Genomic DNA, 113435 nt, shown 5'->3' with positions numbered 1-113435 from the left:
CATGGACATGACCTTGATGCCGTAATTCTCCATGGGCTTGATGATGCGGCCCTCGATCTGCTGCGGGCGGCCCGAGATTTTCAGGAGCCGCGGCATGGAGGGGCCGTAGATGTCGGCATCGAGGATGCCGACGCGAAGGCCGTTGGCCTTCAGCGCCAGCGCGAGGTTGACCGAAGTGGTCGACTTGCCGACGCCGCCCTTGCCGGACGCGACGGCGATGATGGCCCCGACGCCGGGAATGCCGGCCTTCGCGCGCTGCGGCGGCTGGCCGGGCGCGGCATGGCTATGGCCGGCATGGCCGTGGGCCGCGCCGCCGCCGGGCGGCGGGGGGGCCGGCGCGCGGGCGGCGGCCGGGCCGGAGGCGGCGCGCTTGTCCGCCGTCAGCGCCACCATGGCGGCCTTGATGCCGGGGATTTCCTTGACGACGCGCTCGGCGGCGGCGCGCATCGGATCGAGCTCGCGGGCGCGGTCGGCCGGGACGGTGATGGAGAAATAGGCCTTCCCATCGGAGATGAACACGTCCGAGACGAGGCCGAGATCGACGATATTGCCGTCCATGTCCGGGCCGCGCACCGTGCGCAGCCGTTCCAGCACCTGTTCCTTGCTTACATCCGTCATGAAACCCTCGATGAATACCCTCGCGGCACGGCCGCTGCCTTCATTCCGTAGATAGTGCACGCGAAGGCCGCCGCCAAACGAATTTGCCGGCGACGGGCATTTGCGGCTTTGCGGCAGGTTGCCTCAGGCGATCAGCCCGCGACGGATGGCCTTGACCACGGCCTGGGTACGGTTGACCGCCTCCAGCTTGCGCGTGACCTGGTTGAGGTAGTGGTTCACCGTGTGCTCGGAGAGGCCGAGAATCTCGGCGATCTCCAGGCTCGTCTTGCCCGCCGCCGTCCAGCTCAGGCACTGGATCTCGCGATCGGTCAGCATGACCTGACCCGACTTCCAGGCCGAGCCGATCTCGGCCAGCCGGTTGAAGAGATGCACGGAGATCATCTGCAGCATCAGCCGGTCGTCGCGGCCGAGCGTCGCGCTCTCGCCGCCCCAGACCACCGCGCCGCGATTGCCGAGCGCGTCATGCACCGGGAAGAAATGGCCGACCAGCATGCCGTGGCCGGTCATCATATCGAGCAATTCGCTGAAATCGGCCTGTTCGGAGGATTCGCCGATCCATTCGCGCATGTCGTAGGAAAAGGGAACGGTGGTCAGCCGCAGCTTACGGATGCCGGCGCTCTGGCGGACCATGCGCATGGCGTCGTACTTGGCAAGGACCTCCTGCGGCCAGTTGCTGACGATGGAATAGGCCGAGAGCTTTTCCGCCTCGAAACCCGGCAGCGTGAAGACGATGAAATACCTGAGGCCGTATTCCTCGCACTTGCGGCGCATGTAGCGCACGATGTCGAACTGCGTCTCGAGAGCTGCGATCTCGGCGCCTTCGTCCTGCACCTGCTTCTCACCGTTTCTGGTCTCGTCATCCGTCATGGTGCCCCGCAAAGAATAGTCCTCCCCTTGGGCAGTTGGAACGGGACCGAACGCTTTCCAGAAAGTCACAAGGTTTTTTATGCATCAGTTCAAAAGCCCGGCGCGGATCGCCTTGGCGACCGCCTGAACCCGGTTGACCGCGTCGAGCTTGCGCGTCGCGCGGTTCAGGTAATGATTGACAGTATACTCCGACAGACCAAGGATTTCCGACATTTCCACGCTGGTCTTGCCGGCGGATGCCCAGGACAGGCATTCGATCTCCCGGCGCGACAACGACACGCTCGGGCCGTGGCCGGAGCGACGCTCGACGACTTCCGTGAAGATCTGGTTCGCCAGCGCGTTGAGTTCGGCCATCTCGCGCGGCTGCAGCGCCTCGCGCGTGCCGCCGAAGGCGAGCGCCCCGCGCAGGCCCGCCGAATTGTGCGCCGGGAAATAGGCCCCGCGCGACAGACCGTGCCGCTCGAAGAGGTCTGCGGCGATCGCGGCCTTGCCGTCGATCCGCCGGCGGTTGGTGCCGTCCGCGTCATAGACGAAGGGATTGGTGCTCTGGCGCAGGCGCTCGACGACCGGGCTGCCGAAAATCAGGCCCGCATGGTCATAGGTTTTCAGCATCTCGTCCGGCCAGGAGGTCAGGAGAACGCTGGAGGAGAAATCCGTGGAGGTTTCAGAGGGGACGGTGATCAGGAGATAGCCGCGGAACCCGAAGTGCCGGGCAATGCCCTCCAGCCTTTCGGCGACGTCCTCCTCCGCGGCCAGGGCCGACAGGCTCGTACCCCATCGGTTCTGGAACTGTGCAGATGTCGTGTGGAAGCGATCCGCCATATCCCTTTTTCCTTCAGCAACGCATGCGCCCGCACGGCAGAGCAGCTCTATCCGCACAATGCACCTGCTTGCCTCAGGAACCCCCGTATCCCAATGCAAGTATGTTCGAGAACCGCGCCTCAAGTCCGCGGCAGGCGACGCGGCTCAACAAGCCGGTCACCTGGAAAGCTAATGGCGACCCCAATCCACGTCCAGCGCGATTTTCTAATTTACCGTAAAATCGGGAAGTAAAACAACTTTGCCACAGGGCGCATGCCCTATAATCCACTTATCGTTGCGGACCGAGCCTTGCGGCGAGTTCTTCCATGATCGCCCGTGCCGCTTTTCGCACCGACGGCGCCCACGCTTCAAGCTGCTCCGGCCCGACCCTGTAGGCAGGCCCGGTGACGGAAACGCCGGCCACCAGCCCGCGCCCGCTGTCGACGACCGGAGCGGCGACGCAGCGGATTCCCGGCTCGTGCTCCTCCCGGTCGAAGGCGATGCCGCCCTCGCGGATCCGCGAAAGCTCGGCCAGCAGCGCGGCGCGGCCCGTGATGGTCTGCGGCGTGAAGCTGTGGAAATCCATGCCGTCCAGGATCGCATCGAGCGCGGCGGCGTCGAGCATCGAAAGCGCGGCCTTACCGACGCCGGTGCAATAGGCAGGCGACGCATTGCCGATCTGGGAATTCATGCGGACGGCCTGCCGGCTTTCGACCTTGTCGAGATAGATGATCTCGCGCCCGCGCAGCACGCCAAGATGCACCGTCTCGCCCGTCTCCCCGTGCAGCGCCTCGAGGAAGGGCGCGGCGACGGCGCGGAACTCGTTGCGCGCCCAGGAGGCCGAGGCGAGCTTCAGCAGCCGAAGGCCCGGCACATAGGCATGGTCGGGCCGCAGTTCCAGCAGCCCTTCCTGCACCAGATGGGAAAGCTGGCGATGCAGCGTACCGCGCGGCTGGCCGCTGACGGCGAGCACGTCGGTAAAGCGCATGGGCCTTTCGGAAAGCGCCACCGTCTCCAGCACGGTGACCGCCTTGCCAAGCGTGCCGGTTCCGCTTTCCTCGTCTCGCTCGGTCGTCATCGTCGCAGCCCTTTTCCATCTCTTGACAGGCCGGCATGGTAGCGGAATAATTCCGAATAATCAAACTCAGTTCCAAATAATGGAACATTTCGGGAGAAAGCGATGGCTGGCCGCTATCCGGACCTCGCAGGACAGGGCGTGCTCGTCACCGGTGGCGGCTCGGGCATCGGTGCGGCGCTGGTCGCCGGCTTTGCCGCCGAGGGTGCCCGTGTCGCCTTCCTCGACATCGCCGAAGCGGAAAGCCGATCGCTCGTCTCCACTCTCGAAGGCAAGGCGGAGCATCTGCCGCATTATATAAGGACGGACCTGCGCGACATCGACGCCCTGCGCGCGGCGGTCGCCGAGGCCGCGTCGGTGCTCGGCGACATCCGCGTGCTCGTCAACAATGCGGCGCGCGACGACCGGCACGCGCTGGAAACCGTCGAGCCCGACTACTGGGACGAGAACCAGGCGGTGAACCTGCGCCACCACTTCTTCGCCGCGCAGGCCGTCGCGCCGCACATGCGCGCGGTTGGCGGCGGGTCGATCGTCAACTTCTCCTCCATCGCTTTCCTGCTCAACATGGGCGAGCTGCCGGCCTATGCGACCGCCAAGGCGGGCATTATCGGCCTTACCAAGTCGCTCGCCGGGCGGCTCGGCCCGGACAATATCCGCGTCAACGCCATCCTGCCCGGCATGGTGCTGACCGAGCGGCAGAAGCGCCTGTGGATCGACGAGGCGGCGATTGCCGGCGGCATCGACCGCCAGTGCCTGAAGCGCTCGCTCATCGCCGCCGACATGGTCGGCCCCTGCCTCTTCCTGGCGTCGGACGCCTCCGCCGCCATCACCGCCCAAACGCTCATCGTCGACGGAGGCATGCTCTGATGACCGAACCCACCCCGCAACGCACCGCCGAGCCTGCCTATGCGGCGGTGGACTGGGGAACCTCCAGCTTCCGCCTCTGGCTGATCGGCCGGGACGGCGGCGTTCTTGCCGAACGCCGCAGCGGCGAAGGCATGACGACAGCCGCCCGCACCGGTTTTGCCGAGGTGTTGGCAAGCCACCTTGCCGCGATCTCCGCGCCGGCGGGCCTGCCGGTCCTCATCTGCGGCATGGCCGGCGCCAAACAGGGCTGGATCGAGGCCGGTTATCTCGACACGCCCGCCGCGCTCGCCGACATTCCGGCCGCCGCCGTGCGCATTCCCGGCATCGACGCGGATATCCGCATCCTGCCCGGCCTTGCGCAGCGCGATGCCATGGCGCCCGACGTGATGCGCGGCGAGGAAACGCAGCTTCTCGGCGCCGCCGGCGAACTCGGCGATGGCGACCATCTCGTCTGCATGCCCGGCACGCACAGCAAATGGGTCCGCCTTTCCGGCGGCAGGGTCGAGGGCTTTTCCACCTTCATGACGGGCGAACTCTTCGACGCCATCGCGAAGAACACCATCCTCAGCCATGCCATTGCCGAGGCGGGCGCGATCTCCGGCGACAATGCCGCCTTCCGCACCGCCGTCGCCCGCATGGTGGAAAAGCCCGCGCTCGCCACGAGCCAGCTCTTCTCCGTGCGCGCCGGCTCGCTGATCGCCGGGCTTTCGCCCGAGGATGCCAAGGCGCGGCTTTCCGGCACCTTGATCGGGCTGGAGATCGCGGGCGCGCTTTCGCTCGTCGCCGAGGGAACGCCCGTCGCGCTCGTCGTTTCCGGCGGGCTCGGCGCGCTCTACAGGGAGGCGCTCGCCGCCGCCGGTCTTTCCCCTTCCCTCATCGATGCCGATGCCGCCGTGCGCAACGGCCTTGCCGCGGGCGCCAGGGCGCTCTGGTCCCTTTAAAGAAAGCTGGAAACAATGAGCCGTATTCCCTTCCCCCCCATGAAGCACCCGCTGATCGCCATCCTGCGCGGCCTCAAGCCGAGCGAGACCGAGGATGTCGTCGGCGCGCTGATCGAGACCGGCTTCACCGCCATCGAGATCCCGCTGAACTCGCCGGAACCGTTCAGGTCGATCGAGATCGCCGTGAAGATGGCGCCGGAAGGCTGCCTGATCGGCGCCGGCACCGTGCTGACCGTCGCCGACGTCAACCGCCTCGCCGATGTCGGCGGGCGCCTGATGGTCAGCCCGAATGTCGAGCCGGAGGTGATCTCCACCGCCGCCGCCAAGGGCATGGTGACGATGCCCGGCGTCTTCACCCCCACCGAGGCGCTCGCCGCCGCCCGGGCCGGCGCGACGGGCCTGAAATTCTTCCCCGCCAGCGTGCTCGGCCCGGCCGGCATCAACGCGATCCGCGCCATCCTGCCGACGGACCTCGAAATCGCCGCGGTCGGCGGCGTCTCAGAGAAGAACTTCGCCGACTATGCCGCCATCGGCATCCGCAGCTTCGGCCTCGGTTCCAGCCTCTACAAGCCCGGCATGACGGGCGCCGAGGCGCGCGCCCGCGCCGTGGCCACCATCGAAGCCTATGATGCCGTCTACGGGGCGAACCGATGACCGGAACCCACGCCTTTACCGGCCGCACGCTCTGCGAAACCGCCTGCCAACTCGGCGAGGGGCCGACCTACGATCCGGGAACGGACAAGGCCTACTGGTTCGACATCCGCGGCCGGAAGCTGCACGAACTCCACCTTGCGACCATGACGAAGGCCGTGCACGACCTGCCCTTCCTCGGCAGCGTGCTCGCCGTCATCGACGCGGAGCGCCAGCTCATCCTTTCCGACCAGGGGCTTTTCGTGCGCACCGTCGCGGACGGCAGGCTCGCCCCCTTTGCGAAACTGGAAGACAAGGCGGCCAACCGCTCCAACGACGGGCGGGTGCATCCCTCCGGCGCGCTCTGGGCGAGCACGATGGGCCGCAGCGCCGAAAAGCATTCCGGTGCGATCTACCATGTGGCGGGCGAGCGGGTGACGAAGCTCTTCTCCGACATCACCATCCCCAACAGCATCTGCTTTTCGCCGGACGGCGGCACCGCCTATTTCACCGACACGGACGTCAACCGGCTGATGAAGGTGGCGGTCGATCCGAAGACCGGCCTGCCGACCGGCGCGCCGGAAGTCCTCTCCAACGAGAGCGGCACACCGGGGGGCATCGACGGATCCGTCTGCGATGCAGACGGGCTGATCTGGAACGCCCGCTGGGGCGCGAATGCCGTCGATGTCTACAGGCCGGACGGCGCGAAGGTCGCGCGCTACGACGTGCCCGCCGCGCAGGCGAGCTGCACCGCCTTCATCGGCGGCAAGGCCGACCGGCTTCTCGTCACCTCCGCCTGGCAGGATCTCGACGATGCGGCCCGCGCGGCCGATCCCGAGGCCGGCAAGACCTTCGAACTCGGCATTGAGGTCAAGGGACGCTTCGAGCCGACATTCGCGCTGTAGAAGCGTTGCCGCATTTCCCATGCAAAATCGGCAGGCGGTCCGCCCCGTTCGACGGGTTCGGGCCGCTTCTTTTGCATGGCTGCAATCAAGAAGAAGGCAATTTTCATCGGAACCAAAGCCGGGGGTCGTCGTTCCTTGTCCATCAGCCGGTGCGGACGGGCATTTCGAAACCGCCGCCGCGCCTTGATGCCAACGAGACGAAAGGCAGGTTCAAAATGACCAAGAAACTTCTTACCTCCGTTGCCGCTGGTGCACTCTTCCTGGGCGCGGCTCTGGCTCCGGCGGCTTATGCACAGGACACGAATCAGCCCGCAGCAGGCCAGCCCCAGACGATGGAGCAGCAGCCGGCCGCAGGCGCTGAGGGCACGACCCCGGGCGACACCGCAGCCACGCCGGGCACGACGCCGAGCGAAGACACGGCCCAGACCCCGGCAACCGGCACGGACAGCACGGATACGGCCCAGACGCCCGCAACCCCGAGCAAGGATACCGCCCAGGCTCCGGCAGCAGGTGGCGACTATCTGACGGCCCAGTCGGACGAACAGATCAGCGCCAACACCTATATCGGTCAGGCGGTCTATAACAGCGCCGATGAAAACATCGGCAAGATCTCCGACCTTATCATGGAAAAGAGCGGCGGTATCGACGCTGCCATCATCGGTGTCGGCGGCTTCCTGGGCATTGGCGAAAAGTGGGTTGCAGTGCCGTTCGAGAAGATCTCGATCACGCAGGTTCCTGACTCCGATGACGTCAAGCTGACGACCACGGAAACGGCTGAAAGCCTGCAGGCTGCGCCGGAATTCAAGACCAAGGCGCAGCAGGTGGCGGAACGTCAGGCCAATACCCCGGTCGACAGCTCGACGACCTCGTCGACGACCACGGGCACCGCGCCCGCCACGACCCAGCCGGCCGAATAAACCGGCGGGCTTCCCTGACCTCCAGCCCGGTGGCACGCCCTGCGCCACCGGGTTTTTCTTATGAAGCGCTCCCCACCGCAGTTCCGGACGCAAAACCGCTGCGCACTTTGGCCGGAATTGCTCTAAAACAGCACGCAGTAGCGCATGGCATCGTAGATGCCGGCATGGATGTTGCGACTGTGGACGGCATCGCCGATCCGGAAGAGATCGAAGGTGCCCTCGGGATTGCGGGAGCGGATCGGATTCTCCTGTCGGATGAGCGCCTTGTAGTCGACCGCGCCGAGATTGCGCGACAAGGGCTTCAGCTCGAAATAGAGATCGGCCATCGGCATGGTACCGTGCTCGACCACGACCTGCGCGACACGGCGCTCGGCCGAGGCGTCGGTCGAGAAATCCGAGCCGAGCGTCGCCACCAGGGCGTTGCCGTCGCGGCGCACGGCCTTGAGGCGCGTGTTGATCGTCACGCGGACGTTGCGTTCCGCGAAGGCCTTGGCATAGGGCACGTGGTTCATGCCGCCGATCTCGGGCGCGAAGAAGCGCTCCGGCGAAACGACCTCCAGTTCCACGCCGGCCTTCGCGATCAGCTCCGCCGCCGTCATGCCGGTATGCGCGCCGTTGTCGTCATAGAGCAGGACCGGGCCTTCCGGCTTTACTGCGCCGGCGATGATGTCCCAGCTCGACACGACGAGGTCGTCGCCCGCTTCCAGTTCCGGGTTCTGTGCGATGCCGCCCGTCGCGATCACCACGAGGTCGGGATCGAGGGCGAGCACGTCATCGCCGCCGGCAAAGACGTTGTAGTGGATCGGCACGCCGAGGCGTTCGAGCTCGGCAAGGCGCCAGTCGACGATGCCGATGAGCTCCCTGCGGCGCGGATTGCGGGCGGCGAGCAGGATCTGGCCGCCGGCCTCGCCGGTCGCCTCCAGCACCTCGACGGCATGGCCGCGCTCCGCCAGCACGCGCGCCGCCTCCAGCCCCGAAGGGCCGGCGCCGACCACCACCGCCTTGCGCAGGGGCCCCGGCGATTTCGAGATGACATGCGGGATGGTCGCCTCGCGGCCGGTCGCCGCATTGTGGATGCAGAGCGCGCCGCCGCCCTCGTAGATGCGGTCCAGACAGTAGGTGGCGCCGACGCAGGGGCGGATCTGCGCCTCCCTGCCCTCCTCGATCTTCCTGACGATATGCGGATCGGCGATATGGGCGCGGGTCATGCCCACCATATCGAGCTTGCCTTCGGCGATCGCGTGGCGGGCCGTCGCGACATCGGCGATGCGGGCGGCATGGAAGACCGGGAACTTCGTCGCCGCGCGCACGTCGCCGGCAAAGTCGAGATGCGGGGACGCGGCCATGCCCTGGATCGGGATGACCTTCGTCAGATGCGCGTCATGGTCGATATGGCCGCGGATGATATTGAGGAAATCCACCTTGCCTGAATCGGCGAGGCGCCGGGCGATCTCGACGCCCTCCTCGCGCGAAAGACCGATGTCCCAGTCCTCGTCCGCCGCCATGCGGATGCCGACGATGAAATCCGGCCCCACGGCCTTGCGCACGGCATCGAGCACCATGTCGGAAAAGCGCAGGCGATTGTCGAGCGAGCCGCCGAACTCGTCCTCGCGGCGATTGGTGGCGGGGGACCAGAAGCCGTCCATCAGGTGGCCGTAGGCCTCGAACTCGATGCCGTCGAGGCCGGCGGCCTGCATGCGCTGGGCCGCGGCGGCATAGTCGCCGACGATGCGCTCGATGTCCCAGTCCTCGATCTCCTTGGGGAAGGCGCGGTGGGCGGCCTCGCGGACCGGCGAGGCCGAGAGCACCGGCAGCCAGTCGCCCTTGTTCCAGCCCGTGCGCCGGCCGAGATGGGTGAGCTGGATCATCACGGCGCAGCCGTGCTCGTGACAGTCGTCGGCGATCTTCTTGAGCCACGGCACGATCTCGTCGGAATAGGCGTAGAGATTGCCGAAGGCGGGCGGGGAATCCTCCGAGACGATCGCCGAGCCCGCCGTCATGGTCAGCGCCATGCCGCCCTTGGCCTTTTCCAGGTGGTAGAGCCGGTAGCGGTCCTTGGGCATGCCGTCTTCCGAATAGGCCGGCTCGTGCGAGGTCGACATGATCCGGTTCTTCAGCGTCAGGTGCTTCAGGCGGTAGGGCTGGAGCAGCGGGTCTTTCGATAGCGTCATCTCAAAGGTCCTAGCAGGTCGGCCGTGATCGTGCGGGAGATAGTCGCAAATGGCGACATCCGGGGCGACGGCCGCGGCGGCAAATCATGGCCAGCGCGCGCCCTCCTCCTCGTTGCCTTGCAGCACCTACCGCAGCGAGGCTACACAGGGCGGATCGCCGCTGTAACGCGGAAAAAAACTTACCGACGCCATAACCTGCTTTTATGGAGACGATCCGTCAACGGCGCAGGACGGGCTGCATCTCCTCATGGAAGAAGCGGAAATAGGAGGTGATCTGCGCCAGCGCATTGGTCGACAGCTTGTACTGGATGCCGAGGCGGCCATTGGCGTACCAGCGCACCGTGCCGCTCAGCCGGCCCAGTTCCTCGCTTTCCACCGTCACGAGCTGGCCGGGCATAGCCTGGATCGGCGTTTCGATGTCGAATGCCATGCCGCTCGGCGAAAGATCGACGACGCGCGCCCGCGTCGACTGATGCATGACCTTCACCGTCGCGAAAATACGCACCTTGGAACGATCGGTCGCCCGGACGGGCATATCCTTGATGGTCGCCATCGCTGTCACCCCAGACTTGATTCTGGAGAAAACCTAGCGGAAGGCATTTGCCATCCCGATAAGAAAATGCATGCAAGTTTAAGGAACTGACTTATTCGGGGACACCTGGCCCCGAGGCCTGCCCGGATCAGGAAGCGGCGCGGCCTTCCAGGCTGACGTAGCGGTCGGCGAGGAAGCGCATGGTGGCGACGGCATCCGCCGGCTTGCCGTAGAAATAGCCCTGCCCCATGCCGCAGCCGAGCGCCTTCAGCTTCAGCGCCTCGGAAAAATCCTCGATGCCCTCGGCGACGACGGCAAGGTCCAGCCCCTCGCACATGGCGACGATGGCCTTGATGATATGCTCGGAGGCCTTGTCGTTGGAAATGCGCGAGACGAAGGCGCGGTCGATTTTCACCTTGTCGAAGGTGAAGTCGCGCAGGCGACCGAGGCTCGACTGGCCCGTGCCAAAATCGTCGAGCGAGATGCGCACGCCCGCCGCGCGCAGCTCCCCGATGATCTTCTGCGCGGTGTCAGCATCGGTCATCACCGCCGTCTCGGTGATCTCCAGCTCCAGCCGGCGCGGATCGAGCCCGACGCGGTTGAGGATGGCCAGCGTGTTGAACGCGGTCTTCGGATCCATGAGCTGGGCGGAGGAAAGGTTGAAGGAGAGGAACAGCTCCTTCGGCCAGGAAAGCGCCGCCTCCGCCGCCTTGCGCAGCAGCGTATCGGACAGCGCGTCGATGAAGCCGCGCTCCTCGGCGAGCGGCACGAAGACGGCCGGCGAGACATAGCCGAGATCGGCATCGCACCAGCGCGCCAACGCCTCGAAGCCGACGACGGTATCATCGCGCAGGCTGACGATCGGCTGGAAATGGACGTCCACCTCGTTGGCGATGATCGCATTGCGCAGCGCCTGCTCGAGCTGCGTCGCGCGCTTCATCTCCTGGGCGATTTCCTGCGAATAGACCGTGATCTGGCCGCGCCCGCGGCGCTTCGAGCGGTAAAGCGCGGTATCGGCGCTTTTCAGGAGCTCGGTGAAATCCTCACCGGCGAAGGGATAGATGGCGAAGCCGAAGGAGGCCGAAAGGCGCACGTTGCGGTCGCCGAGATCGAAGGGGGCCGACAGGACCTCGCGCAGCATCTGGCCGAGCTTTTCCGCGCCCTTGCGCTCGAAGACCAGCGGCAGTACGAAGGCGAACTCGTCGCCGCCATGGCGGGTGACGGTCGCGCCGTCGGGAATGCAGGCCTTCAGCCTGTGCGCCACCTGGCAGAGGATCTCGTCGCCGGCGCGCGGGCCGAAGAGATCGTTGATGGGCTTGAAACCGTCGAGATTGGCGATGCCGATGGCGAAAGGCGCCGGGTCCGCCTCGCGCTCACGCGCGATCTGCCGCACCTTGTCACGCAGGCGATAGAGATTGCCGAGACCCGTGAGGGGATCGGTATAGGCCATGGCATGAAGATCAGTCTGGGAAACATCCAGCGCCGCATGATCAGCAGACTTCATCAATGATTTCCCATACTTGCGCCTGACCTCCGAGGACTGCCCTACGATGGGGCATGTCCGTTAACAAATGCATAGCAAGCGATCGTCAGTCCTTCCCACAGACCTCCCCATTTCTGGGGAGTTGACCGTCCGTTTTCAACTTGAAGCATGCCTTGCTGCGGGGCGCGGGATGGCCAGTTCTCTCCGCATGCGTCAGGCGACGGATTTCTCCTGTTTGCGTGCGGCATAGCGCCGGTAGACGGCCTCGATCATTTCCGGGCTGACCGGCTTGACGATGTAATCGTCCATACCGGCATCCATGCAGTTCTGCATGTCGACGTTCAGCGCCTGCGCCGTGACCGCGACGATGGGCGTGTGGGTGCCCGTCAGCTTCTCCGCATCGCGGATCTCCTTCGCCGCGTCGATGCCGTTCATCACGGGCATGGCGATGTCCATCAGCACGAGGCGCGGCTGGTGCTTGCGCCAGAGCATGACCGCTTCCTCGCCGTTCTCGGCGATGCGGTGCGAAATGCCGAGGCCTTCGAGGATCTGCGAGAAGACGAACTGGTTGATCTGGTTGTCCTCGGCGACCAGCACCTCCACGTCGCCGACGGCGGCCGGCAGCATGGTCGTGATGTCGGTGGCGATGTACCAGTCGTCGGAAATCGGCACGGGCGTGAGGATGTCACCGAGCGGCGAGGTATCCTCGGAAAGCAGTTCGTGCTCTTCCACGAGGACGCGCATGAAATCGGAGCCGATGCCTTCGGCCGAGATCACCGTCACGGGCACGCCATAGGCATTGTTGCGGATCGCGGCATGGTCCGGCACGTCGCCGTCGACGATGACGAGATCGAGGACGATCCCCTGCTCGGCCGCGTGCAGGAGGAAGGCCTGGCATTCCCGCACCGAATGCACTGCGCAGGAATCGGCGTCCTTGGCCTTGAACTCGTCGACGAGGATTTCCTCGATGCGGGGATTACCGGTGACGACGAGCACGCGCTTTCCGGCCACTGCCGCCACGTCCTCGCGGTTCAACTGGTCGAGAAGCAGGCGGCGCTCGGCATCGCGCACCGGATCGAAGCAGTTCTGCGCGGGCACGAAGCCGCCCGGCACGCGCAGCAGCGCATCGCCCTCGTCCGTCATGGCCCGCTCGCCGGCGACGAAGGCCGAGACGTCCTCCATCACCGTGACGATGGCATGATGGCCGGGCGCGCCGATGCGGTACTTGCGCGTGATGACATAGAGATCCGAGCCGTCGGCGCGGATGATATGCTCCGCCAGCATGTAGGGCTCGCCCGTCTCCAGCACGGAACGGTCGCTCGCTTCGATGCGGTCCGCGCTCTCGGCATCGGCCAGCGCCCAGACGGTGCGGCCGAGAATACTGTCGGGATCGGTGCCGTAGACCGCGCAGAACGCCCGGTTCACCGCGATATAGGCAAGGTTGCGGTCCTTGACGACCATCGGCGAAGGCAGGGTCTCGAGGATTTCCTCGGTGAGCGCGATGCGCTCCAGATCGAGGCGCCACTGCTCTTCCTGCTTCTTCTGCTCGGAAATGTCGACGAAGGTGGTGACGTTGTAGCCGCTCGGCAGGCGGCGCTTGCGGAAATGGATCCAGCGATCGCGACCGAGCCGCTCGACGGCATCGTACTGCTCGCGCCAATGGGCGGAGATGCGGGCGGAGATCCATTCCTCGCGGTTGACCGGCTTGTGACGCTGGTCGGGCGAGATGCCGTAGCGCACGCCGCTGTCGAAGATCGCGCCGAGCACGTCGCGCAGGCGTGTTCCGGGCACCAGTGTTTCGGCGGGAATGGGGAAATAGCGCAGGACCTGCCGGCTGGCGAAGACGAGGCGGTCGTTCTTGTCATAGACGATCACCGCGGCGGCGAGGATATCGCACGCGGCTTCGAACATTCCCGACCGGATGTGCGCGTCTGACGGCGCTACATCATTCATTCTGGCAGTCCTCGCCTGTTGGCATTCCCGAAAACATGCTGATCGGTGCTCACGCACCTTGGGACATTGGGGAATGCCAGCGGCCAGCGACGCTGCAATCGTCCACCGGAGAACCCGGCCGGCTTGTGCTCATACAAGCGCAACGGCACGTTCGCAGCATTTTATTAAAGCCTGATTAAACCGGCCGGCGCCCAAGAGGCGGGATAAGCCGCCACACCCACTGGCGGGCGGCCTGCGAATCCGCGAAAATGGCGCCATGACCATCAGGCAGCTTTCCGAAACCCTCATCAACCAGATCGCGGCCGGCGAAGTGATCGAACGGCCGGCGAGCGCCGCCAAGGAGCTGATCGAGAACGCGCTGGACGCCGGCGCCACCCGCATCGAGATCGCCACGGCCGGCGGCGGCAAGACGCTGCTGCGCGTCACCGACAACGGCGGCGGCATGGCGCCCGCCGACCTGGAGATGGCGATCCGCCGGCACTGCACCTCCAAGCTCGACACCGACCTTCTCGACATCCGCACGCTCGGCTTTCGCGGCGAGGCGCTGCCCTCCATCGGCTCGGTCGCGAAACTGTCGCTGCTCAGCCGCACGGCGGAGGCCGGCGAAGGGGCCGAGATCAGCGTGACGGGCGGCAAGGTGGTGCCGGTACGCCCGGCGGCGGCCAATCGCGGCACCGTCGTCGAGGTGCGCGACCTCTTCTTCGCCACGCCCGCCCGCCTCAAGTTCCTGAAGAGCGAGAAGGCGGAGGCCTCGGCCATCTCCGACGTCGTGCGCCGCATGGCGATCGCCTTTCCGCATGTGCGCTTCGTGCTCTCCGGCTCCGACCGCACGACGCTGGAATTCCCCGCGACCGGCACGGACCGGCTTGCCCGCATCGCGCAGGTGCTCGGCCGCGATTTCCGCGACAATGCCATCGAGATCGATGCGGAGCGCGAGGGTGTGCGGCTCACCGGCTTTGCCGGCGTGCCGACCTTCAACCGCGGCAACAGCCTCAACCAGTTCGCCTTCGTCAACGGAAGGCCGGTGCAGGACAAGCTGATCTGGTCGGCGTTGCGCGCGGCCTATGCCGAGACCATCCCGCACGGGCGCTATCCCGTCGCGGTGCTTGCCATCGACATCGATCCGGCGCTGGTCGACGTCAACGTGCATCCGGCAAAGTCGGACGTGCGCTTCCGCGATCCCGGCCTCGTGCGCGGCCTCATCATCGGCGCGATCCGCGAGGCGCTCGCGCGCGAGGGCGACCGCGCCTCGACGACCGGCGCAAGCGGCCTGATGCGCGCCTTCCGGCCGGAAGCAGCGCGGCCCGCTGCCGCATGGACGCCTTCCGCGTCGCCCTACCGGCCTTTCGAGGGCGCCATGGCCTCGCCGACGGCTTTCCGCGGGCAGCAGGCGGGCTTTGCGGAATTCGCGGCGCCCTCGGCGCGCGGCGAGCCCGCCTTCACGCCCTCCCCCTCCATCCGCGAGGAGGAACCGCCGCAGCGCCATCCGCTCGGCGCGGCACGAGCGCAGCTGCACGAGAACTACATCGTCGCGCAGACCGAGGACGGCCTCGTCATCGTCGACCAGCATGCCGCGCATGAACGGCTCGTCTTCGAGGCGATGCGCGAGGCGCTGCATGCCCGGCCAGTGCCGGCGCAGGCCCTCCTCATTCCCGAAATCGTCGACCTGCCGGAAGACGACTGCGACCGGCTCGTCTCCCATGCCGAGGAATTCGCAAGGCTTGGCCTTGGCATCGAGCGCTTCGGCCCCGGCGCGGTCGCGGTACGCGAAACGCCGGCCATGCTCGGCGAGATGGATGCGGCCGGCCTCATCCGCCAGCTTGCCGACGAGCTTGCCGAATGGGACACGGCGAGCGGCCTCAAGGCCAGGCTCGAATATCTCGCCGCGACCATGGCCTGCCACGGCTCCGTCCGCTCGGGCCGGCGCATGCGGCCGGAGGAAATGAACGCGCTCTTGCGCCAGATGGAGGCGACGCCCGGCTCCGGCCAGTGCAACCACGGACGGCCGACCTATATCGAGCTGAAGCTTTCCGACATCGAGCGGCTGTTCGGCCGGAGCTGAAAAAGCTGGAAATTTGACGGCCGGCGCGATATTGCATCGGCATCGGATGATACGGATATTGAAATCGATGATGAACCGTTTGGAAGGCCGCGGCGGCAGCCGTGAAGCGAAGATCCGTTATCTCGACGGCGATTTCCAGATCCTGATGCCGGGCTCGCACGTCACCTGCGCGATGACCGGCGAGGCCGTGCCGGTCGACGAGCTCCGCTACTGGAGCGTCGCCCGGCAGGAAGCCTATGTGAGCTGCGCGGCCTCGCTCGACGCGGAGAAGCGCGCCGGCGTGCTGCCCAACCAGAAGAGGCAGTAGGCAGTAGGCAGTAGGCAGTAGGCAGTAGGCAGTAGGCAGTAGGCAGTAGGCAGTAGGCAGTAGGCAGTAGGCAGTAGGCAGTAGGCAGTAGGCAGTAGATGCTGTCGAAAGACGTGAGGGCGTCAATCCCCTATTGGCTACTGCCTATTGCCTAATCCCTCACTTCTTCGCCAGCCGCTGCAGCTTGCGCCGCCGTGCATTGGCGATCGCCGCGTCGATGATCGCATCCGGCCCCTTCGGGTCGTCGAAGCGGATTTCCACCTCGATCACGCGGCTCTTTTTCCTCAGTTCCTCCGAACGGCCGTGACCACCGGCGAGCCGCACGCTGTCCTTGGCCGTCGTCACCAGCTGGTAGCCGAGCCCTTCGGCATGGTCGAGGATTTCCGCCACCTCGTCGTCGGTGAGATAGTGGTGATCCGGGAAGCTGCGGGAAACATAGAGATGCGCGCCCGTCTCGTTCACCGTGCGGTGGAACTTCTCGTTGTCGGCAATGCCGGACCAGGCCATGACGACCTCGTCCTTCAGGTTCTCCGCGCCCACGGTGACGAGCGTCGCGGGATGGACCGCCTTACCGGCCCGCGCCGCCTGGCGGATCAGCCGGTCGGCCGCATCGCCGTCGCCGATGGCCAGAAGCGCGCTCGCCTGGCGCATCTGCTCGGCCAACGGCGCGCGCACCGGCCCGCCCGGCACGAGATGGCCGTTGCCGATGCCGCGGCGCGTGTCGATGACGAGGAGCGCATAGTCGAAGGCGAGGCGCGCGCTCTGGAAGCCGTCGTCCATGATGATGATGTCGGCCCCCTCCTCCACCAGCTTGCGCGCACCCTTCACCCGCTTGCGCGAGATGACGGTCAGCGCCTCGCGGGCGAGCAGCAGCGGCTCGTCGCCGACAGCGCGGGCGCGGTGGTGGTTGAGATCGACAACGGTCGTGACGTCCAGCGAGCCGCCATAGCCGCGGGAGAGGAAGCCGGGCCGAAGGCCCCGCGCCTTGGCGGCGCGGGCGAGCGCGATGGCCGTCGGCGTCTTGCCGGCGCCGCCCACCGTGAAGTTGCCGACGCAGATGACGGGCACCGGCACCTCGGCCCGGCGGCCCTTGCGCATGCGCCAGCCGGCGATCAGCCCATAGAGGCGCGAGACCGGCCAGAGCGCATAGGCGCGCCAGTCCGGCTTCGTCCACCAGAAAGGCGGCGCTTCGGTTACCATGTCGTCTCCCGTGGATAGCCCTGCCCTGTCGTTGCGCAAGGAAACGCGAAGACCTGAGGAAAATCAACTGCAGGAAACAGCGCCGGATGGCGAGGGACGGAGGCGCTGCCCCTCATCCCGCTGCCGCGACCTTCTCCCCGCAAGCGGGGAGAAGGGGAGCGAGGCGCTGGTTTCTCCGACGAAAGAAGCATGAAGGAAGCCCCCGCCGCTTGTCCCTTCTCCCCGCAAGCGGGGAGAAGGTGCCGGCAGGCGGATGAGGGGCGAGGCGGCGCGTTCACGCCGCCGGGCGCGCCACCGCGGCCTCGGGGAGCAGCGGCAGGAGTTCGGTGATGTCGTTGAGGCAATAGTCGGACGCCGCCGACAGCGATTCCCGTGAGCCCGTTCCCGTCAGCACCGCGACGGTGAGGCCGGCGCCGGCATTGCGGCCCATATGGAGGTCGTGGTTGTTGTCGCCGACGACGGCGATCTGGTGCGGCTCGAGGCCGGTCGCCTCGCAGAAGCCGAGCACCATGCCGGGCTCCGGCTTCGTGCCGAAACCGCTGTCGTAGCCGGCGACATAGTGCAGGTAGCCGTCGAAACCGAAGCGTTTCGCCGTCGCGCGGATGGAGGCCTCGTTGTCGCTGGAGGCGACGCCGAGCCAGTAGCCGCGGGCATGCATGGTGGCAAAGAAGGCGGCAAGGTCGGTGACGGCGACCGCAAGCGCGGCGGAATTGGCGAAGAGGCCGTCGAAATGCGTGGCAAGGCCTTCCACCGTGAAGGGCGCGCCGGCGGCGACCAGCCCCTCGGCGATCTCCACCGTGTTGCCGGCGGCAAGCAGGCTGTCCGGCGTGACATGGCCCGTGTCGGGGTCCATGCCGCCTGCCACGAGCAGCTTGCGGGCGAGCGCCTCGTCCCCGGCGGCGGCGATGCGGGCCAGCTCGTAATTCACCGGGACCCAACTCCTGGCATAATCGAGCAGCGTGCCGTCCTTGTCGAAGAGGATGCCGGAAATGGTCGCCGCCTTGGTCATGCCCTGTCCTTTCAGGAGGTCTGGCGCGGATGGAGCCGCGCCTTCACGGTGAGCGGATTGATATAGGGCTCCAGCCCCTTGATCGTGGCGCGCAGCGCCCCGCGCATCTCCTGCACGGTCTCCTGCCCGGCATTGATCATCTGCCGGCGCGTCTCGTCGTTGGCGAGAAGGTAATGCACGCCCTTGGCCAGCATCTCGATATCGCGCACCATCTTGGCGCTGCCGTTGCGGGCAAGTTGCTGGTAGGCCTCGCGGAAGTTCTGCACGTTGCCGCCTGAAAGGATCGCGCAGCCGAGCATGGCGGGCTCCAGCGGGTTCTGCCCGCCCTCGGCGAAGAGCGAGCGGCCGACGAAGGCGATCTCGGTCATGCGGAGATAAAGGCCCATCTCGCCGATCGTATCGCCCAGGAAGATGTCGGTATCGGGCGTCAGCGGCTCGCCGGAGGTACGGCGGACAACCTTGAGGCCGCGCGCCGCCAGCATGTCGGCGACGGCGTCGCCCCGCTCGGGATGGCGCGGCACGATGATGGTGAGAAGGCCGGGCGCGCGCTCCTTGAGAATGCGGTGCACATTGCCGGCGGCGGCCTCCTCGCCGTCGAAGGTCGAGATCGCCGCCCAGGTGCGGCGGCCCGCGATCTGGCCGAGATAGGCTTTCAGGACGGGCGGATCGACGGGCGGCGCGTCCGTATCGACCTTGAGATTGCCCGAAACGAGCACCGGCAGGGCCCCGAGCGTGCGGAACCGCTCCGCATCCGTTTCCGACTGGGCGATCACCAGCGCGAAATTCTCGAAAAGCGCATCGGCAAGGGCATGCCGGCGCTTCCAGCGCGGGAAGGAACGGTCGGAGATGCGGCCGTTCACCAGAACCTGCGGGATATGGCGCGCGCCGAGCTCCAGAATGGTCATCGGCCAGATTTCCGACTCCGCCATGATGGCAAGGTCTGGATGCCAGTATTCGAGGAAGCGGCTGACCGCCGGCTTGAGGTCGAGCGGCACATATTGGTGGATGACCTCGCTGCCGAGGCGGTCCTGCACGACCTTGGCCGAGGTGACGGTGCCGGTGGTGAGCAGCACGGCGATGCCGCGGCGGCGCACTTCCCTGATCAGAGGCACGATGGCATTGGTCTCGCCGACGCTGGCGGCATGGAACCAGACGAGGGGGCCTTCCGGCCGCGCGACGCTGGCTGCGCCATAGCGCTCCTTGCGGCGCGAGCGCTCCTCCTTGCCCTTGGCCGCGCGCAGCGCGAGATAGGGACCGATGACCGGATAGAGCGCGACACCGCCCCAGCGGTAAAGCGAAAGCGCGGCGCGGGCAAGCCGTGTGCTCATGGGCGGCACGCCTTCGCCTGTCCGGCTGCAACGGCGGACGCAGGGCCGCCATGCATGTCTGCTGGGTTTTCTCTGACGGCTTGCCGGCTCTCGAAGATCATGAAGGACCAGTCTTTCTGCCCGGCGCGGCAAGGCCGCGCGGGGCGGTGTCGCAAATGCGGTTCAGCCCTTCTGCGGGTCGAGAAGGCGGTGCATGTGCACGATGAAATAGCGCATATGCGCATTGTCGACGGTCTGCTGCGCCTTGGCCTTCCAGGCCGTCAGCGCGGTCGCATAATCCGGGAAGATGCCAACGATGTCGAGCTTTTCGAGATCGCGGAACTGGACTTCGGTGAGGGTCTTCAGCTCGCCGCCAAACACGAGATGAAGGAGCTGTTTCGGTTCGATCGATTCGGTCATGTTTCTCTCTTTTCTTGTGCCGATTTCGGCAGACGGTTTGCGGTATTCCGAAAGAAAGGTCAATGGCCGGCAAGGTGCCGCGCGGCATCGACGAGCCCGGAAAGCCGGGCGGCACCCGCCGCCGCCAGCGTCTCGTGGCTGACGGTCGGACGGTTGTAGGAAAGCGGCGCACCATCGAGCGTCACGAGGCCGCCGCCAGCGCGCGAAAGAATGAGGTCGGCGGCCGCCAGATCCCAGTCGTGCGCATTGCGCTTGACCAGCGTTCCGTCGATGCGCCCGTCCGCCACCATGGCGAGGCGATAGGCGAGCGAAGGCACATGCGAGATGCGGTGGACGCCGCCGATCATGTGCCGGTCGATACCCTGTGCCATGTCCTCCGGCGCGGCCATGCGGGTGGGGCGCGCCGCATCCGGCTCGCTCGCCGCGATGGGGCTGCCGTTCTTCAGCGCAGGGCCATCCGCCGCCGCGGTGAAGACCTCGCCGAGCGAGGGGGCGAAGAGCACGCCCGCCACCGGTCGGCCATGATGCACGACGGCGGCGCTGACACACCAGATGTCCTTGCCGGCGATGAAGGCGCGCGTGCCGTCGATGGGATCGATGACGAAGACCGTCTCGCAATCGAGCCGGCCGGCGTCGTCGTCCGTCTCCTCCGAGAGCCAGCCGTAGTTCGGCCGGGCGGAAAGCAGTTCCTTCTTGAGGATGTCGTTGGCCGCGAAATCCGCCGCGCTCACCGGCGAGCGGCCCTCGTTCTTCCACCAGACGTCCGGTCCCTTGCGGAAGAAATCCAGCGCCCTTGCGCCCGCAAGCCGGGCAGCCCCGACCAGAAGATCGAGGTCTGCGCTCCAGGCGTGGGCGGGGCTGGGCATGGTCCTACTTTCCGGCCAGCGTCATGCCGTCGATGACAAGCGTCGGCGCGGCGACGCCGAAGCTGCGGTCGATGTCATTCGCCGGCGTGATGCGCAGGAACATGTCGGCAAGATTGGAGGCGATGGTGACCTCGGAGACCGGGAAGGTCAGCTCGCCGTTCTCGATCCAGTAGCCGGAAGCGCCGCGGCTGTATTCGCCCGTCACCATGTTGACGCCCTGGCCGATCAGCTCGGTGACGTAGAGGCCCGTGCCGACGGAGCGGATCAGGTCCTCCGGCGCGATGTCGCCGGGCTCCAGCGCGAGGTTGGTCGAGGCGGGGCTGACCGAGGTGCCGCCGCGCACGCCGCGGCCATTGGTGTGGAGGCCGAGCTCGCGGGCGGTGGAGGTCGACAGGAACCAGTGAAGCAGCACGCCGTCCTCGATCATGGCGAGGCGACGGCCGGTGACGCCCTCGCCGTCGAAGGGGCGCGACGACGGACCGCGCACGATGAGCGGATCGTCGGTGACGGAAAGCCCTGACTTCAGCACCTGCTTGCCCATGCGGTCGCGCAGGAAGCTGGTCTTGCGGGCGACGGCCGCGCCGTTGATCGCCCCGGCGATATGGCCGGCGATGCCGCGCGAAACGCGCGGATCGTAGACGACGGTGATGTTCTTCGCCGTCGGCACCTGGCGCGGATTGAGCCGGCGGACGGCGCGGGCGGCGGCCTCGCGGCCGATCTCCCCGGCATTCCTCAGCTCGGCGAAATAGAGGCTGGAATCGAAGTCGTAGTCGCGCTCCATCTTCGTGCCCTCGCCCGCGATCACGCTGACGGAGCGGCCGAAGCGGCTGGCGCTGTAGGCGCCGGAAAAACCATGCGAGGTGGCAAGGACGAGCCCGCCCATGCCGGCCGAAGCGCCGGCCCCGCCGGAATTGGTGATGCCGGAAACGGCAAGCGCCGCAGCTTCCGCGGCAAGCGCCGCTTCCGTGAGCTGGTCGGCGGAAACTTCGGTCGGATCGTAGAGTTCGAGGTCCGGCCAGTCTTTCGCAAGATCCGCCTCGTCGGCGAGCGAAGCGAAGGGATCTTCCGGCGAGGCCTTCGCCATGGCGACGGCGCGCTCGGCAAGCACCTTCAGGTCGAAGCCGGGATTGGCCGAGACGCTGGCGACGCGCCTGCCGACGAACACGCGCAGCGAGAAATCGTCGCTCTCGGAAGCTTCCGTACCCTCGACCTTGCCGAGGCGCACGCTGACCGAGGAGGAGCGGCCCCGGACGACGACGGCATCGGCCGCATCCGCCCCCGCCTGTATGGCGCGGTCGATGAGTTCGCCGGCGCGCGCGAGAAGGCTTGCGGAATCGATCGTCTCTGACATGACTTGGCCTTTCTTTGCTGCCCCATTTATTGTGCGCCGGTACGGGCATCAAGGGCCACCCTCCTTTTTTGCCCCAGCGACCGGCTCCGAAGAGAAAGCATCCGCATGTCCTATACCCACAGCCCGTATAACGAGGTCCTGATGATGCTCGGCGGGGCGCTGCTTGCCGCGCCGATCTTCAAGCGGCTGGGGCTCGGCACCATTCTCGGCTATCTCGCCGCCGGCGTGGTGATCGGGCCGATCCTGCACCAGATCCGCGACGGGGAGGAATTGCTGGGCGTCGCCGAGCTCGGCGTGGTCTTCCTGCTCTTCCTCATCGGGCTGGAATTGAAGCCCTCGCGGCTGTGGGCGATGCGGCGCGACATCTTCGGCCTCGGCATCGCGCAGGTCGCCATCACCGGCCTTGCGCTCGCCGGATTGACCTTCGCTTTCGGGCTGGAGGAATGGGACGGCGCGCTGATCATCGGCTTCGGCCTTGCGCTTTCCTCGACGGCCTTCGCCATGCAGATCCTCGACGAGCGGGGCGACATCAATACGCGCTACGGGCAGCGCGCCTTTTCCATGCTGCTGCTGCAGGACCTTGCCATCGTGCCGCTTCTGGCACTGATCCCGCTGCTCGCCGAACAGAAACCCGAAGCCGGCACCAGCGCCTTCGAGGATTTCAGCATCGCCATCGCCGCCATCGCGGCGTTGCTGGTGGCCGGCCGCTACCTGCTCAACCCGTTGTTCCAGATCATCGCCCGCACCGGCGCGCGCGAGGCGATGATCGCCGCGGCGCTCTTCGTGGTGCTCGCAGCGGCCATGCTCCTGCAGATGGCCGGGCTTTCCATGGCCATGGGCGCGTTCCTCGCCGGCGTGCTGCTTGCCGATTCCTCCTACCGGCACGAATTGCAGGCGGATGTCGAGCCTTTCCGCGGTATCCTGCTCGGCCTTTTCTTCATGGCCGTCGGCCTGTCCCTGCATCTCGACGTCATCTTCGCAAGCTGGCTGACGATCCTGATCGCGACGCCCGCCGTCATGCTGGTCAAGAGCCTCGTCATCTACGGCCTCTGCCGCTTCACCGGCTCACCGCACAACGATGCGGTGCGCATCGCGCTCGTGCTGCCGCAAGGCGGCGAATTCGGCTTCGTGCTGTTCACGGCCGCGGCGGCCGGCGGCATCTTCTCCGACGGGCTCGCCTCGCTGCTGATCGCCGTCGTCACCATTTCCATGGCGCTGACGCCGATTGCCGCCGCGCTCTCGCGCTTCCTGCTCGTCGAAGACGCGGAAGAGGAGATCGAGGAGGATTTCGAAGGGGCCGGCGCCGACGTGCTGATGATCGGCTTTTCCCGCTTCGGCCAGATCGCGGCGCAGATCCTGCTGGCCGGCGGGCGCGAGGTCACGGTCATCGACCATTCGACGGATCGCGTGCGGCAGGCGGCGAGTTTCGGCTTCCGCATCTATTTCGGTGACGGCACGCGCAAGGACGTGCTGCGCGCGGCCGGCATCGAGCGTGCCAAGATCGTCGCCATCTGCACCCAGGGCAAGGGCGCGACCGACCGCATCGTCGATCTCGTGCAGTCGGAATATCCCAATGCCACGCTCTTCGTGCGTTCCTACGACCGCATCCACACCCTGGCGCTCAGGGCCAAGGGCGTCCAGCACGACGTGCGCGAGACCTTCGAATCCGCCCTCGTCTTCGGCCGGGAAACGCTGGAGGAGCTCGGCGTCGAGCCGGACGACGCGCTGGCGATCAGCGACGACATCCGCCGCCGCGACGTGGCGCGGCTGGAGCTGCAGGCCGCCGAGGGCATCGCCGCGGGGCGGCACATGCTGCATTCCAAGCCGGTGAAGCCGGAGCCGCTGGTCAAGCCGAAGAAGAAGGTGGCGGAGGAGGCCGACGAGGAGGAAGAGGAGAATGCGGCCTAGAGCATTTCCAGCAAAAGTGCGAAGCGGTTTTGCGTTCGAAAAGGCGGAAAAGCTCTAGCCGATGGCGGAAAGCCGCGCATCCAGCGCGCGCTTCAATTCGTCCCGGATGCCGGCGGAGGCGGCGAGGACCTCCTCGGCCTTGACGAAATCGAGCACGCGGAAGCGGCCGACCTCCGGCTGGAGGAAGATGTCCGGCGCGCCTTTTTCCAGCTTCAGCGTGACGATGGAGCGCATGGTGAGCTGGGTGGCGCCGTAGAGGCTGTCGATACTGTTCGGCACCTCCGCCGTGCCGGCCGGCGGCTTGCCGACGACGTCGACGCCGATGGTGATATCCGCCTTGCCGGCAAGATGATCGAAGGGCACCGGGTTCCAGAGGCCGCCGTCGATCATGACGCGGCCGTTCAGCACCACCGGCCGGAAGACCGCCGGCAGGGCGGCGGAGGCGGCGATAGCCGGCAGCAGGGGCCCGCTGTCGCAGACGCATTCGCACTGGGCGTAATAATCCGACGCGATCACCTTCAGCGGGATCGGCAGCTCCTCGAAGGTCTCCGGCAGGCGCTCCGGCAGGAAGGCTTTCAGGACGCGCTCCAGGTTGAACTGCCCGACGCGGAAGCCGCCGGCGACCATTTGCGAAAAGCCCGCCGGGCGCAGGCTCCACAGCCGGTTCATGATCTGGCCCGGACGGCCGATGGTGGCGAGCGTGTGCTCACGGATCTCCCGGCCCGTCATGCCCGCCGCCATCGCCGCGCCCATGATGGCGCCGATGGAGACCCCGGCGATCAGCACCGGGCGGATGCCGAGCTCGTCGAGCACCTCGATGACATGGATATGGGCAAGGCCCCGCGCCCCGCCGCCGCCGAGCGCGATGGCGACCGTCGGGCCGGAGGCCCCGGTGCTTTCAGCGGAAACGAGGGCATCGGTCATCGCTCATTCCTTTGCTGCGCAGGCCGCCGCGGCCCGAACGTCAACCGGCGCGGTAGCGATAGAAATGCATGCGCGTGTCGCCGAAGGTGCGAACCTCCAGGAGGTCGAAACCATCGACCGCGGCAGGTTGAATATCGGCGCGCTCCTCCAGGATCGCAAGGGCGCCGTCGACCAGCCAGCCGCCGCGACGGGCGGCATCGAGTGCGCGTTCGCCGAGGCCCTTGGCATAGGGCGGATCGGCGAAGAGAAAATGGAACGGCTCCATCGTGCCGATGCCGCCGAGCGCCGTCGCATCGCGCCGGAAGATCTTGGCACGGCCGATCACGCCCAGCGCCTCGATATTGGAATGGAGAAGCCCCCTGCCCTCGACGCCCTGTTCGACGAAGAGCGCCGCCCGCGCGCCGCGCGACAGCGCCTCGAGACCAACGGCGCCGGTGCCCGCGAAGAGATCGAGCACGCGCGTGCCGTCGAGCGCCTCGGGATAGGCATGCGACAGGATGTTGAACAGGCTTTCGCGCGTGCGATCCGTCGTCGGACGGATATCGTCCGACTTCGGCGTTACGAGCGAACGGCCGCGAAACTCTCCGCCGACGATCCGCACGATGCGTTACTTCCCCTTGCCGCGCGGTCGGCCACCGCCCGCTGGACGGCCACCACCGGGCTTGCCACCGGCCGGGCGCCCGCCCGGCTTGCCGCCGAAGGACTTGCCGCCGGGTTTTCCGCCGGGTTTTCCGCCGAAAGGCTTGCCGCCGTCACGGCGCGGCGGACGATCCGAGAAGGACCGCTCGCCCTCTGCGCGGGGCTTGCGATCGCCACGGGCCGGACGGTCGCCGAAGGAGCGTTCGCCTTCCGCGCGCGGCTTGCGCTCGCCGAAGGGACGGTCGCCACGCGGCGGGCGATCGCCGAAACCGCGCGGCGCACGCTCGTCGCCGGCACCGGAGCGCTTGCGGCCGAAGCCGCCGCGTCCGCCCTCGTCGCGGGCTTCCGGCTCGGAGGCGCGGATCCACTCACCGTCCTCGTCGCGGGTTTTCAGGATACGCGGCTTTTCCGCCCGGTCATCGCCGGGGCGGCCGCGGGCCGGGCCCTTGCGGTCCGGATCGAACTTCTTCGCCGAACGGGTCAGCGTGCCGTCGGCCGAGCGGCCGTAGCGCTTGCCCTTGGGCGCGCCTTCGGGACGTTCGCGCGTTTCACGCTTCCCGCCCTCGGCGCTTTCCGCCTTCTTTTCGGCGACCGGACGGGCGCCGGGCGCCATCCAGACATTGGATTTGCGGGCGCGCGTCGCCGGCTCGCGCTTCGGCTTGCTGTCGAAGCGGTCGTCGTCGCGGTCCCGGTCACGGCCGCCGCCACGCGGCTTGTCGCCAAAGCGGTCGTCGCGCTTCGTGTCGAGGCGGGCGCGGGCATTCTCGCGCCGGTCGCCGGGCTTCTCGCGGCGCTCGGCCGGCTTCTCGCTCCAGGCGGGCGTTTCGCTACGGCTCTTCTTCGCGGGCTTCTCCTCCGCATCTTCCGAGACGTGGTCGAAGAGCGGCGCGTCGAAATTGGCCTTGGCGTCCTCGATGAGGCGGGGGCCGAGCTGGTCGCGCAGCGTGCGGCCGCGGATCTCCTGGGCGTGGCCTTCCGGCAGCTCGCCGAGCTGGAACGGGCCGTAGGAGATGCGGATCAGGCGGTTCACGTCGAGCCCGAGCGCGCCGAGCACATTCTTGACCTCGCGGTTCTTGCCTTCGCGCAGACCCAGCGTCAGCCAGACGTTGGTGCCCTGTGTCTTGTCGAGCGTCGCGTCGATCGCGCCGTAGAGCACGCCGTCGACGGCGATGCCTTCCTTCAGCTTGTCGAGATCGGCCTGCTCGATCTTGCCGTGGGCGCGCACGCGGTAGCGACGCAGCCAGCCGGTCGTCGGCAGTTCCAGGATGCGGGCAAGGCCGCCGTCATTGGTCAGCAGCAGCAGGCCCTCGGTGTTGATGTCGAGGCGGCCGATGGACATGACGCGCGGCAGGTCTTCGGGAAGATTGTCGAAGACGGTCGGACGGCCTTCCGGGTCGGCATTCGTCGTCACGAGGCCGGCCGGCTTGTGGTAGAGCCAGAGGCGCGTGCGCTCGATGCCGCGCACCGGCATGCCGTCGACCTCGATGCGGTCGGCGAAGGTGGCGTTGAGGACCGGACTTTCCAGCACCGCGCCATTCACGCTGACACGGCCTTCCATGATCATACGCTCCACGTCGCGGCGCGATGCGACGCCGGCGCGGGCCAGAAGCTTGGAAATGCGCTCGGGTGCGAGCTCGGCACCGGCGGAGGCGGCCGGCGCGGGCTTTGCCGCACGGGGGGCCGGCCGATCGTCACGCGGGGCGGACTTCCCGGCGAAGGGCTTTGCCCCCGCCTTCTTGCCAGCGGGCTTGCCCTCGGCAAAGGATTTCCTGCCCGCGGCGGCCGATGCGGCGCCACGCGGCTTGGTATCGCGGCCCGAGGGCTTGCCGCCCGGCCGTTTTGGCTTGTCTTTGGATGTCATTTGTGCTGCCTGCGTTTTGCCGTGTCCTATCAGGTCAGGCGTCCGGGGTTAAGAGGAATTCGTGCCGCGCATGACAAATCGCTTCATGGACATCGCGCTCGAGGAGGCCCGGGCGGCCGGCGCGCGGGGCGAAGTGCCGGTCGGCGCGGTTCTGGTGCTCGACGGCGCCGTTATCGCGCAGGCGGGCAACCGCACGCGGGCGGAGAACGACGTGACCGCCCATGCCGAGGTTGCCGTCATCCGCGAGGCCGCCCGAAAGCTCGGGCAGGAGCGGCTGGCGGGCGCCGACCTCTACGTGACGCTGGAGCCCTGCACGCTCTGCGCCGCCGCCATTTCCTTCGCCCGCATCCGCCGCCTCTACTACGGCGCGGAGGACCCGAAGGGCGGCGCGGTGGAAAGCGGCGTGCGCTTCTTCGCCCAGCCCACCTGCCACCACGCGCCGGACGTCTATTCCGGCATCGGCGGCATCGCGGCGGCGGATATCCTCAAGGATTTCTTCAAGGAACGGCGGGAAAGCTAAGCGTCCTCAGCCTTCGGCGAAGCGCTTCAGCCGGTCGCCCGTCAGGCGGTAGCGGACCCATTCCTTCTTCGGCTCGGCGCCGACCGCCTCGTAGACGCGGATCGCCGGCTCGTTCCAGTCGAGCACGCTCCATTCGAAGCGGGCGCAATCCTGCGCAACGGCGACGCGCGCGAGGTGGCGCAGCAGCATCTTGCCGACGCCGGCGCCGCGATGGGCGGGCGTCACGTAGAGGTCTTCGAGATAGAGGCCGTTCTTCGCCTGCCAGGTGGAATAGGTCTTGAACCAGACGGCGGAGCCGGCCGGCTCGCCCGCCTCGGTCTCGCAGATCGCCGCGAAGCTCACCGAGCCTTCGCCGAACAGCGAGGTCGCGACGGTCTCTTCCGTCGCGGCGACTTCATCGAGGGCGTTTTCGTAATCCGCCAGCTCGCGGATGAAGCGCAGGATGATCGCGGCGTCAGCCGCGGTCGCCGGACGAATTCGATAGGCAGTCATTCGTCAGAAAGGCCACCAGGAGGAACCCGACTGCTTGGCGGCCTTGGCCTCCTTCTTGCGGCGGCGTTCCTTCTGCTTCTCGGGTTCGCCGAGATCGGCCTGCGCCTCTTCCGGCAGCTTGCGATATTCGACCGGCGGATCGCTCAGGTAGCGGCGCTTGTCGGAATAGGCGCCCTGCTGCAGCCGGCGGGCTTCGCGGTAGGCCTGCGTCTGCTCGGCACTCGAAAGTTGCTTCGACGTCGTGTGCTGGTTGGCGAGCGGCGAGCGGTAATGCGGATCGTTGGCATTGGCATCCGCCTCATCACGCAGGCGCTCGCGCATGTCCTCGGGATTCTCCAGCCATTCCGGATTATCCTTGGAGGATACCGATTGCTGCGGGTTGGCCAGCGCCATCTTGTCCTTCGGCACGACGAGGCCGCCGCGCGGCTGGTAACGGATCTTCTTGGCGTCCTTGTTATCCGGCTGGATCATGACGGCATTGCCGAGGTCCTCCACCAGCTGCTCGCCGGCGGACTTGTCCGTGCCGTAGGTCGGGCCCATGCAGCCGGTCAGAAGGAGGCTGCCGCCGAGGAGCCCGAGAAGGCCGGTACGCACCCGAATATTTCGCGTCATTCCCATGAATACCCTTCCAGCAGGCCGGTACGCCGAATACCTGTGACACGGCAAAAGTCCGCCGTGCCATGGCGGAACAATCCGACCATTTTCAGGCAGCATTACCGGATGACGTCCTCAAGCGCAATTCATCCGGGCAAATCGACGGCCGGAAAGCACCGGCCGTCAACAGGCACGCCCGTCAGGCGGCGCGGCGGAAGCCGATCTCGCGGAGCGCCGCGGCATCGCGCGCCGAGACGTCCGGGTAATCCGCATCCGAACCGACATCGGTTGTGATGCGCCAGGAACGGGCGCACTTGGTACCCTCGGCCAGCTTCGGTTCGACGGAGACCTTGGCGACTTCGGCAAGGCGGAAGGCATCAGTCGGGCCTTCGCCGGCGACGACCGTGATGGCGGAGGTGATGCAGATTTCCGCGAAGTCCTGGCCTTCCAGCGCCTTCAGAAGCTCCGCATCGCCAACATGGACGACGGGAGCCGCTTCCAGCGAGGCGCCGATGCGCTTTTCGCGGCGCTCGATCTCCAGCGCGCCGGTGACGACCGAGCGCACGTCGCGGATCTTCTCCCACTTGGCTTCCAGCGCATCGTCGCGCCATTCGGCCGGCACCGCCGGGAACTGTTCCAGATGAACCGAAACGGCATCCGGCTTGCGCGACAGCCATGCCTCTTCCATCGTGAAGGGCAGCATGGGCGCGAGCCAGGTGACGAGGCACTCGAACAGCTTGCGGATGACCGAAAGCGCGGCGCGGCGCTTCAGCGAGGATGGGGCGTCGCAGTAGAGCGCATCCTTGCGGATATCGAAGTAGAAGGCCGAGAGCTCGACATTCGAGAAGTCGATGAGCGCACGGGCGATCTTCTTGAAATCGAAGGCGTCGTAGCCCTCGCGCACCAAACCGTCCAGGACGGACAGCCGGTGCAGCATCAACCGCTCCAGTTCCGGCATGTCGGCAAGGGCGATCTCCTCGCCGGTGTCGTGCGCCAGCGTGCCCAGCATCCAGCGCACGGTGTTGCGCAGCTTGCGGTAGGCGTCGATATTGGTCTGGATGATCGTCTTGCCGAGGCGCTGGTCTTCCCAATAGTCCGTCGTCATGACCCAGAGGCGCAGGATGTCGGCGCCCGATTCCTTCATCACGTCCTGCGGCGAGACGACGTTGCCCTTCGACTTCGACATCTTCTCGCCCTTCTCGTCCATGGTGAAGCCATGGGTGACGACGGCGTTATAGGGCGCGCGGCCACGCGTCGCGCAGCTTTCGAGCAGCGAGGAATGGAACCAGCCGCGATGCTGGTCCGAGCCTTCGAGATAGACGTCGGCAGGCCATTTCAGGTCCGGGCGATCTTCGAGGGTGAAGGTGTGCGTCGAACCCGAATCGAACCAGACGTCGAGGATGTCCATGACCTGCGCCCAGCGGGCCGCGTCATGCTCCTTGCCGAGGAAGCGCTCCTTGGCGCCTTCGGCGAACCAGGCGTCCGCGCCTTCCTTCTCGAAAGCTTCGAGGATGCGGGCGTTGACGGCATCATCCACCAGCACCTCGCCGTTCTCGTCGGCGAAGATGGCGATCGGCACGCCCCAGGCGCGCTGGCGCGAGAGCACCCAGTCCGGGCGGCCCTCGATCATGGCGCGCAGGCGGTTCTGGCCAGCGGCGGGCACAAAGCGGGTGTCGTCGATGGCGGAGAGCGAGCGCGAGCGCAGCGTGGTGCCGTCGCCGAGTTCCTTGTCCATATAGACGAACCACTGCGGCGTGTTGCGGAAGATGACCGGCTTCTTGGAGCGCCAGGAATGCGGATAGGAATGCTTGAGGCGGCCGCGGGCGAAGAGCATGTTCACGGCGATCAGCGCCTTGATGACGCGCTCGTTGGCATCGCCCTTCTTGCCGTTGTCGTCCATGACGCGCGCGCCGTCGAAGCCGGGGGCATCGGCGGTGTAATAGCCGGCGTCGTCGACCGGGAACGGAATCTTCGAGGAGATGCCGCGCGCTTCCAGTTCGCGGGCCTTCGCCGTCCAGGCGTCAAAGTCCTCGCGGCCGTGGCTCGGCGCGGTGTGCACGAAGCCCGTGCCGGCGTCGTCGGTGACATGGTCGCCGTCGAGCAGCGGAACGGGGAACGTGTAGCCGAGGCCCTTCAGCGGATGGGCGCAGGTGATGGCGGCGAGTTCTTCCGGCGCGACGTCACGCACGAACTTGAAGGTGAGCTTCGCCTTGGCGGCGGCCTCGTCGGCAAGGCGCGTCGCGAAGATCAGCTTCTCGCCGGGCTGCGGGCCGAAATCGTTCTGCGCGCTTTCGACCTCGTAGAGGCCGTAGGGGTAGCGCGAGGAGAAGGCGATGGCGCGGTTGCCGGGGATCGTCCAGGGCGTGGTCGTCCAGATGACGACGAAATTGTCCTTGAGATCGGCCGGGCCTTCGACGACCGGGAACTTCACCCAGATCATGTCGCTCTCGACATCCGCATATTCGACCTCGGCCTCGGCCAGCGCCGTGCGCTCGACGACCGACCACATGACCGGCTTGGAACCGCGGTAGAGCTGGCCGCTTTTCGCGATCTTCAGGAGTTCACCGGCGATGCGGGCTTCCGCATGGAAGTTCATCGTCGTGTAGGGCTTCTCGAAATCGCCTTCGATGCCGAGGCGCTTGAACTCCTCGGTCTGGATCTTGATCCAGCCGCTGGCGAAGTCACGGCATTCCTGGCGGAACTCGTTGACCGGGACCTCGTCCTTGTTCTTGCCCTTCTCGCGGTACTTCTCCTCGATCTTCCATTCGATCGGAAGGCCGTGGCAGTCCCAGCCGGGGACGTAATTGGCATCGTAGCCGCGCATCTGGAACGAGCGGTTGATGACGTCCTTCAGGATCTTGTTCAGCGCATGGCCGATATGGATGTTGCCGTTGGCATAGGGCGGGCCGTCGTGCAGCACGAACTTTTCACGGCCGGCGGCGGAGGCGCGCAGCTTCTTGTAAAGTTCCATCTTTTGCCAGCGGGCCACCGTTTCCGGCTCCTTCTGCGGCAGGCCGGCGCGCATCGGGAAATCCGTCTGCGGCAGGTAGAGGGTGGACGAATAATCGACTTTTTCAGGTGTATCGGTCATGGATATAGCTATCGTCTCGTCGCGCGGGTTTTCGCGCATGCGGGGGAATATCTGTCATCTGCACCGGCGATGACGGCGGGGGCGCTGTCAAAAACGCCCGAAATCCCGGACCTTCCGGCCTCGCTCAGAGCGCGCGGAAGGCCGGGCCACTAATTCGCAGGGCGATGGTCGGCCGGTGGAGCATCATGCGCGCGGTCTTACGGCCTTTTGGGCGTTTTGAAAAGACGGCGGGCGTATATTTGGGGGGCCGCTTCCGGCTGCCCCTCATCCGGCCTGCCGGCCACCTTCTCCCCGCAAGCGGGGCGAAGGGATATGCCGCGCCGATTTCCCCAAATCTTCATCGTTGCGTTGGGCTAGTTCCCTCTCCCCGCTTGCGGGGAGAGGGTTAGGGTGAGGGGCAACGCCAAGCCTACAAACCTCAGAAACAGAGCCGCCGGTCGATATCCCCGAGCGGCCGCACGCCGGACAGCAGCGCCCGCGCCTCCTCCTCGTCGCGCTTCATCTGCACGACGAGCGCATCGAGGCCGTCGAATTTCAGCTCGTCGCGCAGGTGGCCGAAGAAGGAGACGGCGGAGACTTCGCCATAAAGATCGCCGGAGAAGTCGAAGAGGAAGGTTTCGAGCAGCGGCGCGCCGTTGGCATCGACGGTCGGGCGGCGGCCGTAGCTGGCGACGCCGTCGTGGAGGCTGCCGTCGGGGCGGCGGAAGCGCACGGCATAAATGCCGTTGCGCAGCTCCACTTCGGGCGGAAGCTGCATGTTGGCGGTGGGGTAGCCCAGCGTGCGGCCGAGCTGCTTGCCGCCGATCACCTCGGCCTCGACCGTGTAGCGGTAGCCGAGCTGGCCGGCCGCTTCCGCGACGGCGCCCTTGCCGAGCAACGCGCGGATGAAGCTGGAGGAGATGACCGAAGCGTTCTCGTCGCGGAAGGCATCGACCAGCGTGACGCCGAAGCCGTTCTCCTCGCCGGCCGCCATCAGGAACGCGGGGCCGCCCTCCCGGCCCTTGCCGAAATGGAAATCGAAGCCGGTGACGACCTCGGAGGCGTGCAGCCAGTCGAGAAGGATGCCACGGATGAAATCATGGGCCGAGATTTCCGAGAAACCGCGGTCGAAGGGATATTCGATGACGGCGGCAAAGCCCATGCCTTCGAGAATGCGCGCCTTCAGCGGCGCGGGCGTCAGGCGGAAGACGGGATGCTCGGGGCGGAAGACGGTGCGCGGATGAGGCTCGAAGGTGAGGACCAGCGCCGGAACACCGCGCTCGGCCGCGATGTCGAGCGCCCGTTGCAGAACCGCCTGGTGGCCGCGATGCACGCCGTCGAAATTGCCGATGGCGATGACGCCGCCGCGCAGGTGCTCCGGCAGCGGCTGCTTCGTCTCGTTCCTGTGAAATACCGTCATGACGACCGTCTCCGTCCGGTCACTGCAACCGGGGCATCCACCACTTCGGGTGGGCGTTCTCGCGGGAAAGGAAGGCGGCGAGCCTATCCTCGTCCGTCACGCCGCCCTCGACATAGTGCTGGGCATGGATGCCGCCGGAAATGTAGAGGACGTCGAGGCCGTAGCCTTCGGCGCCGCGCACGTCGGTCGGCATGCCGTCGCCGATGGCGATCACGCGGGACATGTCGAAATCGCCGCGCACCGCGCGCGCCTCGGCCAGCGACTTCTCGTAGATCGGCCGGTGCGGCTTGCCGGCGATGCGGGTCGCGCCGCCAAGCTCTTCATAAAGCTGCGCGAGCGCACCGGCGCAGACGATGAGCTTGTGGCCGCGCTCGACCACGAGGTCCGGATTGGCGCAGATGAAGGGCAGCTTGCGCGCGGCAAGTGCCGAAAGCTCCGCGCGGTAATCCTCGGCGGCCTCCACCTCGTCGTCGCGCAGACCAGCGCAGACGATGGCGGCGGCGTCCTCCAGCCCGACCGGCTCGACATGCAGTCCGTCGAGCAGCGGCATGTCCTTGTCGGCGCCAATGAAATAGATCTTCTCGGGACCCTCGGCGATGAGGGCGCGGGTGACGTCGCCCGAGGTGACGATGCGGTCATAGGCCTCGTCCAGCACGCCCAGCCCGCGGATCTGCACCTTCACGCCCGGATGGGGACGCGGCGAATTGGTGATGAGCACGACCGTCAGGCCGGCGGCGCGGGCCTCGGCCAGCGCCTCGGAAGCGTAGGAGAAAGCCTCGACGCCATTATGCAGGACGCCCCAGACGTCGCAGAGCACCACGTCGTATTGCGAGGCGATGTCGCGGAAGGATTGGATGCGTTGAGCCATCAGGGTTTTCCATGTCGAGGTCGAGCCCGGCTGACATTGCAAAGCGACGCCAAGAAAACAAGCCTCTTCCCGCAATTTTGCCCCATCCACAGGGAAACGGTCGAAATTTCATATGCCTGCCTTGATGACATGCCAAAGCGCTCCCATCTGCCGGCTGCGGTAACCATTCCGGCCGAAATAAATTCGCGGCGTCGTTCTTGACTCGAAACCCGCCGCCGCCTATCTCGGCATCGCTAGCACTCCTGAACGGTGAGTGCTAACATCAATCCATCGGATCCGTTTCGTGATCCGCAATGTCATTCGATCGAGGGATAAGACAATGGCAAGCACCACCTTCCGCCCGCTTCACGATCGCGTCGTCGTTCGTCGCGTCGAGTCCGAAGCAAAGACCAAGGGCGGGATCATCATTCCGGACACCGCCAAGGAAAAGCCGCAGGAAGGCGAAGTCGTCGCCGTCGGCTCCGGCGCCCGTGACGAATCCGGCAAGGTCGTCGCGCTCGACGTCAAGGCTGGCGACCGCGTTCTGTTCGGCAAGTGGTCGGGCACCGAAGTCAAGCTCGACGGCGAAGACCTTCTGATCATGAAGGAAGCCGACATCATGGGCATCATCGGCTGATCTGCCGATAACCCTTTTCCAATTCAGCTGATATCTCTTCAGGAGTTCTCACAATGGCAGCCAAAGAAGTAAAGTTCGGCCGCACCGCGCGCGAAAAGATGCTGCGTGGCGTCGACGTCCTCGCAGACGCCGTGAAGGTAACGCTCGGCCCGAAGGGTCGTAACGTCGTCATCGACAAGTCCTTCGGCGCTCCGCGCATCACCAAGGACGGCGTTTCCGTCGCCAAGGAAATCGAACTGGAAGACAAGTTCGAGAACATGGGCGCCCAGCTCGTTCGCGAAGTCGCTTCCAAGACCAACGACATCGCCGGTGACGGCACGACGACCGCAACGGTTCTCGCCCAGGCCATCGTTCGCGAAGGCGCCAAGGCCGTTGCCGCCGGCATGAACCCGATGGACCTGAAGCGCGGCATCGATCTCGCCGTCGCAGAAGTCGTCAAGGATCTCCAGGCCAAGGCCAAGAAGATCAACACCTCGGAAGAAGTCGCACAGGTCGGCACGATCTCCGCAAACGGCGAAAAGCAGATCGGTCTCGATATTGCCGAAGCCATGCAGAAGGTCGGCAACGAAGGCGTCATCACGGTTGAAGAAGCCAAGACCGCCGAAACCGAACTCGAAGTCGTCGAAGGCATGCAGTTCGACCGCGGCTACCTGTCGCCCTACTTCGTGACCAACCCGGAAAAGATGGTCGCCGACCTCGAAGACGCTTACATTCTCCTGCACGAGAAGAAGCTCTCGAACCTCCAGGCCATGCTGCCGGTTCTCGAAGCCGTCGTCCAGACCGGCAAGCCGCTGGTCATCGTCGCTGAAGACGTCGAAGGCGAAGCCCTCGCGACCCTCGTCGTCAACAAGCTGCGTGGCGGCCTCAAGATCGCTGCCGTCAAGGCTCCGGGCTTCGGCGACCGCCGCAAGGCCATGCTCGAAGACATCGCCATCCTGACGGGCGGCACGGTGATCTCCGAAGACCTCGGCATCAAGCTCGAAAACGTCACGCTCGACATGCTCGGCCGTGCGAAGAAGGTTTCGATCTCCAAGGAAAACACGACGATCGTCGACGGTGCCGGCCAGAAGGCCGAAATCGAAGGCCGCGTCGCGCAGATCAAGGCCCAGATCGAAGAAACCTCCTCCGACTACGACCGCGAGAAGCTGCAGGAACGCCTTGCCAAGCTCGCTGGCGGCGTTGCCGTCATCCGCGTCGGCGGCTCGACGGAAGTCGAAGTCAAGGAAAAGAAGGACCGCATCGACGACGCTCTCAACGCGACGCGCGCTGCCGTTCAGGAAGGCATCGTACCGGGCGGCGGCGTAGCCCTGCTCCGTTCTTCCACGAAGATCTCCGCCAAGGGCGAGAACGACGACCAGGAAGCCGGCATCAACATCATCCGCCGCGCCCTCCAGGCCCTCGTTCGCCAGATCGCGGAAAACGCAGGTGACGAAGCTTCGATCGTCGTCGGCAAGATCCTCGACAAGAACGAAGACAACTACGGCTACAACGCCCAGACCGGCGAATACGGCGACCTGATCTCGCTCGGCATCGTCGACCCGGTCAAGGTTGTCCGCACCGCCCTGCAGAACGCCGCTTCGGTTGCCTCGCTGCTGATCACGACGGAAGCCATGATCGCCGAGCTGCCCAAGAAGGACGCTCCGGCTATGCCGGGCGGCATGGGCGGCATGGGCGGCATGGACATGATGTGATAGGCGACAGCCTTCACATCTGAGCCAAACCGGTTCAGTTCGGAAAGGGCGGTCTTCGGGCCGCCCTTTTTGCTTGCGGGTTCTTGCCGAAGAAATTTTCCAACCGTGCAATAATTGACAAAAAAGCCGTTGATGGTAGCAAAAAACTAACTATAACAACGCCCCAAGTGAACTTTAAAGATTCACCCGGGGTTCAGGTGCTGGTTTTCGACACGACCGGTCGGCTGTGCTGCCAGAATTCCCTCAGTCCCATGAAGCCGCTGCAAGCTCCGGAGGGAGCCCGCCGCGGTTTTCGCGCGTACGTCCGATCCGAAGATCACAGGAACCGGACGCAGTTCAGTACATGAGAAAGTGGTTCGGCGGGCTTCGAGAGGAATGTCAGCCGGATTTTTCGTTTTCAACATGTCACGCTCGGCGAGCGGATGTGCGGATCAAATTCGGGCGGCTGCCGTGGGGTCGTAAGTGTTCAAGATAATCAAGACCGATCTCTCGTCGCCTTTCCTGCCGGGTTCGATGGACTTCGACGAAGCGGACAACGAACTGCTGACGCAATATTGCGTGACGGAGCGCTGGACCGGCGACCTTTCCAACGGCCTCTTCATGCTCGGCGAAAAGGCCGCGCAGGCGCATGGCCTGCCGCTGCGCCCCTGCGGGCTGCTCAACCTCATCCGTTGCTACGAGCCGCTCGACCGCACGCGCGTCCTGGAACTTTTCGAGCAGGCCGCGGCTTCCTCATCGTCCTTCTGCTTCTCCACCACGATCCATGTCGACGGCGCGCCGCGCCAGCCGGTATTCTGCGTCGGGGAATCGACGGGACTGGAAGAGAAATACGCCGGCAGCATCATCGGCGTCTTCATCTTCCCCCGCTTCCAGATCGACCTTGCCGGCCGCCGCTTCCGGCGGCAGTAGGCAGGAACCGAAAGACCAGCCGCTTCAGGCGGCTTCGCTGGCCGTTCCGCCGGGGCGGATGCGTTCGACCGGAACCGGACGGCCAAGGAAATAGCCCTGCGCCTCGTCGCATCCTTCGCTGAGCAGGATGTCGAGCTGGCTGCGCGTTTCCACGCCTTCCGCCAGCACCGGCACGCGCAGCGTCTGCCCGAGTGCGAGGATCGCGCGGATGATCGCCTTCGCCTCGGGGCTCGCCTCCACCTCGCTCATGAAGCTGCGGTCGAGCTTGATCTTGTCGAAGGGGAAGGCGCGTAGCGTTTCGAGCGAGGAATAGCCCGTGCCGAAGTCGTCGATGGCGATGGTGACGCCGAGGGCCTTGATGCGGCGCAGCGTGTTGAGGGCGCGCTCCTTGTCGCCGATGATGGTCGATTCGGTGATCTCCAGCTCCAGGCGGTGCGGGCTGAGGCCGGTTTCCTGCAGCACGCGCTGGACGAGATCGGCGACATCCGCATTGCCGAGCTGGACCGGCGACAGGTTGACCGCGATCTTGTGGTCACTGTTCCAGGTCGCGGCCTCACGGCACGCCTCGCGCAGCACCCATTCGCCGACCGGCAGGATGGCGCCGCATTCTTCCGCGATCGGAATGAACTCGCCCGGCGGAATCGTGCCGCGCACGGGATGGTGCCAGCGCAGCAGCACTTCGTAGCCCACCGTCTCGCCGGAATTCACCGCCTTCTGCACCTGGTAGTGAAGCTGCAGCTCGTTGCGCTCGACGGCCTGCCAGAGATCGTTGGCGATCAGGCGGCGGCTGCGGGCGGCCTCGTCCATCGACACTTCGTAGAAGCAGACGGTCTCCGTCAGGGCGTCCTTGGCGCGATACATGGCAAGGTCGGCATTGTTGAGCAGGGCCTCGATATTGTCGGCATCCTGCGGATAGATCGCGACGCCGAGGCTCGCGCCGGGCTTGATGTCGTAGCCGTCGATGCGGATGTCCTCGGTGAGGCAGTTTTCGAGGCGCTGGAGGAAATCGGTAAGGTCCGACATGTCCTCGAATCGCTTGGCGGCGGCGAATTCGTCACCGCCGAAGCGGGCCACCGTCTCGTCCGCCCCGAGGCAGGCCTGCATGCGCCGCGAGAGCGTCGCGAGGACCTCGTCGCCTGCCGCATGGCCGCGCGTGTCGTTGACTTCCTTGAACTTGTCCAGATCGATGCCGATAGCGGCCACCTTGCCGCCCGATCGCCGGGCGGAATCGAGATCGGCCTCGAGCCGGTTGTTGAAGCTTGCGCGGTTCGGCAGGCCCGTCAGCCCGTCATGGCGGGCGAGGAAGGAGATCTGCTCTTCCGAACGCAGGCGCTCGGAAACGTCCTCATAGGTCGCCACCCAGGCGCCGTCCGGCAGCGTGCGGTAGCGCAACTGAACCGACACGCCGCTCTGCAGCTTCTCGACGATCACGCCGCCATCGTTCGCCTGGATCGCGGCGCGGCGGCGGGCGTAGGCATCTCGCGCCTTGGTCTGCCAGACATCGGGATCGGCATAGATGTCGGCGACGCCCTGCTCGACAATCTCGCGCAGGGTCATGCCCGGCCGGATGCGATCGCCGGGGAAGCCGAAGATTTCACTGTAGCGCCGGTTGGCAAGAAGCAGGCGCTCGTCCTTGTCGAACAGGCACAGGCCCTGCGACATGTTCTCGAGCGCGAGATCGAGGTTCTTCGTCACTTCGGCCAGCCTGTCGGCATCGGCCTTCTCCCTGGTGACGTCCTTGCTGATCTTGGCGTAGCCGACCAGCACGCCGCCCGCATCATGGATCGGGTCGAGCACGACATTTGCCCAATAGCGCGTGCCGTCCTTGCGATAGCGCCAGCCCTCGCCCTCATACTTGCCTTCCTCGCGGGCGATGCGCAGAGCGCGTTCAGGCGCACCCGCCGCGCGATCCTCCTCGCCGTAGAACTGCGAGAAATGCCGGCCGACGATCTCCTGCGCCTTGTAACCCTTGTGGCGCTCGGCACCCTCGTTCCAGTTGGCGACGCGGCCCTCCGGGTCGAGCATGCAGATGGCGTAATCCTTGACGCCCTGCACGAGCATGGCGAACTGGCGGGTGCTCTCCGTCGCGGTCAGCTCGGCCTGCCGGGCGAAGACGGCGGCCGTCAGGCCGGTGAAGAGCAGCGAGAAGGCCACCACCGCGATCAGCGGCACCATCAGGCCGGTCGAGATCAGCGTATCGTCGCTCACCGGCATCAGGCCCGGCTGGAAGGTCACGGCGGTCATGGCGGTGAAATGCAGGGCCACCACGCCGAGCGCCATCAGCACGGTCGCCAGCGCCCTGTCGCGCACGCGCTGCTGCGGACGCATGCAGACGAGAAGCGACAGCGCGCCGAAAAGGCCGGCACAGACGACCGAGACGGCGACATAGACGGCATCCCAGCCGAGCGTGCCCGGCAGTTCCACCGCGCTCATGCCGATGTAATGCATGGAGGTGATGCCCGCGCCGAGCAGCAGGCCGCCGGCGATGACGGCGGCGCGGCCCGCGACATAGGTGGCAAGCGCGAGACCCGCCGTCGTCACGACGATGGCGACGCCGAGCGAAATCAGCGTCAGCTTCATGTCGTAGCCGATGACCATGCCGGGATCGTAGGCCAGCATCGCGATGAAATGGGTCGCCCAGATGCCGAAGCCGCTCGACGTGCCCGCCGCGCCCAGCCAGAGATTGCGCGCCCTGCCTTCGGCGACCCACGCCCTCTGCGCCAGCGTCACCGCGACATAGCAGGACAGGAAGCAGATGAATGCGGCAAGCACGACGAGACGAAGATCGTGCTCGACGACGATGCAGTTGAGAATGCGCAGCATGGGAACACCGGGCGGGAGGGCAAGATGGCACCACAGAGCCCGGCAACCTTAAAGACTTTGTGAATCGGCCCCGCATCCCGGCGGATTCCTGCCCGCCCGTATCCATTCGTGCTTAACAAATATCAAAACGGCCAACCGGCTGGTTTGCCACGGCAATTCCGCTCAACCCCGGATTTCAGAGCGTCAGGGCCTTGAGGTCCGCAGCCGGGTCTTCAAGCGCCGCCCTGTCCGGCGTGCGGCCCATCTCGATCAGCTTCTTGCCGACCACATAGGCTTTCGCATCGTTGACCGCGTCGACCGCGATCAGCCTGCCATCGCGGAAGTACCAGACGGAAACGCTGCCCTCGCGCTGGCCGGGCCGCACGAGGGTATCGTCGAAGCCCATGCAGAAACCGGCGATCTGCAGCTTCACATCATATTGGTCGGACCAGAACCACGGCTTCGGCACATAGGGCGCATCGCCGCCGGCGATGACGGCCGCAGCGGCCTCCGCCTGATCGACCGCGTTCTGAACGGATTCCAGCCGCACGCGATTGCCTTCGAAGGGCAGGACGGTGCAGTCGCCCATGGCGAAGATCGCGGGATCGGACGTGCGGGCATGGGCATCGACGACGATGCCGTTGGCGACCTCCAGCCCGGCATCGCGAGCGAGCCGGTCATTGGCCGCCACGCCGATGCCGGCGATCACCACATCCACCGGCAGCACGAAGCCGTCGGAGAGCTCCGCGCCCGTGACGCGGCCGTTTTCGCCGAGAAGGCGGACGAGGCCGGTCTTCTCGCGCACATCGACGCCGCGGGCCATGTGGATCGCCTTGAGGATCGTCGCCGTCGCGGGCGATGCCACGCGCGCGAGGATGCGGTCGGCCATCTCGATGACGGTGACATGCAGCCCCCTGCCCCGCGCGACGGCCGCCGCCTCCAGGCCGATATAGCCGCCGCCGACGACGAGCGCCCGGCGGCCTTCCTGCATTTCGAGGCCGAGGCGGTCGGCATCGCGATAGTCGCGCACGGTGAAGACGCCATCGAGGTCGCCGCCGATCTCGGCCGGCAGGCGGCGGGGCGTCGCGCCGGTGGCGAGCGCCAGGAATTCATAGTCGAGCGTCGAGCCGTCGCTGAGCGTCACGCGCTTTGCCGCACGGTCGATGGCGGTAACCTCCGTCGACAGGCGAAGGTCGACGCCGTTGTCCGGGTACCAGCTTTCCGGGCGGAACATCAGGCGCGAGAGGTCTGCCTCACCGAGCAGGTACTTCTTGGAAAGCGGCGGGCGCTGGTAGGGGTGGCTCGCCTCGGCGGCGACGATGGTGATCGGCCGCTCGTCCTTCAATGCGCGCAATTTGGCAACCAGGGCAAATGCGGCCTGGCCGCCGCCCGCTACAACCAGTCTTCCCGTCACGATATTTCCGTCCGTCCTTGTTTTCACCGAGACGTAACCCGCCCGGCCACGCGGCGTCAACGCACCGCAACCGCGCGGGCCAAGCCGGCATCAGGGCTTCGCAGGAATTTCCAGGCCCTTCTGCGCCGCCGGGCGGGCAAGGCAGCGCTCCAGCCAAGCCATGACGGCGGGGAAGCCCGCATAATCCAGCACCTCGCGCCCGCCATAGAAGACATCCGCGCCGCGCACCCACGGGAAGGTGGCGATATCGGCGATGGTATATTCATCGCCCATGATCCATTGCCGGTCCTTCAGGCGCTCTTCCAGCACGGAAAGCAGGCGCTTCGATTCGTCCCTGTAGCGTTCGACCGGATAGGAATTGTTGGCGACCTTTTCGGCGGCGAACTTGTGGAAATGACCGAACTGGCCGAACATTGGCCCGATGCCGCCCATCTGGAACATCACCCAGCACAGCATCTCGTAGCGCGCGGCGGGATCGGCCGGAATGAGCTTGCCGGTCTTCTCCGCGAGATAGACAAGGATCGCGCCCGATTCGAAGAGGCCGATCGGCTTGCCGCCCGGCCCGTCCGGATCGATGATCGCGGGAATGCGGCCGTTCGGATTGAGCGACACGAATTCCGGCGACTTCTGCTCGTTGCCGCCGAAATCGACGCGGTGCGGCTCATAGGCGAGGCCGAGCTCTTCCAGCGCGATCGACACCTTCACGCCATTCGGCGTCGGCAGCGAATAGAGCTGAATGACATCGGGATTCCTGGCGGGCCATTTCTTCGTGATGGGGAAGGAAGACAGGTCGGACATGGGAACTCCTTGCGGGTGGGAGTTCATAGATAGGGCAGGCCGCCGGGCGATGTCAGGGTGACGTGGCGGGAAATTTGCGAAGGGTGAGGGTGCCAGCCCCTCATCCGGCCTGCCGGCCACCTTCTCCCCGCAAGCGGGGCGAAGGAGACGTGTGGGACCGGTTTCCCGCCCCTCGACGTGTTTCCGTCAAGCTTGCCTGCGATGGGACGGAAAACGGTGCGGCATACCCCTTCTCCCCGCCTGCGGGGAAGGTCGCGGCAGCGGGATGAGGGGCAATCCAGCCCCTACAGCGCCCCGCGCACCCGCTCGATGATCTCCGCCACCACCACATCGCCCTCGTGCTCCGGCTTGCGCGCACGCACGAGGCAGGCTTCCGATTTGAGGATCACGCCGTCGGAGAGGATCTTCAGGTGGTTGGCGACGAGCGTCGAGCCGGTCGAAGTGATGTCGACGATGATGTCGGCCGAGCCGGAGGCCGGCGCGCCTTCCGTGGCGCCGAGGCTCTCGACGATGCGGTAGAGCTGGATGCCGTGATTGCCGGAGAAGAACTGCTGCGTCAGCCGCCAGTATTTCGTGGCGATGGTCAGGCGCCGGCCGTGGCGGGCGCGGAAATCCGTGGCGACGTCGCCAAGATCGGCCATGGTGTCGACGTCGAGCCAGATCTCCGGCACGGCGACCACGACATCGGCATGGCCGAAGCCGAGGCGGGCGCAGAACTCGACGCGGGCATCGGCCTCCGCCAGTCCCTCGCGCACGAGATCCTCGCCGGTCACGCCGAAATCGACGGTGCCGTTGGCGATCTCGCGGGAGATCTCGGAAGCAGAGAGGAAGGCGATCTCGATATCGTCGCGACCCTCGACGCGGCCGCGATAGGAACGGTCGTTGCCGACGGCGGCGACGGTGAAGCCGGCGCGGGCGAGGACGGCGGAGCTGTCCTCCTTCATGCGGCCCTTGGAGGGAAGACCGATGGTGATGGTCATGCGGCGGCTCCCCCGGCGCTTGCGATACGGTCGAGCCAGAGCGAGAAGCCGACGGCCGGGATGCGCTCCTTTGCGCCGAGCAGCGTCAGCAGCCGGTCGAACCGGCCACCGCCGACGAGCACAGACGTCTCACCGGCGGGCGTGATCTCGAAGACGAGGCCGGTATAGTAGTCGAGCGGACGGCCGAAGGCGGCGCGATAGATGATCGTCGCCGGATCGACGCCTGCTTCGCGCAGCGCCGTAACGCGGGCGTCGAAACGCTCCAGCGCCGCGCCGAGCGAAAGGCGGGCCTTTTCCGCGAAGGCGGCGAGCGCATGCGGCGCGTCGGCAAGGCTCAGCTCCAGCGCCAGGAATTCCTTGAGCAGCGCCAGCGTGCGGCTGTCGAGCCGCGTACTCGCCAGTTCGCGCTTCTCGCGCAGGCGGCGGGCGATGGCGGCGGGGCCGCGGCTGGCATTGGTGGAATAGCCGGTAGCCTCCATCGTCGCGTCGATATGGGCGATCAGCTTCGCCTCGTCGTCGAGGATGCCGAGGCGGGCAAGGCGCTCGACCTCCGGGCCGAAGACGCCGGACGGGGCGGGATCGGACAGGTCAGCGATCAGCTTCTGCAAGTGCGCCGAATTGCCGAAGGCATGGATGAGACGCTTCTGCCAGCCGGCCGGCAGGCCGCAGGCGGCAACGACCGCCTCGAAAATTCCCTGATCGCCGAGCGTCACGGACAGCGCCATGCCGGGAAGCCGGTTGCCGATAACATGGAGCGCATCGCGCACGATGCGCGCATCGGCGCGGGCGATATCCGGCTCGCCGAGATCCTCGATACCGGCCTGGTAGAATTCATTCGCGCCGTCGCGGCGCTGGCGGAAGACCTCGCCGAGATAGGAATAGCGCCGCGGCGTGCCCGTCGCCGTCTCGATGTGGCGAAGGCAGACGGGGATGGTGAATTCGGGACGCAGGCACAGGCTCTTGCCGGTCTCGCTCTCCGTCATGAAGATGCGCCGGCGCAAATCCTCGCCCGCCATGTCGAGGAAGGGTTCGGCCGGCTGGATGACCGGCGTATCGACGCGCTCCGTGCCGAGCCCTTCGAGGTCGGCGACGAGATCGGGCGCGAAGGCGGGCAGGTTCGTCAGGGGCATGAGAAACGCTCCGGGCGCGGGGCGGCAAGTCCCCCTCTGCCTGCCGGCATCTCCCCCACAAGGGGGGAGAAAGATAAAGGCTTGCTCACCGTCTCAAATCGAATTCGGAGGGTGCGGCACAGTAAGCCCCTCCCCCTTGTGGGGAGGGGTTGGGGAGGGGTCTTCCACACGCCCATCACCCCTGCCGCGCCCGGTCTTCGGCCTGCGCGTCGAGGATTTCGCGGACCTTCGCAACCAGATCGGCCTCCGGTACGGAAACCTGCGCGACGCGTGCTTCGCGCCAGGCGATGTTGTCCTCGATCTCGCCGGAAAGGCGCTTGCCCTCGATCAGGTCCTTGATCTGCACGAGGCCTTCCACACGCTCGTCGCCGCCCTGGATGATGGCGATCGGTGCGCCGCGCCGGTCGGCATATTTGAGCTGGTTGCCGAACTTCTTCCAGTTGCCCTGATACATCTCGGCGCGGATGCCGGCGGCGCGAAGCTCCTGTGTGAAGCGCTGGTAGCGGCCCATGCTCTCGATGTCGCCGTCCATGACGGTGACGAGGACGGGCGCGATCACCTCGTCCTGACCGAGTTTGCCGAGGTTCTTCAGCGCCGTCATCAGGCGCGAGACGCCGATGGAGAAGCCCGTCGCCGGCACCGGCTGGCCCATGAAGCGGGAGACGAGGCCATCGTAGCGACCGCCGCCACCGACGGAACCGAAGACGACCTTCTCGCCCTTCTCGTTGGTGACGGCGAACTGCAGCTCGGCCTCGAAGACCGGGCCGGTATAATATTCGAGTCCGCGCACAACCGACGGGTCGATCTTGATGCGGTCCGGACCATAGCCGGCCGAGGTGACGAGATGGCCGATCTGGTTCAGCTCGGCGACGCCTTCGCCGCCCTTCGTGGTGCCTTCGACGAGCCTGGCGAGATCCGCTGCGCTTTCCGCATAGTCCTTGATGCCGACGAAGAAGAGCACCTTCTCGATCTGTCCGGCATCGAGGCCGGCGCCCTTGGTGAAGTCGCCGGATTCGTCCTTGCGGCCAGCGCCGAGCAGGAGCCTGACGCCCTCCGGGCCGAACTTGTCGAGCTTGTCGATGGCACGCAGCACGGTGAGGCGCGCGCCGGCCTTGTCGTCGCCGCCGAGACCGATCGCCTCCAGCACGCCGTCGAGCACCTTGCGGTTGTTGACGCGGATGACGTAGTCGCCGCGGGCGATGCCGAGCGCTTCCATCGTGTCCGACATCATCATGCACATCTCGGCATCCGCCTGCACGCCGGCCGCGCCGACCGTGTCGGCATCGAACTGCATGAACTGGCGGAAGCGGCCCGGGCCCGGCTTCTCGTTGCGGAAGACATAGCCCGCGCGATAGGTGCGGTAGGGAAGCTGGATCTCGTTGAAATTCTCCGCGACATGGCGGGCGAGCGGCGCCGTCAGGTCGTAGCGCAGGCTCATCCACTGGTCGTCGTCGTCCTGCAGCGAGAAGACGCCCTCGTTCGGGCGGTCGCTGTCGGGCAGGAACTTGCCGAGCGCGTCGGTATATTCGAAGAGCGGGGTTTCGACGGGGTCGAAGCCGTAATGCTCGTAGACCTCGCGGATCTTCGCCGTCATCTCGTTCACGGCGCGGATGTCCGCGGCGTCGCGGTCGACGAAGCCGCGCGGCAGGCGGGCTTTCAGCTTCTGGGGCTTTTTCTGCTTTTCGCTCATCGGGATACCCGAAATTCCGTATTTCCGTTGCGGTTTCCCTAGCGGATTGAAGGGGCAGCGGCAAGGGCGCAGGTGCTTGCAGAGGGGCAGACACGGCATCCTTGCGCGCACCCCTTTTCTTTTGCGCGGCGTGCGCCTATCTCTCCTGCCATGAGACAGGTCCTCTTCGTCCTCGCCATTTTCGGCGCCGTCCTTTCCGGCTGGGTGCCGGCGGTCGCCGCGACGATGACGGCCGCGCAGCCGGCCGGGATGCACGCCATGCACCACATGGCCGGCGAGGATGGCGGCGGAGAGCATGGCAAGGCGAAGCCGTCCGCGCATCCTCTCGCCTGTTCGGCCTGTTTCGCCATCGAAGCCGCCCGGCTGGAGCCGATCGGCCGCAATCTCGACATTTCGAGCCCGGTTTCCGCAGCCACGCCGCAACTGGCCGGCCTTGCGCTTCCCCCGCTCGATCCCCCTCCCCGGTCCTGACGACGCTTGACTGATATCCGGGGCGCCCACGCTCCGACCATCAACCGTATTCAGAACTGGAAATCATCATGAACGCAAAGAACATGCTTCTCGGCGCGGCCCTCGCGCTTACCTTCACCATGCCCGCAATCGCCCAGGATGCCGCCGATCATTCCGGCCATCAGGGCATGACGATGGGCGAGGCCACGGGCGACCAGAGCGCGTCGACCAAGGCCTTCGTCGACGCCAATGCGAAGATGCACAAGGGCATGGAGATCGAATTCACCGGCAATGCCGATGTCGATTTCGTGCGCGGGATGATCGCCCACCACCAGGGCGCCATCGACATGGCGAAGGTCGAGCTGGAACACGGCAAGGACCCAGCCATCCGCAAGCTCGCGGAAGACATCGTCAGCGCCCAGGAGGGTGAGATCAAGATGATGGAAGAGTGGCTGGCCAAGAACGCCAAGTGAGCCAATAGGGAGGCCCGCCGCAAGGCGGGCCTTTTCCGCAAAGGCAGTCGTGGACCTTCGGGGCAGGCCGGGTGAGGCCGGAAAGCGCGGATCGCCTTGCGGCACGGCATGCGGAGCCGCCCGAGGACGCCCGTTCATCCTGCGCGCTCATCGTCGCGCCTGGCCCGAAGGCCCACGCCGCATGGCATGACCGCCATGCAAGCCCGTCAAACAGATCCTCCGCCGGCGTTAGCCGCTACTTGCCCGCGCGCTGCCGCTGGGCGGACGCCTCGACCAGCGAGGCCGCAATGACGCGGGCCATCATGAGGCTGGTTTCACGGAGATCGGTATTGCTGCCGCTGCGTGCCGAGCGGATGAGACGAAAGCCCTCGCGGAGCATGATCTCCTGCGCCTTGTCACAGGCCCATGGCTCAAGTCGAGAATCATCGAATGCAGGTGCGTTTGGCGACATGTTTCCCCTCATGTCAGATCATGCAGCACAAAGCCGCGCGCCACGACTACGCACGTGCGAATCGACCCCAGAACTTCCGATGTATGGTTGTGCCGCTCAACCTTAAGCTACATGATTCGTTGTAAAATCAAATAGCGTTTTGCCAAGGCAATACCGGATTTATGGCCGTGCGAGCAGATTTCTCTTCTTTTCGACTTCCGCGCGGCAGAAGCAGCCTTCCACGTGGTCGTTCACGAGGCCCATGGCCTGCATGAAGGCATAGACGGTGGTGGGGCCGACGAAGGTCCAGCCACGTTTCTTGAGATCCTTCGAAAGGCGCACCGAGGTCGGCGACGTCGGATTGGCGGAAAGCGTTTCCCAGTCCATGCGGGCCGGGCGCTCCTCCGGCTTCGGCTCGAAGCCCCAGAAGTAACGGGCGAGCGTGCCGAACTCCTCGCGCAGCGCCTGCGCCCTGCGGGCATTGTTGATCGTCGAGACGATCTTGCCGCGATGGCGCACGATGCCGGCATCGGCAAGGCAGCGCGCGATATCCGCATCGCCGAAGGTCGCGACCCTGTCGAAGTCGAAGCCGGCGAAGGCGGCGCGGAAGCCTTCCCGCTTGCGCAGGATGGTGAGCCAGGAAAGGCCCGACTGGAAACCTTCGAGGCAGATCTTCTCGAACAGGCGGTGGTCGCTGGTGACCGGATGGCCCCACTCCTCGTCGTGATAGCGGCGGTAGTCCTCGAGCCCGCCGTGCCATGCGCAGCGCGTCCGCCCGTCCTCGCCCACCACCAGCCCGCGTTCCGTCATCGCCGTCTCCGTTTCCTGTTTGTTCCCGTTTACCACTTATCAACCACATTTGGAAAGCGGGCAATAACCCTACTCAAAGCTTTATCCGCCTCCCGCAATGCGAATGAACCGGCGTTTACCATTCGCTTCATCCAAGGGTGCAAGCATTTCTGCGAACCGGCGCCATTTCTTTCTTCCGGCGCATCCCGGCGACGATCAGTAGCGAGTACGTCCGATGTTGATACGAACCCTTCTTGCAGCCACCATCCTGGCCACCACGACCAATGCCTATGCGGGCGACCGCTACACGAGCCGGCCGCCGGTCATCGTCAGCCCCGACCTTGCCGCCCCGTGGCTGATGCAGCTCACCGGCGAGGGCGTGCAGCCCGCCGTCAACAGTCGCCGCATCGTCCAGCGCCAGCGGGTAGAGCAACGCCGCGTCATCCGGCGCGACGGCGCCCGCGTCGAGCAGGTCGCCGTGACGAGCCGCGCTCAGAACCCGGTCCGCTCGAGGATCGACCCGATGTACCTGCCGCAGCTCGTTTCCTACGACAGCAAGTACAAGGCCGGCACGATCGTCATCGATACCAACAACCGCTTCCTCTATCTCGTGCTCGGCGACGGCAAGGCACGGCGCTATGGCGTCGGCGTCGGCAAGCCGGGCTTCGAATGGGCCGGCGCGCATACGATCACCCGCAAGGCCGAATGGCCGAGCTGGACCCCGCCGAAGGAGATGATCCAGCGCGAGGCCGCCAAGGGCCATTACCTGCCGGCCTTCATGGACGGCGGGCCAGCCAACCCGCTCGGCTCGCGCGCCATGTATCTCGGCTCCACGCTCTACCGCATCCACGGCACCAATGCGCCCTGGACGATCGGCTACGGCGTCTCCTCCGGCTGCATCCGCATGCGCAACGAAGACGTCGTCGATCTCTACGAACGCGTGAAGGTCGGCACCAAGGTCATCGTGATCTGACGGTTCGCCTTCCAGCAATCGCAACGCCTAAAGAACATCTCCGGCTGCCCTGCGGCCGGAGATGTCTGCTTTTCCGGCAACAGATGCCGAAGAAATCCGCCCTTACAACCGTCTTACTGCCGGCAAGCCGGCTTGCAATCGGTCAAGACTCTCGGCTAGCCTTACGATATTCAAGGAGTGAGAGGGACTATACCATGCGGAAATACGCATCGATCTTGCTGGCGGCGACGGTTGCTGCCACGGCGATGATGCCGGTCACGCCGGCAGGCGCCTTCCCGGGCGCGCAACCGGGCGACCGGATCGAGACGGTGTCGACCGTGACGCTCGTCGCGCAGCCCATGAGCAAGAAGCAGGTGGCGCAGAAATACAAGCGCACCAAGGTGCGGTTCGTCACCGATCAGGCGCCGGGAACCGTCATCGTCGATACGAACAACAAGTATCTCTACTACGTCGAGGGCAAGAATCGCGCGACGCGCTACGGTATCGGCGTCGGCCGCGACGGCTTCGGCTGGTCGGGCGTGGTGAAGGTCGGCCGCAAGGCCGAATGGCCCACCTGGACGCCGCCGGCCGAGATGCGCCGCCGCGAGGCCAAGAAGGGCCGCATCCTGCCCGTCGTCCAGCAGGGCGGCGAGGACAACCCGCTCGGCGCCCGCGCGCTCTACCTCTACCAGGGCGGCCGCGACACGATCTTCCGCATCCACGGCACGAACCAGCCCTGGACGATCGGCCAGAACATGTCCTCGGGCTGTATCCGCATGATGAACCAGGACGTGGAGCACCTCTATGCCCGCGCCGATATCGGCACCAAGGTCATCGTGGTCGGTCCCGGCAACAAGCAGGGTGCGATCCAGTACAACGACCGCGGTATCGACTTCCTCGGCACGCTGTTCGGCTTCGGCGGCTGATCGCCGCCGACCTTATCAAGATAGGCGATGATGCCGGCCGTCAGGCCGGCATTTTCATGGCCAGGGCCGTAAGCGCCGCCGGCTTTTCCCCGCCATAAGCCCAGTCGAGCAGCTCGACCGTATGCAGGATCGGGATCGCCGTTCCCGTGGCGATCTGCGTGATGCAGCCGATATTGCCGGTGGCGATGAGATCGGGCTTCGTCGCCTCGATGTTCTTCACCTTGCGTGCCTTCAGCTTGCCGGAAATTTCGGGCTGCAGGATGTTGTAGGTGCCGGCCGAGCCGCAGCACAGATGCCCTTCCGCCGGATCGCGCACGGCAAAGCCGGCCTTCTTCAGCAGCGTCTTCGGCAGCATGGTGATCTTCTGGCCGTGCTGCATGGAGCAGGCCGAGTGATAGGCGACCGTCAGCCCCCTCGCCTCCTGCTGCGGCAGGTCGAGGGTGGCGAGATATTCCGTGATATCCTTGGCGAGCGCCGAGACGCGCGCGGCCTTTTCCGCATAGGCGGGATCGAGGCGCAGCATGAAGCCGTAGTCCTTGATCGTCGTGCCGCAGCCGGAGGCCGTGACGATGATGGCGTCGAGCCCGCCCTTCTCCCCCTCACCGAGCCAGACGTCGACATTGCGCCGCGCCGCTTCCAGCGCCTGCTCTTCACGCCCCATATGATGGACGAGCGAGCCGCAGCAGACCTCGCCGGCCGGCGCCACGACCTCGACGCCGAGGCGGGTGAGCAGGCGGATCGTCGCCTCGTTGATCTCCGGCTTCAGCACCGGCTGGGCGCAGCCCGAGAGGATCGCCACCCGGCCGCGGCGCGGGCCGGCGGCGGGATGCGTGCCGGGCCTTGCGCTGCCGGATGCTTTCGGCAGGCTGCGCGGCGCAAGGTCCAGCATCGCGCCGAAGGGTTCGAGTGGCTTGAAGCGCTTGAGGAGGCCGGCGAAGGGGCGACCGAGATTTGCCGCCTTCAGCGCCAGACGGAAGCGGCCGGGATGGGGCAGCACCGCTGCCAGGATGTTGCGTGTCAGCCGGTTCCAGAAGGGTCGCCTGTACGTCTCCTCGATATGCATGCGGGCATGGTCGACGAGATGCATGTAGTCGACGCCGGAGGGACAGGTGGTCGTGCAGGCAAGGCAGGAAAGGCAGCGGTCGATATGGGTGACGACCTCGGCATCCGCCGGCCGGCCGTTCTCCAGCATGTCCTTGATGAGGTAGATGCGGCCGCGCGGGCTGTCGAGTTCGTTGCCGAGCGTCACATAGGTCGGGCAGGTGGCGGTGCAGAAGCCGCAATGCACGCATTTGCGCAGGATCTTTTCCGATGTCGCGACATGGGGGTCGGCGAGCTGCTCGGCGGTGAAGTTGGTCTGCATCAGCGGGCGCCCTCCGAGGCCGTGGCATACCCCCCTCTGCCCTGCCGGGCATCTCCCCCACAGGGGGGGAGATCGGCTGGGGGCAAGGCAGTGCCACGATTCAATCTCCCCCCCTGTGGGGGAGATGCCCGGCAGGGCAGAGGGGGGTGAACAGCGTGCATCGTCATCATTTCCTCACCCCACCATCCGCGACCGGAACAGCCCGTCCGGATCGAAGCTCGCCTTTACCCGCGCCTGAAGCATCGCGACCGCCTCGGCCTGCGGCTGGAACGTCTCGGTCGCCGCCAGCGCCTCCGGCCGCGCGCGCAGCAGCGTCGCGTGCCCGCCGCCGACGGCCTTGACGTAGCGGCGCAGGAGTTCCGCCTCGGGATCGGCCTCCATGCGCAGCCAGACGAGACCGCCCTGCCAGTCGTAGAAGGCATCGACGCCGGCTTCGAGGCGGAGCGCGGCGACGAGCTGCTGGCCGGCGAGCGGCGCGACGGAAACGCGCCAGAGCGGGCGCGGCGTGCCGTCGGCATAGGGCGCGCCGTCGCGAATCTCACGCCAGAGGCGGCGCGAGCCCTCTTCCTCCAGCCGCGTGACGGCGCCGAAGCCGGCCATGGCGGCCGCAAGCTTTTCCGCGCGGACAGCGACCGAGGCGGCAAGCCCTTCGAGGCGCAGCACGGTGGCGGCGCCATCCGGCAGCGCGCCGCCGGCAATGCGGCCGCACACGCTTTCAGGAAGGTGGGCGGCGCCCGATACCTCGACGGACATCGACATGGCCGTCGCCATGGCGGCGGCGGCTTCCGCATCGTTGAGGTTCGAGACGACGAGCGTGACGGCGGTTTCCGGCACCGGCAGAAGCCGGAAGGTGACCTCCGTCATGAGCGCCAGCGAGCCGTGCGAGCCGGCGAGCAACTTCGCGAGATCGAGGCCGGTGACGTTCTTCATCACCCGCCCGCCCGCTTTGACGATCTCGCCTTTGCCGTTGACGAAGCGCACGCCGAGCAGGCTGTCGCGCGCCGCGCCGGCCGTAAAGCGCCGCGGGCCGGAGGCATTGGTGGCGAAGACGCCGCCGATGGTCGGCAGGCCCGACGTGCCGAGCACGCCGCGCAGGTCGTTCGGCTCGAAGGCGAGCATCTGGCGCTTTTCGGCAAGGGCGGCTTCCACCACCTCCAGCGGCGTGCCGGCGCGGGCCGTCATGGTCATTTCCGCCGGGTTGTAGGCGACGATGCCGGAAAGGCCGCGCGTCGAGAGCACGTCCGCGCCTTCGGGCGCCGGATGCAGGCTGCGCGTGCCGCCGCCGCGAATGACGAGGGGCGTCTTCGAGAGAGCGGCGACCTGGACGAGGCGCGCGGCGGCCTCTTCGGAAAGCGGTTCGTGGATCGGCGTCATGCGGCGGGGCGCCCTTCGAGCGGGAAGACCTTGGAGGGATTGAGCAGCCATTGCTGATCGAAGGCGGCGCGCACCGCCATCTGCTGGGCAAGGTCGGCCTCGGCATATTGATGGCGCATCAAGTCGCGCTTCTCGATGCCGACGCCGTGCTCGCCGGTGAGGCAGCCGCCCGCATCGACGCAGAGCTTCAGGATATCGTTGCCCGCCGCCTCGGCGCGCGCGGCGTCTTCCGGATCGTTGGCGTTGAAGAGGATGAGGGGATGCATGTTGCCGTCGCCGGCATGGAAGACATTGGCGACGCGCAGGCCGTATTTGGCGACGATCTCCGCCGTGCCACGCAGCACATAGGGAAGCTGGCCGAGCGGCACCGTGCCGTCCATGCAGATATAGTCGGCGATGCGGCCGGTGGCGCCGAAGGCGGACTTGCGGCCCTTCCAGATCAGCGCCGCCTCGGTGGCGGACTGGCTTTCCTTGACGACCTTGACGCCGTGCCGGCCGGCGATCTCGATGATACTGGCGAGCATCGCGTCCATCTCCGCCTCGGAGCCCTCGACCTCGACGATCAGCAGCGCCTCGACATCCATCGGATAGCCGGCATGGGCGAAGGCCTCGCATATCTCGATGGCCGGCTTGTCCATGAATTCGATGGCGACGGGGATGATGCCGGCGCCGATGACGTCGGCGACGCAGGCGCCCGCCTCCTCCGATGTGTCGAAGCCGAAGAGCACCGGGCGCGCGCCCTCGGGCCTTGCGATCAGGCGCACCGTCGCCTCCGTGACGACGCCGAGCTGGCCCTCGCCGCCGCAGACGACACCGAGCAGGTCGAGCCCGCCGGCATCGAGCGCCTTGCCGCCGAGCTCGACGATGGTGCCGTCGATCAGCACCAGCTTGACGCCGAGCAGGTTGTTGGTCGTCACGCCGTATTTCAGGCAATGCGCGCCGCCGGAATTCATGCCGATATTGCCGCCGATGGTGCAGGCGAGCTGCGAGCTCGGATCGGGCGCATAGAAATAGCCGTCGGCGGAGACGGCATCGGAAATCGAGAGGTTCGTGACGCCAGCCTGCACCGTGGCGGTGCGGTTGGCGTAGTCCACTTCGAGAATCTGCGCCATCTTGGAAAGGCCGACGACCACCGCGTCCTCCTGCGGGATCGCCCCGCCGGCAAGCGAGGTGCCCGCCCCGCGCGGCACCACCGGCACGCCGTAGCGATGACAGTATTTGAGGACCGCCGCCACCTGCTGGGTCGTCTCCGGCAGCGCGACGGCGAGCGGCAGGCGGCGATAGGAGACGAAGGCGTCCGTCTCGAAGGGAACCAGCTCGCGCGGCTCGTGCACGAGACAGCCTTCCGGCAGGAGATCGAGAAGATCAGCGACGATCTCGCGGCGGCGCGACAGCACCGCCGGACGCGGCTCGAGAAAGCCTATCTGATCCATGCCTTTCGCCTCCCTCGCCTTTTTACTGCGGCATTTGCCATGCAGAAACACTGGGCATTTCCGCCCCTACTCCCCAAGTGGTCCATTTTCTTTACCACCTTGTCCCGGCCAGTGCAAACCCATGCCGTCGCCATCGTCCGCCCGAGAGAGAGGTGGATCGTGCCGCGATCGCATTGACCGCCTGTGACACGAATGCGACAGTCGCCCGGACCGGAGTCGACGCCCCGCGCGCGCCTTCGATCGGCAGGCATGAGGAGGAAAGCATGCGCACATCGTTCACGGCCGTCTCGGCCCTTTTGCTGCTCGCGGGCTCCGCCTTCGCCGAAGACGTGTCGAACCTCAATCCCGGCATCACGACATCCGAGCTTCTGGCGACCGCGCCGGTGCACTGGGTTTCCGTGGAGCAGATCGAAGCTTCGCTGGAGGGAGAAGCCCCCATGGCCGTCGGCTTCGACGTGGACGATACGGTGCTCTATTCCAGCCCCTGCTTCTACTACGGCAAGATGAAGTATTCCCCGGCCTCGGAGGAATATCTCGGCATGGATGCCTTCTGGACGGACATCCACACCAACAATTGCGACCAGTATTCCATTCCGAAGGAGGTCGCGCGCAAGCTGATCGACATGCATACGGCGCGCGGCGACGAGATCTTCTTCATCACCGGCCGCACCCGCGGCAGCGGCGGCGAGACGCTGACCGGTGCCATCAAGAAGGCCTTCGGCATCGAGAAGATGAACGACGTCGTCTTCACCGCCTCGTCGGAGAACAAGGTGGAATTCCTGAAAGACCACAAGCTGAAGATCTATTACGGTGACGCCGACAGCGACATGAAGGCGGCGCTCGCGGCCGGCATCCGGCCGATCCGCGTCATGCGGGCGCAGAACTCGACCTACAAGCCGGAGCCGAAGAACGGCAAGTTCGGCGAGGAAGTCATCGCCAATTCCACCAATTGAACCGCAGGTGACGGAGACGGCGCGTGACAAATCTCGGCGATCTTGAAATCTTTTCCCGCGTCATCGCCATGGGCAGCATGTCGGCGGCGGGGCGGGCCCTCGGCCTTTCCCCCGCCGTCGTCTCTAAGCGCGTGAAACGGCTGGAGGAGCGGCTCGGCACGCGTCTCTTCCAGCGCACGACGCGGCAGATCTCGCTGACCGAGGCCGGGCAGGGCTTTTACGAGCGCATCGTCGGTATCCTCTCGGGCATCGAAGAGGCGGAAGCCTTCGTTTCCGGCCGCTCCGGCGCGGTGCGCGGCTCGCTGCGCATCTCCGCGCCGACCTCCTTCGGCCGCATGCATATCGCGCCCCATCTCAAGGGCTTCATGGACAGCTATCCAGAGCTGGTGGTCAACCTCGTCCTCACCGACGACTTCTCCGACATCGTCGGCGGCGGCTTCGACCTTGCGATCCGCATCGGGGAACTGTCGGATTCCTCGCTCGTCGCGCGCCGGCTCGCGCCCGTGCGGCGCGTGCTCTGCGCATCGCCCGATTATATTGCCCGCCACGGCACGCCGGCCTCGATCGAGGACCTCGCGCATCATGTCTGCCTGCCGCCGCATACCCAGGACGCTTGGCGGCTGGAGGGGCCGGAGGGCAGCGTCACCTATCGCCCGCACGGACCGCTCTACACCAATTCCAGCGAGGTCGTGACCGAGGCCGTGCTGTCCGGCCTGGGCATCGCGCTGCGCTCGACCTGGGATGTCGGCCCGGCGCTGAGGAGCGGCGGGCTGCGGCAGGTGCTGCCGGGCTACGAGGGCTCGCGCAACGTGGTGCTGTCGGCGGTCTATCCGAGCCGGCAGTTCCTGCCGGTCAAGGTACGGCTCTTCATCGACTATCTCGCCGAGCTCTACGGCCATCAACCCTATTGGGAACATTGAGGCCGGGGGCGGCTCCCCTCAGTGCCGGTCCTCTTCCGCATGGCGGTGGCGGATGGCGCGCACGAGCAGCCACATGCCGAATATGACGAACGGCACGGCGATGCCCGTCAGCGTCTCCGGCTTGATCGGCAGGCCGAGGCCGTGCGCCGCCTTCGCCACATAGCCGAAGAGCCCCACGACATAATAGGAGATCGCCGCCACCGACAGGCCCTCGACGGTCTGTTGCAGGCGAAGCTGCAATTTCGCGCGGCGGTCCATGGAGTTGAGCAGCGTCGAATTGAGCTGTTCCAGCTCCACGTCGATCCAGCTTCGAAGCAGGGCCGTGGCGCGGGCGAGCTTGCGCGAGAGGTTCGCCTGCCGCTCCTCGACGGACTGACAGGTCCGCATGGCCGGCGCCAGCCGGCGCTCCAGGAAGAAGCCGAGCGTCTCGTAGCCCGGCACCGCCGTCTCGGCCAGCGTGCGGATGCGCTCCTGCACGATGCCGTAATAGGCGCGGCTCGCGCCGAAGCGGTAGAGGCTGAGCGCGGCGTTGGCCTCCAGCTCGGCGGCAAGGCGGGTGATCTCGGTGAGCAGTTCGTCGGCCTTGTCGCGGGCGTGCTGCTTCATGGCATTGGTGATGCCGGTCAGCCCGTCCTCGATGCGGCGGATGTCAGGCGAGAGCGACTGGGCGAGCGGCAGGCCCATCATGGCGAGCGTGCGGTAGGTCTCGATGTCGAGCAGGCGCTGGACAAGCGCGCCGCGCCCGGCCTCCGTCATGCCGCGGTCGATGACGAGGATCTGCGTCAGCCCGTCGCCGTCCTGGCGGAAGTCGGTGAGAACGACGCCCTGGCCATTCTTGATCTCGCTGTAACAGAGGCTCGTCGGATCGAAAGCGGAGATCGCCTCGCGGGTTTCCGGCGAATCCGGCCGAATTTCGAGGCGGATGCCGGAGATCAGCGTGCCGGGCGGCGAGAAGCTGTCGCCGAAGGGATGGACGGGCACCTCGCCGCCGAACTTTTCCGGCACCGGCGCGTCCCAGAAATAGGTCGAGAACTCGGTATGGCGCTCCCAGCGCAGCGTCCCTTGCCCCCAGCTCAGCGCGTGGTGGCTGGAATCGCGGCCGGGCGGCGAGATGCCGCGCGAGCGTGACAGCTCCGCCATGACGGCATGGTCGACCGCCGAGCCGCCCTCCGTGAGGAACGCGAGCTGGAAGATGACGCGCGGCGACGGCACCAGCGCATATGGTCTTGCGTGAATTTCCCCGAGCGCCTGCGCACGCGCGGTCGCCTGCGGAAAGGCGAAACTGCCCTTAGCCATGCCTGCACCTTCCCCTCATGTGCAACAGCATAGTCTTAACAAATGTCAGGGATGCTGAGATAGGGCGCATTGACGCAGGTCCACAGGCATGAAGTGGACAAGATTGTTGACCAGTTTCCGCCCGCATTGGTAGTGTCGCAGCGTGACCGACACCGCCTTCGACCTTTTCGCCCGCATCAGCCATAGCCGGACCTCGGACGAGGTCGTGCGGCAGATCGAGCTTCTGCTGCTCGAAGGGATCTTGCGCGACGGCGACCGGCTGCCCGGCGAGCGGGAGCTTTCCAAACGCCTCGACGTCTCCCGCCCGATCCTGCGCGAGGCGCTGAAGGAGCTGGAGAACCGCGGCCTGCTGATCAGCCAGCACGGCGGCGGCACCTATGTCGCCGACATCATCGGCCAGGTCTTCTCGCGCCCCGTCGTCGACCTCATCGCCCGCCACCAGCGGGCGACGGAGGACTATATCGAATACCGCCGGGAGCTGGAGGGCATCACCGCGGAGCTCGCCGCGCGCCGCGCGACCGAATACGACCGGCAGATGCTGACCCGCATCATGGAGGCGATGCGCGCGGCCCATGCCGGCAGTTCCTTCGATGCCGAGCTCGAAACCGACGTGGAGCTGCACAACGCCATCGGCGAGGCGGCGCACAATATCGTGCTGCTGCACACGCTGCGCGCCTGCTACCGGCTCCTGGCGCAGGGGATCTTTTTCCACCGCCACCTCGTTTTCTCCTCGGAGGAAGCGCGCGGACATCTGCTTGCCCAGCACGAGGCGATCTATTCCGCCATCATGGCGGGCGACGGACAGGGCGCGCGGCAGGCCGCCCAGGCGCATATGGACTATATCGCCGCCGCGATCAGGGAAGCCGAGCGCAGCGGGGAATGGCAGAGGATTTCCCAGCTGCGCATGCAAAAGCGCGGCCTTCCCCCACAAGCCTGACTTGCGCCGCAAATCTCGCGCAAGCAAGATGGCCGATAACGACTCAGAGCACGCTTCCCGGCGGGAGGCCGGCAAGAGGAATGAAGAAGACCTTGAACATTCTCAACCGCATCGCCAGTGACGTCCATCTCATGTTCCGCAGGCCCGTGCGCGAACAATATGGCGCGCTGTGCTATCGGGTGAAGAAGAAGAGTCCGACGGTCGAAGTCCTCCTCATCACCAGCCGCGACACCGGCCGCTGGATCATTCCGAAGGGCTGGCCGATGGACGGCAAGACGGCCGCGGCGGCAGCCGCGCGCGAAGCCTGGGAAGAGGCCGGTGTGAAGGGCGCCATCAGCGACGAGCCGGTCGGCAGCTATCACTATCTGAAGGGGCTTGCCGGCGGGATGAAGGTCGATTGCCGGGTGCGGGTCTTCCCGCTCGTCGTCGACGACGTCTGCAAGAATTTTCCGGAAAAGGGCGAGCGCCGCGCCGAATGGGTCGACTGTGCGGAAGCCGCCAACCGCGTGCAGGAGCCCGGTCTCAAGACGCTGCTCCTCGCCTTCGAGCGAAAAATCCTCTCCGAGATCGCGGCCATCCCCAAAAACGGCCCGCCGGACGCCTGAAAAGCCCCTGCCGGGCCGTTGTCATATTGCCGACGAAGCCCTGAGGCGATAGTGCGAGGGGCTTTGAAACGGAGCAGCATGAATGGCGAATTCTCAGGTCCAGCTTCGCAAGCCGACGCTGGACAAGGATCTTGAAAAACTCACCTATACCGAACAGGCCACGCAGTTCGTGCTGCGCTCCTGGGCGGGCGTGGGGATTTCACTCGTCTTCCTGCTGATCGCCATGGTCGTCGCCAGCACCTTCGCCACCGGCACCGCGGGCGTCCTGGTCATCGCCGTCACCGCCGCCCTTGCCGCCTACATGGCCATGAATATCGGCGCCAACGACGTGACGAACAATGTCGGCGCGGCCGTCGGCGCGCGCGCCATGAGCATGGGCGTCGCCCTCGTCATCGCCGCGGTCTTCGAGATCGCCGGGGCGCTTCTGGCCGGCCAGGGCGTGGCGCAGACGGTCGCCTCGGGCATCGTCGACCGCTCGGCCTTCCCGAACCCCGAGACCTTCGCCTGGGCCATGATGGCCGCCCTCGTCTCGGCGGCGATCTGGATCAATATCGCGACGCTCGCCAATGCGCCGATCTCCACCACCCACGCCATCGTCGGCGGCGTCATCGGCGCGGGCGCGGCGGCGAGCGGCTTCCATACCGTCCAGTGGGACGCCATCGCCGTCATCGTCATAAGCTGGACCGTTTCGCCGATCCTCGGCGGTGTGATCGCCGCGGCCTTCCTCTATTTCATCAAGGAAACCATCATCTACCGCGAGGACAAGATCGCGGCGGCGAAGACCTGGGTGCCGGTGCTCGTCGCACTGATGGCCGGCGCCTTCGCGGCCTTCCTCGCGAATGGCGGCACGACCGGCTCCTTCGGCCTTTCCTTCCGCGACGCGATGCTGATCGGCCTCGGCTTTGCCGTCCTCACCTATGTCATCACCCGGCCCATCGTCCGCCGCCATGCGGAGGGTCTCGACAACCGCAACCAGTCGCTGCGCACGCTCTTCCGCATTCCGCTGATCTGTTCGGCCGCGCTCCTTTCCTTCGCGCATGGCGCAAACGACGTCTCCAACGCCGTCGGGCCGCTCTACGGCGTGGTCTCGGCGCTGCGCTCCGGCGTATCCGGCGAGGGGTCCGCCATCCCGCTCTGGGTGATGGTCATCGGCGCCGTCGGCATCTCGCTCGGCCTGCTGCTCTTCGGCCCACGCCTCATCCGCATCGTCGGCAGCGAGATCACCAAGCTCAACCCGATGCGCGCCTTCTGCGTGGCGCTCTCCTCGGCCGTCGCGGTGCTGACCGCCTCCGCCTTCGCCATCCCCGTCTCCTCGACGCATATCGCCGTCGGCGCGGTCTTCGGCGTCGGTCTCTTCCGCGAATGGTATACGCGCAATTCCGGCCGCCGCATCGACTATATCCGCAGCCGCGGCAACCAGGTCGCGCCGGAGCAGCCGCCGGTCAACACGGACGAGACGCGCCGGCGCTATCTCGTGCGCCGCTCGCATTTCATGACGATCGTCTCGGCCTGGATCGTGACGCTGCCCGTCTCCGCGATCCTCTCCGCCCTCGTCTTCCTCGCCCTCCACACGCTTTTCAGCTGAGACACGCCATGCGCGCCAATTACCGGATGCAGCGCCTCTTCACCGCTGACGCCCTTGCGGCGGGCACGGCCGTGGAGGCGTCGAAGGACCATTTCCACTACCTGACGAACGTGCTGCGCATGGCCGAGGGCGATGCCGTGCTGCTCTTCAACGGACGCGACGGCGAATGGCACGCGACGCTCTCCTTCCCGACGCGCAAGCGCCTCCTCTTCACACCGGTCGAGCAGACCCGGCCGCAGCCCGAGCCCTCGGACCTCCATTATCTCTTCGCACCGCTGAAGGTCGGGCGGCTCGACTATCTGGTGCAGAAGGCGGTGGAGATGGGGGCCGGCGTGCTCCAGCCCGTCATGACCCAGCATGTCCAAGGCAAGATCACCAGCCTGGAACGGCTGGAGGCCAATGCCGTCGAGGCGGCCGAGCAATGCGGCATCCTCTCGATCCCGCAGGTCGCCGCGCCGCGCAAGCTCGAAGATCTGCTTGCCGACTGGCCGCGCGAGCGACGGATCGTCTTCTGCGACGAGGGCCATAGCAGCCAGAACCCGTTGCCGGTTCTGCAGAAGATCGAGGAGCGCAGGCTCGCCCTGCTCGTCGGGCCGGAAGGCGGCTTTTCGGATGGCGAGCGCACGCTCTTGCGCAGCCTCGATTTCGTGACGCCCATCCCGCTCGGCCCGCGCATCCTGCGGGCCGACACGGCCGCGGTGGCGGCGATGGCCATCATCCAGGCGGCAATCGGCGACTGGCGATAGCCGGACTTGCACAAAAGCAAGAAAATCCACGCCCGTGAAAAAGTCGATTGGGTTTTTTTGAATCTGCCTTGAAAGGAATTCGCTTGCACCGCATCTAATTCCGGTTCAAGCACCCTCCCAGGCCCAGCGTTCTGCCGGGCGCCATCCGTTCAGAAGAAGACGCCCATGGCCCGTGACACCACCGATCAGACGCCCATCCGCTCCGTCGCGGACATGGCGGAGTATCTCGCCGACGGCTGCAAGCCGAAGGAAAAGTTCCGCATCGGCACCGAGCACGAGAAATTCGTCTTCTTTACGGCGGACAACAGCCCCGTCCCCTATTCCGGCGAGGCGAGCATTTCGGCGCTTCTCAACGGCATGCAGGCCAAGACCGGCTGGGAGCCGATCATGGACGCCGGCAACATCATCGGCCTTGCCGAACCCTCCGGCATGGGCGCCATCTCGCTGGAGCCCGGCGGCCAGTTCGAGCTTTCCGGCGCGCCGCTGGAAAACCTGCACCAGACCTGCAAGGAATCCAACCAGCACCTCGCGACGCTGCGCGAGATCGCCGAACCGCTCGGCATCCGCTTCCTCGGCATGGGCGGCAGCCCCAAATGGACCTTCGCGGAAACCCCGCGCATGCCCAAGAGCCGCTACGACATCATGACCCGCTACATGCCGAAGGTCGGCACCAAGGGTCTCGACATGATGTATCGCACCTGCACGATCCAGGTGAACCTCGACTTCTCCAGCGAAACCGACATGCGCCGCAAGATGCAGGTATCGCTGAAGCTGCAGTCCATGGCGACCGCGCTCTTCGCCTCCTCGCCCTTCACCGACGGCAAGCCGAACGGCCTTCTGTCTTGGCGCGGCGACATCTGGCGCGACACGGACAACAACCGCGCCGGCCTTATCCCCTTCGCCTTCGCGCCCGATTTCGGCTTTGCGGACTATGTCGAATGGGCGCTCGACGTGCCGATGTATTTCGTCGTTCGCGACGGCAAGTATCACGACTGCACGCACGTCACCTTCCGCCAGTTCATGGCGGGCGCCCTCAAGGGCGAGATCGCCGACTACGAACCGAATCTCGGCGACTGGACGAACCACCTCTCCACCCTCTTCCCGGACGTGCGCCTCAAGCGCTTCCTCGAAATGCGCGGCGCCGACGGCGGCCCGTGGCGACGCATCTGTGCGCTGCCCGCCTTCTGGGTGGGGCTGCTCTACGACGACGGCGCGCTCGACGCGGCCGAAGCGCTGACGCGCGACTGGACGGTCGAGGAAGTCACGGCGCTGCGCAATGCCGTGCCGGCCGAGGGCCTCAGGGCCGATTTCCGCGGCAAGCCGCTGCTCGATGTCGCCCGTGAGGTCGTGTCGATCTCGCGCCAGGGCCTCGCCGCCCGCGCCCGCACCAATGGCGACGGCGTGGACGAGACGATCTTCCTCGCCCCGCTCGACGAGGTGCTGGCCAAGAAGGCGACGCTCGCGGAAGACATGCTGGCGCTCTACAACGGCCGCTGGAACGGTTCCGTCGAGCCGGTCTTTTCCGAATACCAGTACTGAGTCCGACCCCAAGAAAGCTGTTTGCGCGGCCGAAATTCCCGTTATAGTGCAGGCACATGCTTGGTAATGGGCCTGCCAGTGGGCCTGCCGGCGGGAAAGGGTCTGCCATGCTTTCGCTCTACGACATGATGATGCAGGCGCAGAACGGCCATGCCGTCGACCTGATGGCGCGGCAGTTCGGGCTGGCGCAGGAGCAGGCCGTCAAGGCCGTCGCCGCGCTGATGCCGGCCTTTTCCGAGGGCTTCAAGCGCAACGCCGCCAATCCCTACGACCTCGCCGCCTTCATGAAGGCGCTGACGACGGGCGAGCATGCCAAATATTTCGAGGACATGAGCAAGGCCTTCACGCCGCAGGGCCTTGCCGAGGGCAACGGCATTCTCGCCCATCTCTTCGGCAGCAAGGACGTCTCCCGCGCCATCGCCGCGCAGGCGGCGCAGATGACCGGCATCGGCCAGGAGATCTACAAGCAGATGCTGCCCGTCATGGCCAGCACGCTGATGGGCGGGATCTTCAAGCAGTCGCTCGCGCCCTTCTTCCCCGGTGCGGATGCCGGCAAGGCGGCCGCCAATCCTTTTGCCGACATGATGCAGCAATGGGCCGAGGCGACGGGCCTTGCGAAGAAGCCGGAACCGGCGAACCCCTTCGCCGACAATCCCTTCGTGCAGGCCGCGCAGGACTTCTTCGGCGGCAGGAAGGAAGCGCCGGCCAATCCCTTCACCGACAACCCCTTCGCGAAAGCCTTCCAGGAAATGATGGCGGGCATGGCCGGCCAGCCGGCGGCCGAAAAGCCGAGCGCGCCGGAAGCCTCGCCCGCCGATTCGCTGAAGAGCCTCGTCAACACGATGTTCGACACGGGGCTCGAGATGCAGAAGGACTACCAGCGCAACATCGAGACGATCTTCGAGACCATGCGCGGCGGCGTGGAGCCGGACGGCGGCAAGAAGGCCTGACGATCAGGCCGCCGCCGCGCGATCCCTCTCCGCCTCGACCGGCACGTTGAAGCGCTCGACGATCGCCGCGAGCGAGCGCGTATCGCCCGCAAGCCCGGACATGCCGGCCGCCGTCTGCGAGACGGCCTGACGGTTCTGCGCCGTCACCTGCTCCATCTCGGCCATCGACCGGCTGATATCGCCGAGGCTGGAAGACTGCTGGTTGGCGGCTGCGGCGATCGAATGGATATGGTCGTTGATGCGGGCGACCTGTCCGGCAATGCCGGAAAGCGCCTCGCCCGTCTGCTGCACGAGATCGACGCCCTTCGCCACCTCGACACCGGACTTGGTGATCAGCGCCTTGATGTCCTTTGCGGCATTCGCCGAGCGCTGGGCAAGTTCGCGCACCTCTTGCGCGACGACGGCAAAGCCCTTGCCCGCCTCGCCTGCCCGCGCCGCCTCGACGCCGGCATTGAGCGCCAGAAGGTTCGTCTGGAAGGCGATCTCGTCGATGACGTTGATGATGCTGGAGATCTCGCGCGAGGCGCCCTCGATGCGCTCCATGGCCGCGACCGCATCGGAAACGACGCCGCTCGACTGGTCGGTGCTGGCCTTGGCCTCCGTCGCCATGCGGGAGGCCTCACCGGCGCGGGCCGTGGAGTTGCGGATCGCTTCCATCATCTGGCCAACGGCCTCGGTCGTGCGCTCCAGCGCCGCCACCTGGCTTTCAGTGCGCTCGGCGATGTCGCGGGCGGCGGCGTCGACATGGGCGACCTTGCCGTCGATCGAGCGCGCATTGCCGGAGACGGCGGCGATGGTTTCGGCAAGGCGCCGGACGGAGGTGTTGAAGTCGACACGCAGCTCGTCAAGCCCTTCGGCGAAGGCATGGCCGATGACGGTGGAGAGGTCGCCGGCCGAAAGGCGCTCCAGCGCGGTGCCGAGCGTGCCGACGGCCTCCTGCACCTGGCGCTGCTGCGCGGCCTTGGCGGCTTCCTGCGCCTGCTGCTCGCGGGCAGCATGGTCGCGCGCCTCGGTGCTGGAACGCTCCAGCGCCGCCTTTTCCAGCGCGGCGGTACGGAAGACGGCAACCGAGCGCACCATGTCGCCGATCTCGTCGGCGCGGTTTTCCTTCGGAAGCGCGATATCGGTATTGCCGGCGGCGAGCGCGGTCATCGCCTCGACGAGCTGGTGGATCGGCCGCGTCAGGGCGCGCGAGAAGATCGTCGCCGCGAGGATGGCAAGACCGATGATCGCGGCGGTGAGGCCGAGCACGATCAACGTGCCGCGCATCAGGCCCGCCGTCGCTTCCGCCCGGGTGATCTTGGCGATGACCGACCAGTCCGCCCCGCCGAAGGAGAGCGGCGATCCGGCGGCGTAAAGCTCGGTACCGGCCGCGTCGGCGATAATGCCATGGGCCTCGCTGCCGACCGGCAGGTTGGCGATGTCGAGGCGGACCTTCAGCGCATCGGGCTCCGGCGTGCGGGCCGAATCGGTCAGCACCGTGCCGTCGGCGCGCACCAGCACCGTTTCGCCCGTCTCGCCGAGGCCCTTGCTGTTGCCGAAGATGGCATCGATCTTGGCGTTCGGCACGCGGATCGCCATGATGCCGAGCGTGCGGCCGTTCATGGTGATGGGCGCGGCCAGAAAGGCCGCCGGCGCGCCGCCGAGCGCGGCATATTCGGAAAAGTCGGAAAAGACGATCGTCCCCGCATCCTTGAGCGCCATCGCATCCTTGAAGGCTGCGGCGAGGCCGCTTTCCTTGTAGGGGCCATCGAGGAGGTTCGTGCCGAAATCCTCTGCCTTGGCGACGGAATAGAGCACGTTGCCCTTCGGATCGATCATGTAGAGATCGGCATAGCCCTGCGATTCCAGATGCTTGCGGAAGGTGACATGGTACTGCTTATGGGAGCGGTCGAAATTATCCTTCTTCGCCGTGTCCAACAGGTAGCGCTCGGCCGGCGGGTTCGGGTTGTTCGCGATGTAGCGGTCGTGCAGTTCCTTCGCCGGATCCTTGCCGAGTGCGCCCCAGGCGCCGGCGAAACCGTAGAAGGCCTGGGTGGTCGGCATGGCGGTGGAAAGGCTGATGAGGTCGAGCTTCATGCCCTCCAGATAGGTCCGCGCCTCGTTGCGGCGCCCGTCGGCGGTCGCCTCCAGCTTCTGCATCACCTGCCGGGTCACGGTCTCCGCGCTGACGATCAGCGACACGGCGCTGGCAGCGCCGATTGAAAGAAGCGTGAGCACGGCAGCGGCAAGGGGCAGTTTACGCGAAATGCGCATGGCGATCCGTCCGAGGGCTAGAGCTGGGTCCGGCTCATCCGGAAGGCAGACGGCGTCATGCCCGCGGAACGGCTCCGCGGCTGCCATGGCAACGGTAGCCGAGGGTGGTTTACCTAAGGTAAAGCGGATTTTCGGGAAATAGCCCTTTGAAAAAGCCCGACGCGGACCTTGGGAGTCGCACGCCGGGCAAGCGGCAGGGTTATTGGCTCTCACCCTGCGGGGAAGTCAGGAACCGTCCGGGAGGGAAGGACGGCGCCGGAGGAAATCAGTCCGAGCGACCCTGGCGCACATGGCGGCGGGCACGCTCGCGCGCCACGATCGTCAGATGCAGGCCGGCATCGGAGAAGAAGGAGGCCGAACGGACGGCCTGGACGTCGCTGCGGCACAGGCCCATGTCGAAGAGCTGGTGGTCGTCGAGCTCGCTCAGCCGGTTGATCGCGCGGCGGTTCTGCCATGCACGAGCAAATCTGGCGGCGGCGTTGCGGACATGGACAAGAAGGCCGGAGACCTGGCGACGTTCCGCCGGTGCCTCGATTTCCATTCTGCGGTCGATCATGCGCATGGCATTTCTCCTTTCCGGCTCCGCGCACCATCGTCCTTCGATGGGGCCCGCGCGGCACCTGTGATCGTTCGCCGCCCGCAGGGTACGGGTGACGGTGAGGGGGAACTGGACTGCAAGAAGAGCCGCCGGCCGGGAGGTCTGGGCGAAGCGGCAGATCCTGTCGGCAATGGCTGGCGGACAAGCCATCGTTCGACAATCGCTTTTTCGCAGAAAGACATTGATCAGTCCAACGAATGTTTCTAATACTATCAATCAAACAATCTTATGAGTAACGTTATGTCCGCTCCGTTAGACATCGACCAGCTCCAGACCTTCGTTGCGATCGCGGATACGGGAAGTTTCACGCGCGCGGCGGATCGGGTCTTCAAGACCCAGTCGGCCGTGTCCATGCAGATGCGGCGGCTCGAAGAGCGTATCGGCAAGCAGCTTTTCATGAAGGACGGGCGCGGCAACAGGCTGACGGCCGAGGGCGAGCGCCTGCTCAACTTCGCCCGCCGGATGCTGCGCCTCAACAACGAGGCCATCGCCGCCTTCGACGACAACCGCCTCGAGGGCATGCTGCGCATCGGCACGCCGGACGACTATGCCGACCGCTACATGCCCGAGATCATCATGCGCTTTGCCAAGACGCATCCGAATGTCGAGCTCTATATCGTGTGCGAGCCCTCCGTCGACCTTGCCGAGAAGATGGCCAAGGGCGAGCTCGACATCGCGCTCGTCACGCACAATCCGCGCCAGCGCCAGTCCGACGTGGTGCGGACGGAGCCGCTCTGCTGGGTGATGTCGGCCAACCATCCGCTGCCGGAGAACGCGCCGGTGCCGCTCGCCGTCGGCCGGCGGGACTGCCAGTGGCGGCAGATCGCCTGCGCCGCGCTCGATTCGGTCGGGCGCGACTACCAGGTGCTGTTCACGAGCTGGTCCTCCACCGTCGTCGCCGCCGCCGTCATGGCGGGCATGGCCGTTTCGGTTCTGCCGGAATCGGCGCTGCGCCCCGGCATGAAGGTGCTGACGCAGGCGGACGGCTTTCCGCCGCTCGCGCCCGTGCAGATCGGCATCATGCGGCGGCCGGGCCTTTCGCCCTCGCTCTCCAACGCCATCACCAGCCATATCACCGCCTGCCTCGACAACATCACGCCACTGACGGCGGCCGATGACCTGCCGGAAGCGGAAGTGAAGGTCTTCCCGCGCCTCGCGCGGCTGAGGCCGGGACAGATCCTGCCGGGATGGTGACACTCATTCCTCTGGACGGCATTCCCGCAGGCAAGGCCGGGCCGTCCAGGGTGACGGTCCGGCCTGCCCGCGAAGACGAAATCGAGACGTTGCGGCGGATCGAGCGGTCGGCCGCGCAGGCCTTCCGCCTCATCGAGGCCTTCTCCTGGCTGGCGGTCGGCGACGTACAGAGCGCCGAGCGGCATCACGACCTCATCGGCAAGGGCACGAACTGGGTCGCGGCCGCCGACGGCGACCAGCCCGTCGGCTTCCTGAGCGCCGAGATCGTCGGGCCCGAACTGCATATCTGGGAGATTTCCGTCGATCACCTGCACCAGGGCTTCGGCATCGGCCGCCGGCTGATCCGCCATGCCGTCGAGCAGGCGGCGGAACGCGGCCTTGCGGCCGTGACGCTGACGACCTTCCGCACCATCCCGTGGAACTGCCCGTTCTACGAACGGCTGGGCTTCGAGACGCTGGACGAGGCAGCGCTTCCGGCGCGCCTCGACGCGGTGCTCGACGAGGAATCCGAACATGGCCTGCCGCGCGACACGCGCTGCGCCATGCGGCTGACAGTCAAGGACTAGCCAAGATACTTCTTCAGGAACGCCACCGTGCGCTGCCAGGCAAGGTCGGCGGCCGCCTTGTCGTAGCGGGCGGCGGAGGTGTCGTTGTTGAAGGCGTGGTTGACACCGTCATAGACGTGGATCTCGAAGGTCTTGCCGTTCGCCTCCAGCGCCTTGCGATAGGCATCGATGCCGGCATTGATGCGCTCGTCGAGGCCGGCATAGTGCAGCAGCAGGGCCGCCTTGATGTTCGGCACCTCGTCTGCCGGCGGCTGCGCGCCGTAATAGGCGACGGCGGCCTTCAGCTCCGGCGATGCCGTCGCGAAGCGGTTGACGAGGCCGCCGCCCCAGCAGAAGCCGATGGCGCCGACCTTGCCGTTCGCGCCGTCGAGCTTTGCCAGGAACTGCAGGCTTGCCTCCGCATTGGCGACCGTGGCCGCCGGATCGAGCTTGCCGATCATGTCGCGCGCCTGGTCCTCGTCATCCGGCGTGCCGCCCGAAGGCGAGAGGAAATCGGGGGCGAGCGCGATGAAGCCTTCCAGCGCCATGCGCCGCGCGACGTCGCGGATATGCGGATTGAGGCCGCGGTTCTCGTGGATGACGATGACGGCGCCGAGCGGCCCGGTCGCCGCCTTCGGGCGCACGAGATAGCCCTTCATCTCGCCCGAGCTGCCGCCATAGACGACATCCTTCGCCGAAAGGCGCTCGTCGTCGGAGGCGATCATCTCGGCGCTCGCGGAATTGGCGGCAAGCAGCGGTGCGATGGCGGCCGCCGCGGCGCCGGAGCCCGCAAGCGCCGTCAGCCGCTCCATGAAGCGGCGGCGGTCGAGCGTCAGGTGAGTGTATTCGTCATAGGCGTCGATCATCGCCTGCGTGATCTGCGTCCTGTCCATGGCGGATCCTCCGGGTTTTCGGCCAGAAGGACAAGATAGGCCGCGCGCGCCAGCGCGCCCAACACAACTGCGTTACCGGCGGATCAGGTCAGTGCCAGCCAGACGGCAAGCCAAAGCCAGAGCATCATCGCGACCAGCAGGCTGGCGATGAACAGCGGGCGGCGGTAGCGCAGGCGGTTCGAGGTGACATGCACATAGGCATGCGCGTAGCGCAGCGCCACGAAGAGCCAACCGCCGGCGACCGTCACCGGATTGTCGGCATCGACGAGATAGAGAAGGATGCTCACCGCATAGAACAGCACCGGCAGCTCGAACTGGTTGGCGATGGCGTTCTTGACGACGAGGCTTTCGGCCGGTTCGTCCCGGTTCTCGCGGAACTGCTCGGCCTTGGCGCGGCCGTCCCTGACAGCGCCGACGCGGCGGGTCGAGAGCAGGATATAGAGGCCGAAAATGAGCGCGGCATGGGCGATCATCGGCCAGATCGTGGCTTCCGTGGGAGACATGGGGAACCTTCGGCTTGCGTTTCAGCCATCTGCATAAGTGTTTCCGGCTAAAGCCTCAACCGGAAAGGCTGCCGTGCCGCAAGCCGAAGGAAAAGGCGCCCTCCTATTGCGGTGTCAGCGTTTCACTGCCGGAGCCGTCCTTGCCGCTGATCGTCCAGGCCCCTTCCAGCGACCCGTCGCCCTTGGCTTCGTAGACGATGAGGCCGACGGCATCGCCCAGCACATAGGCGGCCGCGAAGGCATTGTCGTAGAGCATGCAGATGCCGTTCGACGTGGTCGAGCCGGTGTGCCATTCGATCGAGCAGGTCGTCTCGCTGGTCAGCTCGATGGTCGCCGTGCCGCCATAGGCCGAACCGTCGAGATTGGTGCCCTCGACGGTGTAGGTGCCGGCATTGACGGTCTGCGCCTGCGCAGGCACGACGAGACCCAGGCCCAGCAGGGCGCCAGCCAAAATCGTCTTCATGATGTTCCCCCGATAGCCGGCGAGATTGCCGGCATTTCATCCTACGCAGGCGAACGGAAAAACGAAACGGGAGTGGCGCTCCGCCAAACGAAAATGCCCGGCAAAAGCCGGGCATTCCGCAAAGGTCGTGTCAGGATCGGCCGATCAGACGGCGCCCGGATAGTTCGGGCTTTCGCGGGTGATCGTCACGTCATGGGCGTGGCTTTCGCGCAGGCCCGCGCCGGAGATGCGCACGAAGGTGGCGCGCTCCTGGTATTCCTTGATGTCCTTGCCGCCGACATAGCCCATGGAGGCCTTGAGGCCGCCGGCGAGCTGGTGCAGCACGCCCGAGACCGGGCCCTTGTAGGGCACCTGGCCCTCGATGCCTTCCGGCACGAGCTTCAGCGTGTCGCGCACTTCCGCCTGGAAGTAGCGGTCGGCCGAGCCACGCGCCATCGCCCCGACGGAGCCCATGCCGCGATAAGCCTTGAAGGAACGGCCCTGGTAGAGGAACACTTCGCCCGGGCTCTCGTCCGTGCCGGCGAGCAGCGAGCCGACCATGACGGCCGAGGCTCCGGCGGCGATCGCCTTGGCAAGGTCGCCCGAGAACTTGATGCCGCCATCGGCAATGACCGGAATATCCGATGCCTGCGCCGCCTCGACGGAGGACATGATGGCGGCGAGCTGCGGCACGCCGACGCCGGCGACGATGCGGGTGGTGCAGATCGAGCCCGGCCCGATGCCGACCTTGACGGCATCGGCGCCTGCGTCGATGAGCGCCCGGGTGCCGTCGGCCGTCGCGACGTTGCCGGCCATGACGCGGACCGAGTTCGACAGTTTCTTCACGCGGGTCACCGCATCGAGCACGCGCTGCGAATGGCCGTGCGCCGTGTCGACGACGATGAGGTCGACGCCGGCATCGATGAGGCGCTCGGCGCGCTCGAACCCGTCATCGCCGACGGAGATGGCCGCGGCGGCGCGAAGGCGGCCCTGCGCATCCTTGGAGGCGTTGGGATTGAGCTGCGACTTCTCGATGTCCTTCACCGTGATGAGGCCGACGCAGCGGCCGTCGCCGTCGATCACCAGCAGCTTCTCGATGCGGTGACGGTGCAGCAGGCGCTTGGCCTCCTGCTGGTCGACATTCTCCTTCACCGTGATGAGGTTCTCACGGGTCATCAGCTCGTAGATCTTCTGGGTCGGGTCGGAGGCGAAGCGCACGTCGCGGTTCGTCAGGATGCCGACGAGGCGGCCGGCTTTGGCATTGCCGCCGTTCTCGACGACCGGGATGCCGGAAATGCCGTGCGCCTTCATCAGCGACAGCGCGTCGGCGAGCGACGCATCGGGGCCGATCGTCACCGGATTGACGACCATGCCGCTCTCGAACTTCTTGACCTGGCGGACTTCCTCGGCCTGCTCGGCGGGCGTCAGGTTGCGGTGGATGACGCCGAGACCACCGGCCTGGGCCATCGCGATGGCAAGGCGGCCTTCCGTGACCGTGTCCATCGCGGAGGAGAGGATCGGCAGGTTCAGCTCGAAATCGTGGGCGATGCGGGTCGCGATGTTCGTCTGGCCCGGCATGACCTCGGAGTGACCGGGCTGCAGGAGAACGTCGTCGAAGGTCAGGGCTTCGAGACCGGTTGCCGTTTCAATGATGCGCGCCATAGGCCAAGTTCCTTCAGTGTAATAGCAGGCTGCCCAGGGAGGACATTGGGAGTTGTCCACCTCGGTCGCTTGCAAGAAATTCTTGGAAGTTGGCGAGGGCTGGTAACACGTTCATGACGGATTGGGAATAGCAAAAAGCCCGCAATCGGTTTCGGGGCCTGCTTCTGAACAGGCGCCGCAGGGCCGCCGCCCCTCATCCGCCTGCCGGCATGCGGGGAGAAGGCAGATGTTGCACGGCATTGCCCCAAGTCCCTTCTACCCACTTGCGGGGAGAAGGTCGCGGCAGCGGGATGAGGGGCTTTTGCCTCCACCGCTCAAGCCGGAGACATCCGTGGCACCGCGGTCGACATCTCAAACGTCGAACTGATAGCTCACCGGCACGAAGCGATAGCCCTCACCCGCCTTTTCCACGAAGCCGGCGGCCGGGAAGGGCATGTGGTAGCCGATGAAGGGGAGCCTGTCGGTCGCGATCATGTCGAAGACGCGCTTGCGGGTCGCCGCCGCCGCGGCCTTGTCCATGTCGAAGCGCACTTCCCAGTCCGGCCGCTGGAGCGAGAGCACGAAATGGTTCGCCGTGTCGGCCGTCAGCATCAGGGCCCTCCCCTCCGATTCGACGCGGAAGATCATGTGGCCGGGCGAATGGCCGAAGGCATCGAGCCCGGTGACGCCGGGCACCACCTCGCCCTCGTTCTCGATGAAAGTGAGCTTTTCGGCCAGCGGCTGGACCTTGGCGAGCACGCCCTGGTGGCCCTGCTCGGCGGACGTTCCCATGCGCTCGGGATTGACCCAGAAATCGTATTCCGTGCGGCCGGTGACATAGCGGGCATTGGGAAAGGCCGGCTTGCCGCCTTCCATCAGCCCGCCGATATGATCGCCGTGCATATGGGTGAGGACGACGACGGAAATCTGGTCCGGCGTATAACCGGCATATTTCAGCCCTTCCAGCAGCCGGCCCATGCCGGCGCTCCGCCCGCCCTCGCCCATGCCGGTGTCGAACAGCACGACCTCCGAGCCCGTATCGACGAGCGTCGGCGTGAAGCTGTTCACGAAGGTGTCGGCAGGCAGGAAATTCTCCGTGAGCAGGGCGGCGACGGCCTCGGCGGGCTGGCCGATGCCATAGGTCTCGCTCGGCGCGCCCGAGGGGCGGATGCCGTCGCGCACGGTGAGGATGCGGAAGCTGCCGAGCTTCATGCTGCGCGTTTCGATGGGGCTCGCTCTCATGTCGGTCGTGTCCGTCTCGGTCTGGGCAAGGACGGCGCGGTTCAGCACCAGGGGCGCGGCCAATGTGCCGACGCCGGCGGCGAGAAACAAGGAGCGGCGCGAGATCGTCGAAGGGTCTCCCATGGTGTCGTCTCCGGTCAAGAGTTGCCTGGGCGCGGGGGTTGTCCCGGCGGCAGGATGCCATGGCCCGATCTAGGGCGCGGTCACGATGCAGTCCCGCCCCATCACGGGGTTGTGATGGGCGCGAACGGCCGCCGCGATTTGACAGAGGACGGCAACGGGCGCAGAAGACGGTGCCCGCGCAAGCGCCGTCCGCTTCCTGCCAATTCGCAAAAAGCGCCCATCTTATTTTTCTCACGATTGCGGACGCAAAACCGCTGCACATTTCTGCTGGAATTGCTCCAGAACCAGTATCGCGATCTGCCGATGAACCGTATCGTTCCCCTCATTCTCGCTGTCGCGCTCTTCATGGAGCAGATGGACTCCACCGTCATCGCCACCTCGCTGCCGGCCATCGCCGCCGATCTTGGCGTCGGGCCGATCACGCTGAAGCTGGCGCTGACCTCCTACATGGTGTCGCTCGCGACCTTCATTCCGCTGAGCGGCTGGATGGCGGACCGCTTCGGGGCAAAGCGCATCTTCCGCTTCGCCATCCTCGTTTTCGTCGCCGGCTCCATTCTCTGCGCGGCGGCGAACAGCCTCGTCGCCTTCGTCGTCGCCCGCTTCCTGCAGGGCATGGGCGGGGCGATGATGACGCCCGTCGCGCGCCTCGTGCTGGTGCGCAGCACCTCGCGCTCCGAGCTCGTCTCGGCGATGGCGCTGCTGACGATCCCGGCGCTCGTCGGCCCGCTGGCGGGCCCGCCGCTCGGCGGCTTCATCACCACCTATTTCTCCTGGCACTGGATCTTCCTCATCAACGTGCCGGTCGGGATCGTCGGCTATGTCCTCTCGGGCATCTACCTGCCGGAAATCCGCGCCGCCGCCCCGCCGCCGCTCGACTGGATGGGCTTCTTCCTCAGCGCCGTCGCCGCTTCCGGCACGATGTTCGGCCTCTCCGTCGTCAGCCTGCCCGCCCTGCCGCCGATCATCGGCATCGTCGCCACCGCCGTCGGCCTTCTGTGCGGCGTGCTCTACGTCCGCCATGCGCGGCGCCACCCGACGCCGCTGCTCGACCTGAAACTCTTCCGCGACAGCGCCTTCCGCGCCGCCTCCATCGGCGGCACGCTGTTCCGCATCTCCGTCGGCGCGGTGCCGTTCCTGATGCCGCTGATGTTGCAGGTCGGCTTCGGGCTTTCGCCCTTCCAGTCCGGCCTCGTCACCTTCACGGGCGCCATCGGGGCGATCACCACCAAGTTCGTCGCAAGGCGCGTGCTCACGCTTGCCGGCTTCCGCACGACGCTGATCGTCGCCAGCATCTGCGGCGCGGCGCTGACCTTCGTCAACGGCCTCTTCACGCCCGCGACGCCCTTCTGGTTCATGGCCGGCGTGCTGCTCATCGCCGGCTTTGCCCGGTCCTTCTTCTTCACCAGCGTGAACGCGCTGTCCTTCGCCGACATTCCCGACGTCGACGCCAGCAAGGCGACCTCGATGAGCGCGGTGCTCCAGCAGATCAGCCTAGCGCTCGGCGTCGCGGTGGCCGGCGCGATCCTCGAGATCGAGACATCGCTCACCGGCTCGCCGCTGGAACTGCGCGACTTCCAGATCGCCTTCATGGTGATTTCGGTGCTGACGCTTGCCGCCGTCCTACCCTTCATCGCCATGGCGAAGAATGCCGGCTCGACCGTCTCGGGCCACCGTATGGCGGGCCGGGAGGAAGACGCAGTGACGGTGAAATGACGAGGCGTGGAGGATAAGCCCCTCACCTGCCTGCCGGCATCCTCTCCCCGCAAGCGGGGCGAGGAGCGCTGGGCGCATCGTTTTCCTGCATCTTGAACCTTGGGGGAAAACGGTGCGACACCCCCTTCTCCCCGCCTGCGGGGAGAAGGTCCCGGCAGAGGGATGAGGGGCGCCTCCGCCTCAAGAAATCAAATCATTCCGGATTTTCGCAGACAGCCGCCAGCTTGTTGCCGTCATGGTCGCGCACGAAGGCCGCGTAGAAGCTGGCATGAAAAGGCCGCAGGCCCGGCGCGCCCTCGTCCGTACCACCGGCAGCGAGCGCTGCAGCGTGGAATGCGTCGACAGCCGCACGGTTCGGGGCGACAAGGGCGATGGTGACACCGTTGCCGAAGGTGGCCGGCTCGCGGTTGAAGGGCTCCACGACCCAGAAGCGGCAGCGCACGTCGCCATCCGCCGCATAGCCGATCTCGCCCGTCGCTTCCTTCTGCCTTGCATAACCGAGCGGCAGCAGGACCGTATCGTAGAAGCGACCGGCGCGGACAAGATCATTGGTGCCGACCGTGGTGTAGAGAAGCATCAGGCTTCCTCGTTTTCTTCCGCCGCCTCATCCTTCGCCTTGCGGCCCTTGAAGCCCTTGGCGAGCAGGAACATTTCCACCGACTCGGCGCGCGAAGCGCCCGGCTTCACATGGATGACCTGCCTGAAATTCTGCTTGAGCATGTTGAGAAGCTCGCGCTCCGTGCCGCCCTGGAAGGTTTTGGCGAGGAAATGCCCGCCTTCGGCCAGCACCTCGACGGCGAAATGCGCGGCGACCTCGCACAGATGCATGGTGCGCAGGTGGTCCGTCTGGCGGTGGCCGGTGGTCGGCGCCGCCATGTCGGAAATGACGAGATTCGGCGTGCCGCCGACGGCCTCGATGAGCTTTTCCGGCGCATCGGGATCGAGAAAGTCCATCTGCAGGATGGTGACGCCCGGCAGCGGGTCCATCTCCAGGAAGTCGATGGCCGCGACGCGCGGGTCCGTATCCGTCGAGCCCGTCACCTTGGCGGCGATCTGCGACCAGCTTCCCGGCGCCGCGCCAAGGTCGATGATGCGCCGGGCGCCGCCGAGGATATTGTGCTTCTCGTCGATCTCCAGCAGCTTGAAGGCCGCGCGGGCGCGGTAACCCTCCAGCTTGGCGCGCTGCACATAGGGATCGTTGATATGACGCTCCAGCCAGCGGCGGGAGGAGGCCTTGAGCTTGCCCTTCTTGACCTTCTGGCCGAGCTTGCGGCCGATGGGGGTCTTGGTCATGACGCCTGTCCTTCGGGCTTTGCCGGATTGCGATGGCCGCCGCGCTGGTTGCGGCGGTGGCGGCCGCGGCGCCAGACGCCGTCATCGGCCATCATGTCGGTGAGCAGGCCCTCGCGCAAGCCGCGGTCGGCAACGCGCATGCGGCGCGACGGCCAGCGCTTGCGGATCGCTTCCAGGATGGCGCAGCCGGCGAGCACGAGGTCCGCCCGGTCCGGCCCGATGCAGGGATTGGCCGCGCGGGCGGAAAAGTCCCAGGAGAGCAGCCGCGCCTGCATGGCCGTGACCTCGTCGTCCGAGAGCCACACGCCGTCGACGCGGCGGCGGTCGTAGCGCGGCAGGTCGAGATGAACGCCCGCCAGCGTCGTCACCGTGCCGGAGGTGCCGATGAGGTGGAAATCCTCCGGTGCATGGACACTCTCGCCCGGGCAATCGAAATTCGCCAGCATGCCCTCAACTTCCGAGACCATGCCCGCGAAGCTCTCCGGCGTCACGTCCCGTCCGCCATGGCGCTCGGAGAGCGTGACGACGCCCACCGGCAGCGAGGTCCAGTGGGTGATGTGGTTGGCGAGCCGGCTGGAGCGGTTGTCGCCGATGCGGATGACCGCGATTTCCGAGGAGCCGCCGCCGATGTCGAAGAGCACGACGGACTTCGCTTCGCGCCCGACGAGCGAGGAGCAGCCGGAGACAGCAAGCCGCGCTTCCGTCTCGCGGTTGATGATCTCGAGCTCGAGCCCCGTCTCCTCGCGCACGCGCTCCAGAAACATCTCGCCATTATCGGCCGCGCGGCAGGCCTCGGTGGCGATGAGGCGGCTGCGGCGGATATTGCGGTTCTTCAGCTTGGCTGCGCAGATCTTCAGCGCCTCGACGGAGCGGTCCATCGCCTCGTCGGAAAGCCGGCCGCTCGCCGCAAGCCCCTCGCCGAGGCGCACGATCCGCGAAAAGGCATCCACCACGCGGAACTGGCCAGGCCGTGTCGGCTGGGCCACGAGAAGGCGGCAATTGTTGGTGCCCAGGTCGAGCGCGGCGTAGAGCGGCGCGTCGTGATGCTCGCGCTCGGCCGAACGATGCGGCGGCGCGGCCTCGCGCCGGGGCTCGGCAACGTGCTGCGACGGGCGTGGCACGGCGCCGGCCTCGATCGGCGGCAGGAGCACGCCGGCTTCGGCGGTCGCCGGGGCCGGACGCGCCGCGGATTTCCGCCCACGATGCTTGCGGCGCGGCTTGCGGCTATCCGCCTGATCCTGCTGGGGGTCTTCGCGCTGGCCGACGGGCGCGAGCGGACGCACATTCTCGCCGCCCGGATTCCTGCCGTGCCTGCGACGCTTGTTCCGGCGCGCATTGTTGCCGCTCGTCGCGGCCTGGGGGCGCTCGGCGGGCGCGGACGAACCGGCCGCCTGGCCTGCGGACGGGGAAACGGCAGAGGGACTCATGGCGCCCTTCTGCTTTCCCTTGCGACGGCGCGACCGCTTCGGCCGCCCCGCATTGTCCGCATCTCGCGCCCCGGAAACGGACGGCTTTTCGCCGCTGTCGGGGTCGTTCACTGTACTGCCTATGGCGCCGCGCAAAGCCTTAAGCTGCAAGCAGGCGCTCTCTCGATCTTCGTTGGCGCGACATTACCAGCGCCCGGCCCGTTCGCCAAATTCTTTTTATGACGCGGCGGTAACAGTGCATGCCGGAGAGCAGGCCGCAATTTTTTCCAAAAAAACCATTTGCAACACGCCGCCTTTTGTTTATAAGCCCGCCTCACAGGCACCGGCCCCGCCGGAACCAGCCATGCTGGGGAATAGTTCAACGGTAGAACGACGGACTCTGACTCCGTTAATCTTGGTTCGAATCCAGGTTCCCCAGCCAACTTCCTCCTAAATCATTGAAATCATTAAAGTGCCTCGCGCCACCTCAGGCGGGATGAAGCATTTTGCTACAAACCGCTGCGCGAGCGAAGCGACGTGGCAGCTCCTTTCAATGTTGTCCGGCGCGGACGTATGTTTCATTTCCACAGGGTCGTGCCCGCCAATTTGCGCGACAGGCTGAAAAGACGCGAGTTCGTGCGCATGTTGGGAGCCTGCTCCCGAGGACAGCGCGGCTGCGAGTGGACAAACTATATCGGCTCACCGAAAAACTTTTCGAGAGAGCCCGCGCAAGTCCCATGCTTACCAAATCGGCCACCTCGCACAGCAATTCTACAACCATATTCTGGCAAGGGAGCACGCCGGCCGCGCTTCCGGCGCGTATCTGACAGAGGATGGGCGTGCCGCACGCGCCAAATTCTGGGCCGACGTAGCCGAACAAACGCCGAAAACCCTTGGCGGCAATACGCTCGATACCGGGCCTTGGGTATCCCATGCCGCTGCCCCGATAGCCGGTCTGTCCTGGCCCTCGCTTGACGAGGAAGAACGCTATCAGTGCAAGGAAGCGGTTCCGCCAGACCTTGACCGAGGCACGCCCGGTGGCGCGGAGACGGAGAAGCCGGACCGTCGACGCGAACGCTTCACCGCCGTCGGCCCAATCGGCGAAAAGGCCGACAAGCAGCAATGCGGTCTTTGCATCAGAAACCGCAAGCATGGAGATTGGAGCTGGTCTCGACCGATTCCTCGCCCTCATGCCATGGGCTCACGAAGCTGACGGTCGCGCCGAACTTCAGCAGCGAGCAGCAGGCTCGGCAGGGAGTTCAGTCAGGCTGGAAGGTTCGGATGGCGCGCGCCAGTTCCACATTCTCCACCTTGTCGGCCGCCTCCTCAGGATCAAACCAGCCTCGGATGCGCTGCTTGCGTTCGGGCCAATGCGTTAGGGTGCCGCGCACCCGCAGTGCGAACAGGGTAACATGGTAATGTTGCAGCACGCCCTCCGCCGTCTCCCTGACATAGCGATAGCCTGCCAGAGGATAGGTGAGGATATCGCCGATCACGCCGGCTTCATCGAAAGCCTCCATCGCCGCCGAAAGATAGGACGGCTTGTCCTTCATCGGCCATCCCGTCGGGACGATCCAGCGGCCGCGCCCCCGGGAGGTCACGAGCAGCACGCGCACGCGGCCACGCTGATCCCTCCGCCACGGGACGGCTCCATATCGCTGCAACAGGACTTCGTCGGCCCGCTCCTTCAGAACATTTCTCATAGCCTTTCCCCCTCGACACCGAACCGGTGAGCGGATGGGACATTCCGCTGCTTGAGCGCCGGATCGATCTGGGCAACGGCCAGACGTTTGCACCACGGGCAGCGGCGAGCCGCGCGCGGCAGAGAACGATTGCAGGATATGCAGAATTGCAACGGGAGGGGATGTCTCACGGTTACGCTCCATTTGCGCGATGCAAGCGCATCGCTGAAATGAACCGCAATGATAATATTCCCGGAGCTGGCTAGGTGCGGCGATCGAAAAATGGAAGGGTGCCGCTCCGGGACGAAGCACGTGCTTCGCCGGCAAGCCTGGTCATCCTGATGAACGTTTCCATGCACATGATCTGGACATAGGGTCTCTCGAGGCCCTATTCAAGGGGAGGCATTTCCCGTTTTTTCTTTTTTTTCAGTGCTTTGACTTTCCGCTTTCCATGGCCGATAGTACCGGCATGAACGCGCTTTTCACCCGCCATCGCTCCAGGTTACGTCTGATCACGAGCTCCTGACCCTGGTCGGCCCTCCTCCTGGTTAGAGGCCGCCCAGGGAGAGCGTTCATTCGCCTTATCCGAACATGTCCCGCCGCTCGGCTCCGCCGCGCCCTCTTTCGCGCGTGCGAACGCGCTTGCGGGATTTGGGCCGCATCGGCACGTCAGCCAACTGTTGGAGATCGCATTGGGCAAGCACGCCTTGCTTCTCATCGTGGACCTATCGCTCACCCGCCGTGCACGCCTCGAGCCGCTCGTCCGCGATGCGACGAGGGGCACGACCTTGCCTGACCGTATTCGTAGCCTTGTTCACTCCCGCAGGGGCGCTCTCGGGCTCACCGGCCCGTCTCGCGGAGACGCGCCAGGCCATGTCGCCGGGTTGCCGCGCCTCTGAGCGCTGGCAACCCGAACGGACCGCCTCACTCGACGATGGAACAATGCAAGGAAACGACATGCCCTTATGGACGGAACTGGCACGGGTCTGCAACGCAGCCGGCGACGAGATCCTCTTACGCAGGAAGGGTGACATCCACGAGATCCGCTTCAACGGATTGGAGCTGATGTCCAACATCAATCACCGGTCGGAAACGATCCTCGCCGAGCGGAGCCTCCGGCTTCTCGGCCGTCCGGTCCGGCGCGTGCTGATTGGCGGGCTCGGCATGGGTTTCACGCTACGCGCGACGCTCGACTGGATCGACGAGAATGCCGAGGTGACCGTCTGCGAGCTGGTCCCGGAAATCGTCGACTGGAACCGGGAGCATATCGGCCACCTGGCCGGTCATCCGCTGCGCGATCGGCGCGTGGATCTTCGCGTGGTCGACATACAGCACTTTTTGAAGCGGCAGGACAAAGGCTACGATGTCATTCTGATGGACACCGACAACGGCCCCGATTTCACGGTGCGGGAGACGAATGACGCGATTTACAGCGACGATGGCCTGAAATCCGTCCATCGCATTCTCTCCCCCGGCGGCATCGCAGCTTTCTGGTCGGCAACCGTTTCGGCGGATTTCGAAGAAAGGCTTTGCGCCCTGCCCTGGCGCTGGCGACGTGACGACGTGTGCCTGATCGGCGGACGTGCCGACGCCTTCCACCATATCTATTTCGCAGGAAACAGCCTGCCTTGTCCTCACTTTTCGCCCCAAACGGCACCGCTGCCGGCCACGCCATATCCGATCCCGGAGCCTTCATAACTGCGGGTATCGCAGCCGAGCGGGCGCTTCCGCGCAAACCACATGCGTTGAAGCGCTTGCCGCTGCCTCCAAGCGCCCGCCGCGCTGACCGGCATTCAACGGCGTGCCGATTGCCTCCTCATTCAGAGAAGCCTCTGCCTTAGCAAGGCCTCAAGCCAGTCGGCAAAAACCTGCAGCCGGCGTGAAAGGTGCTGGCGGTGCGGATAGAGAAGCGTCACCGGCATCGGCTCCGCGCGATATGAAGGCAGCACCTCGACGAGTTCGCCGGCACTGAGATGGTCGCGAACGTCATAGGCGGGAATCTGGATCAGGCCGAGGCCGGCCACGCAGCAGGCGATATAGGCTTCGGCGCTGTTGACCGCGACGCGGCTGCGCATCGGCCGGGTCTTGATTACCCCGTCCTCGCCCCATTCCCAGGCCTCGATGCGACCACTCGATGGCGAGGCGTAGTTAATCGCCAGATGATCGCGAAGGTCTTCCGGCGCTTCAGGCATGCCATAGCGCAGGAGATAGGCGGGGCTTGCGACATTGATCAGCGGAAGATCGCCGATCTGACGCGCGATCAGGCCGGAATCGGCGAGCGGCCCGACGCGCAGCACACAATCGACACTGTCCTCCACCAGATTCACCGCGCGGTCCGTGACGCCGAGATCGATGTCGATCTCGGGATAGGCGTCGAGAAATTCAGGAAGTGCCGGTGCGATGACAAGCCGGCCGATACGGCCCGGAACATCGATCCGAAGCCGGCCCGAAGGCGCGGCGGTTTGGCGGAATACGTTTTCGGCTTCCTCCACATCCGCGATCAGCCGCCGGCAGCGTTCGTAAAAGGCCAGGCCGTCCTGCGTCGGCGAGACCACCCTTGTCGTCCGGTGCAGGAGCCTCGCCCCGACACGGCCTTCCAGCTCCTGCACCGCTGCCGATACGGACGAGCGCGGCATGCCGAGCATATCGGCGGCGCGCGTGAAGTTCGAACATTCGACGACACGGACGAAGATGCGGAACAGGTCGATGCGGTCCAAGCAAGGCGCCCCTATTGTACAGGAATGACGACAGGTGATTTCAGAATAACCGGCTTTATAGCATAATTATAGACGATATCGTGCGCCCTCGAAAGCGATCGCATGACGCGGCCGCACGAAGCACGGAGGCTCGCGCCATGACCGACCATAGTATCAAGGGTAAAACCGTTCTCATCGCGGGAGGCGCGAAGAACCTCGGCGCGCTGATCGCCCGCGATCTCGCTGCCCATGGGGCAAAAGCGATCGCTATCCACTACAACAGCGCCGCCACCAGGGCCGATGCGGAGACGACCGTCGCCGCCATCGAGGCAGCGGGCGCGGACGCGGTCGCCTTTCAGGCCGATCTCACCACGGCCGGCGCGATGGAAAAGCTCTTCGCCGACACCGTCACCGCGATTGGCAAGCCGGATATCGCGATCAACACCGTCGGAAAGGTGCTGAAGAAGCCGATGCTCGAGATCTCCGAAGCCGAATACGACGAGATGAGCGCGGTCAACGCCAAATCGGCCTTCTTCTTCATCAAGGAGGCGGGCAAGCACCTCAACGACAACGGCAAGATCTGCACGCTCGTCACCTCGCTGCTGGGGGCGTTCACCCCCTTCTACGCCGCCTATGCGGGGACCAAGGCGCCGGTCGAGCATTTCACCCGCGCGGCCTCCAAGGAGTTCGGCGAGCGTGGCATCTCGGTGACGGCGATCGGCCCCGGCCCGATGGACACGTCGTTCTTCTATCCGGCCGAGGGCGCCGATGCGGTTGCCTACCATAAGACGGCAGCCGCGCTCTCGAAGTTCTCCAAAACGGGCCTCACCGATATCGAGGACATCGTCCCCTATATCCGGTTCATGGTCTCGGAGGGCTGGTGGATGACCGGTCAGACGATCCTCGTCAACGGCGGTTACACGACCAAGTAACGGCATTGGACGACCTGGCGGCGACCATGGCGGCCAGGGACTACCCCGCTCCTTCGTGCGGCCCGCGTGAAGGAGCGGGGTTCCGACATCAAACGACGAGTGCCGCGTCGTGCCAGAGACGGAAACCACCCTCGAAGGCGAGGGCGTTGTCACCACGCCGGACACCGGGCGGCATTTCGTCCAGTTTTTCGACATTGCCGCCGCCGATGACGACATCGTCGGGCTCCATTGCAGCCCGCAGCCGTTCCACGACATCGAAGACGGACTTTCGCCATTTCTTCCTGCCGCGTTTTTCAAGCCCGGCTTCCCCGACATAGGCTTCGAAGCTCTTGCCTTTCCTATAGGGCAGATGGGCCAATTCCATGGGCTGCGCGACATGATCGACGATCATGGCCGCCCCCAGCCCGGTGCCGAGGCCGAGAAACAACATGCGCCCGCCCTCATAGGAGCCGATCGCCTGCATCAGCGCGTCATTGACGATCTTGACCGGCTTGCCGAAGGCGCCGGCAAAGTCGAACCCTATCCAGCCCGGACCGAGATTGCGTGGGTCGAGCACGATCCGGTTGTGGACGACAGGCCCCGGATATCCCATGGCGACAACATCGAAGCGCAAATCCTGGGCGAGCACTTTCAGTTGCGTCATCATCCGGGCAGGTCCCATGCCCGCACCCGAAGTAAACTTGCGCTCCTCGCCGCCCGAACTGGTGCGGATCTTGACATGGGAGCCGCCGATATCGACGGCGAGAACGATCTTCTGCTCGTCGCTTGCCGGCTGACTTGCCTCGGTGCATGCATCCATCGCCTCGCCCTCCGTCACGTTCCCGGATCGACCCAGCCGCCGGGCGGGCAGAAGCCCGCCATGGCTTCCTCCGGTCCCCACGTTCCCGGCTGGTAGACGGCGGGCGGCGACGGATCATCGAGCACCGGGGCAACGATGCGCCAGGCAATCTCCGAAGCATCCTGCCGGGTGAACAATTGTCGATTGCCGTTCATCGCATCGCCGATCAGCCGCTCATAGGGCTCCATTTCGTTCCTGGTATCCGTGTCGAGGGCGCTCAGTTCCACCTTTTCACCCACCATCGCATCACCGGACGCCTTGCGGCGTGCACCGATACCGATGGCTACATCGGGGCTGATGCGAAAACGCAGATAATTCGCCTCGTCACGCGCGACGGCATCGAACACGGCAATCGGCGGCTGCTTGAAACGCACCAGAACCTCCGTCGCATGCACCGGCAGGTTCTTACCGGCGCGGATATAGAAAGGCACGCCCTGCCAGCGCCAGGTATCGATCATGAAGCGCACGGCGGCAAAGGTCTCGCGCGGCGAAGCCGCCGCGACGCCCGGTTCCTGCAGATATCCATCGACCTGTCCGCGCACGACATCGTTTGCCGTCAGCGTGCGCACTGCCTTCAGGACCTGCACCTTCTCGTCGATCAGATCGTCTGCATTGTTGCCGGCCGGAGGCTCCATGGCCAGAAGCAGAATGATGTTGAGGAGATGGTTCTCGATGACATCCCGGATGCAGCCGACCTCGTCATAAAACCTGCCGCGGCCTTCCACACCGAAATTCTCGGCCATGGTGACCTGCACGCTATCGACGAAATTGCGGTTCCATACCGGTTCGAGAAAGGCATTGGCGAAGCGGAAATAGAGCAGATTCTGGATCGCTTCCTTGCCGAGATAGTGATCGATGCGGAAGATCGACGCCTCGTCGAAGACGATGTGCAGGACCCGATTGAGCCAGCGTGCCGATTGCAGATCGCGGCCAAAGGGCTTTTCCACCATCACCCTGGCGCCGGCGGCGCCGCCGGACTGTTCCAGCCCCTGCACCACCGGTTCGAACATGGATGGCGGTATCGCAAGATAATAGAGCGGCGACTTGTCGCTCGACAGCGCTTCCCTCAACCGGGTGAAGGTTGCCGGGTCGCGGTAGTCCCCGCTGACATAGTGGAGGAGATCGGCAAGTTTGCGGAACGCATCCTCGTCAACCTTGCCGTTGGCTGCCTCGATGCCGTCGCGCGCGCGTTCTGCCAGCTTCGCGCGATCCCAATCCTCCAGCGCCACGCCGATGACCGGTTCGGTCAGAACACCGCGCTTCACCATGGAGTAGAGCGCGGGAAGAATCTTCTTGTGGGCCAGATCGCCGGTTGCCCCGAACAGCACCAGAACGTCGGATCGGTGGCTGCTCATTCGTTCTCTCCCGCGGTCGGGGACTTCGGCTTTTCGACATGCCCGCCGAAAGCCAAGCGCATGGCCGAAAGAAGCTTGTCGGCATATTCGGCTTCACCGCGCGAGGAGAAGCGGTCGAACAGGGCCGTCGACAGAACGGGCGCCGGAACGCCGGTATCGATCGCGGCCTTCAACGTCCAGCGGCCTTCGCCGGAATCGGACACCCGACCGCTGAATTTCGAAAGCTCGGGATCGGCCTTAAGGGCGCCCGCGGTGAGGTCGAGCAACCAGGAACCGATGACGGAGCCGTGGCGCCACACCTCGGCGACCTCAGCCAGGTCGATGTCGAAGCGGTAATAATGCGGTTCGTCCAGCGGCGTCGTCTCGGCGTCCGCATCGCGGCTCTGCGCGCCGGCATTGGCCGCCTTGAGAATGTTCATCCCCTCGGCATAGGCGGCCATGATGCCGTATTCGATGCCGTTGTGGACCATCTTTACGAAATGGCCGGCGCCGCTCGGACCGCAATGCAGGTAACCATAGGGCGCGGTGCCCGCCGCACCCTCCGGCGCGTTGCCGGCGTCCGCACCGGGCGCCAGGGTGGCGAAGATCGGATCGAGGCGCTTCACCGCCTCATCCGGACCGCCGATCATCAGGCAATAGCCGCGGTCCAGCCCCCAGACCCCGCCGCTGGTGCCGACATCCAGGTAATTCAGGCCCTTCTTTGAGAACAGCGCGGCCTGATCGACCGCGTCGCGATAATTGGAATTGCCGCCGTCGACGATGGAATCGCCCGCCTCCATGAAATCGGCGACCGCGCCGGCGACTTTGCGCGTGATTGCGGCCGGCAGCATCAGCCAGACGACGCGGGGTTTTTGCAGCTTGCCGACGAGATCCTCGATAGAAGCCGCGCCGACGGCGCCATCCCGGGCGAGATCGGCGACGCTTGCCGGATTGATGTCATGGACGACGCATTCATGCCCGGCCTTCATCAGGCGCCGCACCATACTGGCGCCCATGCGCCCGAGGCCAATCATTCCGATCTGCATATCTTACTCCCGTGCTGGTGACGTTGAAGAGGATTGCAAAACGGCAACGGCGTAGTTCGCATTCTCCCAATGGCCTGCGTCGCGCCAGAAAAACGTGAAGACAAGGCTAGCACCAGGATCGGCATCGGCAATGGGCAAATCGACGATATGGATGCCGAACGCCTTCTCCTGTGTCTCGCTCTCGTGAACGGTCGCCCAGCCGTCGAGGCTCCAACGCACCATGGCGGCCGCCAGGACCTCGATGCGCAGGCGCTTGCCGGCGGGCAGGGAGGCGGTCTTCTGGTTGAAGCGCCATGATCGGTACGGCGATATGGTCTTGCTCCTGACATAGCGCTCGATCCCCTGTGGCGGGAGGTCGAAGACGGCGCCGTCCTTCAGCGAGCGCAACAGCTTGATGTGCTCGGAATGCGCCCAGACCAGCGGCATGGCACTGCCGGAGGCGCGGCCGTGCAACAATTCGAGATCCGGCAAGTCCTCGCCGTCCCAGACCTGCTCCGGGATCAGCCCGCCTGCATTGGCCGATCCCTCCAGCGCGCCGAGCAGACGCTCCGCCTCCTCGCGCCGCCCGGCGGCCAGTTCGTAATGCGCCCGTTCGCCGGCAAGCAGCGGCCATGGCCGGCCGGTCCCCCAGCCGTCGAAGGGCGCGCCGTCGTCATGCTCACCGTAACCATCGTCATTGTAGCGATACCAGAGCGGGCCTTGCGGCAGGTCGCAGCGCAGCAAGGCATCGATTACCGTGACCGTGTCGCGGATGCGCGGATCGTCAGCCGCCCGCAGGCCGAAACGTACCAGCGCCAGCGCATCGGGGCTGACGAGTTGGCGCACCAGCAGGCTGGAGGCCTCCGGCGGCCGGTTCTTGATGGGCACGAAGCCGTCCTTCGGCGAGGCGGCGTCGGCGGTATCCGGCGCGCCGATGCGGACATAATAGCCGGCCACGCCATGCTCCACCGCGAGAGGCGTGTTCTCGACATAGGTCCAGCGCTCGATCTGTTCATTCCAGCAATCGGCGGTCTCCCGCAGGTAGGTGGCGGCGTCCGCCTTGCCGGAAAGCGTGAGCAGGTCGGCGGCCGCCAGCAAGGCGGCGATCTCGACCGCCAGCGTGAAGGGGCTATAGCCGGCATCCTCCTCCCATCGGTCCTCGCCGGTCACCGGGCCGTTGCGAGCCACATAGGACGCGGCCTTCTCGATCATCGGCATGAAGCGCTGGAATCCCGCTTCCGGCAAATGGCCCGCACGACGCAGGGCATCGGCGAGCAGAATGGGAAAGGCGCATTCGTCCATCTGCAGGCCCGGCCAATAGGCAGCGCCGTCCAGCCAGGCATTTTGCGGCCAGTGCCCGTCGTCCTGCTGGATGGTTTCCAGATAACCGAGGATCTGCAACGCCTCTTTCGCATCGCCGGCGGCGAGAAAGCCACCCGCCGTCTCGACAAGGTCGCGTGGCCAGACAAGGTGATAGCCGCCAAGATCGTCATCCCCCTTGGCAGAACCCCAGGGAATCGAGAGGCTGGCCACCGCGGCTCCCGGAGGCTGCGACGAACGGTGCGTGGCCAGAACCGCCGTCGATACGCGATAGGGATCGAGGGCGGTGGATGGCCCGGCGCGGTCGAGCGGCACAAGCTTGGCCTGCCATTCCCGCCACTCGGAAAGATAAGCCCGTGCCGCCGTATCGAAACCCTGCGACAGGCTGGCAAGGGCGTGCTCCGCCGCTTCGTCGGGCGTATCGCCGAAGCCAAGCGCCAGGACGGCCGTGCGGGCGTCTTCGGAAAAGCCGATTTCGGCAGTGAGCGCGACATTTCCGTCTTCGGCACGCCGGAAATCGGGATCGAGGCGACCGGATGCGCGGAGCTGCTGCCAGCCATCCGAGACGCCGACATAGCCGGCGGAGCGGGCGCCCCAGGGCAGCGAGCAGGCAAGAGCAAGGCTCGTGCCGCGCCCGGTCGCGAACAGCATCGGCACGCCGCCATATTCACCGATCCAGGCGGTATTGCCCATGCCGGCATTCACCAGATGCGGCGCCAGCAGGCCGTAGGCGCGATAATCTGCAATCTTGCCCTTGAGCGGGGTAAAGGTGATCTCCTGGAGGAGGCAGGGCCGCGCCGGGTCGCTCAGGATGAGTTTCTCGATACACCAGGCATCGTCCAGAGCCTTGTTGGCGAGCCGATAGGCGGGCACGCCTTTCTCCATGGCCTCGACGTCATGGCTGGCATCACGCTTTTCTTCCCAGAAGCCGCCGTCTGCCCCGGTTACAACCAGCCCGAAATCGCGCGTGCAGGCATTGTCGGGCCTTGGATAATAGATCTCGTTCAGGATACCGTGGCTGATGGTGAACCAGAGCGGGCTGCGGAACGAGAGCGCGGTTCCGACACCGCTCTTGGCGCTTGATGTCCAGCGCGCCGCTATCCCCGGCCGCCCAGGTGCGAGTGACCCGTCCACCATCCTTCACCTCATCGCCCTTTTCGGACAAGGTTGAAACATGACCTACCCGGCGGCCTTGCGCCAGACCATGCGAAGCGCCCGGCGACGGTATTTTCGATGCCGGCATTGCGCAATCCTCGGCGGCAGGACAGATTCGGCCCGTCCGTCCCCATTTCAAGGATTCCTGCAACGTGCTGCGCAATCTCGATTTCACTTCCTGGCACAGCCTTCTGGTCACGCTGATCGGCCTGGCGCTGTTCACGCTCATCAGCATCGGCATCCGCCTTGTCATGATGGTGACGATCCAGCAGCGGCGGGAGCGGGCGAACCGACAGATCAACGAGCGCCTGCGCACCCTGATCGCCGCCTACAAGACGCTCGGCGGCTCCTTCACCGGCAATCTCGCGGTCGATCCCACCCATTTGCGCGACCTGCGCCAGAGGGCGGAGCCGCAGGCAACGGTCGAAGACGACGTCGATCTTTCTGCCAGCTCCGAGCGCAGCCGCCGCATCCGGGACGATGTGGAGGCGGCGCTTTCCGACATCATGCTGCTCGGCACCGAGGAGCAGGTCCGGCTCGCGGAAAAGGCGGTGCGTGAGCTGGTCGCCGGCCGGCCGGTGCACACCCACGATCTCGTCGTCTCCCTTCGCGCCTTCATTCGCAGCGCCCTCGATCTCGATCCGGTTCCCGCGGACCTTACCATTCCGAGGCAAGGCCCGGCCCGCCCGTCTGGCGGCAGCAGCCGGGGCAAGGCGGAACGGGGCAAGGAAGGTGCGCGCGGCGGCGGTGGCGGTGGTGGCGGCGGCATGGGTATGGGAGGTGGAGGCGGCATGGGCGGCGGGCTTGGAATGGGCGGGCACCCGGCTGACGACGAGCCGGCGCACAGACCCTGACGCTCGTCAATAGTGCGCCTGCCCTGCCAACCGGCGCTTTCAATTTGCCGCGGACTTTTCAACCAGCGCTCTTGTCACCGCCCGTTGCCGCTGGCACGGTCAGCGCGTCTGATTCACATTCCGGGAAAAGGGAAGCCCATGGCGCACAAGTTTGAAATCTACAAGGACAAGGCCGGCGAATTCCGCGTTCGCTTCAAGTACAACAGCGAGATCATGTTCTCGACGGAAGGCTATTCCAGCAAGGCCAGCGCGCAGAACGCCATCGATTCGATCAAGAAGAACGGCCCCGATGCGCCGGTCGAGGACAATACGCAGGCCTGATCCGCCGCATTTCCCGAAAGCCCGCCCCCGGCGGGCTTTCTTGTTTCAGAAGGTCGGCGGGGTGCAGGCGCTGATGACCTCACAGGGCACCGGGCCGACGCAGCGGAAGCGGTGCGGCCGGCGGCTTTCGAAATAGTAGGCATCGCCCGGACCGAGGATGCGGCGCTCGTCATCGACGGTCACTTCGAGGCGGCCGGACAGCACGATGCCGCCCTCCTCCCCCTCATGCACCAATGGCACCTTTCCGGTATCGGCGCCGGGCTGGTAGCACTCCTTCAATATCTGCAGGCTGCGGCCGAACAGGTTATCGCCGATCTGGCGGTAGGAAATGCCGCCCTTGCCGATCTCCGTCAGCTCGTCCGCCCGGTAGAACGCCTTTCGCGGGCGGTCGGGCTCGAAGGCGAAGAATTCCGCAAGGCCGATCGGGATGCCGTCGAGAATGCGCTTGAGGGCACCGACCGACGGGTTCGAGGCATTCGATTCGATCAGCGAGATGGTCGAATTGGTGACGCCGGCGCGCTTGGCGAGCTCCCGCTGGGAGAGATTGTGGGCCAGGCGCAGATGACGCAGCCTGCCTCCGATATCGACCGACATGACATTTCCTGTTTCAGATGTTCGAAATAGCGAAAACCACTCTCGCTGCATCCTTTATTTTCAAATGCTTGATGTCAATCAGAAAAGGACTTGTTCGGCATGGCAAATCATGGCGTCAATCCCTCAGCCAGAGCATTTCCACCTTCTTGCGGAAACGCTCTACCCTTTTCGTTTTTCGCAATTCCGGACGCAGAACCGCTACGCACTTTTGCCGGAATTGCTTTGGGAGGAGATCCACCATGAACGTTCACAACAAACCCAATGCCCCGGTGCTCGACAGCTACTGGATGCCGTTTACCGCCAACCGCCAGTTCAAGGCCGCGCCGCGCCTGCTCGCGAGCGCCGAGGGCATGTATTACACCAGCACCGACGGCCGCACGGTCCTCGACGGCACCGCGGGCCTCTGGTGCTGCAACGCCGGCCACGGCCGCCGGCAGATCGCCGCCGCCGTCGAGCGCCAGTTGACGCAGATGGATTTCGCGCCGTCCTTCCAGATGGGCCATCCGATCGCCTTCGACTTCGCCGAGCGGCTCGCGGAAATCGCGCCCGGCCCTGAAGGCGCGAAGCTCGACCGCGTGTTCTACACGGGCTCGGGCTCCGAATCGGTCGATACGGCCCTGAAGATCGCCATCGCCTACCAGCGCGCCATCGGCCAGGGCACGCGCACGCGCCTCATCGGCCGCGAGCGCGGCTATCACGGCGTCGGCTTCGGCGGTATCTCGGTCGGCGGCATCGTCAACAACCGCCGCGTCTTCCCGCAGCTTGCCGGCTCGGATCACCTGCGCCACACGCACGATCTTTCCAAGAACGCCTATGTGAAGGGCCAGCCGGAGCATGGCGCGGAACTGGCCGACGATCTCGAACGGCTCGTCGCCCTGCACGGCGCGGAAACCATCGCGGCCTGCATCGTCGAGCCGGTCGCCGGCTCCACGGGCGTTCTCATCCCGCCGAAGGGCTATCTCGAAAAGCTGCGCGCGATCTGCGACAGGCACGGCATCCTCTTGATCTTCGACGAGGTTATCACCGGCTTCGGCCGCCTCGGCGCCGCCTTCGCCACCGACTATTTCGGCGTGACGCCGGATCTCGTGACGACCGCCAAGGGCCTCACCAACGGCGCGATCCCGATGGGCGCGGTCTTCGCCAGCCGCAAGGTCCACGACGCGCTGATGCACGGGCCGGAAAACGCCATCGAGCTTTTCCATGGCTACACCTATTCCGGCCATCCGGCGGCCTGCGCGGCGGGCATCGCGACTCTCGACATCTATCGCGACGAGGGCCTCTTCACCCGCGGCGCCGAGCTGCAGGACGAGTGGCATGCGACGATGCATTCGCTGAAGGGCCTGCCGCACGTCATCGACATCCGCACCATCGGCCTCATCGCCGGCATCGAGCTGGCACCTCGCGAGGGCGCACCGGGCGCGCGCGCCTATGACGTCTTCGTCGACTGCTTCGAGAAGGGCCTGCTGATCCGCGTCACCGGCGATATCATCGCCTTCTCGCCGCCGCTGATCGCCGAAAAGAAGCATTTCGAGGACATCGTCTCGATCCTCGGCGATGCCCTGAAGCGGGCAGCCTGAGCTTTAATCCGCGGAAAACGCTGTTATAACTGGCCCGTATCCATACGGGCCAGTTTCATGTCAGCAGTCGCCAAGACCGAACCGAAGATCATCTTCCGGATCCAGCTCGAGCCGGAGGGGCGCATCGGCCGCGGCAAGATCGAGCTTCTCTCGCATATAAGGGAAACGGGCTCGATCTCGGCGGGCGGGCGGGCGATGGACATGTCCTATCGCCGGGCCTGGCTGCTGGTCGATGAGATGAACCGGCTGTTCCGCCAGCCGGTGGTGGAATCGCAGCGCGGCGGCAAGCAGGGCGGCGGCGCGGTGCTGACGCCCTTCGGCGAGGCGCTGATCGCGCATTACCATGCCATGGAGGAAAAGGCGCGCTTGGCGCTTGCCGAGGAGATCGGCTGGCTGGTCGCGAACCTGGCGGACTGATCCCTATTCCAGCGCCACCGTCTTGATGACGGCGTGCACCGGCAGGCCGGGCGCAAGGCCGAGCCGTTCGACGGAGAACGCTGTGATGCGGGCGCGGACGTGATCGCCGCCGCAGGCGATGCGCAGGCTCACCATGCCCTCGCCGTCCGGTTCGATGGTCTCCACCGTGCCTTCGAGGATGTTGAGCGCGGAAAGGCCCTCCGGCCGCACCGTCGCCACCATGACGTCGCGCGCCGGGATGCGCAGGCGCACCGCCTCGCCGGGCGAAACGGCAGCGCCGGGCACGAGGATCGCCGCACCGCCGTCGAGGCGGATGGTGGCAAGGCCATGCGCCGCATCGCGTGCCTCGACATGGCCGGACAGCACGCTGCCCGCCTCGCGGCGGTCGGCGGCGGAGGCAAGGCGGGGGCCGCCGAGCACGTCGGAGGCCGGCCCGACCGCCTCGACGCGGCCGCCCGTCATCAGCACGACCCGGTCGGCAAGCCGCGCGACCTCGGCGACGGAATGGCTGACATAGACGATGGGAATGCCCGCCTCGTCGCGCAGGCGCTCCAGATAGGGCAGGATCTCCGCCTTGCGCTCCTCGTCGAGCGCGGCAAGCGGCTCGTCCATCAGCAGGAGGCGCGGGGAAGCGAGCAGCGCGCGCCCGATGGCGACGCGCTGCTTCTCGCCGCCGGAAAGATTGGCCGGCTGGCGGTCGAGGAGGTCGCCGATGCCGAGCAGGCCGACGACACGATCCGGGCTTTCCGGGCGCGTGCCCTTCGGCGAGAACCAGCGGCCGTAATTGAGGTTCTGCCGGACAGTCAGGTGCGGGAAGAGCCGCGCCTCCTGGAAGACATAGCCGAAGCGGCGGCGATGGGGCGGCACGAAGATGCCGCGCGCCGTATCGACCAGCACGTCGTCGCCGAGGCGCACGACGCCTTCCGCCGGGCGCGTCAGGCCGGCGATGATGCGGATGAGCGAGGTCTTACCCGAACCGGAACGGCCGAAGAGCGCCGTGACCCCGCCATCGGAGGTGAAGGCGGCGTCGAGGGTGAAATCGCCGAGCCGGTGGCGTGCTTCGACAGCGAGGCTCATTCGAGGTTCACCTTGCGGCCGAGGCGCTGGGCGAGGATTTCCGAGGCGATGAGCGCGACCATGGAAATGGCGATGGCGACGACGGTGAGGCGCATGGCGCCGGCATCGCCGCCCGGCACCTGGGTGAAGGTGTAGATGGCCGCCGAGAGCGTCTGGGTCTCGCCGGGAATGTTGGAGACGAAGGTAATGGTCGCGCCGAACTCGCCCATGGCCTTGGCGAAGGCGAGGATCATGCCGGCGATGACACCGGGCAGGATGAGCGGCAGGGTGACGGTGAGGAAGACCCAGGCGGGGCTGGCGCCGAGCGTGCCGGCCGCTTCCTCCAGCTTGCGGTCCACCGCCTCGATGGAAAGGCGAATGGAGCGCACCATGAGCGGAAAGCCCATGACGCCGCAGGCAAGCGCCGCGCCGGTCCAGCGGAAGGAGAGCACGATGCCGAACCATTCGGCGAGCACCGAGCCGATGGGCCCGCGCCGGCCGAACAGGATGAGCAGGATGAAGCCGGTAACGACCGGCGGCAGGATCAGTGGCAGATGGACGATGCCGTTCAGAAGCGATTTGCCCCAGAAGCGGCCGCGCGCCAGCGCCAGCGCGACCAGAATGCCGAGCGGCAGGCTGACGAGCACCGCGACGGTCGAGACCCTGAGGCTCAGCCGGATCGCCGTCCATTCCTCAGCGCTCAAGGCAAACCAGTCCACGCCGTCTCCTTACTTTGCCGCCGTCCGGGTGGGGCGCCCCTCATCCGGCCTGCCGGCCACCTTCTTCTCCCCGCAAGCGGGGCGAAGGGATATGCCGCACTGGTTTCCCAAGCGTCCACCCCTGTGTCGGGCAAGTCCCCTCTCCCCGCAAGCGGGGAGAGGGTTAGGGTGAGGGGCAACCTCGCAAGGGGCATTTCCGGCCACCAAAAACGATAGGCCGACAATATCATCCCGGCCTGTCGCGAGGCTCGTCTTACTTCAGGATGGTGAAGCCCTGCTCGGTGAAGAAGGGGGCGGCCTTGTCGGACTTCAGGAAGTCGAGATAGGCGCCGGCGGCCGGGCTCTGCGATTCCGAGAGGATGGCAACCGGGTAGATGATCGGCGGATGGCTGTCTTCCGGGAAGGTGCCGACGACGGCAACGCCCGGATCGGCGGCGGCGTCCGTCTCGTAGACGATGCCGTAGGGCGCTTCGCCGCGCGAGACGAGCGCGAGCGCGGCGCGCACGCTTTCGGCGCCCGCCACCTTGCCTTCGACGGCGGACCAGACGCCGAGCTTTTCAAGCGCCGCCTTGCCGTATTTGCCGGCCGGCACGCTGTCCACCGCGCCCATGGCGAGCTTGCCGTCGCCGACGAGGCCGGCGAGGTCGAAGCCTTCCTTGATCTCGACCGTCGAGGCCTTGTCCTTCGGCGCGACGAGCACGATACGGTTGCCGAGGAGGTTGGAGCGGGTGTCGTCCTTGATCAGCTTCTTCTCGGCGACGTAATCCATCCAGGCAAGGTCTGCCGAGATGAAGAGGTCGGCGGGCGCGGCCGCCTCGATCTGCTTGGCGAGCGCCGAGCTTGCAGCATAGGAAACGGCCGTCTCGTTGCCGGTTTCCTTCTGCCACGCGGCATTGGCGGCATCGAGCGCGTTCTTGAGGCTGGCAGCGGCGAAGACGGTGACCTTCTCCGCGGCGGCGGCCGGCAGGGCGAGCGGCATGGCCGCGAAGGCGGCGACGACCAGTTTCAGAAGCAGACGACGGTTCATTCCTGTTCTCCCTTTTTCTGCCTTTGCGGCAACGTCATATCCCCTTGGATATATCGATGTTTCCGGCTTGGCCAGCGCTATATTTTCAAAAATATAGTGAAATTACCTATGGCAAATCGGCCGGAATGACCGGCCGATCGCATGGCATCGACAATGCGGGAACGAAGGGCTCAGAACAGAGCGTCGTCGAAGAGGTCCTCGTCGCTCTGGGCGGCGGCGGGCGCGGCGGGCATTTCCACCGTCGTGCCGAAGACCCGGGCGTGCACCTCCCGTTCGGAAACCATCGTATAGGTCCGGGCGATCCGGCCGCCGAGATCGGCGAGCGCTTCTTCGAGGCCGGCAGTGTCCGGCAGGTCGGGGCCGATCAGGTCGCCGACGCTCCCGGCGCAATCGGCGAGCACGTCGCCGAGTTCGGCGTTGAAATCGAGATCGGCGATGGTGCGGCCGGCCTTGGCGGAAATGTCGGCGCTGCAATCGCGCAGGGCCACCATGTCCTCCTCCATGCGGTCGCCCGCGCGGCGGATATGGTCCAGAACCTCCTCCAGCCGGGCATCGAGGGAACCATCGGCGGCATTGCCGGCCGCGCCGAGCTTGACGGCGTCGTCTTCCAGCGATTGCAGGGCGGTGAGGATGCGCTCGGCGGTCTCGTCGAGCTGCGCGGAGAAGCTGCGCAGCTCCGCCGTCACCACATTGATCGCCCGCCCTTCCTCGCCGAGCTTGCTGCAGCGCAGATTGGTGTTGAGCGCCATGTACTGGATGTCGGTGCGAACGAGCTGGATGGTCTTCACGCCCTTCAGCAGTTCCTGCACGGTCTCGACCGTGCTCGAGCCCAGCGCATTGGCCTTGCCGGCAGCCTGCTCGATATCGCGCACCACGGTGCGGGCGGCATCGATATCGGCTTCCAGCGTGCGCATGGCGCGGTCGGCGGAATGGCCATCGCCGGCATCCATGTCGCCGTAAAGCGCCATCAGGGCATCGATATCCGCGCCGAAGCTGCGGATCGTGCCGACGACGGTCCGGCATTCGCGCTCGAAGTCGCGGGCGATCTCGACGAGCTGGGCGCGCACCAGATGGCGCACCAGCGCCGTGAGCCGGCCGCCCGCATCGCCGTCCAGCGCCGCGGAAGCGAGATATTCCTCCAGGAAGGTGAAGGCGGACTGGCAGTGCTCGATGCGCTGGCGGGTGATGTCGCCGATCTGCATGGAGGAGAGCGTCGTCGCGACCTTCGTCTGCACGAGGCGCGCGGAGCTGCCGACCTTGCCGGCAAGCTGCGAGAGATGGCGGCGCTGGGCGGTGAGATCCGCCGCATTGCGCGAGAGGTTGCCGGCAATGTCCGGCACGCTGCGGCGGAAGCGCTCCAGCGCCTCCCCGCCCCCGGCGGACGCAGCGTCGATCACGCCGCCGAGCGTGCCGATCCGGGCGCCGAGCGCATTGACCTCGCTCGTGCCGAAATGGATGCGCTCGAGGATCTCTTCCGCGAAGCCCGAAAAGTCCGGGATGGCAGCGCCGGTGATCTTGGCTGTGGTGGCGAAGGTGCGGAGATACCGCAGCGTCTCCTGCATGTCCGCGATATGGGTGCCGAGCGACTTCTCCGTCACCGCGACGCCGGCAAGGCGCTGCTGGCGGGTCTCCTCGATGGCCGGCAGGGCGGTGAGCTGGTCGACCGTCGCGACCAGCCGGCCGATCGTCGCCTCGGCGGCCTCGTCGTCGAGCGATTGCGACAGGTTCTCCAGCGACGCCACCAGGCGGTTGAGCACGTCGAGGACGGCGAGCAGCACGACGCCGCCGTCGAGGAAGCGCTGTTCGATGCGGGAACGGGCCCCTTCGAGACGGGAGACGAGTTCCGCCTCGGCCGTCTGCCGCTCAATGCGGACTGCGCTCGCTGTTCCTGACACGCCATACCCCACTTTCAAGAAACCTGGCCCGACCCTAGGGCGAACAAGGTAACGCGCAGTAAATTCGCATTTTCTGATGGAGTAGAATCGGCCTCCAAATGCCCGGTTTTCGCGCCACTACCCGAAGCTGCACTCACCCCAGGAATTAGGGATTTATAAATAATATCTCTAATGTCTAATCATATTTAAGTCTCTTATTTTTCAATAACTTACACTGAAAAACTACCCTAAGGTGAGTTGGTGTATTTTCCTCTTCTTGACTACCATTAGATGAATTTGGCAACCGGGCTTTACGGTTCATTAAGCGTATCTGGGAATTCTGGCGCGGGAAATACTCCCTTCAGAAACGTTTATCGGGGCCTCCATGTCCTCCACCCTGCCCGGTGACGCACCGTTAACCTTGCCAACGGCGCTTACCATCAAGAACATATCGGCGGTCCAGGAGCTTATCCTGAGCCATCTGAACAATAATCCGGCAGCGATACTTGATATCGACGCGGAGGCGCAGGTCGACCTCAGTTTCGTCCAGCTCGTGACGGCGGCGCGCAAGCACGCTGCGTCCCGCGCGGGCCGGCTTCTACTTGCACGACCGGCGGCGGGGGACCTTTACGACGTGCTGAAGCGCGGCGGCTTTCTCGACGAGATGACGCCGGACGCCGCGCATTTCTGGCTGCATCAGGAGAAGAATTGATGACCGCGAAAATCTTGACCGTGGACGATTCCGCCAGCATCCGGCTGACGACACGCGTCACCCTCAGCAATGCCGGCTATGCCGTGACCGAGGCGGTCGACGGGCTCGACGGCCTCAACAAGCTGAAGGAAGGTGAATACGACCTCGTGGTCACCGACCTCAACATGCCGAACATGGACGGCCTGACGATGATCCGCGAGCTGCGCAAGCTGCCCGCGCATACCGGCGTGCCGGTCATCTTCCTCACCACCGAATCCGACGGCGAACTGAAGGCGCAGGCCAAAGCCGCCGGCGCCACCGGCTGGCTCACCAAGCCTTTCGATCCGGAAAGCCTCGTCAAGATAGCCCGGAAGGTCCTCGGAAAATGAGCAACCCGGACCCGATCTCAGTCTTCCGGACAGAAGCGGCCGAACTGCTGGAACAGATCGAGTCCGGCCTTCTGGACCTGACCCGCAGCCTCGACGACCGCGACCAGATCGACGCGGTCTTCCGGGGCCTGCACACATTGAAGGGGTCGGGCGCGATGTTCGGCTTCGAGGCGCTCGCCGCCTTCACGCATCATTGCGAGACCGCCTTCGACCGCGTGCGCAAGGGCGACGTGCCGGCAACGCACGAACTGGTCTCGGCGGTCCTTTCCGCGCAGGACCACATGCGCGCCCTGCTCGAAACGCCGAACGGCGACCATGACGCGATGAGCGCGAGCCTCCTCGACAACCTGCACCGCGCCGTCAACGGCGCGGGCTCGCCCGCCCCCGCGGCAAGCGTTACCGTCGCGACTGCGCCGGTGGCCGAAGCGTCCGGCGGCATGCGTGAATGGCGCATCCGCTTCAGCCTGCCCGTCAACGCCATGGCGAACGGCACCAATCCGCTCGGCCTGCTCGACGAGATGCGCGACCTCGGCGAATGCCGGATCGTCGCCGATGCGGCGAAGGTGCCCGAGCTTGCCGAACTCGACCCGCGCGACATCCACCTTTCCTGGGACGTGACGCTGAAGACCGACAAGCCGCGCAGCGACATCGAGGACGTCTTCATCTTCGTCATGGACGACATGGAGCTGGAGATCACCGAGATCGCCATCGAGCCTCCGGCCACAACGCCCGAGCCCGCCCCCCTGCCGAAGGCGGTGGTGGTGACGGAGCGCGAAGCGCCGGCCGTGCAGGCTGCCAACGATTCCAGGCAGGCGAAGTCGGCCGAGAACGTCCGCGTTCCCGCCGAACGGCTCGACGAGATGATGGACCGTGTCGGCGAGCTCGTCATCGCCCAGTCCCGCCTCACCCAGCTTGCGGGCGCGGCGGCCGACCTTGGCCTTCGTTCCGTCTCGGAAGAGATCGAGCGCCTTTCCGGCGAATTGCGCGACACGATGATGGTGCTGCGCATGATGCCGGTCGCCAGCCTCTTCAGCCGCTTCCGCCGTCTCGTGCACGACCTGTCGCGCGAGACCGGCAAGGAAATCGAACTCATTACCGAGGGCGAGAGCACCGAGGTCGACAAGACGGTCATCGACCGGCTCGCCGATCCTCTCGTCCATCTCGTGCGCAACTCCATCGACCACGGCCTCGAAAAGCCCGAGGAGCGCATCGCCGCCGGCAAGGACGCGAAGGGCAAGGTCCTTCTCTCGGCCCATCAGACGGGCGGCGAGGTCATCATCACCATCAAGGACGACGGCCGCGGCATCAACCGTGAGCGCGTGCGCGCCAAGGCCGAGGCCTCCGGCCTGATCCAGCCGGGCCAAGCGCTCTCCGACCCGGAACTGCTGCAGCTCATCTTCCAGCCGGGCTTCTCCACCGCCCAGCAGGTCACCAACCTTTCCGGCCGCGGCGTCGGCATGGACGTGGTGAAGAAGACGGTGGAAGCGCTGCGCGGGGCGATCGACATCACCAGCAAGCCGGGCGACGGCTCGGAAGTCTCGCTGCGCATCCCGCTGACGCTCGCCATCATCGACGGCCTGCTCGTGCGTGTCGGAGAGGGCTGCTATGTCATCCCGCTCTCGGCGGTCGAGGAGTGCCTGGAGCTCTCGCTCGAAGACGACCTGCGCTCGCGCGGGCGCTCCTTCATCTCGCTGCGCGACAGCCTCGTGCCGTTCCTGCGCCTGCGCGAGCTCTTCCGCACCGGCACCCAACCCGATCCGCACCAGAAGGTCGTCGTCATCTCGACGGGCTCCGAGCGTGTCGGCCTCGTCGTCGACCAGATCATCGGCGACCACCAGACGGTCATCAAATCCATGTCCAAGCTGCACCATGACGTCGCCACCTTCTCGGGCGCGACCATCCTCGGGGACGGCAGCGTCGCGCTGATCCTCGACGTCACCCATCTGGTCGCGGCCGGACAGCATCAGGAGGCGCAAATGCGGGCGGCAGGATGAGCGAAGCAGCACGGAAACTCGACCACGACACGATCTGGGGCGTTGAGGAAGACCTTTCCGTCCTCACCTTCAACCTCAACGGCGAGACCTTCGCCATCGAGGCGACCGTCGTGCAGGAAATCCTCGACCTTCTGCCGGAGACCCACGTTCCCGGCAGCAAGCCCTTCGTTTCCAGCGTCATCAACTTCCGCGGCAAGGTGATCCCGCTCGCCGACATCCGTCTCGCCTTCGGCATGGACGCGACGGAAACCACCATAGACAGCCGCATCGTCGTCATCGAGCTCGACCTCGACGACGAACCGACGCTGGTCGGCATCCGCACCGACAAGGTCAACGAAGTCACGACCCTGCCGAAGGTCGCCAGCGAGCCGCCGCCGAGCGTCGGCATGCGCTGGCGCGCCGACTACATCAACTGCCTCGTCAAGCGGGGCGGCGAATTCATCATCGTCCCGAATCTGCACGCGATCTTTTCCTCCCGGAAGGAACGCACCGGCAACGCGCAAGCGCCGAACTAGGCACTCAGGAGAGACCCATGCGCTTTACCATAAAACTCAAGCTGTTCCTGACATTCGGCTTCATGATCGCGGTGCTTCTCGGCACCGCGGGCTACGGCATCATGAGCCTCGGCGGTCTCAACACGACGCTCAGCGACGTGCTGAACGGCCCGGCCGAGCGCCTGAAGCTCACCCAGACGCTGAACAACCTGCAACTCCAGCAGATCCGCCAGCAGAAGAACATGCTGTCTTCCGCAAGCACCACCGAGACGAACCGCTATATCGGTCTCAGCGACGAGGCGCGCAAGGAATTCGACGCAACCTTCGGGCAGATTCTCGCCAAGGCGACGGAACAGGGCAAGGTGATGTGGGACAAGCTCTCCGCCTTCACCACCGATTTCCGCCGCAACGACGATCGCATCCGGGCGCTGGCGCTCGCCGGCGACATGGACGGCGCGACCCGCATCTCGAACACCGATGCGCGCGCCGTGACCAACGAGATCGACAAGCTGCTCAGCGAAGTCGTCAAGCTCGAGGAAAGCCGCCTGGACGAAGCCGAACTCGGCGCCCAGGCGCAATATGAAAGCACGCGGACGGTCATGATCGCAGCCGCCGCCATCGCGGTTCTGATCGCAGCGCTTGCAGCCACCTGGATCGTCCTGTCGATCAACCGCGGCCTCGGCCGCGCTGCGAGCGCCGTGCAGGCCGTCGCCGATGGCGACCTCACCCGCTTTGCCGACATCACCACGAAGGACGAGATCGGCGACATGCTCGGCCATGTCAACACGATGATCGAGCGCCTGCGCGGCGTCGTCGCCGACGCGCTTTCCGCCTCCGAGAACGTCTCGTCCGGCAGCCAGGAACTCTCCTCCAGCTCCGAACAGCTGTCGCAGGGTGCGACCGAGCAGGCCTCCTCCGCCGAAGAGGCCTCCGCCTCGATGGAAGAGATGGCCGCGAACATCAAGCAGAACGCCGACAACGCAGCCCAGACCGAGAAGATCGCCCGCCAGTCCGCCAAGGACGCGGAAGCTTCCGGCGAAGCGGTCGGTCGCGCCGTCGGCGCCATGCGCACCATCGCGGAAAAGATCTCCATCGTGCAGGAAATCGCCCGCCAGACGGATCTTCTCGCCCTCAATGCCGCGGTGGAAGCCGCCCGTGCCGGCGAGCATGGCAAGGGCTTTGCCGTCGTCGCCTCGGAAGTGCGCAAGCTCGCCGAGCGCAGTCAGGCGGCCGCCGCCGAGATCAGCACGCTGTCCGGCCAGACCGTCTCCGTCGCAACGGAAGCCGGCGACATGCTGAACCGGCTGGTGCCCGATATCCGCAAGACCGCCGAGCTGGTCTCCGAGATCTCCGCCGCCTGCCGCGAGCAGGATATCGGCGCCTCGCAGATCAACGAGGCGATCCAGCAGCTCGACAAGGTGACGCAGCAGAATGCCGGCGCCTCGGAAGAGATGTCCGGCACTTCGGAGGAGCTCGCCGCCCAGGCCGAGGAACTGCAGACCTCCATCGCCTTCTTCCGCGTCGACGGTGCCCGCAAGGAACCGAACCACGCCGACCGGCTGCGGGCGACCGCTGCGAAGATGGCCGCTCCCGCCGCCAAGCGGCCGGCCGCGAGCCCTGCCCATCGCCCCGCGCCGGCGAGCGCCAAGGCGGCGCGCGGCAACGGCTTCTCCCTCGACATGTCGATGGGCGGCCCGGATGCCGACGATGCAGATTTCAGGGAAAGCGCCTGATCGGAACCAATGATGGCGGCGCGCCCGGCAACGGGCGCGCCGTGCAATCGACATCGGCGCATGTCAGCGCCGGCGAAAGGGCTGCTCCGGCGGCCCGCGGAAGGGTGAGTGTATCGGTCTTCACGCATGGGAGCACCGCTTTGCGGCCGCTCCGCCCTCAACAGGCATCTGCAAGGAGAACAGGATGCGCCTTACCATCAAGCTGAAGCTGGGCCTCGCCTTCGGCTTCCTCATCGCCCTTCTTTGTATTTCGGCCGGCATCGGTATCCGCAGCCTCAGCGAAATGAACACCCTGCGCAACGACCTTATCGAAGGCCCGATCCAGCAGGACGACTATTCCAACGACCTCGCGGCCGCCTTCGACGGACTGGGCCTTGCCGAGGCCGACCTTCTGCTCGCGACGACGCTCGAGCGGACGAACAAGGCGAAGGCCACCATCGCGGCCGAGCGGGAGGCCTTCGAAAAGGCGCTGAACGACGGCCAGAACGACGCGACCGGCGAATTCAAGGCCAAGTGGCAGGAGATTCGCGACTTCTGGGACGACTACCTCGCCATCAACGACAGGATCGTCTCGCTGATGGCCTCCGGCCAGCGTGACATGGCGCTTGAGATCAACCAAACGGAAGGCGCCGTCGCCGCCGACAAGCTGGACGGCATGACGGCCGCTCTCGCCAACCTGACCGAACAGGCGATCAAGGATTCCGACACGGTCGCCGATGCCGGCTACGAGACGGCGTTCTACACGCTCGTCATCCTGACCCTCTCCGCCCTCGTCCTTTCCGTCGCCGCCGCCCTCTGGATCGCGCTCGGCATCAATACCGGCCTGCGCAAGATCCGGAGCGTCGCGGAAGCCGTCGCGGTCGGCGACCTCGACCAGAATGTCGAGATCAGGACCAATGACGAGATCAAGGACCTTGTCGACACGATCAACGTGATGACCGGCAACCTGCGCAACACGGCCACCATCGCCGACCAGATCGCCAATGGTGACCTGACCGTGACGCCGAAGGCCCTCTCCGACAAGGATACGCTGGGCATTTCGCTGGAAAGCATGGTGGAGCGCCTGCGCGGCGTCGTCGCCGATGCCCTTTCGGCAGCCAACAACGTCTCCTCGGGCAGCCAGGAGCTTTCGGCCAGCTCCGAGCAGCTCTCGCAGGGCGCGACCGAGCAGGCCTCCTCCGCCGAAGAGGCCTCCGCCTCCATGGAAGAGATGGCCGCGAACATCAAGCAGAACGCCGACAACGCCGCCCAGACCGAGAAGATCGCCCGCCAGTCCGCCAAGGACGCGGAAGCTTCCGGCGAAGCGGTCGGCCGCGCCGTCGGCGCCATGCGCACCATCGCGGAGAAGATCTCCATCGTGCAGGAAATCGCCCGCCAGACGGACCTTCTCGCCCTCAACGCCGCGGTGGAAGCCGCTCGTGCCGGCGAGCACGGCAAGGGCTTTGCCGTCGTCGCCTCGGAAGTGCGCAAGCTCGCCGAGCGCAGTCAGGCGGCCGCCGCCGAGATCAGCACGCTGTCCGGCCAGACCGTCTCCGTCGCAACGGAAGCCGGCGACATGCTGAACCGGCTGGTGCCCGATATCCGCAAGACCGCCGAGCTGGTCTCCGAGATCTCCGCCGCCTGCCGCGAGCAGGATATCGGCGCCTCGCAGATCAACGAGGCGATCCAGCAGCTCGACAAGGTGACGCAGCAGAATGCCGGCGCGTCGGAAGAGATGTCCGGCACCTCGGAGGAGCTTGCCGCCCAGGCCGAGGAACTGCAGACCTCCATCGCCTTCTTCCGCGTCGACCGCGCGGCGGGCGTCCCGGCTTCCGCCCAGCGCCGCCCGGCGCCGGCAGCGGCACGCCCGGCCGCCAAGTCCGCGGCCACACCCGCCCGCAAGTCCGACAACAGCGTCAATGCCCAGCAGGCCCGCGCCCGCGGCTTTGCCCTCGACATGTCGATGGGCGGCCCGGATGCCGACGACGCAGATTTCAGGGAAAGCGCTTGATCATGGCCGGCACGTCCTCCGAATCCCAGTACGTTACCTTCTCCCTCGACAACGAGGTCTTCGCGGTCCCCGTCTCGGTGGTCCGGGAAATCCTCGATCATGAGGAAGCCTTCAGGATCCCGCATGGGCCGGACTACCTGCTCGGGCTCCGGGACGTGCGCGGCCAGGGCGTGCCGGTCATCGATCTGCGTCTCCGTCTCGGCATGACGAAGACGGAGAGGACGCCGCACACGCGCGCGCTCGTGCTCGACGTGCCGATCGGCGAGAAGACCCTGACGCTCGGCCTCGTCGCCGACCGCGTCTACGAGGTCATTCCCTTCCGTGCGGAGGAGATCGAGGGTGCGCCGGACATCGGCGTGCGCTGGCCCTCCGACTACATTGCCGGTGTCGTGCGCCGCGATGGTGGCTTCGTCGTCATCGTCGATCTCGCCCGCCTCTTCTCCAGCGCGGAAGTGGCGATGATGGGAACGGCGAACCGCCTCGCCGCGACGGCATAATCTCGAGGAGACGGGTGTGGGAGCAGCATTGCGGGCGCAGGCGGGCGAAGACGGCTTGAGCAGCCGGAATTTCGAGGCCCTGTCGCGATATATCTACGACTATAGCGGCATCAAGATGCCGATCACCAAGCTGACCATGCTGGAGGGCCGCCTGCGGCGACGCCTGCGGGCCACCGGCATCCCCAGCTTCAACGCCTATTGCGACTATCTCTTCAAGCATGACGGCATCGAGAAGGAAGCGATCTTCCTGATCGACGCGGTGACGACCAACAAGACCGACTTCTTCCGCGAGCCGAAGCATTTCGACTTCATGGAGCGGACCGGCCTGCCGGAACTGGTCGCGGGCGGGCACAAGCGGCTGCGCCTGTGGAGCGCCGCCTGCTCGATCGGCGCCGAGCCCTATACGATGGCGATGGTCATGCAGGATTTCGCCGATGCCACATCCGGCATCGACTACCGGATTCTCGCGACGGACCTTTCGACCGATGTGCTGGCCGCCGCCCGCCGCGGCGTCTATCCGCGCGACATGGTCCAGCCCGTGCCGGCCGAACTCCAGCGGCGCCACGTGATGATCTCGCGCGATGCCGCGCGCGGCGAGGTGCGCATCCATCCCCGCCTTCGCTCGACCATCGGCTTTGCCCGCATGAACCTCATGGACGGCGCCTACAAGGTGGGCGAGCCGATGCACATGATCTTCTGCCGCAACGTACTGATCTATTTCGACAAGCCGACACAGGCGAAAGTGCTGACACGGCTCTGCGATTGCCTTGTCCCCGGCGGTTTCCTCTATGTGGGCCATTCCGAAACGGTCACCGGCATTCCCCTGCCGGTGCGCCAGGTCGCCAACACGGTTTTCAAGAAGATCTGATGCCCCTTCCGGCCAAGAAAATCCGCGTTCTCATCATCGACGACTCGGCGAGCGTACGCCAGGCGCTGACCCATGTGCTGGAAGAGGACCCCGAGATCGAAGTGATGGGCGCGGCCTCCGATCCCTTCATGGCGGCAAAGAAGATCCAGGAGGAGCTGCCCGACGTCATCACGCTCGACGTGGAAATGCCGCGCATGGACGGCATCACCTTCCTGCGCAAGATCATGTCGCAGCGGCCGATCCCCGTCGTCATGTGCTCCTCGCTGACGGAAGAGGGCTCCGAGACGCTGATGCAGGCGCTGGAAGCCGGCGCCGTCGACATCATCCTCAAGCCGAAGATCGGCGCGGCCGATCATCTTGCCGAATCCGGCACGCGCATCCGCGAGGCGGTCAAGGGCGCGGCCGTCGCCCGGCTCGGCGCGAACCGGCGCAGCGCTGCGGCAAGCGGGCCCACGGCCAAGCTCACCGCCGATGCCGTGCTGCCGCCCCCCTCCGGCCGGGCCATGGCCAAGACGACGGAAATGGTGGCCTGCATCGGCGCCTCGACGGGCGGCACGGAAGCGCTGCGCGTGCTGCTCGAACAGTTGCCGGCCAATTCGCCGGGCATCGTCATCGTCCAGCACATGCCGGAAAAATTCACCGCCGCCTTCGCCAAGCGGCTGAACAGCCTTTGCGAGGTGGAGGTCAAGGAAGCGGCGCACGGCGACCCCGTGCTGCGCGGCCATGTGCTGATCGCCCCCGGCGACCGGCACCTGATGCTGGAGCGGCAGGGCGCGCGCTACCATGTCGCGGTGCGCGAGGGGCCTCTCGTTTCCCGCCACCGGCCATCCGTCGACGTGCTCTTCCGCTCGGCGGCCCGCGCCGCGGGCGCCAACGCCATGGGCGTCATCATGACCGGCATGGGCGACGACGGCGCGCGCGGCATGGCCGAGATGCACCAGGCTGGCGCCTATACGGTGGCGCAGGACGAGGCGTCCTCCATCGTCTTCGGCATGCCGAAGGAGGCGATCGCCCATGGCGGGGTCGACAGGATTCTGCCGCTCGACCAGATCGCCCGCGAAATCCTCGCGGCGGACCGGCGCAGATAAGGCATTTTCATCCACCATTAACCATGATGGGCGAAAGTGGCGAAGCACCATGCGAAGGTGCCTGCCCGAGCGATGACCGGCTCGACGAACCGATCCGGAGAAGCCCATGCCCGTCATCACCTTCGCCAATACCAAGGGCGGCGCCGGCAAGACGACGGCGGTGCTGCTGCTCGCCACCGAGCTTGCCCGCCTCGGCTTCCGCGTCTCGGTGCTCGACGCCGATCCGCAGCACTGGATCACCCGCTGGTACGAGACATCGCAAAGCGCGCTCGGCAAGCTGACCGTGGTGCCCTACGTCACCATGAACTCGATCGACCGGCAACTCGCCGAGGAGAAGGCGCGCGCCGATTTCGTGCTGATCGACCTGCCGGGCTCGCGCTCCTCGCTGCTCGCCAAGGCGGTCGGCCATGCCGACTATGTGCTGATCCCCGTGCAGGGGTCGGCCATGGACGCCCAGGGCGGCGCCAATGTTATCGAGCTCCTGCAATATCTCGAGGACAAGGCCGATATCCGCATCCGCCATTCCGTCGTGCTGACGCGCGTCAACTCGATGGTGACGACCCGCGCGATGAACGCCGTCAAGGACCTGCTCGCCGCCCGGCGCGTGCATCTCCTGGAAACGCCGATCATCGAACGCTCCGCTTTCCGCGACATGTTCGGCTGCGGCGGTACGCTCTATTCGATGGATGCGCGCCGCGTCAGCAATCTGGACAAGGCCCAGGAGAATGCCCGCGCGCTGGCGCTGGAAGTGCTGCAGCAGATTCCCGCCGCGCGACATGCCGGCATTCCGGGCCTTCGCAACGTCGCCTGAGGCACCGCTTCTTTCCGGCGTCCCCGCCTTCCACGCTCCTGCACCTGCCTCTACCGACAGGATGGATGCTCGGGTCAAGCCCGAGCATGACGACGGAGAGATAGGCATAATGACGGAGAGCAGGGGCACATCCGCCAAGCCCGGCTCGCCAGCGTTCGAACTGTTCTTTTGAGAAAATTCAGGCCCAGAAGCGGAAAAGCCTGCCGCGGGAGGAGGTGCGGCAGGCTTTCCGATAGAACCGAATGACGACTGGGAGGAGGAGTGTCGTCATTCCCGCAGTCGGCCCTGGGAGGAGGAGTAGGCCTTCTGCATCCATCGAAGCCTCGTGGGAGGAGGTACGTTGCTTCGATAAGTGTGACTATATCCGATTCCTGATTATTTCATAGGCACCGTTTTGCAATGCAGCTATGCGTTATGCGCGTAACGTATATCTCAATTCCGTTGAATTAAGTCTCACCGAGGTGATTCGTTCGCACATGCAAAAACGCCCGCCGGAAGGCGGGCGTTTTTGAAATCTTGCCTTGCGGCGTCGGTCAGAAGCCGACGGCGGCGCGGGCGACAGCCTTGATTTCCGAACGCTCGATGCCGAGGTCGCGCAGTTCGCGAGCGGACATGCGGTCGAGTTCGTTGACGGTCTGACGGTACTTGCGCCAATTGTTGAAGGAACGTGCCATGTTCATGATGATCCCCTTTCGTAGGGCTCTCTGTTCGGCACCGGTCCGTGGCGCCGCGTCTTTCGATGGCCGCCTTGTACCGTCATGCTGCGCTGCGGAAAAGCGCGAAGCTGGCACGTCACCCATGCAGTGGATGCATGGGTGAGTAAGGTTTCATTAACGAAGCAGCTATGCGGCGCGCGCAGCCTGCTCCTCGCGCAGGAAGGCGGTGAAGCGCTTCAGGCCCTCGCGCAGGATCGCTTCGCCATTGGCGTAGCCGATGCGAAGATAGCCTTCCATGTCCATGGCGCTGCCGGGTGTCAGCATGACGCCGGTGCGCTCCAGCAGCCTGGTGCAGAAGGCCTCGGAAGTGAGCGGGAGGTCGTATTTCAGGAGCGCGGTCGTGCCGGATTTCGGCTTCACCCAGGAAATCAGCGGCTCGCCCTCCACCCATTCGGCGAGGATGGCAAGGTTGCGCCGGGTGATCTCATGGCTGCGCGCAAGGATCTTGTCGCGATTTTCCAGCGCGATGGCCGCGAAATGGTCGTCCAGCATGCCGACGCTGATCGTGTTGTAGTCGCGATGGATGGAAACCTTGTGAAGCAGCGCCTTCGGCCCGACGATCCAGCCGAGGCGGAGGCCCGCCAGCGAATAGGTCTTCGACATGCTGCCGGTGCTGATGCCCTTTTCATAAAGATCGGCGATGGAGGCCGTCATGCCATCGCCCTGCTGGTCCGTGCCGCGATAGACCTCGTCGCAGAGGATCCAGGCGCCGCAGCCGCGCGCGATCTCGACGACCTGCGAGAGGAAGTCGCGATCCATCAGCGAACCGGTCGGATTGTTGGGGTTGTTGAGGCAGATGAGCTTCGTGCCGGGCGTGGCAAGGCGGCGCAGCTCGGCAAGATCCGGCAGGAAGCCGTGCTCGGGCGTCAGCTTGAGAATGCCGACATCCGCCCCGAAGCTTTCGGGGATCGAATAGTGCTGCTGGTAGGTGGGCAGGACCGAGACGACGCGGTCGCCGGGCTCCACCAGCGTCTCGTGCACCAGCGCATTGGCGCCGATCGCGCCATGGGTGACGACGACATTCTCGATCGCCTGCTTCTCGTAAAGGCCGGCGATCTGCCCGCGCAGCCGGTCGCTGCCCTCGATCGCGCCGTAGGTAAGCTTCATCGGCAGCAGCTCGGACAGGATGTCGTCGCGCTTGCCGGCCATGTCGAGCAGCTCGGCGACCGTCAGCGATTCGACGCAGGTTTCCGCGAGATTGAGCTCGCAATGGTTTTCATAGCGGTTCATCCATATTTCGACGCCGAAATCGCGTATCTTCATGGCGGGGTCCTTTCGGGTTAGAAAGCGAAAAGCGGGCAGCAGCCCTTCGACACGAACGATAGAGCAGTATATTGCACAGTCAAGAACGCAGCGACGTCCTCGCCCATGTCTCGGGCAACCTGCGCCGCCTCAGGCAGGCAGCGGGTCTCAGCCAGGCGGCACTGGCGGAAGCCTCCGGCATCAGCCGCCGCATGATCGTGGCGCTTGAGGGAGGCGACGCCAATATCAGCCTCTCGAGCCTCGACAAGCTTGCCGCGGCGATGGGCGTCGGCTTCGTCGATCTCGTGCGCGATCCCGCCCGGGCGCCATCCGCCGAGATCAACGAGGTGACGTGGCGGGGAAAGCATGCCGAAAGCACCGCCGTCCTGCTCGGCTCCGCGCCGGCAACGGTGGAGGCGCAGATGTGGCTCTGGTCGCTCGGCCCCGGCGAGCGCTACGAGGCGGAGCCGGACCCGGCCGGCTGGCACGAGATGGTGCTGGTGACGGAAGGCACCCTGCGGCTCGAACTTTCGGGTACGGTGAAGGACTATCCGGCGGGCAGCTTTGCCGTCTACGGCACCGACCGGGCCTATGCCTATGCCAATCCCGGCGACGTGCCCGTGCGTTTCGTGCGCAACGTCATCGCCTGACCGTCAGCCGGCCAGCAACCGCCAGCCGATGCCGGCCAGCGCCGTAAGGCCGAGCGTCAGCAGCACAGACGCCTTCAGCCGGAAAAGCGCGAAGGCGGCTGCGGCCGCCAGCAGCGCCGAGGGCAGGACGATCGTCGCAAGGACGGGCAGTTCGATATGGAACGGGCCGGCGGCCAGCACAGTCACCCGGCCGAACAGCGTGTGAATGGCGAACCAGACGGCAAGGTTGAGGATGACGCCGACCACCGCGGCGGTGATCGCCGACAGGGCGCCGGAAAGGGCGGCATTGCCGCGCAGCTTCTCGATGAAGGGCGCGCCGAGGAAAATCCACAGGAAACAGGGAACGAAGGTGACCCATGTGGTGAGGATCGCGGCAAGCGTCGCGGCCACCATCGGATCGAGGCTGCCGGGATCGCGATAGGCTCCGAGAAAGCCAACGAATTGCAGCACCATGATCAGCGGCCCCGGCGTCGTTTCCGCCATGCCGAGCCCGTCGAGCATCTCGCCCGGCCTCAGCCAGCCGTAGTGCTGCACGGCCTCCTGCGCGACATAGGCGAGCGCCGCATAGGCCCCGCCGAAGGTGACGACCGCCATCTTGCTGAAGAAGATGCCGATCTCGGTGAAGACATTGCCGCCGCCGGCGAAGACCGCGATGAGAGCGACCGGCCCGAGCCAGAGGCCGAGAAGCGCCGCCGATATCTTCAGCGACCAGAGGAGATCGGGGCGGGCATGGGCCGGCGTCCCTTCGCCGAGAAGCGAATCGCGATCCTGCAGCACGGCTCCGCGCGCGGCCGCGTGGCCGGAGGCGGTGCGGAACAGGCGCGATCCCGACCGCGACCCGGCATAGCCGACGATGGCGGCAACGAGGATGATGAGCGGGAATGGCACCTTGAAGGCGAAAATGGCGATGAAGGCGCCGGTAGCAATGGCGATCATCGCCGGATTGACCAGCGCCCGGCTGCCGATGCGGAACACCGCCTGCACCACCACGGCCAGCACCGCCGCCTTGAGGCCGAAGAACAGCCCTTCGACGATGCCGGCATCGCCGAAGATCACATAGACATAGCTGAGGGCGAGGATGGAAAGGAAACCCGGCAGGATGAAGAGGAGGCCGGCGGCCAGCCCGCCCCAGGTGCGGTGCATCAGCCAGCCGATGTAGACGGCAAGCTGCTGCGCCTCCGGCCCCGGCAGCAGCATGCAATAGTTGAGCGCATGGAGAAAACGGCTCTCGCCGATCCAGCGCTTCTCGTCGACGACGATGCGGTGCATGACCGCGATCTGCCCCGCCGGCCCGCCGAAGCTGAGCGCTGCGACCCGCGCCCATACGCGCAGCGCCTCGCCGAAGGAAACGCCGTGGCCCTGCCGCGCGTCCGGATTTGCAGGCGCGGTCATTGTCTCATCCATCGAATGTCCTCTCCCCGTCGAACCGGCCTGCTACATGGCCTCTTCTTATGACACGGATTCGACAGCCGCTCCCCACCTTCGCCGTTTCAAAAAAGAGGTGGCGCCGGACTGGCATTCGGCTAGGGTCGCACCACCGGCCGGGGGCACCGCTTTCAGGGACTGTCGGAACTGGTCGCGGACGAGTCGCAGACAGGCTGCACTGGCGTCGAGCGAGGCCCTAAAATCGGGCGCAATTTCTCATCGGGGTCTATCAGCATGGCAGAGTTTCCGCAAAAGGCGAAGGTCGTCATCATCGGTTTGGGTGGCATCGTGGGCGCGTCCATCGCCCACCATCTCATCGAGCGCGGCTGGGACGATATCGTGGGCATCGACAAGTCGGGCATCCCGACCGATATCGGTTCGACGGCGCATGCCTCGGACTTCTGCTACACGACCAGCCACGACTATCTCTCGGTCTGGACGACCCAGTATTCCATCGATTTCTACGAGAAGATGGGCCACTACGCCCGCATCGGCGGCCTCGAAGTCGCCCGCACGGGTGACGATGCCTGGATGGAGGAGATCAAGCGCAAGCTTTCCTCCGCCCGCGCCTTCGGCACGCGCGCCCGCTCGGTCTCGCCGTCCGAGATCAAGGAAATGTTCCCGCTGATCGAGGAAGACCAGGTGCAGGGCGGCCTGTTCGATCCCGATGCCGGCCTCGTCATCCCGCGTTCGCAGACCGTCGCGGGCAAGCTGGTCGATGCCGCCGAGAAGTCCGGCAAGCTGCAGGTCTACGGCAACACGCCGGCCACCGCGCTCATCGTCGAGAAGGGCCGCATCAAGGGCGTCGTCACCCATCGCGGCACGATCATGGCCGACCATGTCATCGTCTGCGCCGGCATCTGGGGCCGCCTGATCGCCGAGATGGTGGGCGAGGACCTGCCGGTCATGCCCGTCGACCATCCGCTGACCTTCTTCGGCCCGTATAACGAATTCGAAGGCACCGGCAAGGAAATCGGCTTCCCGCTGCTGCGCGACCAGGGCAACTCCGCCTATATGCGCGACACGGGCGACCCGAAGACCACCGAGGGCGGCCAGATCGAATGGGGTTATTATGAGACCACCAATCCGCGTCTCTGCCATCCGCGCGACATTCTCGAAAAGCACGAGGCGCGCCTGTCGCCCTCACAGCGCGACCTCGACATGGAACAGATCCTCGAGCCGCTCGAAAAGGCCATGGAGCTGACGCCGATCCTCGGTGAACTCGGCTATAACGAAGGCCATTCCTTC

General features: G+C 65.9%; 103 protein-coding genes and 1 tRNA gene (2 of these 104 only partly in view). 46 read left to right on the top strand and 58 right to left on the bottom strand.

Features of this window, described 5'->3' with window-relative positions:
* The 4 genes from apbC to ACZ48C_RS24315 form a co-directional block, all read right to left on the bottom strand.
* A protein-coding gene (gene apbC, locus ACZ48C_RS24330) for an iron-sulfur cluster carrier protein ApbC (RefSeq protein WP_318913400.1) crosses the window boundary here: on the bottom strand, nt 1-618 show its 5' portion. It extends 564 nt beyond the left edge of the window; 618 of the gene's 1182 nt are visible here — the first part of the coding sequence; the start codon lies at nt 616-618; the stop codon falls past the left edge of the window.
* A 123-nt stretch (nt 619-741) separates the two neighbouring features.
* Nucleotides 742-1485, bottom strand: coding sequence for a helix-turn-helix transcriptional regulator (locus ACZ48C_RS24325; protein ID WP_318913398.1), 744 nt, complete (start codon nt 1483-1485; stop codon nt 742-744).
* 84 nt (nt 1486-1569) lie between these two features.
* Nucleotides 1570-2307 (bottom strand): helix-turn-helix transcriptional regulator, encoded by a 738-nt coding sequence (locus ACZ48C_RS24320; RefSeq protein WP_318913397.1) that lies wholly within the window; start codon nt 2305-2307, stop codon nt 1570-1572.
* Nucleotides 2308-2575: 268 nt separating this feature from the next.
* Nucleotides 2576-3364 (bottom strand): IclR family transcriptional regulator, encoded by a 789-nt coding sequence (locus tag ACZ48C_RS24315; protein ID WP_318913396.1) that lies wholly within the window; start codon nt 3362-3364, stop codon nt 2576-2578.
* A gap of 102 nt (nt 3365-3466) precedes the next feature.
* On the opposite strand from ACZ48C_RS24315, the gene ACZ48C_RS24310 reads away from it, so the two are divergent.
* From ACZ48C_RS24310 to ACZ48C_RS24290, 5 genes are all read left to right on the top strand, one after another.
* Complete coding sequence (locus ACZ48C_RS24310; RefSeq protein WP_464783263.1) at nt 3467-4228, top strand: SDR family NAD(P)-dependent oxidoreductase; 762 nt, start codon at nt 3467-3469, stop codon at nt 4226-4228.
* Nucleotides 4228-5169: a 2-dehydro-3-deoxygalactonokinase gene (locus ACZ48C_RS24305; protein WP_464783262.1), complete on the top strand. Its 942-nt coding sequence runs from the start codon at nt 4228-4230 to the stop codon at nt 5167-5169. The genes ACZ48C_RS24310 and ACZ48C_RS24305 overlap by 1 nt, the downstream gene beginning before the upstream one ends.
* A gap of 15 nt (nt 5170-5184) precedes the next feature.
* Nucleotides 5185-5823 (top strand): 2-dehydro-3-deoxy-6-phosphogalactonate aldolase, encoded by a 639-nt coding sequence (locus ACZ48C_RS24300; protein WP_464783261.1) that lies wholly within the window; start codon nt 5185-5187, stop codon nt 5821-5823.
* Entirely contained in the window at nt 5820-6704 is an 885-nt protein-coding gene (locus tag ACZ48C_RS24295) for an SMP-30/gluconolactonase/LRE family protein (RefSeq protein WP_464783260.1), read from the top strand. The genes ACZ48C_RS24300 and ACZ48C_RS24295 overlap by 4 nt, the downstream gene beginning before the upstream one ends.
* A gap of 215 nt (nt 6705-6919) precedes the next feature.
* Nucleotides 6920-7621, top strand: coding sequence for a PRC-barrel domain-containing protein (locus ACZ48C_RS24290; protein ID WP_424549532.1), 702 nt, complete (start codon nt 6920-6922; stop codon nt 7619-7621).
* A 122-nt stretch (nt 7622-7743) separates the two neighbouring features.
* Here the strand turns inward: ACZ48C_RS24290 and ACZ48C_RS24285 are convergent, their stop codons facing one another.
* The 4 genes from ACZ48C_RS24285 to ACZ48C_RS24270 all read right to left on the bottom strand — a co-directional run bounded on the left by ACZ48C_RS24285 (nt 7744) and on the right by ACZ48C_RS24270 (nt 13718).
* Nucleotides 7744-9792 (bottom strand): oxidoreductase, encoded by a 2049-nt coding sequence (locus ACZ48C_RS24285; protein ID WP_464783259.1) that lies wholly within the window; start codon nt 9790-9792, stop codon nt 7744-7746.
* 217 nt (nt 9793-10009) lie between these two features.
* Nucleotides 10010-10345, bottom strand: coding sequence for a PilZ domain-containing protein (locus ACZ48C_RS24280; protein ID WP_245424697.1), 336 nt, complete (start codon nt 10343-10345; stop codon nt 10010-10012).
* 127 nt (nt 10346-10472) lie between these two features.
* Nucleotides 10473-11828, bottom strand: a complete 1356-nt coding sequence (locus tag ACZ48C_RS24275) for a putative bifunctional diguanylate cyclase/phosphodiesterase (protein WP_119254447.1) — start codon at nt 11826-11828, stop codon at nt 10473-10475.
* A gap of 192 nt (nt 11829-12020) precedes the next feature.
* Nucleotides 12021-13718 (bottom strand): response regulator, encoded by a 1698-nt coding sequence (locus ACZ48C_RS24270; protein WP_464783258.1) that lies wholly within the window; start codon nt 13716-13718, stop codon nt 12021-12023.
* A gap of 298 nt (nt 13719-14016) precedes the next feature.
* On the opposite strand from ACZ48C_RS24270, the gene mutL reads away from it, so the two are divergent.
* Nucleotides 14017-15822, top strand: coding sequence for a DNA mismatch repair endonuclease MutL (mutL, locus tag ACZ48C_RS24265; RefSeq protein ID WP_464783257.1), 1806 nt, complete (start codon nt 14017-14019; stop codon nt 15820-15822).
* Between the two features lie 67 nt (nt 15823-15889).
* Nucleotides 15890-16129, top strand: a complete 240-nt coding sequence (locus tag ACZ48C_RS24260) for a DUF2093 domain-containing protein (RefSeq protein WP_119254444.1) — start codon at nt 15890-15892, stop codon at nt 16127-16129.
* 159 nt (nt 16130-16288) lie between these two features.
* Here the strand turns inward: ACZ48C_RS24260 and lpxK are convergent, their stop codons facing one another.
* The 6 genes from lpxK to ACZ48C_RS24230 all read right to left on the bottom strand — a co-directional run bounded on the left by lpxK (nt 16289) and on the right by ACZ48C_RS24230 (nt 22282).
* Nucleotides 16289-17329, bottom strand: coding sequence for a tetraacyldisaccharide 4'-kinase (gene lpxK, locus ACZ48C_RS24255; protein ID WP_464783256.1), 1041 nt, complete (start codon nt 17327-17329; stop codon nt 16289-16291).
* 274 nt (nt 17330-17603) lie between these two features.
* A complete protein-coding gene (locus tag ACZ48C_RS24250) occupies nt 17604-18338 on the bottom strand; it encodes an HAD family hydrolase (RefSeq protein ID WP_464783255.1) in 735 nt (244 codons plus the stop codon).
* Between the two features lie 11 nt (nt 18339-18349).
* Complete coding sequence (waaA, locus tag ACZ48C_RS24245) at nt 18350-19666, bottom strand: lipid IV(A) 3-deoxy-D-manno-octulosonic acid transferase (protein WP_464783254.1); 1317 nt, start codon at nt 19664-19666, stop codon at nt 18350-18352.
* A gap of 162 nt (nt 19667-19828) precedes the next feature.
* Nucleotides 19829-20065 carry a DUF4170 domain-containing protein gene (locus ACZ48C_RS24240; RefSeq protein ID WP_119254440.1) on the bottom strand — a complete coding sequence of 79 codons (237 nt, stop codon included), beginning with the start codon at nt 20063-20065 and terminating at the stop codon, nt 19829-19831.
* Between the two features lie 59 nt (nt 20066-20124).
* Nucleotides 20125-20931: a 3'(2'),5'-bisphosphate nucleotidase CysQ gene (locus ACZ48C_RS24235; protein ID WP_119254439.1), complete on the bottom strand. Its 807-nt coding sequence runs from the start codon at nt 20929-20931 to the stop codon at nt 20125-20127.
* A 4-nt stretch (nt 20932-20935) separates the two neighbouring features.
* A complete protein-coding gene (locus tag ACZ48C_RS24230) occupies nt 20936-22282 on the bottom strand; it encodes a TldD/PmbA family protein (RefSeq protein WP_464783253.1) in 1347 nt (448 codons plus the stop codon).
* A 105-nt stretch (nt 22283-22387) separates the two neighbouring features.
* On the opposite strand from ACZ48C_RS24230, the gene ACZ48C_RS24225 reads away from it, so the two are divergent.
* Nucleotides 22388-24190: a monovalent cation:proton antiporter-2 (CPA2) family protein gene (locus ACZ48C_RS24225; RefSeq protein WP_318913375.1), complete on the top strand. Its 1803-nt coding sequence runs from the start codon at nt 22388-22390 to the stop codon at nt 24188-24190.
* A gap of 54 nt (nt 24191-24244) precedes the next feature.
* Here ACZ48C_RS24225 and ACZ48C_RS24220 read toward each other — a convergent pair whose 3' ends face one another.
* From ACZ48C_RS24220 to ACZ48C_RS24210, 3 genes are read right to left on the bottom strand one after another with little or no spacing between them, the layout of a single operon-like run.
* On the bottom strand, nt 24245-25114 hold the full coding sequence (locus tag ACZ48C_RS24220) for a patatin-like phospholipase family protein (protein ID WP_464783252.1): 870 nt from the start codon (nt 25112-25114) through the stop codon (nt 24245-24247).
* A 40-nt stretch (nt 25115-25154) separates the two neighbouring features.
* Nucleotides 25155-25715, bottom strand: a complete 561-nt coding sequence (rsmD, locus tag ACZ48C_RS24215) for a 16S rRNA (guanine(966)-N(2))-methyltransferase RsmD (protein WP_119254435.1) — start codon at nt 25713-25715, stop codon at nt 25155-25157.
* Between the two features lie 6 nt (nt 25716-25721).
* Nucleotides 25722-27614 (bottom strand): pseudouridine synthase, encoded by a 1893-nt coding sequence (locus ACZ48C_RS24210; RefSeq protein ID WP_464783251.1) that lies wholly within the window; start codon nt 27612-27614, stop codon nt 25722-25724.
* A gap of 70 nt (nt 27615-27684) precedes the next feature.
* On the opposite strand from ACZ48C_RS24210, the gene ACZ48C_RS24205 reads away from it, so the two are divergent.
* Nucleotides 27685-28134, top strand: coding sequence for a nucleoside deaminase (locus tag ACZ48C_RS24205; protein ID WP_464783250.1), 450 nt, complete (start codon nt 27685-27687; stop codon nt 28132-28134).
* A 6-nt stretch (nt 28135-28140) separates the two neighbouring features.
* Here the strand turns inward: ACZ48C_RS24205 and ACZ48C_RS24200 are convergent, their stop codons facing one another.
* From ACZ48C_RS24200 to ACZ48C_RS24180, 5 genes are all read right to left on the bottom strand, one after another.
* Nucleotides 28141-28626, bottom strand: coding sequence for an N-acetyltransferase family protein (locus ACZ48C_RS24200; RefSeq protein ID WP_464783249.1), 486 nt, complete (start codon nt 28624-28626; stop codon nt 28141-28143).
* A 3-nt stretch (nt 28627-28629) separates the two neighbouring features.
* Complete coding sequence (locus ACZ48C_RS24195) at nt 28630-29244, bottom strand: hypothetical protein (RefSeq protein WP_119254431.1); 615 nt, start codon at nt 29242-29244, stop codon at nt 28630-28632.
* A gap of 175 nt (nt 29245-29419) precedes the next feature.
* Nucleotides 29420-32311, bottom strand: a complete 2892-nt coding sequence (gene ileS, locus ACZ48C_RS24190) for an isoleucine--tRNA ligase (RefSeq protein WP_464783248.1) — start codon at nt 32309-32311, stop codon at nt 29420-29422.
* A 418-nt stretch (nt 32312-32729) separates the two neighbouring features.
* The gene (locus ACZ48C_RS24185) at nt 32730-33710 is read right to left on the bottom strand and encodes a bifunctional riboflavin kinase/FAD synthetase (RefSeq protein WP_464783247.1); all 981 of its coding nucleotides are present in this window, start codon (nt 33708-33710) and stop codon (nt 32730-32732) included.
* Between the two features lie 19 nt (nt 33711-33729).
* Complete coding sequence (locus ACZ48C_RS24180; RefSeq protein WP_464783246.1) at nt 33730-34578, bottom strand: TIGR01459 family HAD-type hydrolase; 849 nt, start codon at nt 34576-34578, stop codon at nt 33730-33732.
* Nucleotides 34579-34897: 319 nt separating this feature from the next.
* Here ACZ48C_RS24180 and groES point away from each other — a divergent pair, with 319 nt between their 5' ends.
* From groES to ACZ48C_RS24165, 3 genes are all read left to right on the top strand, one after another.
* Nucleotides 34898-35194 carry a co-chaperone GroES gene (groES, locus tag ACZ48C_RS24175; protein WP_119254427.1) on the top strand — a complete coding sequence of 99 codons (297 nt, stop codon included), beginning with the start codon at nt 34898-34900 and terminating at the stop codon, nt 35192-35194.
* Nucleotides 35195-35247: 53 nt separating this feature from the next.
* Complete coding sequence (gene groL, locus ACZ48C_RS24170; protein ID WP_119254426.1) at nt 35248-36885, top strand: chaperonin GroEL; 1638 nt, start codon at nt 35248-35250, stop codon at nt 36883-36885.
* A gap of 462 nt (nt 36886-37347) precedes the next feature.
* Nucleotides 37348-37794, top strand: coding sequence for a hypothetical protein (locus ACZ48C_RS24165; RefSeq protein ID WP_119254425.1), 447 nt, complete (start codon nt 37348-37350; stop codon nt 37792-37794).
* A 24-nt stretch (nt 37795-37818) separates the two neighbouring features.
* Here the strand turns inward: ACZ48C_RS24165 and ACZ48C_RS24160 are convergent, their stop codons facing one another.
* The 6 genes from ACZ48C_RS24160 to hisS form a co-directional block, all read right to left on the bottom strand.
* Nucleotides 37819-40617 (bottom strand): bifunctional diguanylate cyclase/phosphodiesterase, encoded by a 2799-nt coding sequence (locus ACZ48C_RS24160; RefSeq protein ID WP_318913355.1) that lies wholly within the window; start codon nt 40615-40617, stop codon nt 37819-37821.
* A 175-nt stretch (nt 40618-40792) separates the two neighbouring features.
* The gene (locus ACZ48C_RS24155) at nt 40793-42010 is read right to left on the bottom strand and encodes an NAD(P)/FAD-dependent oxidoreductase (RefSeq protein ID WP_464783245.1); all 1218 of its coding nucleotides are present in this window, start codon (nt 42008-42010) and stop codon (nt 40793-40795) included.
* A gap of 90 nt (nt 42011-42100) precedes the next feature.
* Nucleotides 42101-42808, bottom strand: a complete 708-nt coding sequence (locus tag ACZ48C_RS24150) for a glutathione binding-like protein (RefSeq protein WP_464783244.1) — start codon at nt 42806-42808, stop codon at nt 42101-42103.
* A gap of 284 nt (nt 42809-43092) precedes the next feature.
* Complete coding sequence (gene hisG / locus ACZ48C_RS24145; RefSeq protein WP_464783243.1) at nt 43093-43788, bottom strand: ATP phosphoribosyltransferase; 696 nt, start codon at nt 43786-43788, stop codon at nt 43093-43095.
* Entirely contained in the window at nt 43785-44918 is a 1134-nt protein-coding gene (locus ACZ48C_RS24140) for an ATP phosphoribosyltransferase regulatory subunit (RefSeq protein ID WP_464783242.1), read from the bottom strand. Before ACZ48C_RS24140 ends, hisG begins: the two co-directional genes overlap by 4 nt.
* Before the next feature lie 175 nt (nt 44919-45093).
* A complete protein-coding gene (hisS, locus tag ACZ48C_RS24135; protein ID WP_464783241.1) occupies nt 45094-46608 on the bottom strand; it encodes a histidine--tRNA ligase in 1515 nt (504 codons plus the stop codon).
* Nucleotides 46609-46758: 150 nt separating this feature from the next.
* Between hisS and ACZ48C_RS24130 the strand changes: the two genes are divergently transcribed.
* Both ACZ48C_RS24130 and copM read left to right on the top strand, forming a co-directional pair.
* Nucleotides 46759-47079: a hypothetical protein gene (locus tag ACZ48C_RS24130; protein WP_464783240.1), complete on the top strand. Its 321-nt coding sequence runs from the start codon at nt 46759-46761 to the stop codon at nt 47077-47079.
* Between the two features lie 68 nt (nt 47080-47147).
* Nucleotides 47148-47531, top strand: coding sequence for a CopM family metallochaperone (gene copM / locus ACZ48C_RS24125; RefSeq protein WP_424549556.1), 384 nt, complete (start codon nt 47148-47150; stop codon nt 47529-47531).
* Nucleotides 47532-47766: 235 nt separating this feature from the next.
* Here the strand turns inward: copM and ACZ48C_RS24120 are convergent, their stop codons facing one another.
* Nucleotides 47767-47910, bottom strand: a complete 144-nt coding sequence (locus ACZ48C_RS24120; protein WP_318913344.1) for a hypothetical protein — start codon at nt 47908-47910, stop codon at nt 47767-47769.
* A 231-nt stretch (nt 47911-48141) separates the two neighbouring features.
* Complete coding sequence (locus ACZ48C_RS24115; protein ID WP_464783239.1) at nt 48142-48771, bottom strand: DNA-3-methyladenine glycosylase I; 630 nt, start codon at nt 48769-48771, stop codon at nt 48142-48144.
* A gap of 214 nt (nt 48772-48985) precedes the next feature.
* Here ACZ48C_RS24115 and ACZ48C_RS24110 point away from each other — a divergent pair, with 214 nt between their 5' ends.
* Together ACZ48C_RS24110 and ACZ48C_RS24105 are read left to right on the top strand one after the other, a co-directional pair.
* Nucleotides 48986-49723 (top strand): L,D-transpeptidase, encoded by a 738-nt coding sequence (locus ACZ48C_RS24110; protein WP_119254415.1) that lies wholly within the window; start codon nt 48986-48988, stop codon nt 49721-49723.
* A gap of 194 nt (nt 49724-49917) precedes the next feature.
* A complete protein-coding gene (locus ACZ48C_RS24105) occupies nt 49918-50628 on the top strand; it encodes a L,D-transpeptidase (protein WP_464783238.1) in 711 nt (236 codons plus the stop codon).
* A 40-nt stretch (nt 50629-50668) separates the two neighbouring features.
* On the opposite strand, the gene glcF is transcribed toward ACZ48C_RS24105, so the two are convergent.
* From glcF to ACZ48C_RS24090, 3 genes are all read right to left on the bottom strand, one after another.
* Nucleotides 50669-51991, bottom strand: a complete 1323-nt coding sequence (gene glcF / locus ACZ48C_RS24100; protein WP_464783237.1) for a glycolate oxidase subunit GlcF — start codon at nt 51989-51991, stop codon at nt 50669-50671.
* 174 nt (nt 51992-52165) lie between these two features.
* Complete coding sequence (locus tag ACZ48C_RS24095) at nt 52166-53365, bottom strand: FAD-binding protein (RefSeq protein ID WP_464783236.1); 1200 nt, start codon at nt 53363-53365, stop codon at nt 52166-52168.
* On the bottom strand, nt 53362-54798 hold the full coding sequence (locus ACZ48C_RS24090) for an FAD-linked oxidase C-terminal domain-containing protein (protein WP_464783235.1): 1437 nt from the start codon (nt 54796-54798) through the stop codon (nt 53362-53364). Before ACZ48C_RS24090 ends, ACZ48C_RS24095 begins: the two co-directional genes overlap by 4 nt.
* 263 nt (nt 54799-55061) lie before the next feature.
* Between ACZ48C_RS24090 and aphA the strand changes: the two genes are divergently transcribed.
* Together aphA and ACZ48C_RS24080 are read left to right on the top strand one after the other, a co-directional pair.
* Entirely contained in the window at nt 55062-55751 is a 690-nt protein-coding gene (gene aphA / locus ACZ48C_RS24085; protein ID WP_464783234.1) for an acid phosphatase AphA, read from the top strand.
* 23 nt (nt 55752-55774) lie between these two features.
* The gene (locus ACZ48C_RS24080; protein ID WP_313192154.1) at nt 55775-56671 is read left to right on the top strand and encodes a LysR family transcriptional regulator; all 897 of its coding nucleotides are present in this window, start codon (nt 55775-55777) and stop codon (nt 56669-56671) included.
* A gap of 18 nt (nt 56672-56689) precedes the next feature.
* Here the strand turns inward: ACZ48C_RS24080 and ACZ48C_RS24075 are convergent, their stop codons facing one another.
* Nucleotides 56690-57967 carry a DUF3422 family protein gene (locus tag ACZ48C_RS24075; RefSeq protein ID WP_119254409.1) on the bottom strand — a complete coding sequence of 426 codons (1278 nt, stop codon included), beginning with the start codon at nt 57965-57967 and terminating at the stop codon, nt 56690-56692.
* A gap of 142 nt (nt 57968-58109) precedes the next feature.
* On the opposite strand from ACZ48C_RS24075, the gene ACZ48C_RS24070 reads away from it, so the two are divergent.
* The 6 genes from ACZ48C_RS24070 (at nt 58110) to ACZ48C_RS24045 (ending at nt 64329) form a co-directional block, all read left to right on the top strand.
* Nucleotides 58110-58904: a FadR/GntR family transcriptional regulator gene (locus tag ACZ48C_RS24070; protein ID WP_454634117.1), complete on the top strand. Its 795-nt coding sequence runs from the start codon at nt 58110-58112 to the stop codon at nt 58902-58904.
* A 92-nt stretch (nt 58905-58996) separates the two neighbouring features.
* Complete coding sequence (locus ACZ48C_RS24065) at nt 58997-59509, top strand: NUDIX hydrolase (protein ID WP_119254940.1); 513 nt, start codon at nt 58997-58999, stop codon at nt 59507-59509.
* Nucleotides 59510-59591: 82 nt separating this feature from the next.
* Complete coding sequence (locus ACZ48C_RS24060; RefSeq protein WP_464783233.1) at nt 59592-61094, top strand: inorganic phosphate transporter; 1503 nt, start codon at nt 59592-59594, stop codon at nt 61092-61094.
* An 8-nt stretch (nt 61095-61102) separates the two neighbouring features.
* Nucleotides 61103-61840: a 16S rRNA (uracil(1498)-N(3))-methyltransferase gene (locus ACZ48C_RS24055; RefSeq protein WP_464783232.1), complete on the top strand. Its 738-nt coding sequence runs from the start codon at nt 61103-61105 to the stop codon at nt 61838-61840.
* A 165-nt stretch (nt 61841-62005) separates the two neighbouring features.
* A complete protein-coding gene (locus ACZ48C_RS24050) occupies nt 62006-63379 on the top strand; it encodes a glutamate--cysteine ligase (RefSeq protein WP_464783231.1) in 1374 nt (457 codons plus the stop codon).
* A 107-nt stretch (nt 63380-63486) separates the two neighbouring features.
* Nucleotides 63487-64329 carry a DUF937 domain-containing protein gene (locus tag ACZ48C_RS24045; protein WP_464783230.1) on the top strand — a complete coding sequence of 281 codons (843 nt, stop codon included), beginning with the start codon at nt 63487-63489 and terminating at the stop codon, nt 64327-64329.
* 3 nt (nt 64330-64332) lie between these two features.
* Here the strand turns inward: ACZ48C_RS24045 and ACZ48C_RS24040 are convergent, their stop codons facing one another.
* Together ACZ48C_RS24040 and ACZ48C_RS24035 are read right to left on the bottom strand one after the other, a co-directional pair.
* Complete coding sequence (locus ACZ48C_RS24040; RefSeq protein WP_464783229.1) at nt 64333-66585, bottom strand: methyl-accepting chemotaxis protein; 2253 nt, start codon at nt 66583-66585, stop codon at nt 64333-64335.
* A 265-nt stretch (nt 66586-66850) separates the two neighbouring features.
* The gene (locus ACZ48C_RS24035; RefSeq protein WP_464783228.1) at nt 66851-67147 is read right to left on the bottom strand and encodes a YjiS-like domain-containing protein; all 297 of its coding nucleotides are present in this window, start codon (nt 67145-67147) and stop codon (nt 66851-66853) included.
* Between the two features lie 276 nt (nt 67148-67423).
* Here ACZ48C_RS24035 and ACZ48C_RS24030 point away from each other — a divergent pair, with 276 nt between their 5' ends.
* Together ACZ48C_RS24030 and ACZ48C_RS24025 are read left to right on the top strand one after the other, a co-directional pair.
* Nucleotides 67424-68377: a LysR substrate-binding domain-containing protein gene (locus ACZ48C_RS24030; RefSeq protein ID WP_119254401.1), complete on the top strand. Its 954-nt coding sequence runs from the start codon at nt 67424-67426 to the stop codon at nt 68375-68377.
* On the top strand, nt 68371-68943 hold the full coding sequence (locus ACZ48C_RS24025) for a GNAT family N-acetyltransferase (RefSeq protein WP_464783227.1): 573 nt from the start codon (nt 68371-68373) through the stop codon (nt 68941-68943). The genes ACZ48C_RS24030 and ACZ48C_RS24025 overlap by 7 nt, the downstream gene beginning before the upstream one ends.
* Here the strand turns inward: ACZ48C_RS24025 and ACZ48C_RS24020 are convergent.
* The 5 genes from ACZ48C_RS24020 to ACZ48C_RS24000 all read right to left on the bottom strand — a co-directional run bounded on the left by ACZ48C_RS24020 (nt 68940) and on the right by ACZ48C_RS24000 (nt 73766).
* Entirely contained in the window at nt 68940-69815 is an 876-nt protein-coding gene (locus tag ACZ48C_RS24020) for a dienelactone hydrolase family protein (RefSeq protein WP_464783226.1), read from the bottom strand. The two genes, ACZ48C_RS24025 and ACZ48C_RS24020, sit on opposite strands and share 4 nt — an antisense overlap.
* 83 nt (nt 69816-69898) lie before the next feature.
* Entirely contained in the window at nt 69899-70318 is a 420-nt protein-coding gene (locus tag ACZ48C_RS24015; protein ID WP_318913317.1) for an MAPEG family protein, read from the bottom strand.
* Between the two features lie 103 nt (nt 70319-70421).
* Nucleotides 70422-70781 carry a hypothetical protein gene (locus ACZ48C_RS24010; protein ID WP_119254397.1) on the bottom strand — a complete coding sequence of 120 codons (360 nt, stop codon included), beginning with the start codon at nt 70779-70781 and terminating at the stop codon, nt 70422-70424.
* Nucleotides 70782-70925: 144 nt separating this feature from the next.
* Nucleotides 70926-72422, bottom strand: coding sequence for an IMP dehydrogenase (gene guaB, locus ACZ48C_RS24005; RefSeq protein WP_119254396.1), 1497 nt, complete (start codon nt 72420-72422; stop codon nt 70926-70928).
* 351 nt (nt 72423-72773) lie between these two features.
* The gene (locus ACZ48C_RS24000; RefSeq protein WP_424548512.1) at nt 72774-73766 is read right to left on the bottom strand and encodes an MBL fold metallo-hydrolase; all 993 of its coding nucleotides are present in this window, start codon (nt 73764-73766) and stop codon (nt 72774-72776) included.
* 303 nt (nt 73767-74069) lie between these two features.
* Here ACZ48C_RS24000 and ACZ48C_RS23995 point away from each other — a divergent pair, with 303 nt between their 5' ends.
* The gene (locus tag ACZ48C_RS23995; RefSeq protein WP_464783225.1) at nt 74070-75479 is read left to right on the top strand and encodes a DHA2 family efflux MFS transporter permease subunit; all 1410 of its coding nucleotides are present in this window, start codon (nt 74070-74072) and stop codon (nt 75477-75479) included.
* Nucleotides 75480-75672: 193 nt separating this feature from the next.
* Here ACZ48C_RS23995 and ACZ48C_RS23990 read toward each other — a convergent pair whose 3' ends face one another.
* From ACZ48C_RS23990 to ACZ48C_RS23980, 3 genes are read right to left on the bottom strand one after another with little or no spacing between them, the layout of a single operon-like run.
* Nucleotides 75673-76056, bottom strand: a complete 384-nt coding sequence (locus ACZ48C_RS23990; protein ID WP_464783224.1) for a VOC family protein — start codon at nt 76054-76056, stop codon at nt 75673-75675.
* Entirely contained in the window at nt 76056-76772 is a 717-nt protein-coding gene (locus ACZ48C_RS23985) for an RlmE family RNA methyltransferase (RefSeq protein WP_464783223.1), read from the bottom strand. Before ACZ48C_RS23985 ends, ACZ48C_RS23990 begins: the two co-directional genes overlap by 1 nt.
* Nucleotides 76769-78310, bottom strand: coding sequence for a Ppx/GppA phosphatase family protein (locus tag ACZ48C_RS23980; RefSeq protein WP_464783222.1), 1542 nt, complete (start codon nt 78308-78310; stop codon nt 76769-76771). The genes ACZ48C_RS23985 and ACZ48C_RS23980 overlap by 4 nt, the downstream gene beginning before the upstream one ends.
* A 236-nt stretch (nt 78311-78546) precedes the next feature.
* Between ACZ48C_RS23980 and ACZ48C_RS23975 the strand changes: the two genes are divergently transcribed.
* Nucleotides 78547-78620 (top strand) — tRNA-Gln (locus ACZ48C_RS23975).
* Between the two features lie 817 nt (nt 78621-79437).
* On the opposite strand, the gene ACZ48C_RS23970 is transcribed toward ACZ48C_RS23975, so the two are convergent.
* Nucleotides 79438-79881 carry an NUDIX hydrolase gene (locus ACZ48C_RS23970; protein WP_464783221.1) on the bottom strand — a complete coding sequence of 148 codons (444 nt, stop codon included), beginning with the start codon at nt 79879-79881 and terminating at the stop codon, nt 79438-79440.
* A gap of 936 nt (nt 79882-80817) precedes the next feature.
* Here ACZ48C_RS23970 and ACZ48C_RS23965 point away from each other — a divergent pair.
* Nucleotides 80818-81558: a spermine/spermidine synthase domain-containing protein gene (locus ACZ48C_RS23965; protein WP_464783220.1), complete on the top strand. Its 741-nt coding sequence runs from the start codon at nt 80818-80820 to the stop codon at nt 81556-81558.
* A 122-nt stretch (nt 81559-81680) separates the two neighbouring features.
* On the opposite strand, the gene ACZ48C_RS23960 is transcribed toward ACZ48C_RS23965, so the two are convergent.
* Nucleotides 81681-82577, bottom strand: a complete 897-nt coding sequence (locus ACZ48C_RS23960) for a LysR family transcriptional regulator (protein ID WP_464783219.1) — start codon at nt 82575-82577, stop codon at nt 81681-81683.
* 137 nt (nt 82578-82714) lie between these two features.
* On the opposite strand from ACZ48C_RS23960, the gene ACZ48C_RS23955 reads away from it, so the two are divergent.
* Nucleotides 82715-83488, top strand: coding sequence for an SDR family oxidoreductase (locus ACZ48C_RS23955; RefSeq protein WP_454634081.1), 774 nt, complete (start codon nt 82715-82717; stop codon nt 83486-83488).
* Between the two features lie 88 nt (nt 83489-83576).
* Here the strand turns inward: ACZ48C_RS23955 and ACZ48C_RS23950 are convergent, their stop codons facing one another.
* The 4 genes from ACZ48C_RS23950 to ACZ48C_RS23935 are packed head-to-tail and all read right to left on the bottom strand — an operon-like array spanning nt 83577 to nt 89142.
* The gene (locus ACZ48C_RS23950) at nt 83577-84287 is read right to left on the bottom strand and encodes an ROK family protein (protein WP_464783218.1); all 711 of its coding nucleotides are present in this window, start codon (nt 84285-84287) and stop codon (nt 83577-83579) included.
* A gap of 14 nt (nt 84288-84301) precedes the next feature.
* On the bottom strand, nt 84302-85681 hold the full coding sequence (gene zwf / locus ACZ48C_RS23945; RefSeq protein WP_464783217.1) for a glucose-6-phosphate dehydrogenase: 1380 nt from the start codon (nt 85679-85681) through the stop codon (nt 84302-84304).
* A complete protein-coding gene (gene gnd, locus ACZ48C_RS23940) occupies nt 85678-86706 on the bottom strand; it encodes a phosphogluconate dehydrogenase (NAD(+)-dependent, decarboxylating) (protein ID WP_464783216.1) in 1029 nt (342 codons plus the stop codon). Before gnd ends, zwf begins: the two co-directional genes overlap by 4 nt.
* Nucleotides 86707-86709: 3 nt before the next feature.
* Complete coding sequence (locus ACZ48C_RS23935) at nt 86710-89142, bottom strand: glucan 1,4-alpha-glucosidase (RefSeq protein WP_464783215.1); 2433 nt, start codon at nt 89140-89142, stop codon at nt 86710-86712.
* Between the two features lie 173 nt (nt 89143-89315).
* Here ACZ48C_RS23935 and ACZ48C_RS23930 point away from each other — a divergent pair, with 173 nt between their 5' ends.
* Both ACZ48C_RS23930 and ACZ48C_RS23925 read left to right on the top strand, forming a co-directional pair.
* Nucleotides 89316-90014: a hypothetical protein gene (locus ACZ48C_RS23930; RefSeq protein WP_464783941.1), complete on the top strand. Its 699-nt coding sequence runs from the start codon at nt 89316-89318 to the stop codon at nt 90012-90014.
* 138 nt (nt 90015-90152) lie between these two features.
* Nucleotides 90153-90335, top strand: a complete 183-nt coding sequence (locus ACZ48C_RS23925) for a YegP family protein (RefSeq protein WP_119254358.1) — start codon at nt 90153-90155, stop codon at nt 90333-90335.
* Nucleotides 90336-90380: 45 nt separating this feature from the next.
* On the opposite strand, the gene ACZ48C_RS23920 is transcribed toward ACZ48C_RS23925, so the two are convergent.
* Nucleotides 90381-90929: a cupin domain-containing protein gene (locus tag ACZ48C_RS23920; RefSeq protein WP_318913295.1), complete on the bottom strand. Its 549-nt coding sequence runs from the start codon at nt 90927-90929 to the stop codon at nt 90381-90383.
* Between the two features lie 239 nt (nt 90930-91168).
* Between ACZ48C_RS23920 and aptA the strand changes: the two genes are divergently transcribed.
* A complete protein-coding gene (gene aptA / locus ACZ48C_RS23915; RefSeq protein ID WP_464783214.1) occupies nt 91169-92506 on the top strand; it encodes an omega-aminotransferase AptA in 1338 nt (445 codons plus the stop codon).
* A gap of 57 nt (nt 92507-92563) precedes the next feature.
* Nucleotides 92564-92923: a winged helix-turn-helix domain-containing protein gene (locus ACZ48C_RS23910; RefSeq protein ID WP_454634067.1), complete on the top strand. Its 360-nt coding sequence runs from the start codon at nt 92564-92566 to the stop codon at nt 92921-92923.
* A gap of 3 nt (nt 92924-92926) precedes the next feature.
* Here ACZ48C_RS23910 and modC read toward each other — a convergent pair whose 3' ends face one another.
* From modC to ACZ48C_RS23890, 4 genes are all read right to left on the bottom strand, one after another.
* Complete coding sequence (modC, locus tag ACZ48C_RS23905) at nt 92927-94000, bottom strand: molybdenum ABC transporter ATP-binding protein (protein ID WP_464783213.1); 1074 nt, start codon at nt 93998-94000, stop codon at nt 92927-92929.
* Nucleotides 93997-94698 (bottom strand): molybdate ABC transporter permease subunit, encoded by a 702-nt coding sequence (gene modB, locus ACZ48C_RS23900; RefSeq protein WP_203317960.1) that lies wholly within the window; start codon nt 94696-94698, stop codon nt 93997-93999. The genes modC and modB overlap by 4 nt, the downstream gene beginning before the upstream one ends.
* Before the next feature lie 253 nt (nt 94699-94951).
* Nucleotides 94952-95725 (bottom strand): molybdate ABC transporter substrate-binding protein, encoded by a 774-nt coding sequence (modA, locus tag ACZ48C_RS23895; protein WP_313192109.1) that lies wholly within the window; start codon nt 95723-95725, stop codon nt 94952-94954.
* A 170-nt stretch (nt 95726-95895) separates the two neighbouring features.
* A complete protein-coding gene (locus ACZ48C_RS23890) occupies nt 95896-97620 on the bottom strand; it encodes a type VII secretion target (protein ID WP_464783212.1) in 1725 nt (574 codons plus the stop codon).
* Between the two features lie 364 nt (nt 97621-97984).
* Between ACZ48C_RS23890 and ACZ48C_RS23885 the strand changes: the two genes are divergently transcribed.
* From ACZ48C_RS23885 to ACZ48C_RS23840, 10 genes are all read left to right on the top strand, one after another.
* A complete protein-coding gene (locus ACZ48C_RS23885) occupies nt 97985-98311 on the top strand; it encodes an STAS domain-containing protein (RefSeq protein WP_464783211.1) in 327 nt (108 codons plus the stop codon).
* A complete protein-coding gene (locus ACZ48C_RS23880) occupies nt 98311-98679 on the top strand; it encodes a response regulator (protein ID WP_119254349.1) in 369 nt (122 codons plus the stop codon). The genes ACZ48C_RS23885 and ACZ48C_RS23880 overlap by 1 nt, the downstream gene beginning before the upstream one ends.
* Nucleotides 98676-100673, top strand: a complete 1998-nt coding sequence (locus tag ACZ48C_RS23875; RefSeq protein ID WP_464783210.1) for a chemotaxis protein CheA — start codon at nt 98676-98678, stop codon at nt 100671-100673. The genes ACZ48C_RS23880 and ACZ48C_RS23875 overlap by 4 nt, the downstream gene beginning before the upstream one ends.
* Nucleotides 100670-101188, top strand: a complete 519-nt coding sequence (locus ACZ48C_RS23870) for a chemotaxis protein CheW (RefSeq protein ID WP_119254347.1) — start codon at nt 100670-100672, stop codon at nt 101186-101188. The genes ACZ48C_RS23875 and ACZ48C_RS23870 overlap by 4 nt, the downstream gene beginning before the upstream one ends.
* A gap of 17 nt (nt 101189-101205) precedes the next feature.
* Nucleotides 101206-102900 (top strand): methyl-accepting chemotaxis protein, encoded by a 1695-nt coding sequence (locus ACZ48C_RS23865; protein ID WP_464783209.1) that lies wholly within the window; start codon nt 101206-101208, stop codon nt 102898-102900.
* Between the two features lie 184 nt (nt 102901-103084).
* Nucleotides 103085-104890 carry a methyl-accepting chemotaxis protein gene (locus ACZ48C_RS23860; protein ID WP_464783208.1) on the top strand — a complete coding sequence of 602 codons (1806 nt, stop codon included), beginning with the start codon at nt 103085-103087 and terminating at the stop codon, nt 104888-104890.
* A gap of 2 nt (nt 104891-104892) precedes the next feature.
* Complete coding sequence (locus ACZ48C_RS23855; protein ID WP_119254344.1) at nt 104893-105387, top strand: chemotaxis protein CheW; 495 nt, start codon at nt 104893-104895, stop codon at nt 105385-105387.
* Nucleotides 105388-105403: 16 nt separating this feature from the next.
* A complete protein-coding gene (locus ACZ48C_RS23850; protein ID WP_464783207.1) occupies nt 105404-106255 on the top strand; it encodes a CheR family methyltransferase in 852 nt (283 codons plus the stop codon).
* The gene (locus ACZ48C_RS23845) at nt 106255-107343 is read left to right on the top strand and encodes a protein-glutamate methylesterase/protein-glutamine glutaminase (protein ID WP_119254342.1); all 1089 of its coding nucleotides are present in this window, start codon (nt 106255-106257) and stop codon (nt 107341-107343) included. The genes ACZ48C_RS23850 and ACZ48C_RS23845 overlap by 1 nt, the downstream gene beginning before the upstream one ends.
* Nucleotides 107344-107449: 106 nt before the next feature.
* A complete protein-coding gene (locus ACZ48C_RS23840; RefSeq protein ID WP_424546504.1) occupies nt 107450-108154 on the top strand; it encodes a ParA family protein in 705 nt (234 codons plus the stop codon).
* A 533-nt stretch (nt 108155-108687) separates the two neighbouring features.
* Here ACZ48C_RS23840 and ACZ48C_RS23835 read toward each other — a convergent pair.
* Nucleotides 108688-108834, bottom strand: coding sequence for a DUF1127 domain-containing protein (locus ACZ48C_RS23835; protein WP_119254340.1), 147 nt, complete (start codon nt 108832-108834; stop codon nt 108688-108690).
* Nucleotides 108835-108996: 162 nt separating this feature from the next.
* A complete protein-coding gene (locus ACZ48C_RS23830) occupies nt 108997-110133 on the bottom strand; it encodes an aminotransferase (RefSeq protein WP_318913278.1) in 1137 nt (378 codons plus the stop codon).
* Nucleotides 110134-110204: 71 nt separating this feature from the next.
* On the opposite strand from ACZ48C_RS23830, the gene ACZ48C_RS23825 reads away from it, so the two are divergent.
* Nucleotides 110205-110762 carry an XRE family transcriptional regulator gene (locus ACZ48C_RS23825; protein WP_119254338.1) on the top strand — a complete coding sequence of 186 codons (558 nt, stop codon included), beginning with the start codon at nt 110205-110207 and terminating at the stop codon, nt 110760-110762.
* A 3-nt stretch (nt 110763-110765) separates the two neighbouring features.
* Here ACZ48C_RS23825 and chrA read toward each other — a convergent pair whose 3' ends face one another.
* Nucleotides 110766-112166, bottom strand: a complete 1401-nt coding sequence (gene chrA, locus ACZ48C_RS23820; RefSeq protein ID WP_464783206.1) for a chromate efflux transporter — start codon at nt 112164-112166, stop codon at nt 110766-110768.
* 255 nt (nt 112167-112421) lie between these two features.
* Here chrA and ACZ48C_RS23815 point away from each other — a divergent pair, with 255 nt between their 5' ends.
* Nucleotides 112422-113435, top strand: the 5' end (the start) of a protein-coding gene (locus ACZ48C_RS23815; RefSeq protein ID WP_464783205.1) for a GcvT family protein. It continues 1548 nt past the right edge of the window; only the first 1014 of its 2562 coding nucleotides appear in the window; it begins with the start codon at nt 112422-112424; its stop codon lies off the right edge, out of view.

This window comes from Shinella sp. 1A1 (assembly GCF_055379515.1).
This window is presented reverse-complemented; position numbering and strand designations above follow the sequence as displayed.

Excerpts from the sequence above, each read along its gene's own strand:
- glcF (WP_464783237.1), bottom strand. The coding sequence starts at position 51,991 with ATGCAGACCAACTTCACCGCCGAGCAGCTCGCCGACCCCCATGTCGCG.
- ACZ48C_RS23865 (WP_464783209.1), top strand. The coding sequence starts at position 101,206 with ATGCGCTTTACCATAAAACTCAAGCTGTTCCTGACATTCGGCTTCATG.
- ACZ48C_RS24105 (WP_464783238.1), top strand. The coding sequence starts at position 49,918 with ATGCGGAAATACGCATCGATCTTGCTGGCGGCGACGGTTGCTGCCACG.
- ACZ48C_RS23855 (WP_119254344.1), top strand. The coding sequence starts at position 104,893 with ATGGCCGGCACGTCCTCCGAATCCCAGTACGTTACCTTCTCCCTCGAC.
- ACZ48C_RS24230 (WP_464783253.1), bottom strand. The coding sequence starts at position 22,282 with ATGTCAGAGACGATCGATTCCGCAAGCCTTCTCGCGCGCGCCGGCGAA.
- ACZ48C_RS23935 (WP_464783215.1), bottom strand. The coding sequence starts at position 89,142 with ATGGTGGACGGGTCACTCGCACCTGGGCGGCCGGGGATAGCGGCGCGC.
- ACZ48C_RS23965 (WP_464783220.1), top strand. The coding sequence starts at position 80,818 with ATGCCCTTATGGACGGAACTGGCACGGGTCTGCAACGCAGCCGGCGAC.
- ACZ48C_RS24285 (WP_464783259.1), bottom strand. The coding sequence starts at position 9,792 with ATGACGCTATCGAAAGACCCGCTGCTCCAGCCCTACCGCCTGAAGCAC.
- ACZ48C_RS24055 (WP_464783232.1), top strand. The coding sequence starts at position 61,103 with ATGCGCGCCAATTACCGGATGCAGCGCCTCTTCACCGCTGACGCCCTT.
- ACZ48C_RS24095 (WP_464783236.1), bottom strand. The coding sequence starts at position 53,365 with ATGACGCCGATCCACGAACCGCTTTCCGAAGAGGCCGCCGCGCGCCTC.
- ACZ48C_RS24090 (WP_464783235.1), bottom strand. The coding sequence starts at position 54,798 with ATGGATCAGATAGGCTTTCTCGAGCCGCGTCCGGCGGTGCTGTCGCGC.
- ACZ48C_RS24250 (WP_464783255.1), bottom strand. The coding sequence starts at position 18,338 with ATGACCAAGGCGGCGACCATTTCCGGCATCCTCTTCGACAAGGACGGC.
- gnd (WP_464783216.1), bottom strand. The coding sequence starts at position 86,706 with ATGCAGATCGGAATGATTGGCCTCGGGCGCATGGGCGCCAGTATGGTG.
- ACZ48C_RS24040 (WP_464783229.1), bottom strand. The coding sequence starts at position 66,585 with ATGCGCATTTCGCGTAAACTGCCCCTTGCCGCTGCCGTGCTCACGCTT.
- ACZ48C_RS24120 (WP_318913344.1), bottom strand. The coding sequence starts at position 47,910 with ATGCTCCGCGAGGGCTTTCGTCTCATCCGCTCGGCACGCAGCGGCAGC.
- ACZ48C_RS24150 (WP_464783244.1), bottom strand. The coding sequence starts at position 42,808 with ATGTCCGACCTGTCTTCCTTCCCCATCACGAAGAAATGGCCCGCCAGG.
- ACZ48C_RS24210 (WP_464783251.1), bottom strand. The coding sequence starts at position 27,614 with ATGACATCCAAAGACAAGCCAAAACGGCCGGGCGGCAAGCCCTCGGGC.
- ACZ48C_RS23875 (WP_464783210.1), top strand. The coding sequence starts at position 98,676 with ATGAGCAACCCGGACCCGATCTCAGTCTTCCGGACAGAAGCGGCCGAA.
- ACZ48C_RS23920 (WP_318913295.1), bottom strand. The coding sequence starts at position 90,929 with ATGTCGGTCGATATCGGAGGCAGGCTGCGTCATCTGCGCCTGGCCCAC.
- ACZ48C_RS23880 (WP_119254349.1), top strand. The coding sequence starts at position 98,311 with ATGACCGCGAAAATCTTGACCGTGGACGATTCCGCCAGCATCCGGCTG.
- ACZ48C_RS24235 (WP_119254439.1), bottom strand. The coding sequence starts at position 20,931 with ATGCCCAGCCCCGCCCACGCCTGGAGCGCAGACCTCGATCTTCTGGTC.
- ACZ48C_RS24025 (WP_464783227.1), top strand. The coding sequence starts at position 68,371 with ATGGTGACACTCATTCCTCTGGACGGCATTCCCGCAGGCAAGGCCGGG.
- ACZ48C_RS24310 (WP_464783263.1), top strand. The coding sequence starts at position 3,467 with ATGGCTGGCCGCTATCCGGACCTCGCAGGACAGGGCGTGCTCGTCACC.
- ACZ48C_RS24295 (WP_464783260.1), top strand. The coding sequence starts at position 5,820 with ATGACCGGAACCCACGCCTTTACCGGCCGCACGCTCTGCGAAACCGCC.
- aptA (WP_464783214.1), top strand. The coding sequence starts at position 91,169 with ATGAACGTTCACAACAAACCCAATGCCCCGGTGCTCGACAGCTACTGG.
- ACZ48C_RS24185 (WP_464783247.1), bottom strand. The coding sequence starts at position 33,710 with ATGACGGTATTTCACAGGAACGAGACGAAGCAGCCGCTGCCGGAGCAC.
- ACZ48C_RS24000 (WP_424548512.1), bottom strand. The coding sequence starts at position 73,766 with ATGGGAGACCCTTCGACGATCTCGCGCCGCTCCTTGTTTCTCGCCGCC.
- copM (WP_424549556.1), top strand. The coding sequence starts at position 47,148 with ATGAACGCAAAGAACATGCTTCTCGGCGCGGCCCTCGCGCTTACCTTC.
- ACZ48C_RS24290 (WP_424549532.1), top strand. The coding sequence starts at position 6,920 with ATGACCAAGAAACTTCTTACCTCCGTTGCCGCTGGTGCACTCTTCCTG.
- ACZ48C_RS23990 (WP_464783224.1), bottom strand. The coding sequence starts at position 76,056 with ATGCTTCTCTACACCACGGTCGGCACCAATGATCTTGTCCGCGCCGGT.
- ACZ48C_RS24010 (WP_119254397.1), bottom strand. The coding sequence starts at position 70,781 with ATGAAGACGATTTTGGCTGGCGCCCTGCTGGGCCTGGGTCTCGTCGTG.
- ileS (WP_464783248.1), bottom strand. The coding sequence starts at position 32,311 with ATGACCGATACACCTGAAAAAGTCGATTATTCGTCCACCCTCTACCTG.
- modA (WP_313192109.1), bottom strand. The coding sequence starts at position 95,725 with ATGAACCGTCGTCTGCTTCTGAAACTGGTCGTCGCCGCCTTCGCGGCC.
- ACZ48C_RS24305 (WP_464783262.1), top strand. The coding sequence starts at position 4,228 with ATGACCGAACCCACCCCGCAACGCACCGCCGAGCCTGCCTATGCGGCG.
- ACZ48C_RS24060 (WP_464783233.1), top strand. The coding sequence starts at position 59,592 with ATGGCGAATTCTCAGGTCCAGCTTCGCAAGCCGACGCTGGACAAGGAT.
- ACZ48C_RS24225 (WP_318913375.1), top strand. The coding sequence starts at position 22,388 with ATGTCCTATACCCACAGCCCGTATAACGAGGTCCTGATGATGCTCGGC.
- ACZ48C_RS24280 (WP_245424697.1), bottom strand. The coding sequence starts at position 10,345 with ATGGCGACCATCAAGGATATGCCCGTCCGGGCGACCGATCGTTCCAAG.
- chrA (WP_464783206.1), bottom strand. The coding sequence starts at position 112,166 with ATGGATGAGACAATGACCGCGCCTGCAAATCCGGACGCGCGGCAGGGC.
- ACZ48C_RS23870 (WP_119254347.1), top strand. The coding sequence starts at position 100,670 with ATGAGCGAAGCAGCACGGAAACTCGACCACGACACGATCTGGGGCGTT.
- ACZ48C_RS24180 (WP_464783246.1), bottom strand. The coding sequence starts at position 34,578 with ATGGCTCAACGCATCCAATCCTTCCGCGACATCGCCTCGCAATACGAC.
- ACZ48C_RS24200 (WP_464783249.1), bottom strand. The coding sequence starts at position 28,626 with ATGACTGCCTATCGAATTCGTCCGGCGACCGCGGCTGACGCCGCGATC.
- ACZ48C_RS24015 (WP_318913317.1), bottom strand. The coding sequence starts at position 70,318 with ATGTCTCCCACGGAAGCCACGATCTGGCCGATGATCGCCCATGCCGCG.
- ACZ48C_RS23840 (WP_424546504.1), top strand. The coding sequence starts at position 107,450 with ATGCCCGTCATCACCTTCGCCAATACCAAGGGCGGCGCCGGCAAGACG.
- ACZ48C_RS24205 (WP_464783250.1), top strand. The coding sequence starts at position 27,685 with ATGACAAATCGCTTCATGGACATCGCGCTCGAGGAGGCCCGGGCGGCC.
- ACZ48C_RS23885 (WP_464783211.1), top strand. The coding sequence starts at position 97,985 with ATGTCCTCCACCCTGCCCGGTGACGCACCGTTAACCTTGCCAACGGCG.
- ACZ48C_RS24275 (WP_119254447.1), bottom strand. The coding sequence starts at position 11,828 with ATGAAGTCTGCTGATCATGCGGCGCTGGATGTTTCCCAGACTGATCTT.
- hisG (WP_464783243.1), bottom strand. The coding sequence starts at position 43,788 with ATGACCATCACCATCGGTCTTCCCTCCAAGGGCCGCATGAAGGAGGAC.
- ACZ48C_RS24045 (WP_464783230.1), top strand. The coding sequence starts at position 63,487 with ATGCTTTCGCTCTACGACATGATGATGCAGGCGCAGAACGGCCATGCC.
- guaB (WP_119254396.1), bottom strand. The coding sequence starts at position 72,422 with ATGGCGCGCATCATTGAAACGGCAACCGGTCTCGAAGCCCTGACCTTC.
- ACZ48C_RS23955 (WP_454634081.1), top strand. The coding sequence starts at position 82,715 with ATGACCGACCATAGTATCAAGGGTAAAACCGTTCTCATCGCGGGAGGC.
- ACZ48C_RS24160 (WP_318913355.1), bottom strand. The coding sequence starts at position 40,617 with ATGCTGCGCATTCTCAACTGCATCGTCGTCGAGCACGATCTTCGTCTC.
- ACZ48C_RS23925 (WP_119254358.1), top strand. The coding sequence starts at position 90,153 with ATGGCGCACAAGTTTGAAATCTACAAGGACAAGGCCGGCGAATTCCGC.
- hisS (WP_464783241.1), bottom strand. The coding sequence starts at position 46,608 with ATGAGCGAAAAGCAGAAAAAGCCCCAGAAGCTGAAAGCCCGCCTGCCG.
- ACZ48C_RS24195 (WP_119254431.1), bottom strand. The coding sequence starts at position 29,244 with ATGGGAATGACGCGAAATATTCGGGTGCGTACCGGCCTTCTCGGGCTC.
- ACZ48C_RS23985 (WP_464783223.1), bottom strand. The coding sequence starts at position 76,772 with ATGACCAAGACCCCCATCGGCCGCAAGCTCGGCCAGAAGGTCAAGAAG.
- ACZ48C_RS24110 (WP_119254415.1), top strand. The coding sequence starts at position 48,986 with ATGTTGATACGAACCCTTCTTGCAGCCACCATCCTGGCCACCACGACC.
- ACZ48C_RS24035 (WP_464783228.1), bottom strand. The coding sequence starts at position 67,147 with ATGCGCATGATCGACCGCAGAATGGAAATCGAGGCACCGGCGGAACGT.
- ACZ48C_RS24270 (WP_464783258.1), bottom strand. The coding sequence starts at position 13,718 with ATGTTCGAAGCCGCGTGCGATATCCTCGCCGCCGCGGTGATCGTCTAT.
- groES (WP_119254427.1), top strand. The coding sequence starts at position 34,898 with ATGGCAAGCACCACCTTCCGCCCGCTTCACGATCGCGTCGTCGTTCGT.
- ACZ48C_RS24220 (WP_464783252.1), bottom strand. The coding sequence starts at position 25,114 with ATGACCGATGCCCTCGTTTCCGCTGAAAGCACCGGGGCCTCCGGCCCG.
- ACZ48C_RS24240 (WP_119254440.1), bottom strand. The coding sequence starts at position 20,065 with ATGACCGAATCGATCGAACCGAAACAGCTCCTTCATCTCGTGTTTGGC.
- ACZ48C_RS23830 (WP_318913278.1), bottom strand. The coding sequence starts at position 110,133 with ATGAAGATACGCGATTTCGGCGTCGAAATATGGATGAACCGCTATGAA.
- ACZ48C_RS24030 (WP_119254401.1), top strand. The coding sequence starts at position 67,424 with ATGTCCGCTCCGTTAGACATCGACCAGCTCCAGACCTTCGTTGCGATC.
- ACZ48C_RS24140 (WP_464783242.1), bottom strand. The coding sequence starts at position 44,918 with ATGCCCCTGACGAACCTGCCCGCCTTCGCGCCCGATCTCGTCGCCGAC.
- groL (WP_119254426.1), top strand. The coding sequence starts at position 35,248 with ATGGCAGCCAAAGAAGTAAAGTTCGGCCGCACCGCGCGCGAAAAGATG.
- ACZ48C_RS24315 (WP_318913396.1), bottom strand. The coding sequence starts at position 3,364 with ATGACGACCGAGCGAGACGAGGAAAGCGGAACCGGCACGCTTGGCAAG.
- mutL (WP_464783257.1), top strand. The coding sequence starts at position 14,017 with ATGACCATCAGGCAGCTTTCCGAAACCCTCATCAACCAGATCGCGGCC.
- ACZ48C_RS24130 (WP_464783240.1), top strand. The coding sequence starts at position 46,759 with ATGAGACAGGTCCTCTTCGTCCTCGCCATTTTCGGCGCCGTCCTTTCC.
- ACZ48C_RS24075 (WP_119254409.1), bottom strand. The coding sequence starts at position 57,967 with ATGGCTAAGGGCAGTTTCGCCTTTCCGCAGGCGACCGCGCGTGCGCAG.
- ACZ48C_RS24300 (WP_464783261.1), top strand. The coding sequence starts at position 5,185 with ATGAGCCGTATTCCCTTCCCCCCCATGAAGCACCCGCTGATCGCCATC.
- ACZ48C_RS23845 (WP_119254342.1), top strand. The coding sequence starts at position 106,255 with ATGCCCCTTCCGGCCAAGAAAATCCGCGTTCTCATCATCGACGACTCG.
- ACZ48C_RS24325 (WP_318913398.1), bottom strand. The coding sequence starts at position 1,485 with ATGACGGATGACGAGACCAGAAACGGTGAGAAGCAGGTGCAGGACGAA.
- ACZ48C_RS24050 (WP_464783231.1), top strand. The coding sequence starts at position 62,006 with ATGGCCCGTGACACCACCGATCAGACGCCCATCCGCTCCGTCGCGGAC.
- ACZ48C_RS23860 (WP_464783208.1), top strand. The coding sequence starts at position 103,085 with ATGCGCCTTACCATCAAGCTGAAGCTGGGCCTCGCCTTCGGCTTCCTC.
- ACZ48C_RS23835 (WP_119254340.1), bottom strand. The coding sequence starts at position 108,834 with ATGAACATGGCACGTTCCTTCAACAATTGGCGCAAGTACCGTCAGACC.
- modC (WP_464783213.1), bottom strand. The coding sequence starts at position 94,000 with ATGAGCCTCGCTGTCGAAGCACGCCACCGGCTCGGCGATTTCACCCTC.
- ACZ48C_RS23950 (WP_464783218.1), bottom strand. The coding sequence starts at position 84,287 with ATGGATGCATGCACCGAGGCAAGTCAGCCGGCAAGCGACGAGCAGAAG.
- ACZ48C_RS24115 (WP_464783239.1), bottom strand. The coding sequence starts at position 48,771 with ATGACGGAACGCGGGCTGGTGGTGGGCGAGGACGGGCGGACGCGCTGC.
- ACZ48C_RS24020 (WP_464783226.1), bottom strand. The coding sequence starts at position 69,815 with ATGGACAGGACGCAGATCACGCAGGCGATGATCGACGCCTATGACGAA.
- ACZ48C_RS23970 (WP_464783221.1), bottom strand. The coding sequence starts at position 79,881 with ATGAGAAATGTTCTGAAGGAGCGGGCCGACGAAGTCCTGTTGCAGCGA.
- ACZ48C_RS24320 (WP_318913397.1), bottom strand. The coding sequence starts at position 2,307 with ATGGCGGATCGCTTCCACACGACATCTGCACAGTTCCAGAACCGATGG.
- waaA (WP_464783254.1), bottom strand. The coding sequence starts at position 19,666 with ATGAGCACACGGCTTGCCCGCGCCGCGCTTTCGCTTTACCGCTGGGGC.
- ACZ48C_RS24260 (WP_119254444.1), top strand. The coding sequence starts at position 15,890 with ATGATGAACCGTTTGGAAGGCCGCGGCGGCAGCCGTGAAGCGAAGATC.
- ACZ48C_RS23910 (WP_454634067.1), top strand. The coding sequence starts at position 92,564 with ATGTCAGCAGTCGCCAAGACCGAACCGAAGATCATCTTCCGGATCCAG.
- aphA (WP_464783234.1), top strand. The coding sequence starts at position 55,062 with ATGCGCACATCGTTCACGGCCGTCTCGGCCCTTTTGCTGCTCGCGGGC.
- zwf (WP_464783217.1), bottom strand. The coding sequence starts at position 85,681 with ATGAGCAGCCACCGATCCGACGTTCTGGTGCTGTTCGGGGCAACCGGC.
- lpxK (WP_464783256.1), bottom strand. The coding sequence starts at position 17,329 with ATGGTAACCGAAGCGCCGCCTTTCTGGTGGACGAAGCCGGACTGGCGC.
- ACZ48C_RS23995 (WP_464783225.1), top strand. The coding sequence starts at position 74,070 with ATGAACCGTATCGTTCCCCTCATTCTCGCTGTCGCGCTCTTCATGGAG.